The 114,257-nt window shown below is 74.1% G+C and carries 101 protein-coding genes, 3 tRNA genes and 2 pseudogenes (1 of these 106 running past the window's edge); 59 read left to right on the top strand and 47 right to left on the bottom strand.

The window, feature by feature from the left end; translation table 11 throughout:
* The 3 genes from qcrA to ctaE form a co-directional block, all read right to left on the bottom strand.
* Positions 1-681: the 5' portion of a cytochrome bc1 complex Rieske iron-sulfur subunit gene (gene qcrA / locus ABD899_RS10215; RefSeq protein ID WP_345205380.1), read on the bottom strand. Its footprint begins 465 nt before the window's first position; the window shows 681 of its 1,146 coding nt (coding positions 1-681); the start codon lies at positions 679-681; its stop codon lies beyond the left edge, outside the window.
* A gap of 55 nt (positions 682-736) precedes the next feature.
* On the bottom strand, positions 737-1,549 hold the full coding sequence (gene qcrC / locus ABD899_RS10210; RefSeq protein WP_345205378.1) for a cytochrome bc1 complex diheme cytochrome c subunit: 813 nt from the start codon (positions 1,547-1,549) through the stop codon (positions 737-739).
* A gap of 71 nt (positions 1,550-1,620) precedes the next feature.
* Complete coding sequence (gene ctaE / locus ABD899_RS10205) at positions 1,621-2,298, bottom strand: aa3-type cytochrome oxidase subunit III (protein WP_345205374.1); 678 nt, start codon at positions 2,296-2,298, stop codon at positions 1,621-1,623.
* Between the two features lie 85 nt (positions 2,299-2,383).
* Here ctaE and ABD899_RS10200 point away from each other — a divergent pair, with 85 nt between their 5' ends.
* Together ABD899_RS10200 and trpD are read left to right on the top strand one after the other, a co-directional pair.
* Positions 2,384-2,830: a response regulator transcription factor gene (locus ABD899_RS10200; protein WP_345205371.1), complete on the top strand. Its 447-nt coding sequence runs from the start codon at positions 2,384-2,386 to the stop codon at positions 2,828-2,830.
* Positions 2,831-2,835: 5 nt separating this feature from the next.
* Positions 2,836-3,909: an anthranilate phosphoribosyltransferase gene (trpD, locus tag ABD899_RS10195; RefSeq protein ID WP_345205368.1), complete on the top strand. Its 1,074-nt coding sequence runs from the start codon at positions 2,836-2,838 to the stop codon at positions 3,907-3,909.
* A 129-nt stretch (positions 3,910-4,038) separates the two neighbouring features.
* Here the strand turns inward: trpD and ABD899_RS10190 are convergent, their stop codons facing one another.
* From ABD899_RS10190 to ABD899_RS10180, 3 genes are all read right to left on the bottom strand, one after another.
* Positions 4,039-4,320, bottom strand: a complete 282-nt coding sequence (locus ABD899_RS10190; protein WP_345205365.1) for an Lrp/AsnC family transcriptional regulator — start codon at positions 4,318-4,320, stop codon at positions 4,039-4,041.
* Positions 4,321-4,466: 146 nt separating this feature from the next.
* Entirely contained in the window at positions 4,467-6,185 is a 1,719-nt protein-coding gene (locus ABD899_RS10185; protein WP_345205362.1) for a DEDD exonuclease domain-containing protein, read from the bottom strand.
* Positions 6,186-6,246: 61 nt separating this feature from the next.
* Positions 6,247-7,089: a class I SAM-dependent methyltransferase gene (locus tag ABD899_RS10180; protein WP_345205361.1), complete on the bottom strand. Its 843-nt coding sequence runs from the start codon at positions 7,087-7,089 to the stop codon at positions 6,247-6,249.
* Positions 7,090-7,260: 171 nt separating this feature from the next.
* Here ABD899_RS10180 and ABD899_RS10175 point away from each other — a divergent pair, with 171 nt between their 5' ends.
* The 3 genes from ABD899_RS10175 (at position 7,261) to ABD899_RS10165 (ending at position 9,847) form a co-directional block, all read left to right on the top strand.
* Complete coding sequence (locus tag ABD899_RS10175; protein ID WP_345205358.1) at positions 7,261-7,935, top strand: winged helix-turn-helix transcriptional regulator; 675 nt, start codon at positions 7,261-7,263, stop codon at positions 7,933-7,935.
* A 226-nt stretch (positions 7,936-8,161) separates the two neighbouring features.
* Positions 8,162-8,437, top strand: coding sequence for a hypothetical protein (locus ABD899_RS10170; RefSeq protein ID WP_345205355.1), 276 nt, complete (start codon positions 8,162-8,164; stop codon positions 8,435-8,437).
* A 33-nt stretch (positions 8,438-8,470) separates the two neighbouring features.
* A complete protein-coding gene (locus tag ABD899_RS10165; protein WP_345205353.1) occupies positions 8,471-9,847 on the top strand; it encodes a hypothetical protein in 1,377 nt (458 codons plus the stop codon).
* A gap of 41 nt (positions 9,848-9,888) precedes the next feature.
* Here the strand turns inward: ABD899_RS10165 and ABD899_RS10160 are convergent, their stop codons facing one another.
* The 3 genes from ABD899_RS10160 to ABD899_RS10150 all read right to left on the bottom strand — a co-directional run bounded on the left by ABD899_RS10160 (position 9,889) and on the right by ABD899_RS10150 (position 14,417).
* The gene (locus tag ABD899_RS10160) at positions 9,889-10,659 is read right to left on the bottom strand and encodes a TolB family protein (protein WP_345205350.1); all 771 of its coding nucleotides are present in this window, start codon (positions 10,657-10,659) and stop codon (positions 9,889-9,891) included.
* A 538-nt stretch (positions 10,660-11,197) separates the two neighbouring features.
* Positions 11,198-12,634: a hypothetical protein gene (locus ABD899_RS10155; protein ID WP_345205348.1), complete on the bottom strand. Its 1,437-nt coding sequence runs from the start codon at positions 12,632-12,634 to the stop codon at positions 11,198-11,200.
* The gene (locus tag ABD899_RS10150; RefSeq protein WP_345205346.1) at positions 12,627-14,417 is read right to left on the bottom strand and encodes an AMP-dependent synthetase/ligase; all 1,791 of its coding nucleotides are present in this window, start codon (positions 14,415-14,417) and stop codon (positions 12,627-12,629) included. The genes ABD899_RS10155 and ABD899_RS10150 overlap by 8 nt, the downstream gene beginning before the upstream one ends.
* 78 nt (positions 14,418-14,495) lie before the next feature.
* On the opposite strand from ABD899_RS10150, the gene ABD899_RS10145 reads away from it, so the two are divergent.
* The 6 genes from ABD899_RS10145 to ABD899_RS10120 all read left to right on the top strand — a co-directional run bounded on the left by ABD899_RS10145 (position 14,496) and on the right by ABD899_RS10120 (position 19,986).
* Positions 14,496-14,939: an SRPBCC family protein gene (locus ABD899_RS10145; protein ID WP_345205344.1), complete on the top strand. Its 444-nt coding sequence runs from the start codon at positions 14,496-14,498 to the stop codon at positions 14,937-14,939.
* Positions 14,940-14,945: 6 nt separating this feature from the next.
* Positions 14,946-16,169: an ArsA family ATPase gene (locus ABD899_RS10140; RefSeq protein ID WP_345205342.1), complete on the top strand. Its 1,224-nt coding sequence runs from the start codon at positions 14,946-14,948 to the stop codon at positions 16,167-16,169.
* Complete coding sequence (locus tag ABD899_RS10135) at positions 16,159-16,794, top strand: hypothetical protein (RefSeq protein ID WP_345205339.1); 636 nt, start codon at positions 16,159-16,161, stop codon at positions 16,792-16,794. The genes ABD899_RS10140 and ABD899_RS10135 overlap by 11 nt, the downstream gene beginning before the upstream one ends.
* Complete coding sequence (locus ABD899_RS10130) at positions 16,787-17,764, top strand: ROK family glucokinase (RefSeq protein WP_345205337.1); 978 nt, start codon at positions 16,787-16,789, stop codon at positions 17,762-17,764. The genes ABD899_RS10135 and ABD899_RS10130 overlap by 8 nt, the downstream gene beginning before the upstream one ends.
* Positions 17,765-17,780: 16 nt before the next feature.
* Positions 17,781-18,452, top strand: coding sequence for an endonuclease/exonuclease/phosphatase family protein (locus tag ABD899_RS10125; RefSeq protein ID WP_345205334.1), 672 nt, complete (start codon positions 17,781-17,783; stop codon positions 18,450-18,452).
* A 115-nt stretch (positions 18,453-18,567) separates the two neighbouring features.
* Entirely contained in the window at positions 18,568-19,986 is a 1,419-nt protein-coding gene (locus ABD899_RS10120; protein ID WP_345205332.1) for a L,D-transpeptidase family protein, read from the top strand.
* A 75-nt stretch (positions 19,987-20,061) separates the two neighbouring features.
* Here the strand turns inward: ABD899_RS10120 and ABD899_RS10115 are convergent, their stop codons facing one another.
* A complete protein-coding gene (locus ABD899_RS10115; protein ID WP_345205329.1) occupies positions 20,062-20,757 on the bottom strand; it encodes a hypothetical protein in 696 nt (231 codons plus the stop codon).
* A 115-nt stretch (positions 20,758-20,872) separates the two neighbouring features.
* Between ABD899_RS10115 and ABD899_RS10110 the strand changes: the two genes are divergently transcribed.
* The 5 genes from ABD899_RS10110 (at position 20,873) to ABD899_RS10090 (ending at position 26,117) form a co-directional block, all read left to right on the top strand.
* Positions 20,873-21,682: a lysophospholipid acyltransferase family protein gene (locus ABD899_RS10110; RefSeq protein WP_345205326.1), complete on the top strand. Its 810-nt coding sequence runs from the start codon at positions 20,873-20,875 to the stop codon at positions 21,680-21,682.
* A 10-nt stretch (positions 21,683-21,692) separates the two neighbouring features.
* Positions 21,693-22,922, top strand: coding sequence for a MacS family sensor histidine kinase (macS, locus tag ABD899_RS10105; protein ID WP_345205323.1), 1,230 nt, complete (start codon positions 21,693-21,695; stop codon positions 22,920-22,922).
* Positions 22,919-23,626 carry a response regulator gene (locus ABD899_RS10100; protein ID WP_345205320.1) on the top strand — a complete coding sequence of 236 codons (708 nt, stop codon included), beginning with the start codon at positions 22,919-22,921 and terminating at the stop codon, positions 23,624-23,626. The genes macS and ABD899_RS10100 overlap by 4 nt, the downstream gene beginning before the upstream one ends.
* A gap of 89 nt (positions 23,627-23,715) precedes the next feature.
* A complete protein-coding gene (locus tag ABD899_RS10095) occupies positions 23,716-25,068 on the top strand; it encodes a class II 3-deoxy-7-phosphoheptulonate synthase (protein WP_345205317.1) in 1,353 nt (450 codons plus the stop codon).
* A 5-nt stretch (positions 25,069-25,073) separates the two neighbouring features.
* Positions 25,074-26,117, top strand: a complete 1,044-nt coding sequence (locus ABD899_RS10090; protein WP_345205314.1) for a threonine aldolase family protein — start codon at positions 25,074-25,076, stop codon at positions 26,115-26,117.
* 41 nt (positions 26,118-26,158) lie between these two features.
* Here the strand turns inward: ABD899_RS10090 and ABD899_RS10085 are convergent, their stop codons facing one another.
* From ABD899_RS10085 to ABD899_RS10065, 5 genes are all read right to left on the bottom strand, one after another.
* Entirely contained in the window at positions 26,159-26,761 is a 603-nt protein-coding gene (locus ABD899_RS10085) for a hypothetical protein (RefSeq protein WP_345205309.1), read from the bottom strand.
* A 144-nt stretch (positions 26,762-26,905) separates the two neighbouring features.
* Positions 26,906-27,949 (bottom strand): polysaccharide deacetylase family protein, encoded by a 1,044-nt coding sequence (locus ABD899_RS10080; protein WP_345205307.1) that lies wholly within the window; start codon positions 27,947-27,949, stop codon positions 26,906-26,908.
* A gap of 116 nt (positions 27,950-28,065) precedes the next feature.
* Positions 28,066-28,986: a DMT family transporter gene (locus tag ABD899_RS10075; protein ID WP_345205305.1), complete on the bottom strand. Its 921-nt coding sequence runs from the start codon at positions 28,984-28,986 to the stop codon at positions 28,066-28,068.
* A gap of 5 nt (positions 28,987-28,991) precedes the next feature.
* Complete coding sequence (gene pknB, locus ABD899_RS10070; RefSeq protein WP_345205303.1) at positions 28,992-30,941, bottom strand: Stk1 family PASTA domain-containing Ser/Thr kinase; 1,950 nt, start codon at positions 30,939-30,941, stop codon at positions 28,992-28,994.
* A gap of 51 nt (positions 30,942-30,992) precedes the next feature.
* Positions 30,993-32,114, bottom strand: a complete 1,122-nt coding sequence (locus ABD899_RS10065; RefSeq protein ID WP_345205301.1) for a LysM peptidoglycan-binding domain-containing protein — start codon at positions 32,112-32,114, stop codon at positions 30,993-30,995.
* 136 nt (positions 32,115-32,250) lie between these two features.
* On the opposite strand from ABD899_RS10065, the gene ABD899_RS10060 reads away from it, so the two are divergent.
* A complete protein-coding gene (locus ABD899_RS10060) occupies positions 32,251-32,646 on the top strand; it encodes an Rv2175c family DNA-binding protein (protein ID WP_345205299.1) in 396 nt (131 codons plus the stop codon).
* Between the two features lie 52 nt (positions 32,647-32,698).
* On the opposite strand, the gene ABD899_RS10055 is transcribed toward ABD899_RS10060, so the two are convergent.
* On the bottom strand, positions 32,699-33,784 hold the full coding sequence (locus ABD899_RS10055; protein ID WP_345205297.1) for a polyprenyl synthetase family protein: 1,086 nt from the start codon (positions 33,782-33,784) through the stop codon (positions 32,699-32,701).
* Positions 33,785-33,873: 89 nt separating this feature from the next.
* On the opposite strand from ABD899_RS10055, the gene metF reads away from it, so the two are divergent.
* Complete coding sequence (gene metF, locus ABD899_RS10050) at positions 33,874-34,785, top strand: methylenetetrahydrofolate reductase [NAD(P)H] (protein ID WP_345205294.1); 912 nt, start codon at positions 33,874-33,876, stop codon at positions 34,783-34,785.
* Positions 34,782-34,946, top strand: a complete 165-nt coding sequence (locus ABD899_RS10045; protein ID WP_345205291.1) for a hypothetical protein — start codon at positions 34,782-34,784, stop codon at positions 34,944-34,946. Before metF ends, ABD899_RS10045 begins: the two co-directional genes overlap by 4 nt.
* 48 nt (positions 34,947-34,994) lie before the next feature.
* Here the strand turns inward: ABD899_RS10045 and ABD899_RS10040 are convergent, their stop codons facing one another.
* Positions 34,995-35,519, bottom strand: coding sequence for a YbaK/EbsC family protein (locus ABD899_RS10040; RefSeq protein WP_345205288.1), 525 nt, complete (start codon positions 35,517-35,519; stop codon positions 34,995-34,997).
* Positions 35,520-35,681: 162 nt separating this feature from the next.
* Between ABD899_RS10040 and ABD899_RS10035 the strand changes: the two genes are divergently transcribed.
* The 6 genes from ABD899_RS10035 (at position 35,682) to ABD899_RS10010 (ending at position 43,088) form a co-directional block, all read left to right on the top strand.
* Complete coding sequence (locus tag ABD899_RS10035; RefSeq protein WP_345205283.1) at positions 35,682-35,960, top strand: DUF6504 family protein; 279 nt, start codon at positions 35,682-35,684, stop codon at positions 35,958-35,960.
* A 59-nt stretch (positions 35,961-36,019) separates the two neighbouring features.
* Positions 36,020-36,451, top strand: coding sequence for an SAV_6107 family HEPN domain-containing protein (locus ABD899_RS10030; RefSeq protein ID WP_345205280.1), 432 nt, complete (start codon positions 36,020-36,022; stop codon positions 36,449-36,451).
* 7 nt (positions 36,452-36,458) lie between these two features.
* Positions 36,459-40,511, top strand: a complete 4,053-nt coding sequence (locus ABD899_RS10025) for a DNA polymerase III subunit alpha (protein ID WP_345205743.1) — start codon at positions 36,459-36,461, stop codon at positions 40,509-40,511.
* 66 nt (positions 40,512-40,577) lie between these two features.
* Complete coding sequence (locus tag ABD899_RS10020) at positions 40,578-41,363, top strand: class I SAM-dependent methyltransferase (RefSeq protein ID WP_345205277.1); 786 nt, start codon at positions 40,578-40,580, stop codon at positions 41,361-41,363.
* A gap of 18 nt (positions 41,364-41,381) precedes the next feature.
* Positions 41,382-42,638, top strand: a complete 1,257-nt coding sequence (gene dinB / locus ABD899_RS10015; RefSeq protein ID WP_345205275.1) for a DNA polymerase IV — start codon at positions 41,382-41,384, stop codon at positions 42,636-42,638.
* A gap of 57 nt (positions 42,639-42,695) precedes the next feature.
* Positions 42,696-43,088, top strand: a complete 393-nt coding sequence (locus ABD899_RS10010; RefSeq protein WP_345205272.1) for a DUF3040 domain-containing protein — start codon at positions 42,696-42,698, stop codon at positions 43,086-43,088.
* Between the two features lie 147 nt (positions 43,089-43,235).
* Here ABD899_RS10010 and ABD899_RS10005 read toward each other — a convergent pair whose 3' ends face one another.
* Together ABD899_RS10005 and ABD899_RS10000 are read right to left on the bottom strand one after the other, a co-directional pair.
* Positions 43,236-43,730 carry a DUF456 domain-containing protein gene (locus tag ABD899_RS10005; protein ID WP_345205270.1) on the bottom strand — a complete coding sequence of 165 codons (495 nt, stop codon included), beginning with the start codon at positions 43,728-43,730 and terminating at the stop codon, positions 43,236-43,238.
* A 1-nt stretch (position 43,731) separates the two neighbouring features.
* Complete coding sequence (locus ABD899_RS10000; protein WP_345205268.1) at positions 43,732-43,950, bottom strand: DUF7455 domain-containing protein; 219 nt, start codon at positions 43,948-43,950, stop codon at positions 43,732-43,734.
* A gap of 319 nt (positions 43,951-44,269) precedes the next feature.
* Here ABD899_RS10000 and ABD899_RS09995 point away from each other — a divergent pair, with 319 nt between their 5' ends.
* The gene (locus ABD899_RS09995; protein ID WP_345205265.1) at positions 44,270-46,396 is read left to right on the top strand and encodes a DNA gyrase/topoisomerase IV subunit B; all 2,127 of its coding nucleotides are present in this window, start codon (positions 44,270-44,272) and stop codon (positions 46,394-46,396) included.
* A 43-nt stretch (positions 46,397-46,439) separates the two neighbouring features.
* Here ABD899_RS09995 and ABD899_RS09990 read toward each other — a convergent pair whose 3' ends face one another.
* The 6 genes from ABD899_RS09990 to ABD899_RS09965 form a co-directional block, all read right to left on the bottom strand.
* A complete protein-coding gene (locus ABD899_RS09990; RefSeq protein WP_345205262.1) occupies positions 46,440-47,432 on the bottom strand; it encodes a LacI family DNA-binding transcriptional regulator in 993 nt (330 codons plus the stop codon).
* A 45-nt stretch (positions 47,433-47,477) separates the two neighbouring features.
* The gene (locus tag ABD899_RS09985; protein ID WP_345205260.1) at positions 47,478-48,428 is read right to left on the bottom strand and encodes a carbohydrate ABC transporter permease; all 951 of its coding nucleotides are present in this window, start codon (positions 48,426-48,428) and stop codon (positions 47,478-47,480) included.
* Between the two features lie 2 nt (positions 48,429-48,430).
* The gene (locus tag ABD899_RS09980; protein WP_345205257.1) at positions 48,431-49,444 is read right to left on the bottom strand and encodes a carbohydrate ABC transporter permease; all 1,014 of its coding nucleotides are present in this window, start codon (positions 49,442-49,444) and stop codon (positions 48,431-48,433) included.
* 88 nt (positions 49,445-49,532) lie between these two features.
* Entirely contained in the window at positions 49,533-50,909 is a 1,377-nt protein-coding gene (locus tag ABD899_RS09975; protein WP_345205254.1) for an ABC transporter substrate-binding protein, read from the bottom strand.
* A gap of 181 nt (positions 50,910-51,090) precedes the next feature.
* On the bottom strand, positions 51,091-53,529 hold the full coding sequence (locus ABD899_RS09970) for a DNA gyrase/topoisomerase IV subunit A (RefSeq protein ID WP_345205251.1): 2,439 nt from the start codon (positions 53,527-53,529) through the stop codon (positions 51,091-51,093).
* 88 nt (positions 53,530-53,617) lie between these two features.
* Positions 53,618-54,226 (bottom strand): nitroreductase family protein, encoded by a 609-nt coding sequence (locus ABD899_RS09965; protein WP_345205249.1) that lies wholly within the window; start codon positions 54,224-54,226, stop codon positions 53,618-53,620.
* 66 nt (positions 54,227-54,292) lie between these two features.
* Here ABD899_RS09965 and ABD899_RS09960 point away from each other — a divergent pair, with 66 nt between their 5' ends.
* The 4 genes from ABD899_RS09960 to ABD899_RS09945 are packed head-to-tail and all read left to right on the top strand — an operon-like array spanning position 54,293 to position 59,543.
* Complete coding sequence (locus tag ABD899_RS09960; protein ID WP_345205246.1) at positions 54,293-56,959, top strand: bifunctional acetate--CoA ligase family protein/GNAT family N-acetyltransferase; 2,667 nt, start codon at positions 54,293-54,295, stop codon at positions 56,957-56,959.
* 49 nt (positions 56,960-57,008) lie between these two features.
* Positions 57,009-57,608 carry a DUF5998 family protein gene (locus tag ABD899_RS09955; protein WP_345205243.1) on the top strand — a complete coding sequence of 200 codons (600 nt, stop codon included), beginning with the start codon at positions 57,009-57,011 and terminating at the stop codon, positions 57,606-57,608.
* A 7-nt stretch (positions 57,609-57,615) separates the two neighbouring features.
* Positions 57,616-58,854: an alkaline phosphatase family protein gene (locus tag ABD899_RS09950; RefSeq protein ID WP_345205241.1), complete on the top strand. Its 1,239-nt coding sequence runs from the start codon at positions 57,616-57,618 to the stop codon at positions 58,852-58,854.
* Between the two features lie 11 nt (positions 58,855-58,865).
* Positions 58,866-59,543 carry a thymidine kinase gene (locus ABD899_RS09945; RefSeq protein ID WP_345205239.1) on the top strand — a complete coding sequence of 226 codons (678 nt, stop codon included), beginning with the start codon at positions 58,866-58,868 and terminating at the stop codon, positions 59,541-59,543.
* 125 nt (positions 59,544-59,668) lie between these two features.
* Here ABD899_RS09945 and sepH read toward each other — a convergent pair whose 3' ends face one another.
* Entirely contained in the window at positions 59,669-60,868 is a 1,200-nt protein-coding gene (gene sepH, locus ABD899_RS09940) for a septation protein SepH (RefSeq protein WP_345205237.1), read from the bottom strand.
* 108 nt (positions 60,869-60,976) lie between these two features.
* Between sepH and ABD899_RS09935 the strand changes: the two genes are divergently transcribed.
* The 7 genes from ABD899_RS09935 to ABD899_RS09905 all read left to right on the top strand — a co-directional run bounded on the left by ABD899_RS09935 (position 60,977) and on the right by ABD899_RS09905 (position 65,857).
* Positions 60,977-62,086 (top strand): ferrochelatase, encoded by a 1,110-nt coding sequence (locus ABD899_RS09935; RefSeq protein WP_345205235.1) that lies wholly within the window; start codon positions 60,977-60,979, stop codon positions 62,084-62,086.
* Complete coding sequence (locus ABD899_RS09930; protein WP_345205232.1) at positions 62,071-62,949, top strand: inositol monophosphatase family protein; 879 nt, start codon at positions 62,071-62,073, stop codon at positions 62,947-62,949. The genes ABD899_RS09935 and ABD899_RS09930 overlap by 16 nt, the downstream gene beginning before the upstream one ends.
* A gap of 144 nt (positions 62,950-63,093) precedes the next feature.
* A complete protein-coding gene (locus ABD899_RS09925) occupies positions 63,094-63,393 on the top strand; it encodes a DUF4193 domain-containing protein (RefSeq protein WP_345205229.1) in 300 nt (99 codons plus the stop codon).
* A 62-nt stretch (positions 63,394-63,455) separates the two neighbouring features.
* Positions 63,456-63,926, top strand: a complete 471-nt coding sequence (dut, locus tag ABD899_RS09920) for a dUTP diphosphatase (protein WP_345205227.1) — start codon at positions 63,456-63,458, stop codon at positions 63,924-63,926.
* A 37-nt stretch (positions 63,927-63,963) separates the two neighbouring features.
* Positions 63,964-64,767, top strand: a complete 804-nt coding sequence (locus ABD899_RS09915; protein WP_345205224.1) for a DUF3710 domain-containing protein — start codon at positions 63,964-63,966, stop codon at positions 64,765-64,767.
* On the top strand, positions 64,767-65,126 hold the full coding sequence (locus ABD899_RS09910; protein ID WP_345205222.1) for an OB-fold nucleic acid binding domain-containing protein: 360 nt from the start codon (positions 64,767-64,769) through the stop codon (positions 65,124-65,126). Before ABD899_RS09915 ends, ABD899_RS09910 begins: the two co-directional genes overlap by 1 nt.
* Positions 65,123-65,857, top strand: a complete 735-nt coding sequence (locus ABD899_RS09905) for a DUF3159 domain-containing protein (RefSeq protein ID WP_345205219.1) — start codon at positions 65,123-65,125, stop codon at positions 65,855-65,857. The genes ABD899_RS09910 and ABD899_RS09905 overlap by 4 nt, the downstream gene beginning before the upstream one ends.
* A gap of 89 nt (positions 65,858-65,946) precedes the next feature.
* Here ABD899_RS09905 and ABD899_RS09900 read toward each other — a convergent pair whose 3' ends face one another.
* Together ABD899_RS09900 and ABD899_RS09895 are read right to left on the bottom strand one after the other, a co-directional pair.
* Positions 65,947-66,648 (bottom strand): potassium channel family protein, encoded by a 702-nt coding sequence (locus tag ABD899_RS09900; protein WP_345205216.1) that lies wholly within the window; start codon positions 66,646-66,648, stop codon positions 65,947-65,949.
* Between the two features lie 17 nt (positions 66,649-66,665).
* The gene (locus ABD899_RS09895) at positions 66,666-67,328 is read right to left on the bottom strand and encodes a potassium channel family protein (RefSeq protein WP_345205214.1); all 663 of its coding nucleotides are present in this window, start codon (positions 67,326-67,328) and stop codon (positions 66,666-66,668) included.
* A gap of 137 nt (positions 67,329-67,465) precedes the next feature.
* Between ABD899_RS09895 and ABD899_RS09890 the strand changes: the two genes are divergently transcribed.
* From ABD899_RS09890 to acnA, 3 genes are all read left to right on the top strand, one after another.
* Positions 67,466-69,427 carry an APC family permease gene (locus ABD899_RS09890; protein WP_345205741.1) on the top strand — a complete coding sequence of 654 codons (1,962 nt, stop codon included), beginning with the start codon at positions 67,466-67,468 and terminating at the stop codon, positions 69,425-69,427.
* Positions 69,427-70,731 (top strand): class I SAM-dependent RNA methyltransferase, encoded by a 1,305-nt coding sequence (locus ABD899_RS09885; RefSeq protein WP_345205211.1) that lies wholly within the window; start codon positions 69,427-69,429, stop codon positions 70,729-70,731. The genes ABD899_RS09890 and ABD899_RS09885 overlap by 1 nt, the downstream gene beginning before the upstream one ends.
* A gap of 270 nt (positions 70,732-71,001) precedes the next feature.
* Entirely contained in the window at positions 71,002-73,782 is a 2,781-nt protein-coding gene (gene acnA, locus ABD899_RS09880) for an aconitate hydratase AcnA (protein ID WP_345205739.1), read from the top strand.
* Positions 73,783-73,832: 50 nt separating this feature from the next.
* Here the strand turns inward: acnA and cobA are convergent, their stop codons facing one another.
* Genes cobA through ABD899_RS09855 form a run of 5 tightly spaced genes read right to left on the bottom strand, consistent with a single transcriptional unit; the run spans position 73,833 to position 79,893 of the window.
* The gene (cobA, locus tag ABD899_RS09875) at positions 73,833-75,128 is read right to left on the bottom strand and encodes a uroporphyrinogen-III C-methyltransferase (protein WP_345205209.1); all 1,296 of its coding nucleotides are present in this window, start codon (positions 75,126-75,128) and stop codon (positions 73,833-73,835) included.
* 13 nt (positions 75,129-75,141) lie between these two features.
* On the bottom strand, positions 75,142-76,422 hold the full coding sequence (locus ABD899_RS09870) for a sulfate adenylyltransferase subunit 1 (RefSeq protein ID WP_345205206.1): 1,281 nt from the start codon (positions 76,420-76,422) through the stop codon (positions 75,142-75,144).
* Complete coding sequence (gene cysD, locus ABD899_RS09865; protein ID WP_425474958.1) at positions 76,422-77,363, bottom strand: sulfate adenylyltransferase subunit CysD; 942 nt, start codon at positions 77,361-77,363, stop codon at positions 76,422-76,424. The genes ABD899_RS09870 and cysD overlap by 1 nt, the downstream gene beginning before the upstream one ends.
* 53 nt (positions 77,364-77,416) lie before the next feature.
* The gene (locus ABD899_RS09860) at positions 77,417-78,181 is read right to left on the bottom strand and encodes a phosphoadenylyl-sulfate reductase (RefSeq protein WP_345205203.1); all 765 of its coding nucleotides are present in this window, start codon (positions 78,179-78,181) and stop codon (positions 77,417-77,419) included.
* Positions 78,178-79,893, bottom strand: a complete 1,716-nt coding sequence (locus ABD899_RS09855; protein WP_345205201.1) for a nitrite/sulfite reductase — start codon at positions 79,891-79,893, stop codon at positions 78,178-78,180. Before ABD899_RS09855 ends, ABD899_RS09860 begins: the two co-directional genes overlap by 4 nt.
* 104 nt (positions 79,894-79,997) lie before the next feature.
* Here ABD899_RS09855 and ABD899_RS09850 point away from each other — a divergent pair, with 104 nt between their 5' ends.
* Positions 79,998-80,453 (top strand): hypothetical protein, encoded by a 456-nt coding sequence (locus tag ABD899_RS09850; protein ID WP_345205199.1) that lies wholly within the window; start codon positions 79,998-80,000, stop codon positions 80,451-80,453.
* 188 nt (positions 80,454-80,641) lie between these two features.
* Positions 80,642-82,510 (top strand): 1-deoxy-D-xylulose-5-phosphate synthase, encoded by a 1,869-nt coding sequence (gene dxs, locus ABD899_RS09845; RefSeq protein WP_345205197.1) that lies wholly within the window; start codon positions 80,642-80,644, stop codon positions 82,508-82,510.
* Position 82,511: 1 nt separating this feature from the next.
* On the opposite strand, the pseudogene ABD899_RS18925 reads toward dxs, so the two are convergent.
* From ABD899_RS18925 to ABD899_RS09810, 8 genes and pseudogenes are all read right to left on the bottom strand, one after another.
* Positions 82,512-82,910 (bottom strand): annotated as a pseudogene (locus ABD899_RS18925) (serine hydrolase); the annotation flags it as partial.
* Positions 82,911-82,947: 37 nt separating this feature from the next.
* Positions 82,948-83,598 (bottom strand): annotated as a pseudogene (locus ABD899_RS18920) (serine hydrolase domain-containing protein); the annotation flags it as partial.
* Positions 83,599-83,612: 14 nt separating this feature from the next.
* Positions 83,613-84,395: a hypothetical protein gene (locus tag ABD899_RS09835; RefSeq protein ID WP_345205192.1), complete on the bottom strand. Its 783-nt coding sequence runs from the start codon at positions 84,393-84,395 to the stop codon at positions 83,613-83,615.
* Between the two features lie 127 nt (positions 84,396-84,522).
* Positions 84,523-86,067 (bottom strand): helix-turn-helix domain-containing protein, encoded by a 1,545-nt coding sequence (locus ABD899_RS09830; protein ID WP_345205190.1) that lies wholly within the window; start codon positions 86,065-86,067, stop codon positions 84,523-84,525.
* A gap of 95 nt (positions 86,068-86,162) precedes the next feature.
* A complete protein-coding gene (locus tag ABD899_RS09825; protein ID WP_345205188.1) occupies positions 86,163-88,298 on the bottom strand; it encodes a 3-hydroxyacyl-CoA dehydrogenase NAD-binding domain-containing protein in 2,136 nt (711 codons plus the stop codon).
* A 3-nt stretch (positions 88,299-88,301) separates the two neighbouring features.
* Complete coding sequence (locus ABD899_RS09820) at positions 88,302-89,579, bottom strand: thiolase family protein (protein WP_345205736.1); 1,278 nt, start codon at positions 89,577-89,579, stop codon at positions 88,302-88,304.
* Positions 89,580-89,722: 143 nt separating this feature from the next.
* Positions 89,723-90,955, bottom strand: a complete 1,233-nt coding sequence (locus ABD899_RS09815; protein ID WP_345205186.1) for an HRDC domain-containing protein — start codon at positions 90,953-90,955, stop codon at positions 89,723-89,725.
* 1 nt (position 90,956) lies between these two features.
* On the bottom strand, positions 90,957-91,541 hold the full coding sequence (locus ABD899_RS09810; protein ID WP_345205184.1) for a DUF3000 domain-containing protein: 585 nt from the start codon (positions 91,539-91,541) through the stop codon (positions 90,957-90,959).
* A 78-nt stretch (positions 91,542-91,619) separates the two neighbouring features.
* Between ABD899_RS09810 and ABD899_RS09805 the strand changes: the two genes are divergently transcribed.
* Complete coding sequence (locus ABD899_RS09805; protein WP_345205182.1) at positions 91,620-92,444, top strand: EamA family transporter; 825 nt, start codon at positions 91,620-91,622, stop codon at positions 92,442-92,444.
* Between the two features lie 64 nt (positions 92,445-92,508).
* Positions 92,509-93,624: a uroporphyrinogen decarboxylase gene (gene hemE / locus ABD899_RS09800; protein WP_425474957.1), complete on the top strand. Its 1,116-nt coding sequence runs from the start codon at positions 92,509-92,511 to the stop codon at positions 93,622-93,624.
* A gap of 42 nt (positions 93,625-93,666) precedes the next feature.
* Here hemE and ABD899_RS09795 read toward each other — a convergent pair whose 3' ends face one another.
* Positions 93,667-94,668 (bottom strand): DUF4349 domain-containing protein, encoded by a 1,002-nt coding sequence (locus ABD899_RS09795; RefSeq protein ID WP_345205181.1) that lies wholly within the window; start codon positions 94,666-94,668, stop codon positions 93,667-93,669.
* A gap of 238 nt (positions 94,669-94,906) precedes the next feature.
* On the opposite strand from ABD899_RS09795, the gene hemG reads away from it, so the two are divergent.
* The gene (gene hemG, locus ABD899_RS09790; RefSeq protein WP_345205179.1) at positions 94,907-96,397 is read left to right on the top strand and encodes a protoporphyrinogen oxidase; all 1,491 of its coding nucleotides are present in this window, start codon (positions 94,907-94,909) and stop codon (positions 96,395-96,397) included.
* Entirely contained in the window at positions 96,394-97,119 is a 726-nt protein-coding gene (gene hemQ, locus ABD899_RS09785) for a hydrogen peroxide-dependent heme synthase (RefSeq protein ID WP_345205176.1), read from the top strand. Before hemG ends, hemQ begins: the two co-directional genes overlap by 4 nt.
* Positions 97,120-97,635: 516 nt before the next feature.
* Here hemQ and msrB read toward each other — a convergent pair.
* Positions 97,636-98,070, bottom strand: a complete 435-nt coding sequence (msrB, locus tag ABD899_RS09780; protein WP_345205174.1) for a peptide-methionine (R)-S-oxide reductase MsrB — start codon at positions 98,068-98,070, stop codon at positions 97,636-97,638.
* Positions 98,071-98,162: 92 nt separating this feature from the next.
* Between msrB and ABD899_RS09775 the strand changes: the two genes are divergently transcribed.
* Together ABD899_RS09775 and ABD899_RS09770 are read left to right on the top strand one after the other, a co-directional pair.
* Positions 98,163-100,325 carry an ATP-dependent DNA ligase gene (locus ABD899_RS09775; protein ID WP_345205171.1) on the top strand — a complete coding sequence of 721 codons (2,163 nt, stop codon included), beginning with the start codon at positions 98,163-98,165 and terminating at the stop codon, positions 100,323-100,325.
* Positions 100,326-100,423: 98 nt separating this feature from the next.
* On the top strand, positions 100,424-101,545 hold the full coding sequence (locus tag ABD899_RS09770; RefSeq protein ID WP_345205168.1) for an alpha/beta hydrolase family protein: 1,122 nt from the start codon (positions 100,424-100,426) through the stop codon (positions 101,543-101,545).
* A 4-nt stretch (positions 101,546-101,549) separates the two neighbouring features.
* Here the strand turns inward: ABD899_RS09770 and ABD899_RS09765 are convergent, their stop codons facing one another.
* Positions 101,550-102,293 carry a dihydrofolate reductase family protein gene (locus ABD899_RS09765; RefSeq protein WP_345205166.1) on the bottom strand — a complete coding sequence of 248 codons (744 nt, stop codon included), beginning with the start codon at positions 102,291-102,293 and terminating at the stop codon, positions 101,550-101,552.
* Positions 102,294-102,396: 103 nt separating this feature from the next.
* On the opposite strand from ABD899_RS09765, the gene ABD899_RS09760 reads away from it, so the two are divergent.
* Positions 102,397-103,536, top strand: coding sequence for a polyphosphate kinase 2 family protein (locus ABD899_RS09760; protein WP_345205164.1), 1,140 nt, complete (start codon positions 102,397-102,399; stop codon positions 103,534-103,536).
* On the opposite strand, the gene ABD899_RS09755 is transcribed toward ABD899_RS09760, so the two are convergent.
* Positions 103,526-105,178 (bottom strand): acyl-CoA dehydrogenase family protein, encoded by a 1,653-nt coding sequence (locus tag ABD899_RS09755; RefSeq protein WP_345205162.1) that lies wholly within the window; start codon positions 105,176-105,178, stop codon positions 103,526-103,528. The two genes, ABD899_RS09760 and ABD899_RS09755, sit on opposite strands and share 11 nt — an antisense overlap.
* Positions 105,179-105,210: 32 nt before the next feature.
* Here ABD899_RS09755 and ABD899_RS09750 point away from each other — a divergent pair, with 32 nt between their 5' ends.
* The 4 genes from ABD899_RS09750 to ABD899_RS09735 all read left to right on the top strand — a co-directional run bounded on the left by ABD899_RS09750 (position 105,211) and on the right by ABD899_RS09735 (position 106,749).
* Positions 105,211-106,359 carry a YihY/virulence factor BrkB family protein gene (locus tag ABD899_RS09750; RefSeq protein ID WP_345205161.1) on the top strand — a complete coding sequence of 383 codons (1,149 nt, stop codon included), beginning with the start codon at positions 105,211-105,213 and terminating at the stop codon, positions 106,357-106,359.
* A gap of 104 nt (positions 106,360-106,463) precedes the next feature.
* Positions 106,464-106,536: transfer RNA gene (locus ABD899_RS09745), tRNA-Gly, on the top strand.
* 23 nt (positions 106,537-106,559) lie between these two features.
* Positions 106,560-106,630 (top strand) — tRNA-Cys (locus ABD899_RS09740).
* Between the two features lie 45 nt (positions 106,631-106,675).
* Positions 106,676-106,749 (top strand) — tRNA-Val (locus ABD899_RS09735).
* Positions 106,750-106,807: 58 nt separating this feature from the next.
* On the opposite strand, the gene ABD899_RS09730 is transcribed toward ABD899_RS09735, so the two are convergent.
* Entirely contained in the window at positions 106,808-107,422 is a 615-nt protein-coding gene (locus ABD899_RS09730) for a hypothetical protein (RefSeq protein ID WP_345205159.1), read from the bottom strand.
* Between the two features lie 233 nt (positions 107,423-107,655).
* Here ABD899_RS09730 and ABD899_RS09725 point away from each other — a divergent pair, with 233 nt between their 5' ends.
* From ABD899_RS09725 to ABD899_RS09715, 3 genes are all read left to right on the top strand, one after another.
* Positions 107,656-108,402, top strand: coding sequence for a potassium channel family protein (locus ABD899_RS09725; RefSeq protein ID WP_345205158.1), 747 nt, complete (start codon positions 107,656-107,658; stop codon positions 108,400-108,402).
* Between the two features lie 88 nt (positions 108,403-108,490).
* Positions 108,491-109,003: a flavodoxin family protein gene (locus tag ABD899_RS09720; RefSeq protein WP_345205156.1), complete on the top strand. Its 513-nt coding sequence runs from the start codon at positions 108,491-108,493 to the stop codon at positions 109,001-109,003.
* Between the two features lie 76 nt (positions 109,004-109,079).
* Positions 109,080-109,724, top strand: a complete 645-nt coding sequence (locus ABD899_RS09715; protein ID WP_345205154.1) for a nucleoside/nucleotide kinase family protein — start codon at positions 109,080-109,082, stop codon at positions 109,722-109,724.
* A 46-nt stretch (positions 109,725-109,770) separates the two neighbouring features.
* Here ABD899_RS09715 and ABD899_RS09710 read toward each other — a convergent pair whose 3' ends face one another.
* The gene (locus ABD899_RS09710) at positions 109,771-111,693 is read right to left on the bottom strand and encodes a multicopper oxidase family protein (RefSeq protein ID WP_345205152.1); all 1,923 of its coding nucleotides are present in this window, start codon (positions 111,691-111,693) and stop codon (positions 109,771-109,773) included.
* Between the two features lie 138 nt (positions 111,694-111,831).
* Here ABD899_RS09710 and ABD899_RS09705 point away from each other — a divergent pair, with 138 nt between their 5' ends.
* Genes ABD899_RS09705 through ABD899_RS09695 form a run of 3 tightly spaced genes read left to right on the top strand, consistent with a single transcriptional unit; the run spans position 111,832 to position 114,179 of the window.
* Positions 111,832-112,878: a chorismate-binding protein gene (locus ABD899_RS09705; RefSeq protein ID WP_425474956.1), complete on the top strand. Its 1,047-nt coding sequence runs from the start codon at positions 111,832-111,834 to the stop codon at positions 112,876-112,878.
* 3 nt (positions 112,879-112,881) lie between these two features.
* On the top strand, positions 112,882-113,724 hold the full coding sequence (locus ABD899_RS09700; RefSeq protein WP_345205147.1) for an aminotransferase class IV: 843 nt from the start codon (positions 112,882-112,884) through the stop codon (positions 113,722-113,724).
* Complete coding sequence (locus tag ABD899_RS09695; RefSeq protein WP_345205144.1) at positions 113,721-114,179, top strand: PGPGW domain-containing protein; 459 nt, start codon at positions 113,721-113,723, stop codon at positions 114,177-114,179. Before ABD899_RS09700 ends, ABD899_RS09695 begins: the two co-directional genes overlap by 4 nt.
* Positions 114,180-114,257: the final 78 nt, after the last annotated feature.

The raw sequence follows: 114,257 nt of genomic DNA, 5'->3' as shown, positions 1-114,257 counted from the left end.
GAGGCGCAGCGGGCGGAACTCCGGCTCCTCGCCGGGCCCGCTCGGGCCGCCGTTCCAGAACGTCAGGGACAGGCTCTTCTGCGGCATCGGGCCCAGGCTGCCGGCGACCTGGAGCACGAGCGGGACCGCGAACAGCCCGAGGGCGCCCCCGAGGGTGTACTTGATGAGCGGGCGGCGGGTGATCTGCGAGGACTCGCCGCCCTCGGCGAGCACGGCGACGACGCGGTCGCGGGACTCGTCGGAGGCGCGCAGCGGGTGGCGCTCCTCGACGGACTCCTCGTCGGGCATGAGGGTCTTGGCCCAGTGCACCGCACCGAAGCCGATGCCGAGCAGCCCCATGGCCAGCGTCACGCCGAGCGCGACGTTCGACGCGTTCGTGACGCCGATCCCCGGGATGAACACCGTCTGGTCGAGGTCGATGGCGAAGTAGAAGACGATGAACAGCAGCGTGCCGAGGATGGACAGGCCGAAGAGCGTCGCGACCTGCTTCTCGGCGCGCCGGGCGGCGCCCTCGTCGAGGTCGGCCGCCCGCGCCACGTGCGCAGGCAGGCCCGGGTTGGCGAACCGCTCGGGGAGGCCGCCGTCCCCGACGATGTGGCCCTCGTCGAGCCGCACGGCGGTGCCGTGCTCCGGGGTGGGTGCCACCTCGCTACCGGGGTGGTGGGTGTCCTGCTCGTTCATCGGGGTACCGATCTTCTGCTCGATGTGCGGGTGGGGACGATGTTCCGGTGCGGGCTCAGCCCGCCTTGGCGCCGATCCAGACGGCGGCTGCGACGAGGAGCCCGAGCCCGAAGACCCAGGCGAACAGGCCCTCGGTCACGGGTCCGAGGGAACCGAGCGTCATGCCGCCCGGCTTCTCCTGCTCCTCGACGGTCTTGAGGAAGGCGATGATGTCGCGCTTGCTCTCCGCCGTGAGGTTGGAGTCGTTGAAGACGGGCATGTTCTGCGGGCCGGTGACCATGGCCTCGTAGATGTGCTTGCTCGTGACGTCGTCGAGGGCCGGGGCGTACTTGCCCCGGGTCAGCGCGCCGCCGGCGCCGGCGAAGTTGTGGCACATCGCGCAGTTGACCCGGAAGAGCTCGCCGCCGCGCGCCGGGTCGCCCTTGGTCGGGTCGACCGCCTCCTCGCTCGGGACCTCGGGGCCCGGGGCGAGGGAGGCGACGTAGGCGCCGATGGCGGCGATCTCCTCGTCGCTGAACTTGACCTCGTCCGTGCGGGGCGCCTGCACGCCGGGGGCGGCCATCGGCATCCGGCCGGTGCCCATCTGGAAGTCGACCGCCGCGGCCCCGACGCCGGCCAGGGCCGGCCCGGCCACCTTGTCCTCGTTGCCGGTCGGACGCCCCTCGGCGTTCAGGCCGTGGCACGAGGCGCAGTTGGCCCGGAAGAGCGCCTTGCCCTCCTCGACGGTCTGCGCCGGCAGCGCCCTGGTCGTCGCGTCGGCCTGGGTCGGCGCCAGGGCGGCGTACACGGCGCCGGTGAGGAACAGGCCGAGCATGATGAGGATGGCGATCGCCGCCGGGTGCCGGCGGCGGGCTGCCAGTGCGTTCACGGGTGCGTTCCTGTCGTCGTCTGCGGGTCGGTGTCTTTACAGGGGTCCGGGGGCGGGTCGGGCCGGCGGGGTCACCGCAGGACGTAGATCATGATGAACAGGGCGATCCACACGACGTCGACGAAGTGCCAGTAGTAGGACGTGACGACCGCCCCGGTGGCCTGCGCGTGGGTGTACCGGCGGGTGGTGAAGGTGCGCCCGATGATGAGGAGGAAGGCGATGAGGCCGCCGGAGACGTGGAGGCCGTGGAACCCGGTGGCCAGGTAGAAGACCGAGCCGTAGGGGTCGGAGGCGAGCGTGACGCCCTCCTGGACGAGGTGGGCGTACTCGTAGACCTGGCCGGCGATGAACACCGCGCCGAAGATGTAGGTGAGGACGTACCACTCCCGCATCCCCCAGGCGGCGACCTTGGTGAGCGAGGTGCCGGCCGGGCGGGCGACGACCCCCTTCTCCGCCTGCAGCACGCCGAGCTGGCACCACACGGAGGAGATGACGAGGATGATCGTGTTCGCGAGCGCGAAGGGGATGTTGAGCATCGCCGTGCGCTCCTCCCAGAGCGCCGGCTCGTGCCCGCGGATCGTGAAGTAGAACGCGAACAACGCCGCGAAGAACATGAGCTCGCTCGACAGCCACACCATGGTGCCCACCGCGACGAGGTTCGGCCGGGTCGCAGGGCCCTGCCCGGGGATGGAGGGGACGGGCCCCGTGGGCCGGGTCTGGGGAGCAGTCTGAGTCGCCACGGACGCCATTATGGCCGTAAGTGCCGACGACCGCTGCGGAGACCCCCCGAAAGGCTCGACAAGTTGTCGATCCGGCCACCGGTACGATGCGCGCATGACCTCTTCGCACGCCGCCGGGACCCCGGCGCTGGCATCGGCGACCGACGGTACGCACCGCGTGTCGGTCCTGCTCTACAGCGACGACATCACGACCCGCGACGCGGTGCGGGCGGCTGCCGGTCGCCGCCCCGCCCGTGACGTCGAGATCGTGTCCTGGCACGAGTGCGCCACCCCGGAGGCCGTCGTCGAGGCCCTGGACGCGGGGGGGTACGACGTCGTCGTCCTCGACGGCGAGGCGACCCCCGCCGGGGGTCTCGGGCTGTGCCGCCAGCTGAAGAACGAGATCTTCCGCTGCCCGCCTGTCCTCGTGCTCACCGGGCGCCCGCAGGACGGCTGGCTCGCCGGCTGGTCGCTCGCCGACGACGCCGTCTCGCACCCCCTCGACCCGATCGCCGTGTCCGAGGCCATCGCGGCCTTGGCGCGCCGGGTCTCGGTCGGCTGACCGGCGTGTCGCCGGCCGACCCGGCGGGGCACACCTGGCCGGACCTGTTCGCCACGCTCCTGCGCGGTGACGACCTCACGACCGCGCGGGCCCGGTGGGCCATGACCGAGATCATGACCGGGGCCGCCAGCCCGGTCCAGGTCGCCGGCTTCCTCGTCGCGCTGCGGGCCAAGGGGGAACGGGTCGACGAGCTGCGCGGCATCGCCGACGTCATGCTCGAGCACGCCAACCGCATCGACGTCCCCGGTCCGAGCATCGACATCGTCGGCACCGGCGGGGACCGGATGCACTCGGTCAACATCTCGACGATGGCCTCGGTCGTCGTCGCGTCGACCGGCCTGCGCGTCGTCAAGCACGGCAACCGGGCCGCCTCGTCGAGCTCGGGGTCCGCCGACGTCCTCGAGGAGCTCGGGGTCTCCCTGACGCTCTCGCCGGCCCGGGTCGCCGCGGTGGCCGCGGAGGTCGGCATCACCTTCTGCTTCGCCAACGCCTTCCACCCCTCGATGCGCCACGCGGCCGTGGCCCGGCGCGAGCTCGGGGTCGGCACGGCCTTCAACGCCCTCGGCCCCCTCACGAACCCGGCGCAACCGACGTATGCCGCGGTCGGGGTCGCCGATGCGCGGATCGCCCCGCTCATCGCGGGGGTGTTCGCCGGCCGGGGGCGCCCCGCGGCGGTCTTCCGGGGCGACGACGGCCTCGACGAGCTCACCCTCGCGACGACGTCGACGGTGTGGTGGGTGCGCGACGGGGCGGTGGCCACCCTCGCCCTCGACCCCGGGGACGTCGGGCTCGGGCACAGCCCGGTCGACGCCCTGCGCGGGGGCGACGCGGCGCACAACGCCCAGGTGGCGCGCGACCTGCTCGAGGGGGAGCGCGGGCCGGTGCGCGACGCCGTCGTGCTCAACGCGGGCATCGCGCTCGCCACGGCATCCGGTCTCGCGGCGCCCACGCCCTCGGACGCGGTGCTGGCCGCAGCGGTGCGCGAGGGCATGGACCGGGCGGAGGCCGCCATCGACTCCGGGGCGGCGCACTCGCTGCTCGAGCGGTGGGTGCAGGCCACGCGCTCGGGCGAGGGCTGACCGTCGCACCGTCCGGCGGTCTGGACCCTCGGACCCCCGAGAACCGGACCTCCGGCGTGTCCGCTCAGACGTCCGGCGGTCTGGGCCCTGGGACCCCCGAGGTGCCGGACGTCCGCGGGGACGGGCCCCTCAGCTGTCGAGACCGAGGCTGAAGGCGGCCTCGAGATCGTGCGAGGAGTAGGTGCGGAAGGCGATGTGGGTGTTCGTCCCCGTGACGCCGGTGACCTTGTTGAGCCGGTCGGCGATCGTGTCGGCGAGGTCCTCGTGCTGCGCCACGCGGACCATCGCGATGAGGTCGGCGTCGCCCGCGACGGAGTAGACCTCGGTGACGCCGTCGATGTCGGCGATCTCCTGGGCGACCTCGGGGATGCGGGCGACGTCGGCGGTGATGAGGACGATGGCGGTGATCACGGGGCCAGACTAGCCGTGGCGTGCGGTGGGGGCCGCCCACGGATGCCGTGCCGGACGGTCGCGCGGGATGCCGTGGCGGACGGTCGCGCGGGAGGGCGCGGCGGACGCGCGGGAGGGCGCGGCGGTCCTGGAGCGGGTGGGGATCGTCAGTGCACTCCGGCGAACCCCGCGACCTCGCGGCGCGAGGTCTCGAGCGGTTCGAGCTCGGCGCGCACGGCGGCGGCCCCGCCGACCGGGCAGGTCCACGTGCCGTCGAGCTCGACGATGCGCACGCCGGGGGCCTCGAGCCAGCGCAGGATCTTCTCGCTCTCCTCGGGGGTGGCCGACGTCGAGGGCGGGACCGGTGCGGCGACGATCTCCGAGCTCGCCCGCAGGGCCGCGATGTAGGGCATCGGGTCGGCTCCGCGGGGCGACGTCGTGCTGCCGGCGAGGCGGCCGTGGCGCACGCAGACGACCTCCCAGCCCCCGAACGGCGAGCGGCGGGCCGCGACGAGCTCGCCGATGCGGGCGAGGGGGTCGAGCCGCTGCGACCGGGAGGTGCCGCGCACGAGCGCGACGAGGCGGTCGCGCACGACCTGGGCGTCCTCGAAGCGCTGCGCCCGGGCGAGCTCGGCCATCCGCTCGCGAAGGGCGGTGAGCAGGTCACGGGTGTCACCAGCGAGGAGCTCGGTGGCTCGGTCGACGACGCGGGCGTAGTCGTCGAGCGACTGCGCCCCGGTGCACGGGGCCCCGCAGCGACCCATCTCGGCGAGCACGCACGCGGACCGCTGCCTCGTCGGGGACAGCCGCTCGAGGCACTGGCGCAGCGGGAGCACCTCGTGCACGGCCGCGACCGCCGCCTCGGCCGCCGCGCGCGAGCCGAACGGCCCGGCGTAGCGGGCGCCGTCGTCGGCCACGGTGCGCACGATGGACAGCCGAGGGAACGCCTCGACGGTGAGCTTGACCCACAGGGCGCGCTCGGGGTGGCGCGAGCGCCGGTTGTAGCGGGGCTTGTGCTCGGCGATGAGGCGCAGCTCGCGGATCTCGGCCTCGAGCGTCGTCGCGCACACGATGGGGCTCACCGACTCGGCGACCCGCACCATCTCGCCCATCCGGCGCCGGTGCTCGGAGGCGGTGAAGTAGGACCGGACCCGGGTGCGGATCGAGACCGACGTGCCGACGTAGAGGACCCGCCCCTGGCCGTCCCTGAACAGGTAGACCCCCGGTGCGTCGGGCAGGCCGTCGGCGAGGTGGCGCTTGCGGCGACGGGCGGGGGAGACCCGTGCCGTGTAGTCGAGGAGCTCCTCGAGTGAGTGCACCCCGAGCGAGCCGATCCGCTCGAGCAGCCCGTGGAGCACGTCGACGGTGGCGCGGGCGTCGTGCAGGGCCCGGTGGTCGGGGGTCGTCGTGGCCCGGAACAGCCGGGCGAGGGTGGCGAGGCGGTGGTTGGGCACCTCGTCGCGGCGGACGACCTGCCGGGCGAGGTGCACGGTGTCGAGCACGGGGAACCCCGGCCAGTCGTGGCCGGTGCGGCGGGCGGCCGCCTTGAGGAACGAGACGTCGAAGCCGGCGTTGTGGGCGACGAGCACCGTGCCCGCCGCGAACTCGAGGAAGGCCGGCAGCACCGCCTCGATGCGGGGCGCACCGGCCACCATGGCGTCGGTGATGCCGGTGAGGACCGAGATGAAGGCGGGGATCGGGCCACCGGGGTGGACGAGGGTCTGGAACTCGCCGACGACCTCGCCGCCGCGCACCTTGACCGCCCCGACCTCGGTGATGCCGCACTCGACGGGGCTGCCGCCGGTGGTCTCGAGGTCGACGACGACGAAGGTGACGGACGACAGCGGAGTGCCCAGGTCGTCGAACGTGCCCTGGACCATCGTCATGCAGCCGACCGTAGGTGCGCGCACCGACACCCCCGGGAAGGCGCGCGGGCGGACCCGGCGCTCAGCGACGGCGAGCGGTGAGCAGCAGGTACTCCCACGCCATGACGCCCCCGGACAGGTGCCGGTCGCCGAGGTCGGCGAGCGCGGCGTCCAGCTCGGCGGCCCGCTCGGGGGTGTCGGCGAGCGTCCGGTACACCGCGATGGTCGGGCCGTAGCGGGTCTTGAAGTAGTCGCGGAACGCCGCGCCGTCGTCGAACCGGTCGACGGGGAGGTGGGCGCGGGCCGTGTCCACCTCGTCGACGCGGTCACCGAGCAGGTCGAGGACGTGTGGTTCGGACCCCCACAGGGGCGCCGGGGAGGCGCCGGGCGGCGGCGGCGGGGCGTACGGGCGCATGACGGAGAACATCTGTCCGATGAAGCCCTCGGGGGTCCAGCTGACCAGCCCGATCCGGCCGCCCGCGCGGGTCACCCGGACGAGCTCGTGGGCGGCGGCGCGGTGGAACGGCGCGAACATCACCCCGACGCACGACGTGGTCACGTCGAAGCTGCCGTCGGGGTAGGGCAGCGCCTCGGCGTCGCCCTCGTGCCACGCGACGTCGAGCTCCTCGGCCCGCGCGGTGCGCTCGCCGACGGCGAGCAGCTCGGGGGTCAGGTCGGATGCCGTGACGCTCGCCCCAGCGCGGGCCGCCGGCAGGGCGACCGTGCCGGTGCCCGCTGCGACGTCGAGCACCTGGTGGCCGGGCCCGACCTCGCAGGCGTCGACGAGCACACCGCCGAGCGGTGCGACGATCTCCGCGGCGACGGCGGGGTAGTCGCCGAGCGCCCACATGGCCCGGTGCTTCTGCTTGACCTCGGGCGCGGCGCCGTAGTGGATGCCGGGGGCGGCGTGGGTCGTGTCGGTCATGGTCTGGCTCCTTCGGGTGGTGAGGTCTCCAGCGTCGCGGTGGGTGTGGTCGGCATCCAGTGCGCCTTGTGTAGCGGCGCCGGTTCACGATCTGTACTGGCCACCGGCGCCCGACGGGTGTGCACTGGTGGAGCGGGGTGGGCCGGGCGGCCGTCCGCAGGAGGTGGTTCGGTGTCGACCTACGGCCAGTTCTGCCCGATCGCCAAGGCGATGGAGGTGCTCGACGAGCGGTGGACCCTGCTCGTCGTGCGCGAGCTGCTGCTCGGCAGCCGGCACTTCAACGAGCTGCGGCGCGGCAACCCGAAGATGTCGCCGGCCCTGCTCTCCAAGCGGCTGCGCAGGCTCGAGCGCGCCGGCGTCGTCCGGCGCCACGTGGGCGGTGGTCGCAGCTCCTACGAGCTGACCGAGTCCGGGCTCGAGCTGCGGGCGGTCGTCGACGCCCTCGGCGCGTGGGGTGCGCGGTGGGTCGGTGACCTGGGGGAGGAGGACCTCGACCCGCACCTGCTGCTGTGGGACGTGCGCCGCACCATCGCGGTCGAGAGGTGGCCGCGGGGGCGAACCGTCGTCGCCCTGCGGTTCGCCGACGTGGCGCCGCCGGTGTCGCGCTGGTGGATCTGCGTCACGGGGGACGAGGTCGACGTGTGCGACGTGGACCCGGGCTTCGAGGTGGCTGCCACCGTGCACACCTCGCTGCGCGCGATGACCGAGGTCTGGCGCGGCGACCGGGGCTGGGTCGACGCCGTCCGCGCAGGGCAGCTGGGCGTCGAGGCCCCGAGCGAGGTGGCGCGGGCCGTGCCCTCGTGGATCGGCCAGTCGCTCCTGTCGGCCGTGCCGCGCCCGGCCTGACTCGGCCGTGCCGTGGCCGGCCTGACTCGGCCGTGCCGCGCCGGGCCCGGCTCCGCCGGGCCCGCCCGGGTCGCTGGGCTCGGGGAACCCGCTCCGGGGGCTGGGCGGGAGGCACTGCGGGGCGACTGGGACGCGCACTCCGGGGCGGGCCGGGACGCCCTCCGGGGCCGGCTGTCAGTGGTCGGTCCTAGCGTGGACGCAGACCACCTGGAAGGGGTGAGAGACGATGACCAGCCACGACACCACGATGGCCGTCGAGTGCCGCACGTGCCCGGTGCGCGAGCTGCACTGCGCGGACTGCATGGTGCCCGTCCTGCTCGACCTCGCCGCGCCCGCGCTGCGCGTCGACTACTCGCTCGATCCCGACGAGCGCGCGGTCGTCACCCGGCTCGTCCACTCGGGTCTCGTCAGCCCGGAGACGGCGGCGCGGGTGCGGGCGCGTGCGGAACCGGTGCCGGGGCAGGACGAGGCGCGGAGCGAGGGCGGTCGCGCGGTGGGGTGAGTCGTCCTGAGTGGTGCTTCCTACGATGGGGCGGTGCGCGTCGCCCCAGCCCGGAACCGCACCGCCGCCCGCCGTGTGCGGGCCGCGGTCGTCACGGTGCTGCTCGGCGGGTTCGTCGCCCTGGCCGGGGCGTGCTCCGAAGGGGCTGCACCGTCCGCCGCGGGTGATCCCGCCGCCGCGCCGACGGGGCCCTCCGCACGGGCGGGGGAGTCATCGGGTGCCGCTGCCGCCCCGACCGGCGGTGCCCCCCTTCCACCGGGGGTGTCCGCCGGCATCGCCCGGATGCTCGACCGGCGCGCGCTCGCCCACGTCACGGGGGATGAGGCGGGGTATGCCTCGACGGTCGCCGACGTCGCCGGTCCCGACGGTGCCGCCCAGCTGGCCGCGTTCGCCGCGGCCCGTGCCCTCGGCGTCTCGTTCCTCGAGGTGGGAGTGCCCGCCGTGGAGCCGGTCGTCGGCGTCGAGGGGCGGTGGCGGGTCGAGGCGGACCTGCGGTACCGCCTCGGTGGGCTCGACCGCGGCGACCGGGTGGCGCGGGTGCGGTACGTCGTCGAGGGCCCGGGGTCGGCGTCGGCGTCCGGTTCGGGCTGGCGGGTCGTGTCGCAGGGGCCCGTCGGGCCGGGGGCGAGCGTGCCGTGGGTCGCGATGCCCGAGCTGCAGGTCCGGCGCGGGGAGCACGCCGTCGTCGCCGGCACGGTGTCGGCGCACCGGCTGGCCGAGCACGTGGGGGTCGTCGACCGGGCGCTGCCGCCCCTGCGCCGGCAGTGGGCAGGTGCTCCGGACCGGGTGCTCGTCCTCGCCCCGGCGACGCCCGACGAGGCCGACGCCCTGCTCGGCCGCTCGTCCGGGGCGGGGGTGGCGCCGGTGGCCGCGACCACCGAGGGGCCGACCGGCCCCGCGGGTACCGCGACCGGCGACCGCGTCGTGCTCGACCCCTCGGCCCACGCCCGGCTCACGCCCTCGGGCCGCGACGTCGTGCTGACCCACGAGCTCGCGCACGTCGCCGTCCGGGCCAGCGTGCCGGGGCGCCCGGCCCGCTGGCTCGCCGAGGGTTACGCCGACCACGTGGGGTACACCCGAGCGGACGTCCCCGCCAAACGGCTGCTCGAGCCGCTCGTCGGGCGGGTGCGTGCCGATGGGGCGCCGTCGCGCCTCCCGACCGCGGACGACCTCGACCCGGCGCACGGCGACCTCGAGGTGGCCTACCTCGCGGCGTGGCAGGCCGCCGAGCTCGTCGCGGCCGAGCACGGCGAAAACGCGCTGCGCCGGCTCGTCGTCGCCGGCTCGTCGAGGGGGTCCGACGCCGACGCCGAGGCGCAGACCGATGCTGCGCTCGCGTCGGTGCTGGGGACGACGCGCGACGAGCTCACCGCAGCATGGCGCCAGCGACTCGCCGCGCTGACCCGCTGACCCCGTTCACCGCTGACCCCGGTTCACCCCGCCGAGCCGGGTCACCAGGCGAGGCCCCACCGGAACCAGTGCCGGTCGTCGAGCAGCACCCTCGGCGGGTCCGGGTGGTCGAGCCGGTCGACCATGATCCGGGTCCAGTCGTCCTCGTGCCCACGTACCCAGGCCAGCCACCGCCCGTCGGGGGAGAAGGCGGGGGACCCGTCGTTGAGGCCGTCGTCGTAGTCGCCCGCGGTGTCGTCGGTGACCCACGTGAGCACGCCGGTGGCGAGGGTGAGCACCGCGACGTCCATCTGGAGGACGGGGATGCCGTCCGGGGACGTCGTCGCGCACGGGCGCGTCGCGCTGAACGCGAGACGGGTCCCGTCCGGCGACCACGCAGGCCCTGCGGGCCACTGGTGGCCGGCGGCGAGCTCGACGAGGTCGCTCGTGCCGAGCGGGACACCGCCGCCGGCGGCCGCCGCCACGGACGTGGGGTCCGCCACGACGAGGCGCTGCCCGAGCCACGCCATCGTCACCGGGTCCTCGACCGACAGCGTGGCGACCAGCCCGGACGTCGGGTGCCAGGCCGGTTCCGCGAGGTACTCGCCCGGTGCCACCGCGGTGATGGGGTGCACGCCTCCGCCGGGTACCTCGACCGCCACGAGGTCGGCGCGGTCGAAGGTCCCGCCCGGACCGAGGCGGTGCAGGGAGCACACGACGGTCGAGGCGTCGAGCCACACCGGGGTGGCTCCCTCGACGGGCAGCTCGGCCACGGGCGCGCCCGCCGCGCTCACGACGGGCAGGCGCGTGGGCGTGACTGCGTCGCTGCTCATGAAGACGATCCGGTCGCGCCCAGGTGACCACGCGGGGTCCCGGTCACTCACGAACGGCACGCCCGATGACTGGTCCGTGAGCCTTCGGACGCTTCCACTCGCCACGTCGACGCCGAACACGTCCTCCTGCGACGTCGGCTCGGTGCCGTCGATGGTCCACGCGAAGAAGAGGATCTCCCCGGTGAGGCCGTGCCCCCCTCCGTGCCCGTGCCCTTGCCCTTGCCCGTGACCTCGACCGCGCCCCGGCCCGCGTCCCCGCCCCGGTCCGGGGCCACGATCCGGTCCGGGGCCACGGCCCGGTCCGGGGTCGCGATTCGGCCGCCGTCCCGTGCCCGGGATGGCGGCGCTCGGGGGCCACCACCCGGCGCGGCCCAGCCCGGGCCGCGACCGTCCGGTCGGCCCGTCGGTCGTGCGAACGCTGTCGTTCACGGCATCCTCGCCTTCCCCCAGCCCTTCGGGCGGACGCCGACGATGGCGTCCGCCCCCATGCTGTCCGCCGTGCCGACGGGTTGCAAGGCGAGCACCGTGGGCCCCCGGCTCAGGTCGTCGTCGGCAGGGACCGCCGCGGGGAGGGCACCGGGTCGGCGCCTCTGCAGCTCCCCTCGGCGCCGCGACCGGGAGGCACGTCGTCGCGGTCGGCGTCGTCACCTGTCCCCTGGGGCACGACGAGGGATGCCGCGACGAGGGCGGCGACGAGCCAGAACTGGTTGTAGAACGCCTGCTTGTTGACGAGGTTCGCGACGCCGAGCACGAGCGCGAGCCAGCGCAGCAGCTCGTCGACGCCCGGGCGGCGCCGCCACACCGCCCACGTGGCGACGGCCACGGCACCCACCATGGCCGCGCCGGTCACCGCGAACGGGAGGGTGACCCCGTGCTCGTTGAGCGCGTAGAGGTACCACGTGTTCGCGAACCGGATCGGGTGGAAGCCGAGCAGCCTCGTCACGGTGTCGTCGACGAAGGCGCCCGCGTCGGCCACCACCCAGGGCAGCATGAGCAGGCCCGCGAGCCCGCCGGTCGCGAGGGTGCGCGCGGCACCGAACGGACGCCACACGAGCAGGACCGGTGCGAGGAGGGCGAGGTGCTGCTTGCTCGCGCAGGCGAGCGCCAGCGGGAGCACCGCCCACCACGCGTGCCCGCGACGGACGAGGACCGCCCACCACACGATCGCCGCGGCGAGCACGGGCTCGGTCCACGCCTGGTCGACCTGGGTCAGGCTGCCCGGCGCGAGCACGAGCACGGCCGTGACCGCGGCGGCACGCTCGACCCGACCGCGCGCGAGGGCCCACAGGCCGGCGTACAGCACGAGCGACCAACCGAGCACGGCCCAGCGCACGTCTCCGGCGAGCCAGCGACCGGGGGCGGTGAGCACCGCCATCCAGGGCAGGTAGGGGAAGAGGTCCTGGACGCCGGGGGAGTCGGTCCACTGCTGGGTGTAGAGGTTCTCCCCGCGGCCCAGGGCGTCGGCGCCCTGCTGGAGCACGACCCACACGTCGATCTTCGGGGCCCGGTCACCGAGGATCGCGACGACGGCCAGTGCCGAGTGCGTGAGCACGGCGAGTACGTATGCCGCGGTGGCGGCTCCGCGTCCGGGCCGGGCGAGCAGCACGGCGCAGCCGAGCCCGCCGGTCGTGAGCACCACGAGAGCCGCGGTGAGCCACCCGCCGGTGACGTAGCTGAACAGCGGGACGGTGAGGGTGATGGCGACCGAGCCGACGAGCACGGCGGGGGCGAGCCACCGCGGCACGGGGATGACGAGCCGGCGCACGAGCCACCACGCGAGCAGCGCGGTGCACACCGTGAGGGTGAGCACGATCGGTACCCGGAACCGCACGACGCTCCACTGGAGCACGCCGAACCACGCCAGCCACGCGGCGCCGAGGACGACGGCGGCGGCCGGCGCGGCGAGGCGCGGCCCTCCGGCGGCGAGTGCCGTCGGCGCCGACGGCGCTCCCGGTGCTGCGCTCGGGTCAGCCACCGTAGAGGGCGTCGACCTCGTCCTCGAAGTCGCGCATGACGACGTTGCGCTTGAGCTTCAGGGACGGTGTGAGGTGGCCGGACTCCTCGGTGAAGTCACCCTCGAGGATGGCGAACTTGCGGATCGACTCCGCCTTGGAGACGGCCGCGTTGGCCTCGTCGACGGCGTGCTGGATCTCGGTGAGCACGCGCTCGTGGGTGCGCGCCGCGCTGAGCGACACGCCTTCGAGGCCGTGGTTGGCCGCCCAGCCGGGGTACATCTCCGCGTCGAGGGTGACGAGGGCACCGATGTACGGCTTGCCGTCTCCGACGACGATGCACTGGCTGACGAGCGGGTGGGCGCGCAGGCGGTCCTCGAGCACGGCGGGGGCGACGTTCTTCCCCCCGGCGGTGACGAGGATCTCCTTCTTGCGCCCCGTGATCCGCAGGAAGCCGTCGGCGTCGAGGTCGCCGATGTCGCCGGTGTGGAACCAGCCGTCGTGGACCGCCTCGGCCGTGGCGGTCGGGTTGCCGCGGTAGCCACGGAAGACGTTGACGCCGCGCAGCCAGATCTCGCCGTCCTCGCCGATGCGCACGTCGACCCCAGGCAGCGGGAGGCCGACGGTGCCGATCTTCATCGCCGAGGGGCGGTTGACGGTGGCGGGGGCGGTCGTCTCGGTGAGGCCGTAGCCCTCGAGGATCGTGACGCCGATGCCGCGGAAGAAGTGCCCGAGCCGGGTGCCGAGGGGTGCCCCGCCGGACACGGCGTACTGGATCCGGCCGCCCATCGCCTCGCGCAGCTTCGCGTAGACGAGCTTGTCGAAGATGGCGTGGCGGATGCGCAGGCCGAGCGGGACGCTGCCGTGGTCTCGGGCCTCGGACCACGCGATGGCGGCTGCGGCGGCACCCGCGAAGATCCGGCCCTTGCCGCCGGCCTCTGCCTTGGCCTCGGCCGAGTTGTAGACCTTCTCGAAGACCCGGGGCACGGCGAGGATGAAGGTCGGCCGGAAGGTCGAGAAGTCGGCGAGGATGGCCTTGAGGTCGGACGAGTGCCCCATCCGCACCCCGGCGGCGACCGCCAGCACCTCGATGAAGCGGGCGAAGACGTGGGCGAGGGGGAGGAAGAGCAGGGTCGAGGCGCCACCGGCCTTGACGACCTCGGAGATCTCCTCGGCGGTGTTCTCGGCGAGGGTGAGGAAGTTGCCGTGCGTCAGCTCGACGCCCTTGGGCCTTCCCGTCGTGCCCGAGGTGTAGATGACGGTGGCGAGCGTCTCGCGTGACATCGCCGAGCGGCGCGCCGCGAGCTCGGCGTCGTCGACGTGCCCGCCCTCGCGGCTCAGGGTGTCGACCGCCCCGTCGTCGATGACCCAGACGTGACGCAGCCCGGTGAGGCGCGGCCGGGATCGCTCGACCGTCTCGCGGTGCGCTTCGGTCTCGACGATGACGCCCACCGCCCCGGAGTCGGTGAGGATCCACTCGACCTGGTCGGCGGAGGACGTCTCGTAGATCGGCACCGGCACGGCGCCCGCGGCCCAGAGCGCGAAGTCGGCGACGGTCCACTCGTAGCGGGTGCGGCTCATGATGCCGACGGCGTCGCCACTGCCGATGCCGGCGGCGACGAGCCCCTTGGCCAGCGCGGTGACGTCGGCGGCGAAGGTGGCGGCGGTGACGTCGGTCCAGCCCGCACCGGAGCGGACGGAGAAGGTGACCCGGCCGGGCTCCGTCGTCGCCCACCGCAGCGGCAGGTCGGCAAGGCTCCCCTCGGACGTCTCTGGCAGGACGAGCGGCACGGACTTCTCGAGCACGATCGGCTTCCTTCGGGGGCAGGCGTGACGGGGGACACCTCAACTCTAGGACCCCGCCGTACCGGTACCCTCCCTGCCATGGCCGACCGCACACAGTCCACCGTCGAGATCGCCGCCGAACCCGGCGACGTCATCGACGTCATCGCCGACTTCGAGCGCTACCCCGAGTGGGCGCACGAGGTCACCTCGGCCACCCTGCTGAGCGAGGACGGCGACGGCTGGGCGGACCAGGTCGAGTTCCACCTGCACGCCGGCCCCATCAAGGACCACTACGTCCTCGAGTACGACTGGAAGATCGCCGAGGACGGCACGGGCAGCGTCTCCTGGCACCTCGTGCGGGCCGTGCTCCTCAAGGGGCTCAACGGCACCTACTCCCTCGACCGGGTGGCCGGGGGGACCCGTGTCACGTACGACCTCGAGGTCGAGCTGACGATGCCCATGATCGGGATGCTCAAGCGCAAGGCCGAGAAGCACATCATCAACACCGCGCTCACCGAGCTCAAGAAGCGCGTCGAGGGCTGACGCCGGATGCCCCGCGTCGTCCTCGTGACCGGCAAGGGCGGCGTCGGGAAGACGACGACGGCCGCGGCCGCCGCCGTTCACGCCACCCGGGCCGGCATCCGCACCCTCGTCATGTCCACGGATGCCGCGCACAGCCTGGGCGACGCCCTCGACGTCGACCTGCGCACGGCGCGCACCTGGCGCGACACCCACGAGGTGACCCCCGGGCTGCACGCGCTCGCCGTCGGCGCGCACACCGCCGTCGAGGCCGACTGGCAGGTCGTGCGCGACTACCTCCTCGGCGTCCTCGACGCGATGGGGGTCGACCCGGTCGTCGCCGACGAGCTCACGTCGCTGCCGGGCGCGGAGGAGGTCGCCGCGCTCGCCGCGCTCGCCCACCAGGCCGCCGCCGGCGACTGGGACCTCGTCGTCGTCGACTGCGCCCCCACCGCCGAGACGCTGCGCCTGCTCGCGCTGCCGGAGGTGCTCGGCTGGCACCTCGACCGGCTCCTGCCCGCCCAGCGCCGGCTGCTCACGGTGCTGCGGCCCGCGGCGTCCGCCGCGACGGGGGTGCCCCCGCCGGGGCCCGAGGTGCTCGGGGTGCTGCGGGCGTGGCGCGACCTCATGGTGGGCGTCCGGGCCCTGCTCACCTCGCCGCGGGCGAGCGTGCGGGTCGTGCTCACCCCGGAGCGGGTCGTCATCGCGGAGAGCCGGCGGGTGCTGACGTCGTTGTCCCTGCACGGGTACGCCGTCGACGCCGTCGTCGTCAACCGCCTCCTCCCGGCGACCGCCCCGGGCGACACCGACCCGTGGCGCACCGCCTGGGCGAGCGCGCAGGAGTCCGGGCTGCTGCGGGTGCGGGAGTCCTTCGACGGCATCCCCGTGCTGTGCGCCCCGTACCTCGCCGGCGAGCCGATCGGCGCCGACGCCCTCGACGCCCTCGCGGCCGCGACCCGGGCCGACGGCCGCCCCGCCCCCGACCTCCTCGCCGACGTCGACGTGCCCGGCATGCGGGTCGAGGCCGACGGCGAGGACTTCGTGCTCACCCTGCCCCTGCCGCTCGTCTCGGCCGGCGAGGTCGAGATGGCCCGCCGCGACGACGACCTCGTCATCGCGGTCGGCGGGCAGCGCCGCGTCGTCACGCTGCCCTCGGTGCTGCGCCGCTGCGTCGTCGACACAGCCGCGGTCGGCAACGGTGAGCTGCGGGTGCGGTTCGAGCGCGACGAGGAGCTGTGGGCCAGTGGGCGCTGAGCGCTGGGACGAGCAGGTGGGGTCGGTGGCCGACGAGGCCGCACGGCTGCTCGAGAGCCTGCGCCGCTCCGCCGAACCGGCCGCGGGTGAGGGTCCGGCCCCCGGCCCGGACCCCGTCCCCGGGCCGGGCACGAGCCCGAGGCCGACCACCGGGGCCGCGGCCGACCGCCCCGGGCCTGCCGACACTCCACCCGACGTTCCACCCGACACGGCAACGGACGCCCCACCCGACACGGCATCCGACGTCCCACGCGACACGGCATCCGGCGCGCCCTCCGACACGGCGTCCGGTGCCTCCCGGCCCCGCCCCGGCACGCCGGCCGCGGCGGCGCACGACCCGTTCTGCACGTGGTGCCCGCTGTGCCGCACCGCCGAGGTCGTGCGCACCCTGAGCCCCGAGACCCTCGCCCGCCTCGCCGACCTGGCCGGCCTGGCCGCGACGGTGCTCGCCGACCTCGCGAGCGCCCGCGCGGCGGGGGGTGGCGGGACGACCCCCCCGGGGGCCGCGGCCACGGGGGGCTCCGAGCCCGACCGACCCGACCCTGCCACCCCCCGGCGAGGGAGCCCGAGCCGGCCCATCCCCGTCCGCGACGCCGACGACCCGCAGGAGGCACCTCGTGGCTGACGCACCACTCGCCATCGGCATCGACATCGGGGGCACGAAGGTGGCCGGTGGCGTCGTCGACGCCGCCGGCCGCGTCCTGGCCCGGACCCGGCGCGACACGCCGCACCGCTCCACGAGCCCCCGGGTCGTCGAGGACACGATCGTCTCGGTCGTCGAGGAGCTGCTCGCGGGCACCGACCGCGCGATCCTCGCCGTCGGGATCGGCGCCGCCGGGTTCGTCGCCGCCGACCGGGCCACCGTCGTCTTCGCACCCCACCTGTCGTGGCGCAACGAGCCGCTGCGCGAGTCGCTCGGCAGCCGGGTCGCGCTGCCGATCTTCGTCGACAACGACGCCAACGCCGCCGTGTGGGCCGAGCACCGCTTCGGCGCCGGCCGCGGCGAGACCCACCTCGTCATGGTCAACCTCGGCACCGGCATCGGGGGCGGCGTCGTGCTCGACGGGCGGGTCATCCGCGGCCGCTACGGCATCGCGGGGGAGTTCGGCCACATGCAGGTCGTGCCCGACGGCATCCGCTGCGAGTGCGGCAACCGCGGGTGCTGGGAGCAGTACGCCTCGGGCAACGCCCTCGTGCGCGAAGCGCAGGCTCTCATGTCGGCCGGCAGCCCCGTCGTCTCCGACCTGTTCGACCGCGTCGGTGGACGCCCCGAGGACCTCACCGGGCCCCTCGTCACCGAGGCCGCCCGCGACGGCGACCCGCTCGCCCGCGAGCTGCTCTCCGAGATCGGGCGCTGGCTCGGGATCGGCATCGCCGACCTCGCCGCCGCGCTCGACCCGGGCACGTTCGTCATCGGCGGCGGGGTCAGCGCCGCCGGCGACCTGCTCCTCGGCCCGGCCCGGGAGGCGTTCCGCCGCCAGCTCACCGGGCGTGGCTACCGCCCGGAAGCGGCCATCGTCGCCGCCGAGCTCGGGAACGAGGCGGGCCTCGTCGGTGCGGCCGACCTCGCCCGCACCGACGCGCTCGCCGGCTGAGGCCACCGTGCCCGCGGTGCGGGTCGCGACCTACAACACCCGCGACTTCCTCGACGACCACCGCCTCGCCGCGCGCATCGTGCGCGCCATCGACCCGGACGTCCTCTGCCTCCAGGAGGTGCCGCGACGGTTCCTCGGGGGGTGGCGGGTGGCCCGGTTCGCCGCCTCGTGCGGCATGCGCTGGCCGGGGCGGCACCGTGGCAGCGGCGGGACGACCGTGTTCACCTCCCCGCGGGTGCGGGTGCTCGCCAGCCACCACGCGAGGCTGCCGGTGCGCTGGCCCGATCGCACCCGCGGCTACGCGGTGGCCCGGATCGCCGTGCCCGGCGGCGCCGAGCTCACCGTCGTCTCGGTGCACCTCAGCCTCAAGCCGCACGAGCGGGTGAGCCACACCGAGCGGATCCTCCAGGCGCTCGCCGACCGCGGCCCGCTCGTGCTCGCCGGTGACCTCAACGAGGGCGACTCCGGCGCGGCCTGGCGGCTCATCGACGTGCCGGACCGGATGCGGCTCGTCTCGCCGGACGTGCCGACCTACCCGGCACGCGCCCCCCGGCGCCGTCTCGACGTCGTCTTCGCCTCGCCCTCGCTGCGCGTGCTCCCGCACCGCGAGGTGCTCCTTCCGGATGCCGTGTGGGCGCGTGCGAGCGACCACCGCGCCACCTGGGTCGACCTCGACGTCGGCCCATGAGCCCGGCCAGATACCCGGCTCACCGTGGGAACGCGTCGCACGGCGGGGCCGCATGCCCCATCATGGAGGGGGGCACGAGGTGGTCGTGCCGAGGTCTGGAGAGGTACCGGTCAGCATGAACAGGCGCAGCAAGATGCTGCTCACCGCCGCCGTGGCGGTCCCGATGGTGCTCGGCGGCGCCGGAACCGCGTACGCGGCGCACTACCAGGACCGCGCCCTGCCGGGCAGCGCGGTCGCCGGCGTCCCGGTCGCTGGGCTGACCCGTGCCGAGGTCGAGGACATCGTGCGCGAGCGCGCCGCCGACGTGGCCATCACGATCGAGGCCGGCGAGGCCTCGCGCGCCGTCACCCTCACCGACCTCGGCTACACCGTCGACGTCGACGCGACCGTGGATGCCGTGCTCGCCGCCAACAAGTCGTGGTCGTCGTACGCGACGTCGCTCCTGTCCGACCGTGACGTCGACGCCGTGGTGCGCACCGACCCCGCGGTGGCGGAGGCGGTCGCCGCCGACCTCGTCGGCAAGGCCGGCAAGGCCGGCTCGGACGCGCGCGTCGAGCTGTCGAAGAAGAAGACGTCCTTCCGCGTCGTGCCGGCGGTGCAGGGCCACACCGTCGAGGCGGACAGCTTCCAGGACGTCGTCGCGGCTGCTGCCCGCGACCTGTCGTCGGCGACGGCCACGGTGCGGTTCACCGACGTCACCCCGGACGTCACCACCGCCGAGGCCGAGGAGGCCGCCGCCGCGGCGAACGCCATCGTCAAGCGCAAGGTCGTCGTCTCCGACGGCGAGGACGAGCATGCCGCGTCGGCGCGGGCGAAGGCGTCGTGGGTGACGATCCCCTCCGCCGACGGCTCGCTCGGCGCCCCGCAGCTCGACGCGAAGAAGATCCGCTCCTGGGTGGACTCGCTCGCCAAGGACGCCAAGGTCACCCCGCGCTCGGGAATGCGCAACGTCGCCCCCTCGGGCTCGGTGCTCACCGTCGTCAAGAAGGCCCGCGACGGCAGGTCGGTCACGAACGCGGCCGCCGTCGCGACCGCGGCAGCGGAGGCGGTCGCCGCAGGTCGTGCGTACGCCGGTGACTTCGAGTACGAGACCGTGGAGGCCACGTGGACCGACCGGGTCGTCGCGCCCGGCGCCGAGCGACTCGCCTACCCGGCCGCGCCCGGCGAGAAGTGGATCGACGTCGACCTCGGCAGCCACACGATGACCGCCTACGTCGGGGCGGACGTCGTGTACGGGCCGATCTCCATGGTCAACGGGGCGCCCGAGACGCCGACCGTCGCCGGCACCTTCCGCGTCTACCACAAGAACCCGATGATGACGATGCGCGGGAACAACGCCGACGGCTCGCCCTACGAGACCCCGAACGTGCCGTGGTCGACCTTCTTCCACCGCGGCTACGCCCTCCACGGCGCGCCGTGGCGCTCGTCCTTCGGGTACACCGGCTCGCACGGCTGCGTCAACCTGCCCGTCGGGGCCGCGAAGTGGGTCTACGACTTCGCGACGGTCGGCACGGCGGTCGTCAGCCACCGCTGACCGGGGCGTTCCCGAGCGCCACGCGGTCGGCGCGCGACGCGGTCGGCGCGCGTCGGGCGGGTCCGTCCGACGTCGTCAGATGCGTGCCCCGTCGTCCCCGCTCGTGGGGTCGCGGTGCTTGGGCTGGCGCAGGATGAGCAGCCCGAACCCGACGAGCGAGACGACGACCGCCGCGACGAACCAGCGCGTGCTGTGGAACGGGCGCGCGAAGACGACGTAGAGCAGCATGAGCGGGCCCGCGACGAGGCCGATGACCGCACCCCAGAAGTGCAGGTCCTCCTGCGGCGGCAGGATCACCTCGGGCGGCTCGAAGTGCTCCTCCTCCTCGAGCGCCGCCTCGGCCTCGGCAGCGGCCCGCTCGGTGACCGGGTCGGTGGGCTCCGGGGTCCGCCACGCCGTCGGGGGGACGACGACGTCGAGCGGGGAGGGGTTGACCCAGGGCGACGGAGGAGCCGCTGTCTGGGCGGCCGGGTCACCCGTGTCGGGCGGGCTCGCCTCCGGCGCAGCCGCCTCGGGATGACCCGCCTCGGGGGTCCCGGCCGGCGGGGCAGCCGGCCCGAGCCCGACGGCATCCGGCGCGGCCGAGGGGGGCTTCACGGCATCCGGCGCATCCGGCGCATCCGGCTCGCCCGGCGCGGCATCCGAGGTCCGGGGCGCGGCGTCCTCCACCGGGAGGTGGGGGTCGGGCAGCGGCCCGTCCCAGCGGGCCACGATGGATGCGAAGCGCGCGTCGACGTCGCGCTCGTCCATGTCGCCGGGCCGGTCGGGCACGAGGTCTCCTACGGTGCTGCGGGCTGGGATGACGATCTTCGCACGGCGTCCGCCCGACCGGCAGTGTGACCCAGTGCACTAGAGTTCGGGCGTCGCGTGATGAAGGGTGGTCCGGTTGTTCTACTGGGTGCTGAAGACGGTCGTCCTCGGGCCGATCCTCCGCCTGCTCTTCCGGCCCTGGGTCGAGGGGTCCGAGCACGTCCCGGAGACCGGGGGCGCCATCTTCGCGAGCAACCACCTGTCCTTCTCCGACTCGATCTTCCTGCCGCTCGTCGTGCCGCGCCGGATGACGTTCCTCGCCAAGTCCGACTACTTCACCGGGGAGGGCCTCAAGGGCCGGCTCACCGCGGCGTTCTTCAAGGGGGTCGGTCAGCTGCCCGTCGACCGCTCGGGGGGTCGCGCGAGCGAGGCCGCGCTGCGCTCGGGCCTGAAGGTGCTGCGCCGCGGCGAGCTGCTCGGGCTCTACCCCGAGGGCACCCGCAGCCCCGACGGCCGGCTCTACAAGGGCAAGACCGGCGTGGCCCGGATGGCGCTCGAGGCAGGGGTGCCCGTCATCCCCGTGGCGATGATCGACACCGACAAGGCCCAGCCGACCGGCAAGAAGATCCCCAAGCTCATCCGCGTCGGCGTGCGGATCGGCGCCCCCCTCGACTTCTCCCGCTACGAGGGGATGGAGGGCGACCGGTTCGTCCTGCGCTCGATCACCGACGAGATCATGTACGCGATGATGGAGCTGTCCGGCCAGGAGTACGTCGACATGTACGCCTCGGCCATGAAGGACCGCATCGCCCGCGAGAAGAAGATCCGGGCCAAGGAGGCCCACGAGGCGGCGCAGCCCGGTCGCGCCGTCTCCGAGCTCGAGGGTGCCCTCGACGCCGCGGAGGGCCTCGACGACGACGCCGGCCCCCAGCGGCGCGCGAGCTGACAGGATCCGCATGGGGGTGCTCGGACCGAGCTCGGTGCGCTCCGGCCGGCGCGAGCCGGTCGTCGTCGAGTCCTTCCACCGCGGGCTCGACGTCTTCCGACCGCTCGCCGCGCTGTACGCCGCGTGGCTCGCCTGGCAGCGCCACGAGACGATGGTGCGGCCGTGGGTCGCGGCCGTCGTCATCGCCGTCATGCTCGTGTGGTCACTCGCCCTGCTCGCCTACCGGCGGCGCAGCGTGCGACTCGTCGTCGTCGAGGTCTCGATCGCCGTCGTCGGCATCTTCGCCACGATGCTCGCCGAGACGCCGGAGGCCATCGCCGCAGGCCAGTTCACCATCCCGACGATCTGGGCGGCGGGCTCGGTGGCCGGGGGTGCGGTCGTCGCGGGTGCCCGCGGCGGCCTCATCGCGGCCGGCGTCATCGCGGTGGCCGACCTCATCGAGGTCGGGACCCCGACCCAGGCCACGGTCCACAACATCGTCCTGCTGTTCCTCCTCGGTGGGCTCGTCGGCCTGGCCGTCGACCTGGCCCGCACCGGCCTGGAGCGGGAGGAACAGGTGCTCCTTGAGCGCGAGCGCCTCCACGAGCGGGAGCGGATCGCCCGCGTCGTGCACGACGGCGTGCTCCAGTCGCTCGCCTACATCCACCGTCGCGGCGACGAGATCGGCGGCCCCGCCGCCGAGCTATCCGTCATCGCGGCGGAGCAGGAGCGTTCGCTGCGCCGGTTCGTGTCCGGCACCGGTGCACCCGACGTGGCCGACGTCGACCTGCGGGGCGGCGACGTCGAGCTCGACCTGCGCCGGCTGCTCACGGCGCACGAACGCCCCGACGTGTCAGTCTCGGTCCCGGCCGACCCCGTCGCGCTCGACCCGCTCGTCGCCCGCGAGGTCGACGCCGCCGTCGCGGCGGCGCTCGACAACGTCGACCGCCACGCGGGCCCGGGCGCCCGCGCCTGGGTGCTCCTCGAGGGTGGCTCGGGCGGGCTCGAGGTGACGATCCGCGACGACGGGGTGGGGGCGGAGCCGGCCGACCTCCTCGGGGCCGCCGACCGCGGCCGGCTGGGCGTCAGCTCGTCGATCCGCGGGCGCATCGAGGACCTCGGAGGCTCGGTGACGTGGACGACCCGGCCCGGCGGTGGGTGCGTCGTGCGGATGACCGTCCCGCGCGCCGCCTCCCCGGACACCGCCGGCCGCACCCCACCCCGGGCGACCGCCCCCCAGAGCACCCCGGAGCGTCGATGAGCGACACCGCACCGCCTGCCGTGCCCGGTCCCACCGTTCTCGTCGCCGACGACCACCCGCTGTGGCTCTCGGCGCTCGAGCGCGACCTCACGGAGCACGGCATCGCCGTCGTGGCGACCGCGGCCGACGGGCCCGCGACGGTCCGTCGGGCCCGTGCCACGCGCCCCGACGTGCTCGTGCTCGACCTCAACCTGCCGGGGATGCGCGGTGACGAGGTGTGCCGGGCCCTCGGCGACCTGCCGACGCGGGTGCTCATCCTGTCGGCGAGCGGCGAGCAGCACGACGTCCTCGCCGCGATCAAGGCGGGAGCCACCGGGTACCTCGTGAAGTCGGCCTCGGCGGGAGAGATCGTCGACGCCGTCCGGGCGACCGCCAGGGGCGAGGCCGTGTTCACCCCCGGCCTCGCGGGGCTCGTCCTCGGCGAGTTCCGGCGGATGGCCGACGCCCCGCAGCCACAGCCCACGAGTGCGACCGAGCGCCGGCGCCCGATCCCCGAGCTCACCGAGCGCGAGACCGAGGTGCTGCGCCTCGTCGCCACCGGGATGTCCTACAAGGAGATCGCCGCCGAGCTCTTCCTGTCGCACCGCACCGTGCAGAACCACGTCCAGAACACCCTCGGCAAGCTCCACCTCCACAACCGGGTCGAGCTCGTGCGCTTCGCCCTGGCGCGTGGCCTCGAGGACGACGAGGCCACGGCGCCCTGACCGCTGTGGGGCGTCCGGTGGCCCGGCCAGGCATACCGGCATGCGGGCACAGAGGGGCCCCACCGGGTCGGGACCTATCCTTGACCCTCGTGAGCACGACCACCGCCCCCGACCCCCGCCAGCGGCTCGCCGCCGGCGCCGGCCGGCCTGCCGCCCAGCAGCCGGCCTGGCCCGACCGGGCGGCCCTCGACGAGGCGGTGGCGACGCTCGCGAGCTACCCACCGCTCGTCTTCGCGGGTGAGTGCGACGTGCTGCGCGAGCGGATCGCGGCGGTGGCCCGTGGTGAGGCGTTCCTGCTCCAGGGCGGTGACTGCGCCGAGACCTTCGCCTCCGCCACCGCAGACAACATCCGCGACCGGGTCAAGACGATCCTGCAGATGGCCGCCGTGCTCACGTACGGCGCCTCCGTCCCGGTCGTCAAGGTGGGCCGGATGGCGGGGCAGTACGCGAAGCCGCGCTCGAGCACCGAGGAGACCCGCGAGGGAGTCACCCTGCCGGCCTACCGCGGCGACATGGTGAACGACTTCGACTTCACGCAGGCCGCGCGCACGCCCGACCCCCAGCGCCTCGTCCGGGCGTACCACGCGAGCAGCGCCACCCTCAACCTCGTGCGGGCCTTCACGACGGGCGGCTTCGCCGACCTGCGCCACGTCCACGACTGGAACAAGGGCTTCGTCGCGAACGCCGCCAACGCGCGCTACGAGCGGCTCGCCAAGGACATCGACAAGGCGATGAAGTTCATGAACGCCTGCGGCGCCGACTTCGAGGCGATGCGCACGACGGAGTTCTTCTCCGCGCACGAGGCGCTCGTCCTCGACTACGAGCGCCCGATGACCCGGGTCGACTCCCGCACCGGGGACCTCTACGACACCTCCGGCCACTTCGTCTGGGTCGGGGAGCGCACCCGCGACCTCGACGGCGCGCACATCGACTTCGTCGCGTCGGTGCGCAACCCGGTCGGCATCAAGGTCTCCGCGACCGCCGACACCGACGACCTGCTGCGCATCATCGACAAGGTGGACCCCCGGCGCGAGCCCGGACGACTGACCTTCATCACCCGGATGGGCTCGGGTCGCATCCGCGAGGCCCTGCCGACGATCGTCGAGAAGGTGACCGCCTCCGGCGCGTCGGTCACCTGGGTCTGCGACCCGATGCACGGCAACACCTTCGAGTCCGCGTCGGGCTACAAGACCCGCGACTTCGACGACGTCGTCGAGGAGGTCGAGGGCTTCTTCGAGGTGCACCGGGCCCTCGGCACCGTGCCCGGCGGCATCCACGTCGAGCTCACCGGCAACGACGTCACCGAGTGCATCGGCGGGTCCGAGCGCATCCTCGACGCCGACCTCAACCTGCGGTACGAGTCGGTGTGCGACCCGCGGCTGAACCACCAGCAGAGCCTCGAGCTGGCGTTCCTCGTCGCAGAGATGCTCAACCAGGACTGACGCCGGTGCGCGCCGACCTCCTCTCGGACACCCTGACCCGCCCGACCGCCGCGATGCGCGACGCCATGGCCCGGGCCGAGGTGGGCGACGACGTCTTCGGCGAGGACCCCACCGTCCGTGCGCTCGAGGAGCGTGTCGCCGACCTCCTCGGGCACGAGGCGGGCCTGTTCGCGCCGACCGGCTCGCTCGCGAACCAGCTCGGGCTGCGGCTGCACGTCGCCCCCGGACAGGAGCTCGTCGCCGACCAGATGGCGCACGTGCTGCGGGCCGAGCTCGGCGCGGCGGCCGCGTTCTCCGGCATCACGAGCCGCTCGTGGCCGAGCGAGCGGGGGCTGCTCGACCCGGCAGGGCCGATGTCGCTCGTGACGACCGGGGTGGGCCCCTACCAGGTCGAGACCGCGCTCGTCGTCGTGGAGAACACGCACAACTTCGGGGGCGGCACGGTCCAGCCGATCGGGGCGATCCGCGAGGTGCGCGCCGCCACGTCGCCGCTGGGCGTCGCCATGCACCTCGACGGGGCGCGCCTGTGGAACGCCCACGTCGCGTCGGGGGTGGCCCTGCGCGACTACGGGGCCGAGTTCGACACGGTGAGCGTCTGCCTGTCCAAGGGCCTGGGCGCCCCGGTCGGCTCGGTGCTCGTCGGCTCGGCCGAGGCCATGGCGCAGGCCCGGGTGTGGCGCAAGCGCTACGGCGCCGGGATGCGGCAGGTCGGCATCCTCGCCGCGGCCGGCCTCCACGCCCTCGACCACCACGTCGAGCGACTCGCCGACGACCATGCCCGCGCGGCCCGCTTCGCCGCGGCGTGCGCGCAGGCCGCACCGTCCGCGGTCGACGCGTCCACGGTCGAGACGAACATCGTCGTCCTCGACGTCGGCGCGGTCGGCTGGGACGCACCCGCGTTCGTCGCGGCGCTCCTCGAGCAGGGCGTGCGGACGTATGCCGTCGGGCCGGGCCGGGTGCGCGCCGTGTGGCACCTCGACGTCGACGACGCGGGCACCGGCGCGGCGGTCGACGCGGCGACGACGCTGTTGCGCTCACGCACCCCCTGACCCCGCGGCCCGAGACCGGGATCGGGCTGGTGGGCGGTCTGTCAGTGGGCCGGGTGCGCCGTCGGCGGCAGGTGCCGCACGCGCAGCGAGTCGTGCGTCAGTGCGCCCGCCACGACGAAGAGCAGGCCGACGACGAGGAGCGGGACGACGACGACGCCCGATGACGTCGTGAGCACGGCGCCGAGGCTCGGCCCGCCACCCTCGGCGAGCTCGCCCGAGAACCCGAGCACGACCCCGCCGAGCTGAGCAGCGCCGAGCAGCAGGAGCAGCACCCCCGCGAGGGCCGACCGGTGCAGGCCGAGGACAGCGAGCGAGACCGCGAGCGCGAACACCCCGATCGCGACGACGGGGCCCACGGCGTCCCGGTCGACGAGCTGGAACCCGGCGTCGAGGAGCGTGCCGACCGCGACGAGGCCGGTCAGTGCGACGAACCAGGGGGCTGTCGCGTCCGGGAGGCGGAACGCGAGCACGCTGAGCACGATCGTCGGGACGGCGACGGCGAGCGTGCTCCCGACCGCCACCCACGTGCTGAGGTCCTCGAACGCGTAGCCCGCGGCGAAGAGCCCACCGAGGAGACCGAACAGCGCCATGAGCGTGAACGCCGTGTACCTGAGGATCCGTGCCGTGGCTGCCATGGCACTCATTCCCTTCACCCTGACCGGGGCGGCGTGCCGCGGACGGGCCGTCCGCCGGCGCGGTCGTCCTCCGGTTCCATTGTCCCGCCGAGGGGCCGGCCCGGCGGAGTGCCGTGCCTCACTCGGCGCAGCCGCTGGGCCCAGGTCTGGGAGTCACCGAGGGGCGTCGGGGAGCACGTCGCCGAGCCGGGCGAACGTCGTCCCCTCGTCGAGCATCCTCGGGAGCGCCTTGGCGAAGCCCTCTGCCGTGCCGCCCGACGGCTGGTTGAGGTGGGCGATGACGATGTCGCCGGGGCGCGCCCGGCGGACCTCCGCTGCCACCTGGGCCGGGCCGAGGGTGGCGCCCCCGTCGCCGTTGACGCTGAACCCGACGACGGGCGTCCCGAGCTCGCGCGCCATCCGAGCCGCGACGTCGTCGCAGTACGCCGTGCCCGGGCGGAACCACCGCACCGGCGCCCCGGTGAGCTCCTCGAGCGTCTCGTTGTTCCCGGTGAGCTCGTCGTACGCCTGCCCGACGTCGCGGGTTCCGCGGATGCCGTAGGCGCGCCGGCCGTCGACGGAGAGCGGCAGGTGCCGCACCCCGTGGCTCGTGACCTCGAAGAGGGGGTCGGCCGCGAGCTCGCGGGCCGGGCCGGGCCGCTCGGTGACCCACCGGTGGTTGAGGAAGAGGGTCGCCGCGACCTCGTGCCGCCGCAGCAGCTCGATGAGGTCGGTGTCGTAGCCGGTGCCGCGAGGCCCGCCACAGGCGTCGAGCGTCAGCACCACCGAGCCCGCGGCCCGCGCCGCCGGCCCGGCGTGCTCGACGACGCCCGGGGCGCTGAGCCCCCAGTACGTCGGGCGTCGGCCGCTGTACGTCGCCACGACCTCCGCCCGGCTCGGGGTGACCGGTGCCGGGGCCGAGCCCGAGGGTTCCGGAGTGGCCGCCGGGCTCGAAGCGTCCGCCGGGCTGGGGGTGGTCGTCGGGCTCGGGGTGGTCGCCGGCCCGGTCGTGGTGGATGCCGTGGACCCGGCACCGGCGGTCGGCGCGCCGGATGCCGGGCGCGAGCCGGGGCGCGCGGTGCCGGGTGCGCACGCCGCGAGCGCGGCGACGGCGCCGGAGGCCGCGAAGGCGCGCAGGACGGCGCGCCGCGCCGCGGGGGAGCCGACTGCGGCACCCGCGCGCGCGGCATCCTGACGCGTGGCTCCCGGCTCGTCCATGGCTGCACCCTACGGTGCGGCCCCGCCACCGCCCGAACCCCACGACTCCTTGCACATCACGCACCCGGGGCCGCCACCCGCAGGGCCCTCGACGTGGGTGATGTGCAAGGAGACGCTCAGACGTCGTGGTGGAGTGCCTCGACGGGTGGGTCCTCGGCCGCCGTCGCGTCCGGGTCGCGCGGGGTGGAGCGCAGCTCGACGAGGTACATCGCGGCGACGACGAGGGCGCCGCCGACGAGCATCCGCCGGGTCAGGCTCTCGCCGCCGAGGAGCACCGCGAAGAACGCGGCGAACACCGGCTCGAGCGCCATGACGATGGCGGCGCGGGTCGCGGTGAGGTGCGCCTGCGCCCAGGTCTGCGCCCACAGGGCGAGGGCCCCGGCGACGAGGGCCATGTAGAGCAGCGAGGCCCACTGGCCGCCGTCGGCGGGCAGGGTGAGCCCGCCCGGCACGGCCGCGACGCCGGTGACGAGCGTGATGACCCCGGCCTGCACGGTGGCCAGGCCGACGGCCGCGCGGGGGGTCGACCACCGGCCGAGCGCCACGATGTGCCCGGCGTAGAGCACGGCCGACAGCAGGGTGAGCGCCTCACCGAGCCCGACCGCGAACCCCTGGAGGGACAGCAGGGCCAGCCCGGCGGTCGCGAGGGCCACCGCGACCCAGGTGACGCGGCCGATGTGCTCGTGCAGGAGCACCGCCCCGATGACTGGCGTGAGCACGACGTAGGTGCCCGTGATGAACCCCGAGACCGAGGCGTCGGTGTGCTGCAGGCCCATCGTCTGCAGCACCTGCGCCGACCCGTACAGGACGCCGAGGACGACCCCGATGCGCAGGTCGCGGCGGCCGAGGGCGAGCGTCTGGCGGCGGAACAGGACGAACATGACGGCCGCCGCGATGCCGAACCGCACGGTGAGGAAGTCGGCGGGCGGCACGGTCTCGACGAGGTCGCGGATGAGGAAGAACGTCGAGCCCCAGACGGCCGTCACGCAGACGAGGAGGATCGTGGCGAGCCGGGCGTGCCCGGCGGGGGCGGTCACGGCGGTCAGACGATCGTCAGGGTGATGGTGCTGCCCTTGGGGGCCTTGCCGCCGGCGGGGTCCTGGAGCCGGACGGTGCCGAAGAACCCGCCGAGCGCCCGGCGCACCTCGACCTCGAACCCGGCGCCCTCGAGGGTGCGACGGGCCGGGTCCAGCTGTTGGCCGACGACGTCGGGGACGTCGACCATGACCGGGCCCTTGGACACGACGAGCGTCACGGTGTCCCCGCGGTACAGCGTGCCGTCGCGCGGGCTCTGGCTGATGACGCGGCCCTTGGGCACGGTGTCGCTGTTCTCCTCGCGGCTCGCGTCGACGTCGAGGCCGAGCTCGTCGAGGGCCCGGGCGGCCTTCTCGGCGTTCTTGCCGGTGTGGTCGGGCACCGTGATCGGCTGGCGGCCCTTGCTCACCGTCATCGCGACCGCCGTGTCCTTCTTCAGGCTCGCGCCGGGTCCGGGCTTCGCCGAGACGACCTGCCCTTCAGGCACCTTCTCGTCGAAGGCCTTCGAGACCTTGCCGACGGCGAGGTTGCCCTCCTCGATGCGGGCGCTGGCCTCGGCCAGGCTCATCCCGACGACGGGGGGCACCTCGTAGCGCTCCGGCCCCTTGGACACGACGATCGCGACGTCGGTGCCCCGGCGGACCGTCGTGCCGGGGCCGGGGTCGGCCGAGACGACCTGCCCCTTCGGCACCGTCTCGTCGAACGCCTCCGACACCCGGGGGTCGAGGGATGCCGTGCGCACGGCCGACACCGCCTCGTCCTGTGGGCGCCCCTGCACCGACGGCACGGTCGCCGTGGCGCCCGGGCCGAGCACGAAGAACCACGCGGTGAGGGCCGCGACGAGGGCCGAGGCCACGACGGCAGGCCACCATCGGCGGCTGCCACGGCGGCGGCCGCCACCGGCGACGACGACCCCCTCGAGCGGCGCGGAGGTCACGGCCAGGGCGGTGGTGTCCGAGCGGGGCCGCGTCGCCACACCCCCGCCCGCGCCGTGGCCCAGGGCGGTCGCCGCGCCCGCGGACCCCTGCACGGGCAGGGCGGCGGTCGCCGTGGGGACGGATGCCGCGGCGAGGGCGGCGCTGCCGGCCGGCCGGGCGTCGAGGGCGGCGGGGGACAGGGACGCCCGGGCGCGGCGCACGAGCTCGAGGAACGCCGCGGCATCCGCCGGTCGCTCGTCGGGGTCGCGGGCCGTGGCCACCTCGACGAGCTCGTCGAGGGCGGGGTCGAGGCCCGGGACCCGGCTCGACGGGGTCGGCACGCCGCCGTGGACGTGCTGGTACGCGACGTGGATCGGGGTCTCGCCGGTGAAGGCCTTGGTGCCGGTGAGCATCTCGAAGAGCACGAGGCCCGCGGCGTACACGTCGCTGCGGGCGTCGGCGATGCCCCGTTCGACCTGCTCGGGGGACAGGTAGGCCACGGTGCCGAGGAGAAGCCCCGACGAGCTCGTGACGGTCTGGCTCGTCACGGCCCGGGCCAGGCCGAAGTCGGCCACCTTGACCGTGCCGTTGTCGTTGAGGATGACGTTCTCGGGCTTGACGTCGCGGTGGATCAGGCCCTTGGAGTGGGCCTCGGCGAGCGCGAGGAGCACCGGCTCGAGGACGTCGAGGGCGGCGCGGGGCGACAGCGGCCCCTCGTCGTGGAGCACCTCGCGCAGGGTGAGGCCCGGCACGTACTCCATCGCGAGGAAGACGCAGTCGTCGTCGGTGCCCTGGTCGTAGACGGCGACGACGTTCGGGTGCGACAGCGAGGCGGCCGAGCGGGCCTCGCGCCGGAACCGGGTGACGAAGCTCTCGTCGTGGACGAGGTGCGGGCGCATGACCTTGAGGGCGACCTCGCGCTCGAGCCGTTCGTCGACGGCGAGGTAGACCGTGGCCATCCCGCCGTCGGCGAGGTGACGGAGCACGCGGTAGCGTCCGTCGAGGGTGCGCCCGATGAGCGCGTCGCCGGTGGATGACACCGCACGAGTGTACGTACTCCCGGGCACGGTCCCCGTCACCGTCCGTCGCGCTCACATGGTCTTGCGCAGGGCCATGACGGTGCGGACGTACTGCTTGGTGTCGGTGTACATCCCGTGCTTCTGCAGCGCCCCGAGACCCTGGTAGTACGCCGCCACGGCCTTCTCCGGGCTGGTCGTGGCCCGTCCGAGGGCCCTGAGGATGACGACGCCGGCGGTGACGTTGTCCTGCGGGTCGAGCAGGTCGAGGCGGCGACCGGCGAGGTCGGACGCCCACCGCCCGGCATCCGGGATGACCTGCATCACGCCCACGGCGTTGGCGGGGGAGACCGCGCGCTGGTTCCAGCCGGACTCCTGGTAGGCGACGGCGAGCGCGAGCTTGGGGTCGACCCCGTGCCGCCGGGCCGTGCTGACGATCATCGACTTCGTCGTCGTGCGGCTCGGCACCGAGCGCTTGGCGAGGATCGCCCGGTTCCGCGCGGCGGCCTCGGCCACGGAGCGCGGGTACCGCACGCCGTTGAAGGTGTCCGGGACGGGCTGCTTCGCCGTGGTCGTGGACCCGCCCGCCCGCCCGGGGATGGTGAGCCGCTGACCGGGGCGGATGACGGATCGGGTCGAGATGCCGCTCGCCCGGGCGATCGCCCCCACCGAGGTCCGGTGCCGGATCGCGATGGCGCCGAGCGTGTCGCCGGCCCGCACCCGGTACCTCGTGCCCTTGGCCACGGTGCGGGCGGCGGTCGCGGTCGCCGCCGCCGCGCGGACGGTGACCTTCTGGCCGGGGTGGATGACCGACCGCGCCGTGAGCCGGTTCGCCTTGAGGACCGAGGCGAGCGGCACCCGGTACCGGGCGGCGATGCCGATGAGCGTGTCCCCGCTGCGCACGACGTGGACGGTCCTCGGTTGCTGCGGCGTGGGCCGCTTCGCGCTCTTCGCCGGGGTCGTGCGGGGCACGGCGAGGCGGGTCCCGGCGACGATGTGGCCTCGGTCGCGGATCTCGTTGCGCGCGGCGAGGACGCCGACGGTCGTGCGGTAGCGGGCCGCGATGCCGATGAGCGTGTCCCCCGGGCGCACGGTGTGTGTCGTCCACCCGTGCGGGGCCGGGTTCGCGGCCGCGACGCCGGCCGACGGCAGCACGACGACCTCCGGGGCCGTCGCGGGAGGGGCGGAGATGACCATGGCGCGTCCTTGCCTGTGAAAGGAGTGGTCGGTGTGTCCAGTGAGGTTTCTGGGACACACGGTACCGGGAGTGACGTCATCCCGCGCGCAGGCCGCGACCTGCGGTTTCCCGCGGTGCTGTGGCACCCTGAGCACCGTGAGCGACGCTTCCCAGGACTCCGCCCCGCCGACCGCGGACGACGTCGAGGCCCTCGTCGGCTCGTGGCTGACCGTGCCGGACGTCGCCGAGCGGCTCGGCCTCCCCCTCTCCGCGGTGCGCCGCCTCGTCGAGGACCGCGAGCTGCTCGCCCACCGGGTGGGGGAGCGGCGCGTCGCCGCCGTCCCCGAGGGGTTCCTCGACGCCGACGGGCCGTTGACCGCCCTCAGGGGCACCTTCACGGTGCTCGCCGACGGCGGCATGACCGACGTCGAGATCATCCGCTGGCTGCACACGCCCGACGACACCCTCCCCGTGCCGGGCACCCCGCTCGACGCGATCCGCGCCGGCTTCAAGACCGAGGTCCGCCGCCGGGCGATGGAGGAGGCCTTCTAGCCTCCTCCCCGCAGGCCGGGCCCGGCGCGGCCCCGGCCCCCCGGTGGCCCGCTCAGGAGGTCCGGGACGTCGCGACCTCGACGAGCTCGAGGAGGGCGGCGCGCGCCTGCGGCTCGAGCGAGGGCGCTCCCTCGACCGCCGCGCGTGCGGAGGCCGCGAGCCGCGAGATCTCGTCCTCGAGCCGGGTCACCGCGCCCGACGCCTCGATGATCGTGCGCAGCTCGTCGACCTGAGCGGTGTCGAGGTCGGGGCGGCCGAGCAGGGCCTCGACCCGGTCGCGGCTCCGGGCCCCGGTGCCGGCGAGGGCGTGGGCGAGCAGCACGGTGCGCTTGCCCTCGCGCAGGTCGTCACCGGCGGGCTTGCCGGTCTCGCCCGGGTCGCCGAAGACGCCGAGGAGGTCGTCGCGCATCTGGAACCCACGACCGAGGTCGAGCCCGTAGCGCGACAGGGCGGCGAGCCCGGCGGCGTCGAGCCCCCCGGTCGTCGCGCCGATGAGGAGCGGGTGCTCGACGGAGTACTTCGCGCTCTTGAAGCGGATGACCCGCCCGGCCCGCTCGATGCGCTCGTCGTCGCCGATTCCGTGCCACGGCCGCACCGACTCGACGACGTCGAGGAACTGCCCCGCCATGAGCTGGGTGCGCATCCGGTCGAAGACGGGACGGCCGCGCGCGAGGTCGGCCTCGGGCAGTCCGCACGTCGCGTAGACCTCGTCGGTCCACGTGAGGCACAGGTTGCCCGCGAGGACGGCGCCGGCGAGCCCGAAGCGCGCCCCGTCGCCCGCCCAGCCGCGCGCGGCGTGGGCGTGGGCGAACGCACGGTGCGCGGCCGGCATCCCACGGCGGGTGTCGGAGTCGTCCATGACGTCGTCGTGGATGAGCGCGGCGGCCTGGAAGAGCTCCATGGCGCTCGCGAGCCGCACGAGGGCGTCGGAGTCGGGCCGACCGGCGGCGCGGTGCCCCCAGTACACGAAGGCCGCGCGCAGGCGCTTGCCCCCACGCAACAGGGCGGCGACGGCCGTGAGCAGCTCGTCGACGTCGGGGCCGAGCTCGGCGAGCACCTCGGCCTGGGCCGCGAGCTCGGCGTCGAGGACCTGCTGGACCCGGTGCCGCAGGTCGACGCTCTCGAGCGGGCTGGGCACGGCGGACCTCCTGGACGACCCACGGGAGCGGTGGTCGGATGCTGGGTGAGCCGAGCCTACGGCGTGGCCCCTCGACTACCCTCACCGCCATGGCGCACTACGGAGGAGGGGGACGGCCGGCGCACCTCGTCGCGTCCATCCCGGCGCGCCTGGCCGAGTCGCGGCCCTCGATCAGCTTCGAGTTCTTCCCCCCCAGGGACGACGAGGCCGAGGCCCAGCTGTGGACCGCCGTCCGGCACCTCGAGCGGCTGCACCCGGCGTTCGTCTCGGTGACGTACGGCGCCGGGGGCACCACCCAGGACCGCACCGTGCGTGTCACGGGCCGGATCGCCGACGAGACGACGCTGACCCCGCTGGCGCACCTCACCTGCGTGGGGGCGTCGGTGCGCCAGCTGCGCCACGTCGTGGGGGCCTACGCCGCATCGGGGGTCCGCAACATCCTCGCCCTGCGCGGCGACCCACCGGGCGACGTGCGCGGTGCGTGGACCCCGCACCCCGAGGGCCTCGACCACGCCGACCACCTCGTCGAGCTCATCCGCGGGCTCGGCGACTTCACCGTCGGTGTCGCCGCCTTCCCGGACGTTCACCCCGCCAGCCCCGACCTCGACCACGACGTCGACGTGCTCGTCCGCAAGGCGGATGCCGGGGCGAGCTTCGCGATCACCCAGATGGTCTTCGACGCCGACAGCTACCTGCGGCTGCGCGACCGGGTCGCGGCTCGGCGCGACCTGCCGATCACCCCGGGCCTGATGCCGGTGACCAACCTCCGCCAGATCCACCGGATGTCCGAGCTCATGGGCACGCCGCTGCCGCCCGCGGTCGTCGCGCGCCTCGAGGCCGTCAAGGACGACCCTGCGGCGGTGCGCGCGGTCGGGGTCGAGATCGCGACCGAGATCGGCCGGCGGATGCTCGACGAGGGCGCGCCCGGCATCCACTTCATCACGATGAACCGGTCGACGGCCACGCTCGAGGTGCACGACCACCTCGCGCTGGGGCCATGACCCGCTTCGTCCTCGACGCCGCGACGTTGGTCCACCTCGTGGGCGAGGACCGGCCGGTCGCCGCCGAGCACCGGGACCCCGTGCTGTCGGCCGCGGCATCGGGCGTCGTGCCGCTCGCCTCGGTGGACGACCTCGCCCGGCCGGGGGGCGTATCCGGCTGAGCGCGCTCGGCGGTCGAGCGGTGCGGTGGACCGGGCGACCGGGGTCGGTCAGGCGACGTCCATCGGGTGCCCACCGGTGATCCGGATGAGCTCGTCGTAGGTCGTCGCGAACACGGAGTGGCTGTGCCCCGCCGCCGCCCACACCGTGTCGTAGCGCCCGAGGGTGACGTCGATGATGGTGTGGATCGGCCGGGGGTGGCCGACCGGGGCGACCCCGCCGATGGCGAACCCCGTGTGGCGGCGCACGAACTCGGGGTCGGCCTGCTCGACCGACGCGAGCCCGACGAGGTCGGCCACCTTGTCGACGTCGACCCGGTGCCCGCCGGAGGCGAGGACGAGGAGGGGCTGCCGCTCGCCCTCGTGGGTCGTCGCGACGAAGACGAGGCTGTTCGCGATCTCGGCGGGGGAGGTCCCGAGGGCCTCGGCGGCCGCCCTGGCCGTGCGCACGGCATCCGGGAGGTGGCGCACCTCCGGGGTGATGTGGTGCAGCGCCAGGGTGTCCAGGACCGCCCGCACGCCCGGGTGGCCGGACAGGTCGCGCAGGGGGACCGGGTCGCCCGGTTCGGGGGTCATGACGTCAGCGTAGTGACCCCCGGGGACGGCTTGACCCGATGTCGGGGGGTGGGGTTATGGTGGTCTGTGTCGAACAGGTGTTCGATCACCGGGAAGGTCCCGGTGACCGTCCGGGCAGCCGCGTCCCGGGTGGTGCCCGGCAGCGGTCCGGAGGGTCCCGTGGTGCGTCGTCACGACGAGCAGGTGGCGGTCCGGGGTGACGACGGGCCCCGTGACTTCGTCTGGCGCGGTCGCCGCTACACGGTGTGCGCGGTGCTCGCCTCGTGGCAGGAGCGCCGGGCGTGGTGGCGCGAGGTCGGTGACCACCCCACCGTGCCGGGGCTGCCGAGCCCCCAGCGCCGGGTCTGGCGGGTCGAGGCCCGCCCGCCGTCGGGCACCGCCGGCGTCTTCGACCTCGGCCGCGACGACGACCGCTGGCTGCTCCTGCGCGCCCACGACTGACCCGACCGACGAGCCCCGACCCGACGAACCCGACGACGAACCCCGACCGAGGAGACCCCATGAGCCACGCCGCGACCACCCTCGACCTCCTCGACCGTTCCCGGGAGTCGCTGACGAGCGGGTACGCCGCCTCCGCCGCCTCCGCGCGCTACCTCGCGGCCTCGCTCGCCGCGCTGCGGGCCGGTGCCGCCCTCGTCGCCGCCCGCTCGGCGAGCCACCCCGGCGCCGGTCTGGCCGCGGGTGGCGACGGCCCCCACGACGTCTGGGCGCTCACCGCGCGGCTCGTCCCCGAGCTCACCGAGTGGGCGCACCGCTTCGCTGCCGTGACCGGGCAGCGGGTGGGCGTCGAGACCGGGCTCGTGCGGGTCACCGCCCGCGAGGCCGACGACCTGCTGCGCGACGCCGAGACCTTCGTTGACCTCGCGGCCGACCGCCTCGGGGTGCCGCTCGCGCACCGGCCGCGGCGCCTCGTCCCGGTCCGCTCCGCCTGAGGGCGCGCTGGTGCCCGCGTTCGCCCACCTGCACGTCGCCTCGGGGTTCTCGATGCGCTACGGCGCGTCGATGCCCGAGGACCTCGTCGAGCGGGCCGCCGCCCACGGCCAGGGCGCCCTGGCCCTCACCGACCGCGACGGGCTCTACGGCGCGGTGCGGTTCGCCACCGCGTGCGGCCGCGCGGGGATCGCCCCGGTCCTCGGGGTCGACCTCGCCGTCGAGCCGCTCGCGGTCGGCGCGGCGGATGCCGGGGGCTCACCGGGTGCGGGGCGCTCGCCCCAGCGCCCGCGCACCCCGGTGCGCGGTGGCGCGATCGTCGACCCCCGGCGTCCGAGGGTCACCGTGCTCGCCCGTGGCCGGGGCGCGGGTGTCGCCCCCGGGGCCGGGTGGGCGGCGTTGTGCCGCCTCGTCACCGAGACCCACCTGCGCGGGGAGCGAGGGGTGCCCGTGACGACCGCCGACCTGCTCGCCCGCTGGTCCCACCCCGTCGGCTCCGACGTCGTGCGGTCTTCACACGGTTCTCGCACCCCCCACCCGGTGAGAACCGTGCGTACGTCGCACGAGGTCGCGACGGTCGGTGGCCCGGGCCGGCTCCTCGTGCTGCTCGGCCCGGACTCCGACGTCGGGCGGGCCGTGCTCGCCGGACGCCGCGACCGGGCCCGCGACCTGCTCGCCACGTGGCGAGCCCTCCTGCCGCGCGACGCCCTCGCCGTCGAGGTCGTCCTCCACGGCGGGCCCGAGGGCACACCCGGATGCCGGTCGCACGCGGCGCACCTGCTCGGCCTCGCCGACGCGGCCGGCATCCCCGCGGTGCTCACCGCCGCGGTCCGCCACGTCGACCCCGAGCAGGTGCGCACCGTCGACCTGCTCGACGCCTCCCGGCGCCTCGTCGTCCTCGACTCGCGCCACCTCGACCGGGTCACCGACGCCGGGCACCTCGCGAGCACCGCGGCGATGCACGCGAGCGCCCTCGAGGTCACCGGGGGCGACCGCTCGCGCGCCGACCGGCTCGTCGCGATGACGGCCCTCGTCGCCGACGAGTGCACCCAGCAGGCCCGCCACGACCTCGGCATCGGCGCGGTCCACCTCCCCGAGGCGCAGGTGCTCGGCATCGAGCCCGGCACCGACCCGATGGCCGTGCTCGCCCAGCGCTGCCGGGCGGCGGTCGGCCGGCGCTACCCCGGTGCGAGCGAGACCGAGCAGCAGGTCGTCCTCGACCGGCTCGACGCGGAGCTCGCGGTCGTCGAGACCCTGGGCTACCCCACCTACTTCCTCACCGTCGCCGAGGTCACCGACCTCATCCGGGCCCGCGGGGTGCGGGTCGCGGCCCGCGGGTCGGGGGCCGGCAGCCTCGTCAACCACCTCCTCGGCATCAGCGGGGTCGACCCGATCCGCCACCGGCTGCTCATGGAGCGGTTCTGCTCCCCGTTGCGCGCCGAGCTGCCCGACATCGACGTCGACGTCGAGTCGGCCCGCCGCACCGAGATCTACGAGGCCGTCCTTGCCCGCTTCGGCGGTGAGCGGGTCACCTGCGTGTCGATGATGGACACCTACAAGGTGCGCCACGCCGTGCGCGACGTCGGCGCCGCGCTCGGGCTGCCGCCCACCGAGGTCGACGAGATCGCCAAGGCCTTCCCGCACATCCGCGCCAGGGACGCCCGGCACGCCATCGCCGACCTGCCCGAGCTACGCAGCCGCGGCCTGGACAGCCCGCGGATGGCGGCCTTCTTCGACCTCGTCGAGGCGCTCGACGGGCTGCCCCGCCACATCGCCCTGCACCCCTGCGGCATCGTGCTGTCCAACGACGGCCTGCTCGACCGCACCCCCGTCGAGGCGAGCTGGCTGGGGTTCCCGATGAGCCAGTTCGACAAGGACGACGTCGAGACCCTGGGCTTCCTCAAGCTCGACGTCCTCGGCATCCGGATGCAGTCGGCGATGGCCCACGCGGTCGCCGAGGTCGAGCGGGTCTCCGGCGAGCGCATCGACCTCGACGACGAGGCGCAGGTGCCGCACGACGACCCGGCCACCTACGAGCTCATCCGCACGACCCGCACCCTCGGGATGTTCCAGATCGAGAGCCCGGGGCAGCGCGAGCTCGTCGGCAAGCTCGGGCCGAGCCGGTTCCACGACCTCGTCGTCGACATCTCGCTGTTCCGCCCCGGCCCGGTCAAGTCCGACATGATCACGCCGTTCCTCAACAGCCGGCACGGCTGGAGCGAACGGCGCTTCCTCCACCCGAGCCTCATCCCGGCGCTCGAGGAGACCGAGGGCGTCGTCGTCTTCCACGAGCAGGTGCTGCTCATCGTCGCGGAGACCACCGGGGTCACCCTCGCCCAGGCCGACGAGGTGCGCCGCAGCATGGGCACCCCGAAGGGACAGGAGGACGTCGAGACGTGGTGGCGACCGGCGGCAGCGGCCCGGGGCTACTCCGCCGACGACCGCGACCGGATCTGGGAGGTGCTGCGCTCCTTCGCGAGCTTCGGCTTCTGCAAGGCGCACGCCGCCGCGTTCGCGCTGCCCACGTTCCACTCGGCCTGGCTGAAGACCCACCACCCGGCCGCGTTCCTCGCCGGCATCCTCACCCACGACCCCGGGATGTACCCGAAGCGGCTCCTCCTCGACGACGCCCGGTCCTTCGGGATCCCCGTCCTCGGCCTCGACGTCAACGCGTCGGGCGACACCTACCGGGTCGAGCGCGTCGCCGACGTCCTGTCTGCCGTCGACCCTGTCGAGAGAGCAGGACACGCCGGATCGGGAGACTCGCCTTCGGCGTGTCCTGCTCACTCGACGGATGCCGCTCCGCATGCGGGGGCGGTGCCGGACGGCGGTGGCGCCGTCCTCCCCGGGTGGCAGCGCGACCCCCAGCCCTACGGCATCCGGCTCTCCCTCGCCGACGTCAAGGGCATCAGCGCCGCGGAGGTCGCCCGCATCGTCGCGGGCCAGCCCTACGCCGACCTCGGCGACTTCTGGACCCGCACCCGGGTGAGCCGCCCGGTCACCGAGCGGCTCGTCCTCGCCGGGGCGTTCGACGCCCTCCACGGGATGGGTGACGGCGGGCCCGGACGGCGCGGCCGGGTCACCCGGCGCGACCTGCTGCTCCACGTCGCCGAGCTCGAGCGGTGGGAGCGCGGGGGCGGGGCGCCCCCGCGTCGTGACCGGCGGCTCGCCGTCCCGAGCATCCCGCCGCCGCGCGAGGACGGCACGCCCGGGGCCGACGTCCGCGAGCGGGCCGGGGCGCAGTCGCAGGCGGCCCGCGAGGTCGTCCCCGCCGCCGAGCAGCCGACCCAGCTGACCCTCGACCTCGGCGACCGGCCGCGCCTCGTCCCCGGGGCCGGGCTGCCCGAGATGACCGGCCCGGAGCGGGTGCGCGCCGAGCTCGACGTGCTCGGGCTCGACGTGTCCGCCCACGTCGTCGAGTTCTACGCCCCGCTGCTCACCGCACTGGGGGTCACCCGCAGCCGCGACCTGCTCGGCACCCGCAGCCGCAGCGAGGTGTGGGTCGCCGGGGTCAAGGTCGCCACCCAGACCCCGCCGGTTCGCTCGGGGCGGCGGGTCGTGTTCCTCACCCTCGACGACTCCACCGGCCCGTCCGACTGCACGTTCTTCGAGGACGTCCAGGGCCCCTACGCCGGCGTGGTCTTCCACTCCTGGCTGCTCCTCGTCCGCGGGGTGCTGCGCCGCACCGGCGAGCGCGGGTTGTCGATCCGCGCGACGGGCGCCTGGGAGCTGTCCGCCCTCTGGGACGCCTGGCAGCTCGGCGGCCTCGAGCGGGTCCGGGCGGCGATCGCCGCGGGGGAGGCGGATGCCGTCGCCCGCGCCGAGGCGGTCGAGGAGGTCGCCCGGGAGCGCGACGCCCGCACCGGCCGGCGGGTGCTCGTCCACGCGTCGGGCTTCCGCCAGTCACCGTACGCCGACACCCGGCCCCCCGGTGCCGACCCCCGCTCCGGCCGGGGCGCCCCCGGCAGTGGTCAGGACGTCCCGCTCGACCCGGCGGCGAGCGGAGCCGGGCTGCCCTCGCGCAAGCTGTGGCACGCCAGCCCCGGCAGCTCCGGACACTAGGGTGGGCGGGACAGACCGTGCCCCCGACCGGGACCGGGCGCCGCGACCTGACGAAGGAGACCAGCCGTGGCCGACGAGCGTGGCCGATCCCGTCGCGCCGGAACCCACCCGGATCTGCGCACGGCCGCGGTCCAAGGGGTGCTCGACGACGTCGCGGCCGGCCGCAGCGCCGAGCTGGGACGTCCGCTGCGCGTCCTCGACGTCGGTGGGGGCACCGGGGGAACCGCCGTCCCGCTCGCCGCGGCCGGCCATGACGTCACCGTCGTCGACCCCAGCCCCGACGCCCTCGCCTCGCTGCGCCGCCGGGCCGCGGACACCGGCACGTCGGAGCGGGTCCACCCGGTGCAGGGTGACACCGACACCATCGGCGACCTCGCCGCTCCCGGTGGGCACCGCCCCTACGACCTCGTCTGCCTCCACGGCACGCTCGAGGTCGTCGACGACCCCGACACCGCGCTCGCGAACATCGCCGGCGTCCTCGCCCGTGGCGGCATCCTCTCCCTCGTCGTCGCCCAGCGCCTGCCCGCCGCCCTCGCGCGGGCCCTCGCGGGCGAGTTCGTCCGGGCCCGGGCCATCCTCGAGCGCCCTGACGGCCGGTGGGGCGACGACGACCCGGCCCCGCGGCGCTTCGACGAGCAGGGCGTGCTCGACCTGCTCCTCGCCCACGGGTTCACGCCGGTCGACAGCCACGGCGTGCGCATCTTCAGCGACCTCGTCCCGTCGGCCCTCGTCGACTCCGAGGCCGACCGCACGGCGCTCCTCGAGCTCGAGGACGTCGCGAGCCACCACCGCGACCACCCGCTCCTCGGGGCGCTCGGCAGCGTGCGCCACGTCCTGGCGACCCGGGGCTGACACCGCGTCGGGCCCGCGATGAGCCGCCGCCAGTTCGCCCTCCCGCACCGCGACTCGGGGCAGCCCCCCGACGACACCGGGTGCACCGTCCTGCACGTCGACATGGACGCCTTCTACGCCTCCGCCACCCTGCTCTCGCACCCCGAGCTCGTCGGCACCCCCGTCATCATCGGGGGTGGCACCCGCGGGGTCGTGCTCTCGGCCACGTACGAGGCGCGCCGCTTCGGGGTCACCTCGGCGATGCCGATGGCCCGAGCCCGGCGGCTGTGCCCGCAGGCCGTCGTCCTGCCGCCGGACCACCGGCTCTACGCGGCGATCTCCGAGGCCGTCATGGAGACCTTCCACTCGGTGACCCCGGTCGTCGAGCCGCTCTCGCTCGACGAGGCCTTCCTCGACGTGTCGGGGGCGGTGCGGCGGATGGGCAGCCCGACGACCATCGGACAGCACATCCGCGACACCGTCCACGACGAACAGGGCATCACCTGCTCGGTCGGTGTCGCCTCGACGAAGTTCGTCGCGAAGATCGCGTCCGGGCTCGCCAAGCCCGACGGGATGGTCGTCGTCCCCCGCGACGAGGTCGTGCCGTTCGTCCAGCAGCTGCCCGTGGCCGCCCTGTGGGGGGTGGGGGAGCGCACCGAGGAGGCCCTCGTGCGGCTCGGCCTGCGCACCGTCGCCGACATCGCGCACACCCCGCTCGCCACGCTCGTGCGCGGCCTCGGCGAGGCCGCCGGTCGCCACCTCCACGAGCTCGCGTGGGGTCGTGACCCCCGACCGGTCGAGCGCGGCCAGCGGGAGAAGAGCATCGGTAGCGACGAGACCTTCGAGCACGACATCGACGACGCCGAGGAGATCCACCGGCGCCTGCTCGCCCTGAGCGAGCGCACGGCGGCCCGTATGCGCGCGGCGGGGCTCACCGGACGGACCGTCACCCTGAGGGTGAGGTTCAGCGACTTCACGACGATCTCCCGCTCGCGGACGCTGCGCGAGCCGACCGACAGCGGCCGGGCGATCCACGAGGCCGCGGTCGGGCTCTTCGACGCCCTCGGCCTCCAGCGGGCCCGGATCCGGCTCGTCGGCGTGCGGCTCGAGAAGCTCGTCGAGGCCTCGCGGGCGCCGATCCAGGGGGTCATCGGCGAGCCGGAGCACGGGTGGCGCGACGCCGACCGGGCGGTCGACCGGGCCCGTTCACGGTTCGGGTCAGGGTCGGTACGACCGGCCAGTCTCATCCAACGTGACACATCGGCTTCCGTGCGGCGACCGCGCGACCTATCCTGAGGGCTCAGGGACAAACAGGGCGTCCGCCGGGCGCCCGGGCCGACCACGGGAGGATCCGTGCCCCTCTCAGACCATGAGCAGAAGATGCTCGAACAGATGGAGCAGGCCCTCGCTGCCGAGGACCCGAAGTTCGCCTCGCAGATGCAGGGCAGCTCCCTCGCGTCGCTGCAGCGCCGCCGGTGGCTCGTCGGAGCCGTCGGGGTCGTGGTCGGGCTCGGTCTCGTGCTCGTCGGCATCAACACGACGATGTGGGTCGGGGCCATCGGCTTCGCGATCATGGTCGCCGCCGCCGTCTTCGCGGCCACCCCACCGCGACGCGCCAGGCTCGGGGTCGTACGCGGTGACGGCACGACCGGCGCCCCGGTCGCCAAGGGCAGCCGGCGCAAGGGCCAGCGCTCGTTCATGGACCGCCTCGACGAGCGCTGGGACAAGCGTCAGAACAACCCCTGAGGCCGGCCGGGGGGTCAGCGGCTGGACGGGCCGGCGCGTGCCCGCGCGACCGGCGTCACCGACCCGCCCGCGGGCCGCTCCTCCATCACCTCACGGTGTGGCCCGATCGCACCGCAGCGGCCGGCCGTCGCACCGTGACGACGCCGGTCACGCCGCGACGACGCCGGCGACGAACAGAGCCGCGATGACGAGTCCGGCCCCGAGCTCGATCCCGATGCTGTGCAGCACCGCGACGAGCCCGTGCTTCGTGCGCGTCCAGGCCTGCGCACGGTCGCGGCCGCGGCCGAGCTCGACGACGTAGATGCCGAGGACGAAGCCGACGAGCGCGCCGACGACCGGGATGACGAAGAACCCGACGATCCCGATGAGCACCGCGATGGCCAGGGTCGAGCTGCTGACGCCCTGCTCGCGCATCCGGCGCCCGGGGACGAGGTACTGCAGGGCGAACCCGGCGACCGCGACGACGACGCTCGCGACGAGGATGCCCCACCCCAGGGCCGAGCCCTCGAGCACCGCCCACAGCAGGACGCCGCCGACGACGACGGGCAGGCCGGGCAGCACCGGGATGACGATCCCGAGCAGGCCGACGACGATGAGCAGCGCCGGAACGAGCACGGAGGCGCCGTCGGCGACGGCATCCACCTCAGATGGTCGGCTCGCCGGGGACGCTGGGCTCGAGCAGGCGGTCGCTCTCGTCGTGGATCTCGGCGAGGCCGGCGAGGGCCGGGATGTGCTCGCGGCCGTGGTGGGCGCAGAACAGCAGCTCTCCCCCGGCGTGGAGGCGGGCGCGGACGTACGCCTGGGCGCTGCAGCGGTCGCAACGGTCCGCTGCGGTCAGGGTCGGTGCCAGTGCGGCGTTCACGTCGGGCCTCCTCGGCTCGCTCGGTCCTGCGTCGGTCGCTCCACCCGGATCGGGCGGCGAGCGTTGCAACAGTCAAGCACGTCCGTTGCTTCCCGCTGTGCAGGGTGGGGCCCTGTGGCCCCGGTCATGTCCAGATCGTGACCTGTCGCCGGGCCCGGCGCCGGATCGTGACCCGTCGCCGGGCCCGGCGGGCCGGCGCCGTGGGCGGGCCGCCGTGGGCGGGCCGCCGTCGGATGCCGGTCGCGCCCGTTCGTGCCCGTTCGCGCGGACGCGGTGCGCCTGTCGGGGGCTGTCCGGCCCGGCGGCTACCCTGCGTGACGTGCCGACGACCGCTGCGAAGAAGGCCGCGACGAGCAAGTCCGCGTCCGAGTACACCGCCCACCACCTCCAGGTCCTCGAGGGCCTCGAGGCGGTCCGCAAGCGTCCCGGCATGTACATCGGGTCCACGGACTCGCGCGGGCTCATGCACTGCCTGTGGGAGATCATCGACAACGCCGTCGACGAGGCCCTCGGGGGCCACTGCGACCGCGTCGAGGTGACCCTGCACCACGACGGCTCGGTCGAGGTGCGCGACAACGGCCGGGGCGTCCCGGTCGACATCGAGCCGCGCACCGGCCTCACGGGCGTCGAGCTCGTCTACACCCGCCTGCACGCCGGCGGGAAGTTCGGCGGTGGCTCCTACACGGCATCCGGCGGCCTGCACGGCGTCGGCGCGTCGGTCGTCAACGCGCTGTCCTCGCGGCTCGACGTCGAGGTCGACCGCGGGGGCCGGACCTACGCGATGAGCTTCCGCCGCGGCGAACCCGGGGTGTTCTCCGACGTCGCGGGCGCCCGGGGGGCCAAGGACCCTGACCACCGCTTCACTCCCTACGTCGACGTCAGCGAGCTCGAGGTCATCGGGCGCACGCGTCGCGGCGTCACCGGCACCCGGGTGCGGTACTGGGCCGACCGGCAGATCTTCCTCAAGGACGCCGCCTTCGACCTCGAGGGCCTGGTCGCCCGGGCCCGGCAGACCTCCTTCCTCGTCCCGGGCCTGACGATCGTCATCCGCGACGAGCGTGGTGCGCAGCCGAGCGAGCAGGTCTTCGTCCACGACGGCGGCATCTCGGAGTTCTGCGAGTTCCTCGCGCCCGACCCCGCCGTCACCGACGTGTGGCGCCTGCAGGGCAGCGGCACCTTCACCGAGACCGTCCCCGTGCTCGACGCCGCGGGCCACATGACCCCGACCGAGGTCGAGCGCGAGTGCGGCGTCGACGTGGCGGTGCGCTGGGGCACCGGCTACGACACGAGGGTGACGACGTTCGTCAACATCATCGCCACCCCGAAGGGCGGCACCCACCTCGCCGGCTTCGAGCAGGCCCTGCTCAAGGTGCTGCGCCGCCAGCTCGAGGTCAACGCCCGGCGCCTCAAGGTCGGCACCGACAAGCTCGAGAAGGACGACGCCCTCGCGGGCCTGACCGCGGTCGTCACGGTGCGCCTCGCCGAGCCGCAGTTCGAGGGCCAGACCAAGGAGGTCCTCGGCACGAACGCGGTGCGCGCCATCGTGGCGCGGGTCGTCGAGAAGGAGCTCACGGCGCGGCTCACCTCGACCAAGCGCCCGGAGAAGCAGCAGGCGGCGCTGCTGCTCGAGAAGGTCACCGCCGAGATGAAGTCGCGGATCAGCGCGCGGCTGCACAAGGAGACCCAGCGCCGCAAGACGGCGCTGGAGTCCTCGACGCTGCCGGCCAAGCTCGCCGACTGCCGCAGCACCGACGTCGAGCGCACCGAGCTGTTCATCGTCGAGGGCGACAGCGCCCTCGGCACCGCGAAGCTCGCCCGCAGCAGCGACCACCAGGCCCTGCTGCCGATCCGCGGCAAGATCCTCAACGTCCAGAAGGCGTCGGTCACCGACATGCTCGGCAACGCCGAGTGTGCGGCGATCATCCAGGTCATCGGCGCCGGCTCCGGTCGCACCTTCGACCTCGACGCCGCCCGCTACGGCAAGGTCATCATCATGACCGACGCCGACGTCGACGGCGCCCACATCCGCACCCTGCTGCTCACGCTCTTCTTCCGCTACATGCGCCCGCTCGTCGAGGCCGGGCGGGTCTACGCCGCGGTGCCGCCGCTGCACCGCATCGAGGTCGTCAACCCGGGGTCGAAGGCGAACGAGGTCATCTACACGTACTCCGAGGCCGAGATGCGCCGCACGATGGCGGCGATCACCCGGCGCGGGCGGAAGACCAAGCCGATCCAGCGCTACAAGGGCCTCGGGGAGATGGATGCCGACCAGCTCGCCGAGACGACGATGGACCCCCAGCACCGCACCCTGCGCAAGGTGACCGCCGCCGACGTCGAGTCCGCGACCCGGGTGTTCGAGCTGCTCATGGGCGGGGAGGTCGCGCCGCGCAGGGACTTCATCGTCGAGTCGGCGCACGCCCTCGACCGCGAGCGCATCGACGTCTGACCGGCAGCAGGTCGGGTCTGCCCGGGCGGGTCAGCCCGGGGGGTCAGCCCGTCGGCGCGGGTCCGGTCGACTCGCGCACGACGAGCTCGGTCGGGAGCACGAGCTCGTCGGTCGACTCGTCGTCCTCGAGGAGGGCCCGCAGGAGCAGCTCGGCCGCCGCGTGGCCCAGCCCGGCGACGTCCTGGCGCACCGTCGTCAGCCCGAGCACGCCGCTCAGCACGAAGTCGTCGATCCCGGTGACCGACAGGTCCTCGGGGACCCGCAGGCCGAGCCGCCGGGCGCTCGCGAGCACCCCGATGGCCATCTCGTCCGACGCCGCGACGATGGCGGTGGGCCGGTCCTCACGCGAGAGCAGCTCGGTGCTGTCGAGCGCGGCGGCCTGGGCGGTCCAGTCCGAGCCGAGGATCCACGAGTCCTCGCAGGTCAGGCCCAGGTCGCGGACGGTGTCGAGGAAGGCGCGCAGGCGGTCCTGGGGGGTCTGGATGTGCGCGACGTTCTCGGGGACCGCGCCGATGTAGCCGATCCGGGTGTGGCCGAGCCCCGCGAGGTGCTCGACGGCGGTGCGCATCGCGACGGCGTCGTCGATGCGCACGCAGGCCCGGCCCGGCACGGGTGAGCCGATCGCGACGAGCGGCAGCCCGAGCCGGTCGACGAGCTCGACCTCCTCGGCGACCATCGGCACGTTGAGGGTGATGACCCCGTCGACCCGCTTCCACAGCATGTTCTGCGACAGCATGAGGCGCTGGTCGTAGCTGTCGTCCTCGAGGTCGAACAGGATGACGTGGTGCCCGTGGGCGCGAAGGCTCTTCTCGATCGCGCTGACGAGCATCGCGAAGAACCACCGGGTGAGGAAGGGGGCGACGACGGCGACGACGCGGGTGCGTCCCGACGCGAGCGAGGTCGCCGTCGGGGACGCGACGTAGTGCAGGTCCTCGGCGACGCGCAGGACCCGCTCCCGGGTCTCGGGGGAGACCCGGTCCAGTCCCCGAAGGGCGCGGGAGACCGTGGCGACCGACACCCCGGCCACCCGCGCCACGTCGGTGATGGTGCTGATGGTGCTCGCCCCCTTCCGGCCGGCGGCTCAGCCCTTGAGGCCACCCGCGAGGAGGCCACGGACGAAGTACCGCTGGAGGGCGAGGAACACCGCGACGGGCACGATCATCGAGATGAACGCACCGGCCGAGAGCAGGTACCACGCGCTGCCGCGGGTGCCCGAGAGCTCGGCGACCCGCACGGTGATCGGCGCGACGTCGGGCGTCCCGCCGAGGAACACGAGCGAGACGAGCAGGTCGTTCCAGACCCAGAGGAACTGGAAGATGCCGAACGCCGCGATCGCCGGGGTGAGCAGGGGCAGGAGGATCTTGAAGAAGATCGTCACGTGGCCCGCGCCGTCGACCCGCGCCGCCTCCATGAGCTCTCCCGGGAGCTCCCTCATGAAGTTGTGGATGAGGAAGGTCGCGAGGGGGAGCGCGAAGATCGTGTGCGACAGCCAGACGCTCCAGTACGAGGCACCGATCCCGAGGGTGTTGACGTAGATGTCGAGCAACGGGATGAGCGCGACCTGGAGCGGCACGATCTGGAGCGCGAAGACCGCGACGAAGAGCGCGTCACGGCCCGGGAACGGCATCCACGCGAAGGCGTAGGCCGCGAGCGAGGCGAGGAAGATCGGCAGGACCACCGCGGGGATGGTGATGACGATCGTGTTGATGAAGTACTGCCCCAGGCCCGCGGACGACCCGGGAGCCAGCGCCTGCTCGTAGTTGCTCAGCGTGTAGCTCTGCGGGCTGAAGAACGAGGTCCACCAGCCGCTGCGGTTGATGTCGATCGGCTTGCGGAACGAGGTGACGAGCAGGCCGATCGTCGGGATCGTCCAGAGCACCGCGATGACGACGGCGATCAGGCTCGCCCAGGGCGAGCTGATGGCGCGGGCGGCGTCACCGGCCGCGCTCTTGTGCCGCTTCTGCTTCTTCGGCGCGTCGGCCATCTCGGAGGTGACCTTCTCGGGCACTGCTGTGGGCTCGAGTGTGCTCATGCTCAGGCCTCCTTCCGCATCTGGACGATGTTGTACGCGACGATCGGGATGACGAGGATGAACAGCAGCACCGCGAGCGCGGCGCCGAGGCCCGGGGCGTTGTACCGGAAGCTCTGCGCGTAGAACTCGTTGGCGACGACCGAGGTGTCGAACTGCCCGCCGGTCATGGTGCGGACGATGTCGAAGACCTTGAGCGTGCCGATGCCGATCGTCGTGACGACGACGACGAGGGCGGCGCGGATGCTCGGCAGGGTGATGTAGCGGAACATCTTGAAGCTCTGCACGCCGTCGAGCTTGGCCGCCTCGATGATCTCGTCGGGGATCGCCTTGATGGCCGCCGAGAGCACGGTCATCGCGAACCCGGCCTGGATCCAGATCATGACGATGATGAGCATGAAGGTGTTGCGGGGGGCGTCGATGAGGAACTGCTGGGTCTCGAAGCCCAGCGCCTTGAGAATCGCGTTGAGGATGCCGATCTGGTCGGCCGACGTCGGCTTGTACTGGTAGACGAACCGCCAGATGATGCTCGCGCCGACCATCGAGATCGCCATGGGCAGGAAGATGAGCGCCTTGGCGAACGCCTCACCCCGGGCGCGGTCGATGAGGATGGCGTACAGGAGCCCGATGCCGGTCGCGAAGACGGGCACGAGGATGACCCACAGCGCCGTGTTGCGCAGCACGGTGAGCAGCTCGGGCTGGGTGAACATGTCGGAGTAGTTCTGCAGCGTGAATGCGCCCTCGCCGGAGCGGCCCCGCAGGGACTGGTTGATCGTGAGGATCGCCGGGTACATCAGGCCGACGGCGAGGAGGAAGATCGCCGGCAGCACGAACAGCCCACCCTGCACCTTCTCGCCCGAGCGGCCCTTGAACAGGGAGGCGAGGAAGAGGATGAGGCCGAAGATCGCGGCGAAGACGGCGATCGCGAAGAACATGAGGAAGAACTTCCCGGCAACGCTCTGCGCACGTAGCAGCGGCTCGGGGATGGCGGCGACGCTGCCGACCATGCTGGACACCATTGACTGAACCTCCGTGGGTCTCGCGGGGGGAGACGAGACGGGGGTGGGGCGGGCTTCCGCCCCACCCCCGTCTCGGGTGGACCTGAGGTCAGGAGGCCGGCCAGGACTGCTCGATGTAGTCGAGCACCTCCTGGTCGCCCTTACCGGTGATCCAGTCGGTCATGCCCTTCCAGAACGTGCCCGAACCCACGGCGCCCGGCATGAGGTCGGAGCCGTCGAAGCGGAAGACCGCGTTGGGGTCCTGCAGCTGCTCGGCCGAGAGCTTGTCGATCGGCGTCTTCAGCTTCTCGATGTCCAGGCCCTTGTTGGCCGAGAGCCAGCCGCCGATGTCCGGCGTGGTGTCCGCCTTGAGGTTGGCCCAGGTGTCCGAGGACAGGAAGGTCTGGAAGGCCTTGACCTCAGGACGGTCGGCAAAGGCGGCCACGAACTCGCCGCCACCGAGCACCGGGTGGGCGGTCGCGTCCTGGGCCGGGAAGTAGAAGGCCCAGACGTCGCCGTCCTCTGCGACCTTGGTGCCCTCGGGCCAGTTGGCCGCGTAGAACGACGCCTGACGGTGCATGTAGCAGGTGCCGTCGAGGATCGGCAGTCCGGCGTCCTGGAAGGCCGTCGAGGCGATCGTCTTGACGTCGCCGAGACCGCCGTTGACGTACTTGTCGTTCTTGAGGATCTTGCCGACCTCGGCAAGCGCCGTGGCGACGGCTGGGTCGTTGAACGGGATCTCGTGGTTCACCCACTTGTCGTAGGTCTCGGGGCCCGCCGTGCGCAGCATGACGTCCTCCATCCAGTCGGTGGCCGGCCAGCCGGTCGCGTCACCCGACTCGATGCCGGCACACCACGGCTTCGTGGTGCCGTCGGTGTTGTCGGCCGCGATCTTGTCGCTCAGGGTGAGCAGCTCGGCCCACGTCGTGGGCACCTGGTAACCCTTGTCGGCGAAGGCCGAGGGCGAGTACCAGACGAACGACTTGACGTTCGCGCCCAGCGGTGCGGCGTAGAAGGTGCCGTCGACGGTGCCGTAGGCCTTCCAGTCCTCACCGAACCACTTGTCGACGTTGGCGGCCGTCTCCTCCGGAGCCGGCTTGACGGCGCCGGTGGCGACCATCGTCTGGAGCAGACCCGGCTGCGGCAGGTAGGCGATGTCGGGGGCGTTGCCACCCTTGACGCGCACGGGCAGCTGAGCCTCGAACTCCTTGGAGCCCTCGTACTTCACCGTGACGCCCGTGCACTCCTCGAACGGCTTGTACGACTCGATGTGGGACTGGTCCTCGGGGGTGACGATCGAGGTGTAGACGGTGACCGTCTTGCCCTCGAGGTCGCCGAACGCCTCGTAGGGAGCGCAGTCGATGCTGGCGGCTGCGCTGTCGCCGGTGTCTCCACCGTCGTCCGAGCCTCCGCAGGCCGTCGCGGTGAGGGCCACCGCGAGGACTCCGGCCAACGTCGCGATGCGACGCTTTGAGTGATGGGCCATGTGCCCGCCTCCATTTCACTGGTCGCGCCGAGACGCTGGGCCTCGGCGATGAGGGAACCGGGTCCAACGTAAAAGCGTTTTCACATGCCGCGCAACGATCCCGGCCCGCGAGGCGGTAACGATTGCGTAACACGGTTGGGGCGGTGTCCGATTGGTCACATCCGGACGCCTCGCGGCGCGGTCAGCGCACCGGCGCACCGATGCCCGCGACGACCGCGGGGTGGGTCGTGCCGGAGCCGTCCCGCCGTCCCGTGGCCTCCGGGAGGTCGAGCGCGACGCCGTTGGCCCCCGACGCGCGGGCCGGGACGGCCCCGACCCACGCGAGGACGAGGGTGTCCTCCCCGCGCAGGAACCGGTGGGCGCGCACGCCGCCCGTGCCGCGCCCCTTCGCGGGGTACTCGCCGTACGGCGTGACCTTGAGCGACCCTGGCTGGGTGCCCGGCAGGGCGTCGGAGGACCCGGCGGAGGTGACGACGACGGCATCCGAGGCCGGGTCGACCGCGCCGAAGAACGCGACGTGCGCGCCCGGGGCGAGGCGGATGCCGGCCATCCCCCCGGCCGCGCGGCCCTGCGGCCGCACCGCGGAGGCCGGGAAGCGCAGCAGCTGGGCGTCGTTCGTGACGAAGACGAGGTCCTCGGTGCCGTCGTGCAGCGCTGCGGCGCCGACGACGTGGTCGCCGTCCTTGAGGGCGACGAGCTCCCAGTCGGGGCGGGCCGGGTGGTCCGGCGTGACCCGCTTGACGACGCCCTGCGCCGTGCCGAGGGCGATGCCCGGGCCGTCGGGGTCGAGCGGCACGATGGTGAGCGGCTCCTCCCCGGCGGGCAGGTCGACGTAGACGGCGAGCGGCGCCCCGCCCGACAGGCTCGGCGACCCACCGAGCGGGGGCAACGTCGGCAGCTCGAGGGCCGACATCCGCACCATCCGACCGCGCGAGGTGACGAGCCCGAACTCGCCGCGCGCCGTCGTGCGCACCGCGCCGACGATCGCGTCGTGCCTGGCCCGGGCCCCCTCGCCCGGCACCGGGTCGGCGGACGAGGTGCGGGCCAGCAGGCCGGTCGAGGACAGCAGCACCCAGCACGGGTCGTCGGCGACCTCGAGCGGGGTGGCCACCGACGCGGGTGTGCCGGCGGACTCGAGGAGCACCGTGCGCCTCGGGGTGCCGTGGGCCTTGGCGACGTCGGCGAGCTCGCCCGAGACGGTGCGGTGCAACAGCTTCTCGTCGGCGAGGATCGCCTCGAGCTCCTCGATCTGGCGGCGCAGCTCGTCGCGCTCGGCCTCGAGCTCGATCCGGGAGAACCTCGTGAGCCGCCGCAGCTGCAGCTCGAGGATGTACTCGGCCTGGGCCTCGGACAGGTCGAAGACGGAGATGAGGCGCGCCCGGGCGGCCGCTGCGTCGTCGGAGGTGCGGATGAGCTGGATGACCTCGTCGATGTCGAGGATCGCGACGAGCAGGCCCTCGACGAGGTGCAGGCGGTCGCGCCGCCGGGCGAGCCGGAACTCGGTGCGGCGGCGCACGACGTCGATGCGGAAGTCGACGTAGGTGCGAAGCAGCTCCTTGAGGCCGAGGGTGCGCGGCTGACCGTCGACGAGCGCGACGTTGTTGATGCCGAAGGAGTCCTCCATCGGGGTGAGCCGGTGGAGCTGCTCGAGGACGGCGTCGGGGTTGAAGCCGTTCTTGACCTCGAACACCAGGCGCAGGCCGTGCTTGCGGTCGGTGAGGTCCTTGACGTCGGAGATGCCCTGCAGCTTCTTGGACTGCACGAGGGTCTTGACCCGCTCGATGACCTTCTCCGGGCCGACGAGGTAGGGGAGCTCGGTGACGACGATGCCCATCCTGCGCGGGGTGAGCTTCTCGACGCGGGCCGTGGCCCGGGTGCGGAAGCTGCCTCGACCGGTGAGGTAGGCGTCGCGGATTCCGTCGAGCCCGATGATCCGCCCGCCGCCGGGCAGGTCGGGGCCGGGGACGAAGCGCATGAGGTCGTCGAGCGAGCAGTCGGGGTGGGCGATGAGGTGGCGGGCGGCGCCGACGACCTCGACGAGGTTGTGCGGCGCCATGTTCGTCGCCATGCCGACGGCGATGCCGCTCGCACCGTTGACGAGGAGGTTGGGGTAGGCGGCGGGCAGCACGCCGGGCTGGGTCAGCGAGTCGTCGTAGTTCGGGACGACGTCGACGGTGTCCTCGTCGAGCCCGGCGACCATGAGGAGCGCGGCCGGGGCCATCCGGGCCTCCGTGTAGCGCGAGGCGGCCGGACCGTCGTCGAGCGAGCCGAAGTTGCCGTGCCCGTCGACGAGGGGCAGGCGCATCGTGAACGGCTGGGCGAGGCGCACGAGCGCGTCGTAGATCGCCTGGTCGCCGTGCGGGTGGTACTTGCCCATGACCTCGCCGACGACCCGGCTCGACTTCACGTGCGGGCGCTCGGGCCGCAGGCCGAGCTCGCTCATCCCGAACAGGATGCGGCGCTGGACGGGCTTGAGGCCATCCCGGGCGTCGGGCAGGGCCCGCGCGTAGATGACGCTGTACGAGTACTCGAGGAAGGCGCTGCGCATCTCCTCCTCGACGTCGATGTCGACGATCCGCTCGGCGGTCTCCTCGGGCGGGGGGGTGCTGCGCTTGGCCATGGGGTGGGGCTCTGCTCCGCGGGTGGGTCGGGCCGCGGCGTGCCGCGGCAGGGTCGTCGACCATCCTCGCCCACGGTCGGCGGGGCCCTCACGGCGACGCGCCGAACCTCCCCTCGTGCAGCACCTCGCCGAGCCCGCGGCGACGGCGCGTGCGCGCCGAGCCGGACACCCGCCCGGCCTCGGTGCCGAGGGCGACGACCCCGACGATCCGGTGCCCGCCGGGGATGCCGTGCGCCGCCCGGACCGCGTCGTGGCGCTCGGCGGGCACCCCGAAGAAGAGGGCGCCGAGCCCGGCGTCCTGCGCCCCGAGGAGGAGGACCATCGCGGCCATCGCGGTGTCGGTGTCCCAGTAGGGGACCGGCCACCGCTCGACGGAACGGTCGGTCCACCCCTTGTCCGGCTCTGCGTAGCGGTCGAGGTAGGCCGCCGGGTCGGACAGGCACAGGACGAGCGCCGGGGCCGCGGACACCCCGGCGCGCCACGCGGTGGGGGCTCGCCCGTCGTCGGCCGCCGCCCAGAAGGCCGCCCGGTCGGCTGGGTCGAGGAGGGCGACGAAGTCCCATCCCTGGCTGAAGCCGGCACTCGGGGCGCGCACGGCGAGCCCGACGAGGTCGCGCACGACCTCGCGGTCGACCGCCACGTCCGGGTCGAAGCGGCGCACCATGCGGCGGCGCAGGACGGCCTCGCGAAGCTCCACGCCCCCAGTGTGCCGGTCGGCGGGGACCTCGCCCGGACCGGGTGCGGGGGGTGGCACGATGGGCCCATGGAGGACGAGCCGCTCCCGCCGGGGTACCCCGCGGAGTGGGAGGCCGACGTCGTCCTGCGCGACGGCACCGTCGCGCACCTGAGGCCGATCCGGCCCTCGGACGGCGACGGCATCCGGCGGTTCCACAACGCACAGTCCGACGAGTCCATCTACCTGCGCTTCTTCGCCCCGCTGCGCCGCCTCAGCGACTCCGACGTCCACCGCTTCACCCACGTCGACTACGTCGACCGGGTGGCGCTCGTCGCGACGATGCGCGAGGACATCATCGGCATCGGGCGCTACGACCGCATCGACGCGCGCAGCGCCGAGGTCGCGTTCAACATCAGCGACCACTACCAGGGCAAGGGCATCGGCTCGGTGCTCCTCGAGCACCTCGCGGCCATCGCCCGCGAGTTCGGCATCGCCCGCTTCACCGCGGAGGTGCTCCCGCAGAACCGCAAGATGCTCGCGGTCTTCTCCGACGCCGGCTACGACGTGACCCGCCACATCGAGGACGGGATCGTCGAGGTCGGGTTCGACATCGAGCCGACCGACTCGTCCAAGGCCGTCGCGATGAGCCGCGAGCACCGCGCCGAGGCGCTGAGCGTGCGCTCGATCCTGCACCCGCGCACCATCGCCGTCATCGGCGCGAGCCGGCGCCGCGACTCGATCGGCAGCCAGCTGCTCGACCGGCTCGTCCAGGCCGGGTTCACCGGCACCATCCACCCGGTCAACCCGAACGTGCGCACCCTGCGGCGCCGCACGGCCTACCCGTCGGTCGCGGCCGTGCCGGGGCAGGTCGACCTCGCCGTGGTCGCGGTGCCCGCCCACGCCGTGCTCGAGGTCGTCGACGAGTGCGCCGAGGCGGGCGTCAAGGCGCTGCTCGTCGTGTCGTCCGGCTTCGCGGAGGAGGGGCGCGACGGCGCGCGGCTGCAGGCCGAGCTGCTCCGCCGGGCCCGTGGCTCGGGGATGCGGGTCGTCGGCCCCAACTCGTTCGGCCTCATCAACAACGACCCCGAGGTGCGGCTCAACGCCTCGCTCGCGCCGACCCTGCCCCCGCACGGCCGGTTCGGCCTGTTCGCCCAGTCCGGCGCCCTCGGCATCGCCGTGCTCGCGTCGGCCGCCCGCCGCAACCTCGGCATCTCGACGTTCGCGTCCGCGGGCAACCGGGTCGACGTCTCCGGCAACGACTTCATGCAGTACTGGATCGACGACGAGTCCACCGCCGCCGTCGGCCTCTACCTCGAGTCGATGGGCAACCCGCGCAAGTTCTCGCGGATCGCCCGCAACCTCGCCCTCATCAAGCCGGTCATCGTCGTCAAGTCGGGTGTCTCGCGGTTCGGCGTTCCCCCGGGGCACCGGGTGCGGCGCACCAAGGCCCGGCCCGACGTCTTCGAGGCGATGCTCAAGCAGGCCGGCGTCATCCGGGTCGAGAACGTCCACCAGCTCTTCGACATCGCCCAGCTCGTGACCCACCAGCCGCTGCCGAGGGGCGACCGGGTCGCGATCGTCGGGAACTCGACCGCGCTCGGCACCCTCACCGCCGACGCCTGCACGAGCTGGGGCCTCACCGTGGCGCACGGCCCGGTGTGCCTGCCGACCGAGGCGACGGCCGCCCAGTTCCGCACGGCGCTCGCCAGCGCCTTCGACGACCCCAAGGTCGACTCGGTGCTCACCTGCTTCATCCCCCCGCTCGTGACGAACGACGCCGACGTGGCGGCCGCGGTGCGCGACACCGCGGCCGGGGCCGACAAGCCCTGCGCCGCGACCTTCCTCGGGATGCGGGGGGTCGACGACGGGCACGCGTCGGTGACCGGCACCGGCGGCTCGACGCGCGCCATCCCCGTCTACACGATGCCCGAGGACGCCGTCCGGGCGCTCGCCGCGGCCACCCGCTACGGCCAGTGGCGGGCCAAGGACCACGGCACCCCGGTCGCCCCCGCCGGCATCAACCGGCGGATCGCCGAGGACGTCGTCCACACGGTGCTCTCGGTCGACCCCAAGGGCCGGCGCCTCGCGCACGACGAGGCGAGCGCGCTCCTCCAGGCCTACGGCGTCGACGTCTGGGGCAAGGAGGAGGCGGGCTCGGCCGACGAGGCCGTCGCGGCCGCCGAGCGGGTCGGCTACCCGGTGGTGCTCAAGTCGACGGCGCCGATGATGCGCCACCAGGGCGGGGTGAGCGGGGTGCGGGTCGACCTGCGCACCGAGGCTGCGCTCCGCGCCGGCTGGGACTCGCTCACCGAACGGCTCGCGCCGCTCGACGCGGACCGCCTCGTCGTCCAGAAGATGGCGACGCCCGGCGTGCCGTGCGTCATCACCTCGGACGAGGACCCGCTCTTCGGACCGGTCATCGGCTTCAGCGTCGCGGGGCTGCCGACCGAGCTGCTCGGGGACATCGCCTACCGCATCCCGCCGCTCACCGACGTCACCGTGTCCGAGCTCATCTCCTCGGTCAAGGCCGCCCCGGTGCTGCACGGCCACCGGGGCGCGACGCCGGTGCACCGGGCGGCGCTCGCCGACCTCATCGCGCGGGTGTCCGTCCTCGCCGACGACCTGCCCGAGGTCGCCTCGCTCGTGCTCAACCCGGTCAACGCCCACCCCGGTGGCGTGGAGGTCCTCGGCGCCGAGATCGTGCTCGCGCCGGCCCCGCGCCGTGCCGACCCGGGCCGGCGCTCGCTGACGTGAGCCGCGACGGTCGGGCGGACGTGACGGGGGCGCCGCAGGGACGGGCACAATGGGGACCATGAGCAGAGCCCCCGACGCCCCCGTCCTCCCGGCGGACCTCTACGCCGCGATCGTGCGGGCCGGGTACTACCCCGCCCTCGTCGCCGACGTCGTCGCCGCAGCCCTGGTCCGGGAGCCCATCGAGAGCCACCTCGTGCACCTCGAGACGACGTTCGACCGCGACGTCGTGCGGCGGCACATCACGGTGCTCGTCCTCACGCCGAGCCGGTTGCTCATCGCGCACGCCGACGACCACGCCGACGAGCCGCCTGCGCCCCAGGACGTCGCGACGGCGACGACGGAGTCGATCCCGCTGTCGGCGGTGCGCGGCGTCATGCTCACCCACGTCGTCGAGAACCCCTCGACCTACGTGCCGGGCAGCCTCGGCCGCGAGATCACCCTGACCCTCGGGTGGGGCACCGTGGCCAGGCTCGATCTCGTCCCCGCGTCGTGCGCCGACCCCGACTGCGACGCCGACCACGGCTACGAGGGCACGATCACCGGCGACGACATCGCCCTGCGCATCTCGGCGGCCGCCGACGGTGAGGACGCCCTGACCCAGGCGATGTCCTTCGCCCGCGACCTGTCTGCGGCCATCGGCCAGGGCTGAGCCGCCGATGACGCCCCCCGGCGGCGCGCCGGCCGACCCGGCGTCCGATGCGACCCGCCCCCCGACGGGGGACCCGTCCCCCGACCCGCCGGTCGGCCCCGGTCCGTCGCTCGCCGACGTCCTGCCGAGCGTGGCCACGAGCCTCGGGGTGCCGCGGCAGGGGGGCGAGGCACCGGCATCCGGCGGTGAGGAACCGGCATCCGGCGGCTTCCTCATGCCCCCGGCGCGACGCGCCGTCGTCGTCCTCGTCGACGGGCTCGGCCACGACCTGCTCGTGCGCCGGGCCGGGCACGCACCGTGGCTGCGCGCTCACCTCGGCACCACCCGGCGGGTCGCGAGCGGCTTCCCGTCGACGACCGCGACGTCGATGGGCACCTTCGGCACCGGCCTGGCCGCCGGCGCCCACGGGCTGCTCGGCTACGAGGTGCTCGTGCCGGGCGCCGACCGGCTGCTCAACGAGCTGTCCTGGGAGGACGGGCCCGACCCCCGCACCTGGCAGCCGCACGAGACGGTCTTCGAGGCCGTCGCGCGCGCCGGGGTCGAGGTCGTGCGGGTCGGACCGGCCTTCTTCGACGGGTCCGGGCTGACGAACGCCGCCGTGCGTGGTGGCCGGTTCGTGGCCGCCGAGTCACTCGCCGCCCGGGTCGACGCGACCGTCGCGGCGGTGCGGTCGGCACCCCGGGCGCTCGTGCACCTCTACTGGGGTGACCTCGACAAGGTGGGGCACGTCCACGGCTGCGAGTCGTGGCAGTGGGGCGACGAGCTCGAGTCCATCGACCGCGAGCTGGGCCGGCTCGCCGCGCTGCTGCCGCCCGACTGCTCGCTCACCGTGACGGCCGACCACGGCATGGTCGACGCGCCGCACGAGCTGCGCCTCGACGTGGCGCACGAGCCCGTGCTCGCGGCCGGGGTCCGCCACGTCTCGGGGGAGGCCCGGGCACCGCAGCTCTACGTCGAGGCCGGGGCGGCCGACGACGTGCGGGCCGCGTGGGCCGAGGTGCTCGGCGACCGCGCCCTCGTGCACCGCCGTGACGAGGCCGTCGGCGCGGGGTGGTTCGGCACGGTGCTGCCCGAGAACCTGCCGCGCATCGGCGACGTCGTCGTCGCCATGCGCGGGCGCTTCGCCGTCGTCGACTCGCGGCGCGCCCGGCCCGAGCTGCTCGCCCTCGTCGGGCTGCACGGCTCGCTGAGCGACGACGAGGTGGCCGTGCCCGTCGTCCACGTGCCACCCGCCGTCGTCGCCTAGGGTGTCCGCTCGTGGCTGAACTGGTCTTCTTCTCGGGAACGATGGACTGCGGCAAGTCGACGCTGGCCCTGCAGATGGACCACAACAACTCCGCGCGCGGCCGACGGGGCCTGATCTTCACCAAGCTCGACCGGATGGGGGAGTCGGTGCTGTCGTCCCGGCTCGGGCTGTCGACCCCGGCCATCGAGGTCGGCGACGAGCTCGACTTCTGGGAGGTCGTCGTCGAGTGCCTGACCCAGGGCGGCCGGGTCGACTACGTCATCTGCGACGAGGCGCAGTTCTACACCCCGGCCCAGGTGGAGCAGCTGGCCCGGCTCGTCGACGAGCTCGGCATCGACGTCCACGCGTTCGGGATCACCGCGGACTTCCGCACCGAGCTGTTCCCGGGCTCGCGCCGCCTCATCGAGCTCGCCGACCGGGTGCAGCTGCTGCAGGTCGAGGCGCTGTGCTGGTGCGGGCGCAAGGCCACGCACAACGCACGCATCGTCGACGGGGCCATGGTCGTCGAGGGCGAGCAGGTCGTCGTCGGGGACACCGGGGGCGAGAGCGCCGGCGTCGTCGAGTACGAGGTGCTCTGCCGGCGCCACTACATGCGGCGGATGAACAGCCACGCCGCGCGCGCGGCATCCCCGTCGCCGGACACCCTGCCGTTCGACCTCGACGTCTGCGCGGTCCCACCCCGACCCTGAGGCGGTTCTCCCCGTGAGGGTCGCCGGGTTTGTCGGGTGACCCGAGAAGCCCCTTCCGGGCTGGAGAAGCCTGGTCCGGTGAGGTGGGGGTGTGCCGGGTGAACCGGGCTGCGGCCGCCGCCCGGTCAGCCGGAGCCGCCGCCGCGGGTGCCGAAGACGATGTCGTCCCAGCTCGGGACGCTGGGCCGCCCCTTGCGCGGAGCCGGGGGACGTCGGGATGCCGGTGCCGACCCGCCGCCGGCGTCGTCGCCCGGGTGCCCGTGGGGTGGGGCGTCGTCGGGGATGCCGTCCCGGCGCCCACCGCGGTCGTCGCGCCCGCCGTCGGTGTCGGTGCCGGCACCGCCCTCGTGACCTTCGGTCGGCGCCGCGGGCTCCCGGGCGACGCGGACCGCGGACTCCTCCGGCCACCCGCCGACGAGGGTGTCGTCGTCGGTCGGCTCGTCGAGGTGCGCCGAGACCGGGTTGCGCCCGCGGGCGGCCCGCGGCGGCGGCACGTCGGCCGGGTCGAGAGCGAGGTCCTCGATGGGCAGGGCGTCGGCGCGCGGCCGGTCCTCGCCCGGGGTGTGCGACGGCGACGGACGCCGCCGACGTCGGCCGCGGGTGCTCTGCTGGCGCATCGCCGCCATGAGGTCGATCGGCTCGTCGTGCCCGCGCGGGCGGGGCGACACCCCGACCCCGCCGTCGGCGTCGATGTCGTAGACGTCGAGGTCGGCCGAGGGGTGGGCCCGGTGCGGGGTGGGAATGGCGCCGGGGGGCGCCGGGGCCTCCTCGCTGAGCCAGCGTGCCTCGTCGTTCGTCGGCGTCACCGACCCGCCGAGCGGCTCGTACCGCCACGTCGCCGTGCGCTGGCGCCCGCCCGCAGGGAAGATCATCGTGAGCTGCCAGGTGCCTTCGTCGTCGCGCGAGGAGTCCCACTCCGCGACGTCGCGCTCGACCCCGCGGTCGCGAAGCCGCTCGGCGACCCGATCGGCGAGGGTGAGCGGCCCGTCACCCCGGCTGCCGACGGCGCACTGGCGCGCGATGCGGGCCACGTGCTCGCGCTCGGCGAGCACGGGGCCCTCGAACCGGCGCACCTTCTCGACGGTCCAGCCGGCCCGGTCGGCGACCTCCTCGGCGGACAGGCCGCGCCGGATGAGGGCCTGGACGTCGCGCGGCCTCAGGCCCCCCTCGATCTCGATCTGCAGCTGGCCCAGGCGCGGCCGGTCGCGCCTGGCCGCGGCACGCAGCGCCTCGTCGAGGGTGAGGCGGTAGCGGCCGCCGTCGGCGTCCGCGAGCAGGAGGTGCTGGCCGTCCTCGTGGACGCCGATGAGGCGAAGGTCCTGCATGTCGGGCTCCCGGAGTGGCTCGTCGTCGTCCCGACTGTGCCATCCCGGCGGGGGCGGACGGCGCAGCCCACGCCGAGGACCTCCGGATTGCCCGCCTACGCTGGGGCCATGCCAGACCCCGTCGCCGCGCTCGCCCCCTACGACGTCGTCCTCCTCGGGTCCTTCGGCGGCCCGGAGGCACCCGACGAGGTCATGCCCTTCCTCCGCCGGGTGACCGCCGGCCGTGACATCCCCGACGCCCGCCTCGAGGCCGTCGGCGAGCACTACTTCGACCGCGGGGGCCGCAGCCCGATCAACGACCTCAACCGCGACCTGCTCGTCCGGCTGCGCGCCGAGCTCGACCGGCGCGGCATCGCGACGCCGGTCGTCTGGGGCAACCGCAACTCGGCGCCCTTCTTCGCCGACGCCGTCCACGAGGCCCTCGACCTCGGGGCGACCCGCGTCGTCACCGTCCTCACGAGCGCCTACTCGTGCTACTCCTCGTGCCGCCAGTACCGCGAGGACCTCGCGGCCGCGGTCGAGGACGTCGGCCCGGCCGCCGACGGCCTCGTCGTCGACAAGGTCCGCCCGTACGGCGGGCACCCGGGCGTCGGTCGCGCCTGGCTGCGGGCCCTCGTGGCCGCGGTCGGCGCGCTGCCCGACCCGTCGGGGGCGCGCATCCTCTACGTCACCCACTCGATCCCGACGGCCATGGACGACACCTCGGGCCCGGGCGACGGCGAGGGCAACCTCTACGTCGACCAGCACGTGCGGCTGGGTCGCCGGCTCACCGACGAGGTGAGCTCCGAGCTCGGGCTCGCGCTCGAGGGCGAGCTCGTCTTCTGCTCCCGGTCGGGGCCCCCGAGCCAGCCGTGGCTCGAACCGGACGTCAACGACCGCATCGAGCAGCTCGCCGACGAGCGAGCCGCGTCGGCCGTCGTCGTCGCACCCATCGGTTTCGTCTCCGACCACATGGAGGTCGTGCACGACCTCGACACGGAGGCCGCCGCCACGGCGCGACGGGTCGGGATGCCGTTCGTGCGGGTCGCGACGCCCGGCACCGACGAGCTGTTCGTCGAGGGCCTCGTCGACCTCCTCCTCGAGCGGGCCGCCGAGGCACGCGGTGAGGTCGTCGTCCCGGACGCCTGGCTGCCCGGTGACGTCCGCCCGTCGGTCTGCGCCCCCGGCTGCTGCCCCAACCTGCGCACCGCGAAACCCGCACTGTGCGGCAGCGACTGATGGCGACGGCATCCGACGTGCCCGAGGGCGTCGGGGCGGCCGCCCTCGAGGACGTCGCCTGCCGGGTGGCGTGGGCCGCCGGCCGGCTCGTCGTCGACGAGCGCCCCGCGGACCTCGGCGTCACCGCGAAGTCGACGGCGACCGACCCCGTCACGGAGATGGACCAGCGCAGCCAGGAGCTCATCGTCCGGCTGCTCGGCGAGCAGCGCCCCGACGACGCCGTCCTGGGGGAGGAGGAGGGCGGCTCCCCGGGAACGAGCGGGCTCACCTGGGTCGTCGACCCGATCGACGGCACGGTCAACTACCTGTACGGCATCCCCGCGTACGCCGTGTCGGTCGCCGTCGTGACCGGAGACCCGACCCGCCCGGGCCACTGGGAGGCCGTCGCCGGCGCCGTCCTCAACCCCGCGACCGGCGAGCTGTTCCACGCCCACCGCGGCGGCGGTGCGCGGCTCACGACGGATGCCGGCACACGGGTCCTGCGGGCCACCGCCGCCACCGAGCTCTCCCTGGCCCTCGTCGGCACGGGCTTCGGCTACGCGGCCGCGCTGCGGGCCCGGCAGGCCGCCCTCCTCGTCGACCTCCTGCCGCGGGTGCGCGACATCCGCCGGCACGGCGGGGCGGCGCTCGACCTGTGCGGGCTCGCGGCGGGCCGGCTCGACGCCTACTACGAGGCGGCGCTCAACCCGTGGGACCGCGCGGCCGGCGAGCTCGTCGCCCGCGAGGCCGGGGCGGTGCTCGGCGGACCGGTCGACGAGGTCACGACCCGCGACCTCGTCTGGGGGGCGGCGCCGGGCCTCGCGCAGGCCTTCGGGCCGCTCGTGCGCGAGCTGTCGGCACGGCACGTCGGGCCGGTGGACTGACCCGCGAGGGCGCTGGGGTGGACCGGCATGGCGCCGGGGGCCGGGATGGTGCACAATCACCGCGCACGGCGACACCCGGGGCACAAACACGGCAACCCGTGCGTTGTCACGGCCGGGTCACACGACGAGAGGGTGGACATCAGCATGGCAACCGACTACGACGCACCGCGCAAGACCGACGACGAGCTGTCCGAGGACTCCATCGAGGAGCTCAAGAGCCGTCGCGTCGACAAGCGCGCCTCGAGCGTCGACGTCGACGAGACCGAGCAGGCCGAGGGCTTCGAGCTGCCCGGCGCCGACCTGTCCGGTGAGGAGCTCTCGGTGCGGGTCCTGCCGCGCCAGGCCGACGAGTTCACCTGCTCGCGCTGCTTCCTCGTGCACCACCGCAGCCAGCTCGCGAGCGAGAAGTCCGGCGTGCTCGTGTGCCGGGAGTGCGCCGCCTGAGCGGCTCCCGGCGGGCCGCTGACCCCCCGCGCCCCCTCCTGCCCCCGAACGCCCCGCCCGCCGTGACCGACCCCGCCCGCGTCCCCGTCGCCGTCCGTCGCCTCCACCCCGACGCGGGGCTGCCGGCCTACAGCACCGACGGCGACGCCGGCGCCGACCTCACGAGCGTCGCCGAGGTGACCCTCGCGCCGGGCCAGCGGGCCCTCGTGCCCACCGGCATCGCCCTCGCCCTGCCGCCGGGCACGGTCGGGCTCGTGCACCCGCGGTCCGGCCTCGCGGCCCGGCACGGTGTCACCGTCGTCAACGCCCCCGGGACGGTCGACTCGGGCTACCGCGGTGAGGTCCTCGTCAACCTCGTCAACCTCGACCCGCGCGAGCCGTTCACGGTCCGGGTCGGCGACCGCATCGCCCAGCTCGTCGTGCAGCACTACGTGCACGCCGACTTCGCCGTCGCGGATTCGCTTCCGGGCAGCAGCCGGGGGGAGACTGGTCACGGGTCCACCGGCGGCTTCGGCCCGGCCGAACCCGCCTGACCCGCCACACCAGACCAGATTCGAGGACGACCCCGACGTGAGCATCTTCAAGCGATCCAAGGACTCCGGCCGCGCCTCGCGCGCGGAGCGTGACGCCGAGTCGCAGCACGCCGACGGCCGGCTCGCCGACGGTGAGGTCGAGGGCACGGGCGCGCCGGCCGACGGGTCGCCGGCCGGCGACGACGCCGCGGGCGGCGTCGACCGCAGCGACGGGCCGTGGGACGTCACCGAGGTCGACGGCCGCGACGGCCGGGTCGACCTCGGCGCGCTGTGGGTCCGCGGGGTCCAGGGCATGGAGCTGCGGCTCGAGGTCGACCAGGCGAGCCAGCAGGTCAACGCCGCCACCGCGGTGCTCGGGGACTCGGCCCTGCAGATGCAGGCCTTCGCCGCCCCGCGCTCCGGCGGGCTGTGGGAGGAGATCCGTCGCGAGATCGCCGACGCGGTCGGCTCCCAGGGCGGCACCGCCGAGGAGCACGAGGGCACGCTCGGCACGGAGCTGCGGACCCGGATGCCGTCCGCCGGCCCCGACGGCCGCACCGTCTTCGCCCCGGCCACCTTCCTCGGGGTCGACGGGCCGCGGTGGTTCCTGCGCGGCGTCCTCTCGGGGCGGGCCGCGATCGACGAGGCCGCCGCCGCGCCGCTCCTGGCCGTCCTGCGCGCCGCCGTCGTCGTGCGCGGCACCGAGCCGATGGCCCCACGCGAGCTGCTCCCGCTCGCCCTGCCGCGCGAGGCGGAGCGGGCCGCACAGGCCGCGGAGGCCGACGCGGACGCCGCCGACGAGGCCGAGCGCCGCTCCCTCGACCCCTTCGAGCGCGGCCCCGAGATCACCGAGGTGCGGTGATGAGCCTGCGCTCGCGGCTGCACGACCTGGGCAAGACCCCGGTCGAGCACCAGGCCGACGCGCTGCGCACCCAGTCCGAGACCGAGGGCGGCGACGACCTCACCGCGCTCGCCCCGCGGCACCTGGCCGTCGTGTGCGGCACGGTGCGCACCGTGACGCTGCCGCCGCGCCGCAGCGTCCCCGCCCTCGTCGCCGAGGTGTGGGACGGCAACGGCTCGGTCAACCTCGTGTGGATCGGTCGGCGCAGCATCGCCGGCATCGAGCCCGGGGTGTTCCTGCGGGCCCGGGGCCGGGTCGCCGAGGTCCGTGGCATGCCGACGATCTTCAACCCCTCGTACGAGATCGTGCCGACGACGTGACCCCCGACGCCGTGGCGCCGCACCGCCGCTACGACGCGACGCCGGAGACCGTCGAGGCGCTCATCCGGCACCGGCTCGCGACCGCCCTCGGGGGCTGGCGCGGCTCGGTCGAGACCGCCCTGCCGACGGTCGTCTTCGTCGCGATCTGGACGTGGCGGCGCGACATCGCGCTGGCCGCCGGGGCGGCGCTCGGCATCGCCCTCGTCCTCGCGGCGGTCCGTGTCGTGCAGCGCTCGTCGTTGACGCACGTCCTCGGGGCGGTGCTGGCGACCGGCATCGCGGCGTTCTTCGCCGTCCGCTCGGGGCGGGCCGAAGCGGCGTTCCTGCCCGGCATCCTCACGAATGCGGCCTACCTCGCCGGGACGCTGCTCTCCATCGCCACCCGGTGGCCGGCGGTCGGCTTCCTCGTCGGCGCGGGCGACCCGCGCGCGCAGGAGGACCCGTTCGGCTGGCGCCGGGACCGGGGGATGGTGCGGGTCTGTTCGCGGCTCACCTGGGTGCTCGTCGGCGTCTACGCCGTGCGGCTGCTCATCATGGTGCCGCTCTACCTCGCGGCCGAGGTGGCGTGGCTCGGGGCCGCCAAGATCGCCCTCGGCTGGCCGCTGTGGGTCGCGTCGCTCGCCGTCATGGGGTGGATGCTCGTCGCCGGGCACACCCCCCTCGAGCCCGGCGCAGGCCCCGGTGCGGTCGAGGAGGAGGCCGACGGCGCCCCCGAGGACGAGCCTGCCTGACGCCCCGGCCGCGGAGTGCCCGCGGTCGAGTCCCCGCAGCGGAGGGCCCGCGGCGGAGGGCCCGCGGCGGAGGGCGCGCGGAGGACCGCCTACAGGTCGTCGTCCGGGTCCTCGGTGTCGCGCTTGTGCCGCTGGCCGGGGCTGAGCAGCGACTCGAGCTCGGGCTCGACGTCGGGGGTGGTGACGAACAGCAGCTCGTCGAGCGGCTCGAGCGCGTCGTCGCGCGTCGGGGCGATCGGGTGGCCCTCGCGGATGATGCCGGTGAGCACGGTGTTGCCCGGGAACGGCACGTCCCCGACCCGCGACCCGGCGTAGGGGCTGCCGACCGGCAGCGTCATCTCGACCATCATCGCCTTGCCCTGCTGGAACTCGAAGATCCGCACGAGGTCGCCGACGCTCACCGCCTCCTCGACGAGGGCGGTCATGAGGCGGGGGGTGGAGACGGCGACATCGACGCCCCACGCCTCGTCGAACATCCACTCGTTCTTCGGGTTGTTGACCCGGGCCACCGTGCGCGGCACGCCGAACTCGGTCTTGGCGAGGAGGGAGAGCACGAGGTTGACCTTGTCGTCACCCGTCGCGGCGACGACGACATCGCACTGGGCCAGCCCGGCCTCGCCGAGCGCCTCGATCTCGCACGCGTCGGCCTGCAGCCAGCTCGCGTCCGGCACCTTCTGGACGCGTTCGCCGTCGGCGTCGCGGTCGACGAGGAGCACGTGGTGCCCGTTGCGCAGCAGCTCGCGGGCGATGGACCGCCCGACACTGCCGGCTCCGGCGATGACGACGCGCATGGGAGGCCCTTTCGAGGTCAGTGTGCCGGGGGAGGCGCGTCGAGGACGCGCTCCGCCGTCGCGAGGTCCTCGCGCCGCAGCGCGATGTGGAGGAGGTCGCCCTCCTGGTAGACGGTGTCCGGCCCCGGTAGGAGACCGTCGCCGAGCCGCGTCAGGTACGCGAGGCGACCGCCCGTGGCGGCCTCGATCTCGGAGAGCCGCCGACCGACCCACCCCAGCGAGACCGGCATATCGGCGATGACGACCTTGCCCGACGGGTCGGTGAACTCCGGGACGTGCCCCTGGGGGAGGAGCCGGCGCAGCATCTGGTCGCTCGTCCACTTGACGGTGGCGACGGTGGGGATGCCGAGCCGCTGGTAGATCTCGGCGCGCCCGGGGTCGTAGATGCGGGCGACGACGTTCTCGACGCCGTACTTCTCGCGCGCGACGCGCGCCGCGAGGATGTTGGAGTTGTCACCGCTCGAGACCGCCGCGAACGCGTACGCCTGGTCGATGCCGGCGGCCCGCAGGGTGTCCCGGTCGAAGCCGACCCCCGTCACCGTCCGGCCCTCGAAGCTCGTCCCGAGGCGCCGGAAGGCGACCTCGTCCTGGTCGATGACGGCGACCTCGTGTCCGGCGCGCTCGATGGCGCGGGCGAGGGACGCGCCCACCCGACCGCAGCCCATGATGACGAAGTGCACGGAGCCGACGCTACACCGCGGCCGCAGGCCCGGTCGCCGTGTCCCGAAGGGGGCTTGGGGCCTCACCGGGCGGGAATACAGTGTCTGTCGTGCCTGCATCCGGTCGTGTCGTCAAGCGCGTGCTCGTCGGTCGTGCCATGCGCAGCGACCGGCTCGGCGAGACCCTCCTTCCCAAGCGCCTCGCGCTCCCCGTCTTCGCCAGCGACGCCCTCTCGTCGGTCGCCTACGCCCCCGACGAGATCTTCCTGACGCTCGGCCTGGCCGGCGGTGCGCTGGCCCTGACCCACTCGTGGGAGATCGCCCTCGTCGTCGTGCTCGTCATGGCGGTCGTCATCATGAGCTACCGGCAGAACGTGCGCGCCTACCCCTCCGGCGGGGGCGACTACGAGGTGGCGAGCGTCAACCTCGGCCCGAAGGCCGGGCTCGGCGTCGCGAGCGCCCTGCTCGTCGACTACGTGCTGACCGTGGCCGTCTCGGTCTCCGCCGGCGTGCAGAACGCGGCGGCGGCCTTCGGCTTCGTCCGCGGCCACGAGGCCATCGTGGCCGTGGGCATCATCGCCGCCCTCACGGCGATGAACCTTCGCGGCGTGCGCGAGTCGGGCACGGCGTTCGCGGTGCCGACCTACCTGTTCATGGTCACCGTGCTCGGGATGGCGCTCATCGGGGTGTACCGCAAGCTCACCGGGACGCTGCCGGCCGCGGAGAGCGCCGGGCTCGAGCTGCTGCCCGAACCCGGCTACGAGGCCGTCACCGGGATCGCCCTGGGCTTCCTGTTCCTGCGGGCGTTCTCCTCCGGGTGCGCGGCCCTCACCGGCGTCGAGGCGATCAGCAACGGCGTCCCCGCGTTCCGCAAGCCGAAGGGGCACAACGCCGCCACGACCCTCCTGCTCATGGGCACCATCTCGGTGACGATGCTGCTGTCGATGGTGGCCCTCGCCACGTGGACGGGCATCAAGTACGCCGACGACCCCGCCGTGCAGCTCGCCCGCGACGGCGTGCCCGTCGGGGAGGACTACGTCCAGGACACCGTCATGGGGCAGGTGGCGAAGTCGGTGTTCTCCGAGTTCCACGTCGGGGTCGTCCTCGTGTCGATCGTCACCGGCCTCATCCTCGTCCTCGCCGCGAACACGGCGTTCAACGGGTTCCCGGTGCTCGGCTCGATCCTCGCCCGCGACGGCTTCCTCCCGCGCCAGCTGCACACCCGCGGTGACCGCCTCGCCTTCTCCAACGGCATCGTCATCCTCGCCGGTGCGGCAGCCTTCCTCGTCATCGTCTACGACGCGAAGGTCACGAGCCTCATCCAGCTCTACATCGTCGGGGTCTTCGTCTCGTTCACGCTGAGCCAGATCGGCATGGTCCGGCACTGGACGCGCCACCTGCGCCTCGAGCGGGACCCCGTGGCCCGCACCCGGATGCTGCGCAGCCGGGTCATCAACGGCATCGGGGCCGCGATGTCCGGCACCGTCCTGCTCGTCGTCCTCGCGACGAAGTTCATCCACGGCGCCGGCTTCGCCATCGCCGCGATGGCCGTGCTCTTCGTCGTCATGATGCGCATCCGGCGCCACTACGACCACGTGCGCGACGAGCTCGCGGTGAGCGAGGGCGACACGAAGCACCAGCTGCTCCCGTCGCGGGTCCACGCGATCGTCCTCGTCGCGAAGATCCACAAGCCGACCCTGCGTGCGCTCGCGTACGCGCGGGCGACCCGACCCTCGATCCTCGAGGCGCTCACGGTCGACGTCGACCCGGACGAGACGAAGGCGCTGCAGGCCGAGTGGGACCGGCGCGACATCCCGGTGCCGCTCAAGGCGCTCGACAGCCCGTTCCGCGAGATCACCCGTCCCGTCGTCGACTACGTGAAGTCGATCCGCTCGGGCAACCCCCGCGACCTCGTCGTCGTCTACATCCCGCAGTACGTCGTCGGTCACTGGTGGGAGCAGGTGCTCCACAACCAGAGCGCGCTGCGGTTGCGCACCCGGCTGCTCTTCACCCCCGGGGTCATGGTGTCCTCGGTGCCGTGGCAGCTCGCGTCCTCCGAGGGCATGGAGGAGCGGATGGACGGCCCGGTCGCCGGCGACGTCCGACGCGGCGAGGGCTGATGCCCGAGCACCCCACCGGCCTCGCGGTCGGCGACGAGGTCGAGGTCGACGTCACCGCCGTCGCGCACGGCGGTCACTGCGTCGCCCGGCACGACGGCCAGGTCCTCTTCGTGCGCCACGCCCTGCCCGGTGAGACGGTCCTCGCCCGGGTGACCGAGTGCGGCGCCGGGGAGCGCTTCGTGCGCGCGGATGCCGTCGCCGTCGTCACGGCGTCGCCGGACCGGGTGGTGCCACCGTGTCCGTGGTCGGGCCCGGGCCGGTGTGGTGGCTGCGACTTCCAGCACGTCGCCCTCGCCCGCCAGCGAGCCCTCAAGGCGGACGTCGTCCACGAGCAGCTGGCCCGGCTGGCCCGGCTCGAGGTCGACGTCGTCGTCGAGCCGGTCCCCGGGGATGCCGAGGGCCTGGACTGGCGCACCCGCGTCGAGTTCGCGGTCGACGACCAGGGACGGGCGGGGCTGCGTCGGCACCGGTCCCACGACGTCGTCCCCGTCGGCCACTGCCGGATCGCCGCCCCGGGGATCGACGCCCTGGGGGTCACGGAGCATGTCTGGACGGACGCGGACGCCGTGGATGCCGTGGCCCCCTCGGTCGGGGACCCGCTCGCGGTCGCGGTGCCGGCGGGGGAGGTGCCGGTCGTGCGCGAGCGGGTCGAGGTGGCCTGGCAGGGCGGCGACGGGCGCGAGCTCGGCCTCGACCGCGAGTTCGCCGTCTCGGCCCGCGGGTTCTGGCAGGTGCACCCCGGGGCGGCCCGCACCCTCGTCGCGGCGGTGTCCACCGCCGTCGACGCGCGGCCGGGGGAGCGCGCCCTCGACCTGTACGCCGGGGTCGGGCTGTTCACCGCGGCCCTCGCCGAGGCGGTCGGTCCGACCGGCCAGGTCGTCGCCGTCGAGTCCGACCCCACCGCGGTCGGGCACGCGCGCGCCAACCTGGGCGACCGCCCGAACGTCGCGGTGCTCGCGGCGCGGGTCGACGACGCCTTCGGGGTCGCGCGCCCACCGCGCCGGGGCTCGGCGCGCCCGCGGGGCACCCGCCCGCGCAAGGCCTCCCGCTCCCCGCTCCTGCCCGGGTCCGCCGACGTCGTCGTGCTCGACCCGCCGCGCACCGGGGCCGGTCGCGGGGTGTGTGGCGAGGTCGCGGGCCTTCGCCCGCGGGTCCTCGTCTACGTCGCCTGCGACCCGGCCGCCCTGGCCCGCGACACGGCCTACCTCGCCGACGCCGGCTACCGGCTCGACGGCCTGCGGGCGTTCGACGCCTTCCCGATGACGCACCACGTCGAGTGCGTGGCCCGATTCGTCCCGGCCTGACGCGACCACTGCGCGCCACGACGGGTGCGCCGTCAGACAGGCAGTCGGCGTCGAGGACCGCCGTACTCAGTGCCCTTCGTGCTCGGCGCCACCGAGCCACGGGGCCACTGCATGTCCGGCGGCTCGCTTGCGGTGTCCGGACGGCGGGCCTCGCGGGTCGGCACGGCGCGGCATAGGCTCGACGACGACCGACCCGGTGTGGTTAGATATCTTGACATCAAGATAAATCACGGGAATCGCGCGACGACGCACGACCTGAAGGGAGCCCCGGTGGCCAGCACGAACAGCTTCGACGCCCACGGCACGCTCGAGGTGGGTGAGCAGTCCTACGAGATCTACCGCCTCGCCGCCGTCGAGGGGAGCGAGTCGCTGCCCTACAGCCTCAAGGTCCTCCTCGAGAACCTCCTGCGCACCGAGGACGGCGCCAACATCACCGCCGACCACATCCGCGCCCTGGGCGGCTGGGACGAGAACGCGGAGCCCGACACCGAGATCCAGTTCACGCCGGCGCGGGTCATCATGCAGGACTTCACGGGCGTGCCCTGCGTCGTCGACCTCGCGACGATGCGCGAGGCCGTCGCGGAGCTCGGCGGCGACCCGAGCCGGATCAACCCGCTCGCCCCGGCCGAGCTCGTCATCGACCACTCGGTGCAGATCGACGTCTTCGGCCGGTCCGACGCCTTCGAGCGCAACGTCGAGTTCGAGTACGGCCGCAACAAGGAGCGCTACCAGTTCCTGCGCTGGGGACAGACCGCCTTCGACGACTTCAAGGTCGTGCCGCCGGGCACCGGCATCGTCCACCAGGTCAACATCGAGCGACTCGCCAGGGTGACGATGGTCCGCGACGGCGTCGCGTACCCCGACACCTGCGTCGGCACCGACAGCCACACGACGATGGTCAACGGCCTCGGCGTCCTCGGGTGGGGCGTCGGCGGCATCGAGGCCGAGGCCGCCATGCTCGGCCAACCGGTGTCGATGCTCATCCCTCGGGTCGTCGGCTTCAAGCTGACCGGCGCCACCCGGCCGGGGGTCACCGCCACCGACGTCGTCCTCACGATCACCGACCTGCTGCGCCAGCACGGTGTCGTCGGCAAGTTCGTCGAGTTCTACGGGGCCGGTGTCACCGCCCTGCCGCTCGCGAACCGGGCGACGATCGGCAACATGAGCCCGGAGTTCGGCTCGACGTGCGCGATCTTCCCCATCGACGACGTCACCCTCGACTACCTGCGCCTCACCGGCCGCACCGACGACCAGGTCGCGCTCGTCGAGGCGTACGCCAAGGAGCAGGGGATGTGGCTCGACCCGGCGGCCGAGCCGCGCTTCTCCGAGCGCCTCGAGCTCGATCTGTCCAGCGTCGTGCCGTCGATCGCCGGGCCGAAGCGCCCCCAGGACCGCATCGCCCTCACCGACGCGAAGCGGGCCTTCCGCGAGGTGCTCCCCACCTACGTCACGCACCGCGAGGGCGATGCCGGGCTGGCCTCGTCGTTCCCGGCGAGCGACCCCACCCCGCAGGGCACCCCCGACGGGCAGAACGGGGGCGAGCCCCCGGCCGCGACCGGCGACGGGGACAGCCGTCCGCGCCGCCCGGTGACGGTCACGACCGCCGGTGGGGAGTCGTTCGAGATCGACCACGGCATCGTGTCCATCGCGTCGATCACGTCGTGCACGAACACCTCCAACCCCTCGGTCATGATGGCGGCGGCGATGCTCGCCCGCAACGCCGTCGACAAGGGCCTCACCTCCAAGCCCTGGGTCAAGACGTCGATGGCCCCCGGCAGCAAGGTCGTCACGGGCTACTACGAGGCGGCCGGCCTGTGGCCCTACCTCGAGAAGCTCGGCTTCCACCTCGTCGGCTACGGCTGCGCGACGTGCATCGGCAACTCCGGCCCCCTGCCGGAGGAGATCTCGGCGGCGGTCCAGGCCAACGACCTCGCGGTCACCGCCGTGCTCTCGGGCAACCGCAACTTCGAGGGCCGGATCAACCCGGACGTCAAGATGAACTACCTCGCGAGCCCGCCGCTCGTCATCGCGTACGCCCTCGCCGGCACGATGGACTTCGACTTCGAGACCGACCCCCTCGGCCACGACCAGGAGGGCAACGACGTCTTCCTCGCCGACATCTGGCCCGACGCGGCCGACGTCGAGGCGACGATCCAGCGGGCCCTGACGCGCGACCTGTTCGAGAAGGACTACGCCGACGTCTTCGCGGGCGACGAGCGCTGGCAGTCGCTGCCGACGCCCGAGGGCGACACCTTCGCCTGGGACCCCGAGTCGACCTACGTGCGCAAGCCGACCTACTTCGACGGGATGGGCATGGAGCCCGCGCCGGTCACCGACATCTCCGGTGCCCGGGTGCTCGCCAAGCTCGGTGACTCGGTGACGACCGACCACATCAGCCCGGCCGGGTCGATCAAGGCCGACAGCCCCGCGGGGCGCTACCTCGCCGAGCACGGCGTGGACCGGCGGGACTTCAACTCCTACGGCTCCCGCCGCGGAAACCACGAGGTGATGATCCGCGGCACCTTCGCGAACATCCGCCTGCGCAACCTCCTCCTCGAGGGGGTCGAGGGCGGGTTCACCCGCAACTTCCTCGCTGGAGGCGAGCAGACGACGATCTTCGACGCCTCGGCGGCCTACCAGGCGGCCGGCATCCCGCTCGTCGTCCTCGCGGGCAAGGAGTACGGCTCGGGCTCGTCGCGCGACTGGGCGGCCAAGGGCACCGCGCTCCTCGGCGTGCGGGCGGTCATCGCCGAGTCCTACGAGCGCATCCACCGGTCCAACCTCATCGGGATGGGGGTGCTGCCCCTGCAGTACCCGGCGGGCGAGACCGCCGAGTCGCTCGGGCTGACCGGCACCGAGACCTTCGCCGTCTCCGGCGTCACGCAGCTCAACGAGGGCCGCACGCCGCGCACCGTCACGGTCACGGCGACCCGTGACGACGGGTCGGAGGTGAGCTTCGAGGCGGTGCTGCGGATCGACACCCCCGGTGAGGCGGACTACTACCGCAACGGCGGCATCCTCCAGTACGTCCTGCGGTCGCTCGTCGCCTGACCCTCACTCCGTGAGTGCGGACGTGGTTGCCCGAGCGGCCACGTCCGCACTCACCGCGGGAAGTCGGGGCTGAGCCGGACGACGTCGCCGACGACGACGACCGCGGGGTTCTCCACCCCGACGGCGGCGGCCGTTGCGGCGATGTCGGCGAGCGAGCCGAAGGTGACCCGCTGGTCGGGCGCGAAGCCACGCTCGACGACGGCGACGGGACACGTGGCGGGGCGCCCGGCATCCACGAGTGCGCGCGCCGACCGCGCGAGCCGGCCCACCCCCATGAGCACGACGACGGTGTGGTCGGTGCCGGGCGGGACGTCGGGCAGCTCGTCGTGCCCGGTGACGACGGTGAAGCCCCGGGCGACGCCGCGGTGGGTGACGGGGATGCCGGCCGCGGCCGGCACCGAGACCGCGCTCGTCACGCCGGGCACGACCTCGACCCGGATGCCGTGCGCCTCGCAGGCGAGCCGTTCCTCGCCACCGCGGCCGAGGACGTAGGGGTCGCCGCCCTTGAGGCGGACGACCGCCCGGCCGGCGAGCGCCTCCTCGACGAGCAGGTCGTTGATCCGGTCCTGGGGCAGGGCGTGCCGGCCCGGGGCCTTCCCGACATCGACGACCCGCACCGCCGCCGGCAGCCGGTCGACGACCGCGCGGGGGGCGAGGCGGTCCAGCACGACGACGTCGGCCGACGCGAGGAGCTCGCGGCCGCGGGTCGTGAGCAGCCCGTCGGCGCCCGGCCCGCCGCCGACGAGCGCCACCCACCCCGGCCCGGTGCGAGGGGTGCGGCGCCGCAGGTCGAGGTGACCGCCGGCGACCAGGTCGGTGACGGCACGCGTGATGCCCTCCGCCAGGGGGGCGTCGTCGACGGCCCCGGCCGTCCGCTCGGCGCGGAACGTGTCATCCGCGTGCACGGCCACCGTGACCGTGCCGTCCGGGGTCGTGACGCGGGCCGTGGCGGGAAGCCACGCGGTGGCTCGCTCACGCCTCGGGGAGCTGGGTGCTGGCGTGGTTGCCGGGGCAGCCAGCTGAGCACCCAGCTCAGTGGCGTCGAGGCACCACAGGCGGGCCGCGACGGCATCCGTGCGCACTGCGGCGTCGAGGATGTGCTCTCCCGACCCGGCGAGCGCGAGCCAGGCGCCGTCGAGGTCCTCCGGGCCGGCGTAGTCCCGCTCGCTCCAGGCCACCTCGCCGGTGGCGATGAGGGCGGCGGCCTCCTCGCAGACCCACGGGGAGAGCACGTGCACGAGCCCGCCGGCCCCCACCACGGCGCGGATGCCGGGCAGCACCGTCGGGCCACCGCCGACCACCACCACGCGGCGGCCGTCGAGGTCGAGCCCAACGGGCAGGGTCACTGCGGGTGCTCCGTCACTGCGGGTGCTCGCCGGGGGCCACTGCATCGGCCATGGCGGCGGCGAGCGTCCGGCCGTCGTCGGGGTCGATGAGCAGGAAGGCGCCGCCACGCCGTGACACCGAGTAGTCCTCGACGGGCAGCGGGGACGCGAACCGCACGGTGACCCGGCCGATGTCGTTGAGCTGCAACGAGTCCGCACCGGCCAGCCGCAGGGCGTCGAGGTCGAGCCGGCCGTCGACGGAGCGGACCATCGCGAGCACTGTGCGGGAGCCGTGCTTGACGAGGAGCCGGGCGCCGGGGCGCAGTGGCTCGTCGCCGAGCCAGCACGCGAGCGCCGTGACCTCCTGGCGCAGCGCCACCGGGTCGCTCGCCGCGACGACGACGTCACCGCGGCTGACGTCGACGTCGTCGGCGAGCCGGATCGTCACCGACTGCGGGGCGACCGCGACGTCGCGGGTGCGATCGCCGAGGTCGATGCCCGCCACGGTCGAGCGGGTGCCGGACGGGAGCACGACGACCTCGTCGCCGACCCGCACCGAGCCCGAGGCGAGCTGGCCGGCGTACCCGCGGTACTCGACGTGCTCGGGGGAGCGCGCGGCGCCCTGGGGGCGGATGACGAGCTGGACCGGCATCCGGAACGACTCGTGCACCGGGTCGGTGTCGGGCGGGAGGGTCTCGAGCAGCTCGAGGAGCGAGGGGCCGTCGTACCAGGGCGTGTGGTCGGAGCGGTCGACGACGTTGTCGCCGACGAGCGCCGAGACGGGGACGGCGTGGGCGTCGGGGATGCCGAGCTCGGTGGCGACGGCGCGCACCTCGGCCGCGAGCGACCGGAAGACGCCCTCGCTGTGCGCGACGAGGTCGATCTTGTTGACGGCGATGACGACGTGCGGCACCCGCATGAGGGCGGCGACGGCGAGGTGGCGGCGGGTCTGCTCGAGGACCCCCTTGCGGGCGTCGACGAGGAGCACGAGCGCGTCGGCGGTCGAGGAGCCCGTGACCGTGTTGCGGGTGTACTGGACGTGGCCGGGGCAGTCGGCGAGCACGAAGGAGCGTCGCGCCGTCGCGAAGTACCGGTACGCCACGTCGATGGTGATCCCCTGCTCCCGCTCGGCCCGCAGCCCGTCGGTGAGGAGCGCGAGGTCGGCGGTGTCCAGGCCGCGGTCGCGGCTGACCCGCTCGACGGCGTCGAGCTGGTCGGTGAGCACCGACTTCGAGTCGTGGAGCAGTCGGCCGACGAGGGTCGACTTGCCGTCGTCGACGGACCCGGCGGTCGCGAGGCGCAGCAGGGTGCTCATCAGAAGTAGCCCTCCTTCTTGCGGTCCTCCATGGCGGCTTCCGAGATGCGGTCGTCGGCCCGGGTGGCGCCGCGCTCGGTGAGCGTCGAGGCGGCCACCTCCGCGACGACGTCGGCGACGGATGCCGCGTCGCTCTCGACGGCGCCCGTGCAGGACATGTCGCCGACGGTGCGGTAGCGCACCCTGCGGGTGCGAGGGACCTCGCCGGCCCGTGGGTGGGAGTGGGGCCCGACCGCGAGGAGCATCCCGTCGCGCTCGAACACCTCGCGCTCGTGGGCGTAGTAGAGGCCGGGGAGCTCGATGCCCTCCTGCTCGACGTAGCGCCACACGTCGAGCTCGGTCCAGTTCGACAGGGGGAAGACGCGCACGTGCTCGCCGGGACGGTGCCGCGGGTTGAAGAGGTTCCACAGCTCGGGCCGCTGGTTCTTCGGGTCCCACTGGCCGAAGTCGTCGCGCAGGCTCACGACGCGCTCCTTGGCGCGGGCCTTCTCCTCGTCGCGGCGTCCGCCGCCGAAGACGCCGTCGAAGCGGTTGCGAGTGATGGCGTCGAGCAGCGGCCGGGTCTGGAGCGGGTTGCGGGTGCCGTCGGCCCGCTCGCGCAGCCGGCCGTCGTCGATCCAGTCCTGGACGCCCGCGACCTCGAGGCGCAGGCCGAGCCGCTCGACGGTGCTGTCGCGGTAGGCGAGCACCTCGGGGAAGTTGTGGCCGGTGTCGACGTGGAGCACCGGGAAGGGCACCGGCGCCGGCCAGAACGCCTTGGCGGCGACGTGGAGCATGACGACGGAGTCCTTGCCCCCGCTGAACAGCAGCACGGGCCGCTCGAGCTCGGCGGTGATCTCGCGGATGACGAGCATCGCCTCGCTCTCGAGGACGTCGAGCTGGGTGAGCACGGGGAGGTCGCTCGGCGCGGCGGCAGCGGGTGCCTCGGCCAGGTCGGTCACGTCGGTCACGTCGGTGGTCACGGGGAGCCCCTCGGTCAGGGTGTCGGTGGTCGTCACGGGTGCAGCCCGCACTCGGTCTTGGCGAAGCCGGCCCAGCGCCCGGCCCGGGGGTCGTCACCGGGTGCGACGCGCCGGGTGCACGGCGCGCAGCCGATCGACGGGTAGCCGTCGGAGAGCAGGAGGTTCACCGGCACCCGGTGGTCGGTGGCGTAGCCGATGAGGTCGTCGAAGGACCACCCGGCGAGGGGGTTGAGCTTGACGAGGCCGAACTGCTCGTCGAAGGTCACGAGCGGCGTGCCGGCGCGGGTCGGTCCCTCGTCGCGACGCACACCGGTGACCCAGGCCTCGTAGCCGGCGAGGGCACCCCGCAGCGGCTCGACCTTGCGCATCCGGCAGCAGGCTGCGGGGTCACGGTCGTGCAGTCGTGGGCCGTGCCGTGCGTCCTGCTCGGCGACGGTCAGCTCGGGCCGCACGTCCACGACGGTGACGTCGAGCTCGTGGGCGACCTGCGCGCGGGTGCCGTGGGTCTCGGCGAAGTGGTAGCCCGTGTCGAGGAAGAGCACGTCGACGCCCGGGGCGTGGCGCGCGACGACAGCCGGCAGCACGGCATCCGCCATGCTGCACGCGACGGCGAGGGTGCCGGGAAAGGTGCGGGCGGCCCAGGCGGCCACCTCGTCGGCGTCGGCCTCGCTGCCCCCCGGGCGGTCCGCGCCGGACAGCAGTCGCGACCCCTCGGCGGCGAGAGCTCGCAGCTCGTCGGTGCCGCGCCGAGCGGCGGCCGCGGTGGAGCGGTGGGTGGTGGGCTCGGTCGTCGTCATCGCAGCTCGTCCTCGTCGACGCGGTGCACCCAGCCGGAGAACGTCTCGCCGGCCCCGCGCTGGTCGAGCCACCGGCGCACGAGCCGCTCGACGAGGTCGGGGAGGTCCTCGGCCGTCACCTTGAGGCCGCGCACGGTGCGACCCAGCCCGGCCTCGTCGCGGTCGGCGGAGGCCAGGCCCCCGCCGAGGTGCACCTGGAACCCGGGCTGCTGCTCGCCGTCTACGGTGACGATCTGGCCCTTGAGGCCGATGTCGGCGACCTGGATGCGGGCGCACGAGTTGGGGCAGCCGTTGACGTTGAGGGTGACCGGGGTGTCGATCCGCGCGGTGACGTCGGCGAGGCGGCGCTCGAGCTCGGCGACGGCGGTGGCGGCGGTGGCCTTGGTCTCGACGATGGCGAGCTTGCAGAACTCGATGCCCGTGCACGCCATCGTGTGCCGGCGGAACGGGCTGGGCCGCACCGACAGCCCGAGCCCTTCGAGCCCGGCGACGAGGTCGTCGAGGGCCGGCGGCGCGACGTCGAGCACGACGAGCTTCTGGTGCGGGGTGAGCCGGACCCGGTCGGTGCCGGCGGTGGCCATGACGTCGGCGAGTCCGGCGAGCACGTCGCCGCTGACCCGGCCGACGACCGGGGCGGCGCCGACGTAGTGGTTGCCGTCCTTCTGCAGGTGGACGCCGACGTGGTCGCCGGCGCCGGTCGCGGGGGCCGGGGGAGGGCCGTCGGGCAGGGGGCGGTGGAGGTACTCGGTCTCGAGCACCTCGCGGAAGCGCACCGGCCCCCACTCCGCGAGGAGGAACTTCAGGCGGGCCTTGGTACGCAGCCGCCGGTACCCGTAGTCGCGGAAGACCGAGATGACACCGAGCCAGACCTCGGCCGCCTCCTCGGGCCGGACGAAGACGCCGAGGCGTTCGGCGAGGCGCGGTGCGGTGGACAGGCCGCCACCGACCCAGAGGTCGTAGCCGACGCCGAGCTCGGGGTGGACGACGCCGACGAGCGAGACGTCGTTGATCTCGTGGACGACGTCGAGGCTCGGGTGGCCGGTGACCGCGGACTTGAACTTGCGGGGGAGGTTGGCGAGCGAGGGGTCGCCGACGAAGCGGCGGGTGATCTCGGCGATGACGGGCGTCGGGTCGATCACCTCGTCGGCGGCGATGCCGGCGAGCGGGCTGCCGAGCACGACGCGCGGGGTGTCGCCGCACGCCTCGGTCGTCTGCAGGCCGACGGCCTCGAGCCGGCGCCAGATCTCGGGGACGTCCTCGACCCGGATCCAGTGGTACTGGATGTTCTGCCGGTCGCTGATGTCCGCGGTGCCCCGGGCGAAGTCGCGGCTGACGTCGGCGAGGACGCGCAGCTGGGCCAGGGTGAGCGCGCCGCCGTCGAGGCGGACCCGGAGCATGAAGTACTCGTCGGAGAGCTCGGCGTCGTCGAGCTGGGCGGTGCGCCCGCCGTCGATGCCGGGCCGGCGCTGGGTGTACAGGCCCCACCAGCGGAACCGCCCGCCGAGGTCCTCCGGGGGGATCGAGGCGAAGCCCTCGCGCGAGTAGACCTGCTCGATGCGCTCCCGGACGCCCAGGCCGCCCTCCTGCTGCTTCCACGCCTCGTTGGCGTTGAGCGGGTCACGGCCGTCGACGGCCCACTGGCCGTTCGAGCGCCCGGCCCGCGGGGGGCGCAGGGCCCGTCCGGTCGTCGCCTCGGTCGTCTGCGTGGTCATCGTCCCTACCCGTTGCGGATTAGCGGTCGTGATGCAATATATAACGTTGCATTACTTGAGGACGTCCGGTCCACGATGTGGTCGAGCCGCGTATCATCGAACACGTGTTCGATCCCACGGCTCCGGCCGGCCCGCCGCTGCGGGCCGGGAGCCCGGCGTCGCCGGCCCGCCAGCGCTCGGCGTCCGGGGCGGTGGGGGTCGGCGGCCCCCCAGGGTGGCCCGTCGGGGTGCCGCCCCCAGGAGACCGGGGCTGGGAGCACCGGGCCTGCGCGTGGCTGCTCGACCACTGCCCGCCGGACTACCGGCTCTACCCGGCGTGGCGACGGCATCCTGTCGCGCTGGCGTGGGTCACGGTCCGCCACCTCGACGCGCAGCTCGACGCGATGCGCTCGGCCTACCGCGAGGTGCGGGTCGACCTCGTCGACGACATCGGGCCGGAGGGGGTCGCCCAGGTGCTCGGCGACCTCGAGGTCGAGGGGGTGCGGCTGCTCTCGGCGCGCCGGGCCGCGGGCCTGCTCCTCGACGCCCTGCGCGGCCTCGACTTCGTGCCGCGCCTGTGACGCCCGCAGGCCGGTAGTGCGCTTCCACGGACAGGCAGTACCCCGGTCACCGCGCCGGGACTGAGCACGGCGGCCCCCCTCGGAGGCCACCCACTGCCTGTCGGTGGGCACGGTCGCTGGCCGGGCCCGGCCCCCCGAGCGCCTAGACTCGGGGGGTTCGCACCCCGCACGACATGGAGGTAGGCCCGGTGAGCCTGCTCGAGCACATCGAGGGACCCGACGACCTGCGGAGGCTGCGCGCCGACCAGCTGCCGGCCCTCTCCGAGGAGATCCGGCGCTTCCTCGTCGAGGAGGTCTCCCGCACGGGGGGACACCTCGGGCCGAACCTCGGTGTCGTCGAGCTGACGATCGCCCTCCACCGGGTCTTCGACTCGCCGCGCGACACCATCGTGTTCGACACCGGCCACCAGTCCTACGTGCACAAGCTGCTCACCGGCCGTCACGACTTCTCGGGCCTGCGCACCCAGGGCGGTCTGTCGGGGTACCCGAGCCGGGCCGAGTCGGAGCACGACGTCGTCGAGAACTCCCACGCCTCGGCCTCGCTGTCGTGGGCGCACGGCATCGCTGCCGGCCGGGTCGTGCGGGGTGAGCGCCACCGCCACACCGTGGCCGTCATCGGCGACGGCGCCCTGACCGGCGGGATGGCCTGGGAGGCCCTCAACAACATCGCGGCGGAGCCCGACCTGCCGCTCGTCATCGTCGTCAACGACAACGAGCGCTCCTACGCGCCGACCCGCGGCGGGCTCGCCGACCACCTCGCGACGTTGCGCACGACGCGCGGCTACGAACGCTTCCTCGACTGGGGCCGGCACACCCTGGCGCGCACCCCCGTCGTCGGCGGACCGATGTACGAGACGCTCCACGGGGTGAAGAAGGGACTCAAGGACATCGTCGCGCCGCAGGGGCTCTTCGAGGACCTCGGCCTGAAGTACATCGGCCCGGTCGACGGGCACGACGAGCACGCCGTCGAGGCCGCCCTGCGCAAGGCGAGGGCGTTCGGGGGCCCGGTGCTCGTCCACGTCCTGACCCAGAAGGGCCGCGGCTACCACCCCGCGATCACCGACGAGGCCGACCAGTTCCACGCCGTCGGCGTCATCAACCCCGAGACCGGCCTGCCCCTCGAGATCGCCGGACGCAGCTGGACCGACGAGTTCAGCGACGAGATGGTGCGCATCGGGCGCGACCGCGACGACGTCGTCGCCATCACCGCGGCGATGATGATCCCGGTCGGGCTCAGGGACTTCGCCGACCACTACCCCGAGCGCACGTTCGACGTCGGCATCGCCGAGCAGCACGCCCTCACGATGGCGGCGGGCCTGGCCTTCGCCGGCCTGCACCCCGTCGTCGCGGTGTACGCGACGTTCCTCAACCGCGCGTTCGACCAGCTGCTCATGGACTGCGCGCTGCACCGGGCCGGGGTCACCGTCGTCCTCGACCGCTCGGGCATCACCGGCCCCGACGGCGCCTCGCACCACGGCATGTGGGACATGACGATCAGCGGGGTCGTCCCCGGCCTGCACCTCGCCGCCCCGCGCGACGGCCAGCAGGTGGCCCGCGCCGTGCGGGCCGCCGTCGACGTCACCGACGCCCCGACCGTCGTCCGCTTCCCGAAGGGCACGGTCGGCGACCCGGTCGAGACCGTGCGCACGACCGGAACCGTCGACGTCCTCGCCGAGCCCGACGAGGGCGAGGTCGACGTCCTCCTCGTCGGCATCGGCTCGATGGCCACGACGGCCGTCACCGCGGCCGAGAAGCTCGCCGCCGAGGGCGTGCGGGTGCGCGTCGCCGACCCGGTCTGGGCGCTGCCGGTGAGCTCCGACCTCGTCGAGCTGGCCCGGGGCGCCGGGCGGGTGTGCGTCGTCGAGGACAACGTCGTCGTCGGCGGCGTCGGCTCCCACGTCGAGCTCGCGCTGCGCGAGGGCGGGCTCGCAGCCCCGGTCGACCAGTTCGGCATCCCCCCCGAGTTCCTCGACCACGGGTCGCGCGGGCAGGTCCTCGACCGGGTCGGGCTCACGCCGGATGCCGTCGCGAGCCGCCTGCGCGACCGCCTCGCCTGACTCACACCGGCGGCAGTCCGAGCACTTCCCGCACGGCGGCCTCGAGCCGGTCACCGCGGGAGTGGTCCCCGATGTGCCCGGTGAGGAAGGCCATGGCGTACCCCCCGGCCTCGCTCCACCAGCCGAAGCTGCCGCCGAGCCCGCCCATACCGTAGCCGTCGGGGTCGACGACGACGCCGAGGCCCCACTCGCGCTCGTCGCCGAGGACGAGCTCGGGCTCGACGCCGCGCCCACGGCGGAGCTGTCCGAGCAGGTCGGGGCCGAGCAGGCGCCCACCGGCGAGCGCCACGTAGAACCCGGCGACCGCGCGCGCGGTCCCGTGCCCGTTGACGGCCGGCACCTCGGCGCGGCGCCACCACGTCGGGGTCCGTCGCACCGGGCGGGTTCCCGATCGCCCGCTGGTACAGCGGCGACCGGGCGTCCTCGGACCGACGGAACGCGGCGTCGAACCCGGTGAGGTCGGCGACCCGGCCGAGCTCGGCGCGGCCGAGCCCGACGTGGAAGTCGAGGCCGTGCGGGCCGCAGACCTCCTCGTGCAGGAAGCGCCCCACCGACCGGCCGTCGACGGCCCGCACCACCTGAGCGAGCAGGTGCCCGTAGAACAGCGCGGACTCGCCCTGTGCCGTCCCGGGGACCCAGGACGGCTCCGCGCGGGCGAGGAGCGCACCCATGAGGTCCCCGTCGCGAAAGGCCTCCACCGGCGCCGGCTCTGCGAGGGCGACGAGACCGGCCCGGTGCGACAGCACGTCGCGCACCGACGCCCGTGCCCGCAGCTCCGGCCAGTACCGCTGCATCGGGACGTCGAGGTCGACCAGGCCCCGGTCGGCGAGCGTGAGCACGCACACGGCGGCGAAGGGCTTGGTCACCGAGTACGGCATGACGAGCGTGTCGCGCGCCCACGCGCGGGTGTGCGCGGCGTCGGCGGCGCCCCCCCACACGTCGACGACCCACGCCCCGTCGTGCCACACGGCGAGCGAGGCGCCGGTGCCCGGTTGGTCGGCGACGACGTCGGCGAACACCTCGCGAACCCGCGAGAACGCGGCATCCACCGAGCCGTGGACCTGCCCACCCGCTCCGCTGCCGCCCATGACCACGATCCTGCTCAGACGGGGTCGGGCCCGGCCGCCCCGAGGTCGCCGCGCCCGATGTCGGGGTGCACCATCCACACGTTGGGCTCCCAGTACGTCCCGACGTCGTCCTGCCGGTCGATGTGGACGGTGACGAGCCCCTCGGGGAAGACGTAGTCGCCGGTCTCCGGGAACACCAGGCCGGTCCACGACTCCCACTCGGCGACGCTGCCGGTGATCCGCAGCGAGCGCGGCAGGGGCGCCGCCACCCGCGCCCCGAGCCGCTCGTGGACGCGCATCCACGGGTCGAGCAGCTGCCCGTCGTCGCGGCGCCAGCCGATGTAGCGGTGGATGCCGACCATCGGGTAGCGCTCCTTGAGCGAGGGCCGCACCGGGGCGACGAGGTGGGTCAGCCCGTGGCGCGCGGCGAGGGTGCGCATCGCACCGAGGAGCTCGACGGCCAGGCCACGGCGCCGGCCGTCACGCGGTGTCTCCGCGGCGAGCGCGCACAGCGTGTTGACGGGGGCGCCGGCCCGGGAGCGGCGGAACACCTGCTCGATGACGGCGTCGATGCCGTCGGGCAGGCTCTCGTCGGCTCCGTCCCACCAGATCGGCCCGGCGTGGCCCTCCGCGACGACCTCGTCGAGCTCGTCGTCGTGGAGGACGAACTGGAAGTCGGCGAGCTCCTCGTCGAGGTAGCCCCACCACTGGTTGAGCACGTCGCCGTGGAGGTTGTACTCGGGCCACACGGTCGCCGACGGGAGCCCGCGCTCCCAGAGGTCGGGCCGCTCGGCAGCGGTGTGCATGCTCAGGGCCATGGGCCCATCATGGCCCTCGGCGCGGTCGTCGCGCCCGCAGTCGACCGGTGAGGGCGGCATCCGCCTGCTCACGGCGTCGGATCATGCCCCCCGACCCGGTCGTCGCGCCCGCCGTCGGCTGCGGGCCTCAGATGTCGCGGAAGGTCTCGATCGTCGCGCCGAGGGCGTTGAGGCGCTCGGCGAGGTCCTCGTAGCCGCGGTTGATGACGTAGACGTTGCGCAGCACCGAGGTTCCGGGTGCGGCGAGCATCGCGAGGAGGATGACGACCCCCGGGCGCAGGGCCGGCGGGCACATGACCTCGGCGGCGCGCCACTTCGGCGTCGGGCCGGTGATCATGACGCGGTGCGGGTCGAGCAGCTGCACCTGGCCGCCGATCTTGGTCAGCTCGGTGAGGTAGATGGCGCGGTTCTCGTAGACCCAGTCGTGGATCATCGTCGTGCCCTCGGCGCAGGCCGCGATGAGGGCGAAGAACGGCAGGTTGTCGATGTTCAGGCCTGGGAACGGCATCGGGGCGATCTTGTCGACCGGGGCCTTGAGCGGCCCGGGGTGGATCGTCAGGTCGACGAGCCGGGTGTGGCCGTTCTGGGCGCGGTACTCCGGGGTCATGTCGAAGTGCAGGCCCATCTCCTCGAGGGTGGCCAGCTCGATCTCGAGGAACTCGATCGGCACCCGCTCGATGGTGATCGTCGACTCGGTCACGACGGCGGCGGCGATGAGGCTCATCGCCTCGATGGGGTCCTCGGACGGGGAGTACTCGATGTCGACGTCGATGTGCTCGACCCCGGTGACGGTGAGCGTCGTCGAGCCGATGCCCTCGATCGTGACCCCGAGCGCCTGGAGGAAGAAGCACAGGTCCTGGACCATGTAGTTCGGGGAGGCGTTGCGGATGACCGTCGTGCCGGGGTGGCGCGCGGCGGCCATGAGGACGTTCTCGGTCACCGTGTCGCCGCGCTCGGTGAGCACGATGGCGCGCTCGGGCGCCCGCGCCGGGTCGACCCGCGCCTCGTAGAAGCCGTGGGTCGCGGCGACGTCGAGGCCGAACGCCTTGAGTGCGGACAGGTGGGGCTCGATGGTGCGGGTGCCGAGGTCGCAGCCGCCGGCATACGGCAGCTGGAAGTCCGGCAGGTCGTGGAGCAGCGGGCCGAAGAACATGATGACGGTGCGGGTGCGCCGGGCCGCGTCGACGTCGATGCTCGCGAGGTCGAGGCGGGCCGGCGGCACGATCTCGAGGTCGTTGCTGTCGGGGAGCCAGCGCACGCGGACACCGATCGAGGTGAGCACCTCGATGATCCGGTTGACCTCCTCGATGCGGGCCAGGCTGCGCAGCGTCGTGCGCCCCTTGTTGAGCAGGCTCGCGCACAGCAGGGCGACGGCGGCGTTCTTGCTCGTCTTGACCGGGATCGAGCCCGACAGCTTCCTCCCGCCGACGATGCGCAGGTGCTGCGGGCCGCTGTGGCCGAGCGAGACGAACTCGCTGTCGAGCTTCTCGCCGACCCGCGCGAGCATCTCGAGGGAGAGGTTCTGCTTGCCCTGCTCGATACGGGCGACGGCGCTCTGGCTCGTGCCGAGGAGGTCGGCGAGCTCGCTCTGGGTGAGCCCCTGGTGGCGGCGGGCGTCCCGGATGAGGGTGCCGATCCGGGTCAGGTACGTGTCGGAGGTCGTCGTCGTCACCGCGCCATCGTATATCACCTGTGAGATAAGCAGGGATGCCGTGGCCCGCCCGCCGGTGTCGTGCCCGGGGGGCGGGCCGCTCGGCTCGAGCGGGCTCAGGCCGGGACGCTCGCGACGCCCGCAGGCAGCAGGCGGCGGCCGAGGACGCGCTCGGAGACCCCCTCACGGTCCAGGAGCGGGCACAGCCCGCCGTTCCAGGACTGGAACCCGGCGCCGGTGATCATCGCGAGGTCGATGTCCATCGGGGCCTGCACGACGCCCTCGGAGAGCATGAGCCCGACCTCCTCGGCCAGCACGCCGAGGATGCGCTCGCGGGCCTGCTCCACGGTCAGCTCGACCGGGTGCTCGGGCTGCTCGGCCATCGCGAGCACCTCCGGGTCCGGTACGGGGCGCCCGTCCTCCATGCGGTAGTAGCCGCGCTTGCCGGCCTCGACGAGGCGACGCAGGCTCGGCGAGACGTGGAAGCGGTCGCCGAACGCGCGGTGGAGGGTCTGGCTGTTGTGCAGCGCGATCGCCGGCCCGACGAGCCCGAGGAGCACGAACGGCGGCATGGGGGCCAGGCCCGCGACGGCCCGGTCCGCGGTGGCCACGGGGGTGCCCTCGTCGACGATCCGCGAGAACTCACCCATGAAGCGGCCGAGCAGGCGGTTGACGACGAACGAGGCCGAGTCCTTGACCCGGATCGTCGTCTTGCCGAGCGCGCGGCCCGTCGCGAAGGCCGTCGCGAGGGCGGCGTCGTCGGTCGCCTCGCCCGGGACGACCTCGAGCAGCGGCATGACGGCCACCGGGTTGAAGAAGTGGAAGCCGACGACCCGCTCGGGGTGCGCCAGCTCGCTCGCCATCAGCGTGATCGACAGCGACGAGGTGTTCGTCGCGAGCACGCACTCGGGCGAGACGACCGCCTCGACCTCGGCGAAGACCTGCTGCTTGACCGCCATCTCCTCGAAGACGGCCTCGATGACGAAGTCCGCGTCCGCGAAGCCGTCCTTGCTCGTCGACCCGCTGACGAGCCCGGTGAGGAACGCCGCCTTGTCCGGGGACAGGCGCCGCTTCTCGAGGAGCCCCCGGATCTCGGCGTGCACCCAGCCGACGCCCTTGGCCACGCGGTCCTCGTCGAGGTCGGTCATGACGACGGGCACGCCGAGGCGGCGGGCGAAGAGCAGCGCGAGCTGACTGGCCATGAGCCCGGCACCGACGATCCCGACCTTCGTCACCGGCCGGGCGAGCGCCTTGTCCGGCGCCCCGGCGGGCCGCTTGGCGCGCTTCTGGACGAGGTCGAAGGCGTAGAGCCCGGCCCGCAGCTCGTCGCTCATGACGAGGTCGCCCAGCGCCTCGTCCTCGGCGGCGAACGCCTCCTCGCGGGTGGCCGTGCGGGCGGCACGCACGAGCTGGACGGCGCGCAGCGCCCCGGGTGCGCGACCCGCGGTCTTGGCGAGGACGACCTTGCGCGCGGCGTCGCACGCGGCCTCCCAGGCGGCGGCATCCCGGTCGACCTCCCGGCGCTGCACGGTCACGGCGCCGGTCAGCACACCGGCGGCCCAGCGCAGCGAGTCCTCGATGAAGTCGGCGGGCTCGAGGAGCACGTCGGCGATGCCGAGGGCGGCGACCTCCTTGGCCTTGAGCATCCGGTTCTGCGACAGCGGGTTCTCGATGATGACCGTGAGCGCATCGGCCGGGCCGACGAGGTTCGGCAGGAGGTAGCAGCCGCCCCAGCCCGGGAGGAGGCCGAGGAAGGTCTCGGGGAGCGCGAAGGCGGGAACGCCCGCGGAGACCGTGCGATGGTCGCACGCGAGGGCGATCTCGACGCCGCCGCCCATCGCCATGCCGTTGACGAAGGCGAAGGTCGGCACCGGCAGGTCCATGATCGACGCGAACGCCCCGTGTCCGGCCCGCGCCGTGGCGAGCGCCTGCTCCCGCTCGGTGACGTGCGGCAGGCCCGAGAGGTCGGCCCCCACGGCGAAGCTGAACGGCTTGCCGGTGATGCCGACGGCCTGGATCTCGCCGGCCTCGGCCCGCACGCGCAGCCCGTCGACGGTGGCCTGCAGCCCGGCGATCGTCTGCGGGCCGAAGGTGTTGGGGCGGGTGTGGTCGAGCCCGTTGTCGAGGGTGACGAGGGCGAGGATGCCGGCGCCGCCGGGGAGCGTGACGTCCTGCACCGGGGTGCGGGTCACGACCTCGGCCGGCATGCCGGCGGCGACGGGTGTCTGGGGGGTCTGGGTGGTGGTCGTCATGGTTCAGGCCTCCGAGCCGTCGGTGCCGGTGTGGTCGCTGCCGTGATCCGCGTGGTGGCGGTCGTCCGGCGGGTCCATGGGGGACACAGCCCCCCATGCGGGGTTCTCCCAGATGACGCAGCCGCCCATGCCGATGCCGATGCACATCGCGGTGAGGCCGTAGCGCACCTCGGGGTGCTCCTCGAAGTGGTGGGCCAGCTGGGTCATGAGCCGCACGCCGGAAGAGGCCAACGGGTGGCCGACCGCGATCGCGCCGCCCCACGGGTTGACCCGCTCGTCGTCGTCGGCGATGCCGAAGTGGTCGAGGAAGGCGATGACCTGCACGGCGAACGCCTCGTTGAGCTCGAAGAGCCCGATGTCGTCGATCGTCAGGCCGGCCTTGCGCAAGGCCTTCTCGGCCGCGGGGACCGGGCCGATGCCCATGACCTCCGGCTCGACGCCGACGAAGGCGTGGGAGACCAGCCGCATCCGCACGGGGAGGCCGAGCTCGGCGGCGGCCGCCTCGGAGGCGAGGAGGCACGCGGTGGCGCCGTCGTTGAGCCCGGCGGCGTTGCCCGCGGTGACGTTGCCGTGCGGGCGGAAGGGCGTCTTCAGACCGGCGAGCTCCTCGAGCGTCGTGCCGGGGCGGGGCGGCTCGTCGGCGGTCGCGAGGCCCCAGCCCTTCTCGACGTGCCGGGTCGCGACGGGTACGAGGTCGGGCTGGACCTTCCCGGCCGCGTAGGCCGCGGCCAGCTTGCGCTGGCTGTTCACGGCGTACGCGTCGCAGCGTTCCTTCGTGAGGTGCGGGTAGCGGTCGTGGAGGTTCTCGGCCGTCTTGCCCATGACGAGGGCCGACTCGTCGACGACCCGTTCGCCGATGATCCGGGGGTTCGGGTCGATGCCCTCACCCATCGGGTGGCGGCCCATGTGCTCGACCCCGCCCGCGATGGCGACGTCGATCGCGCCGACGCCGATCGAGGAGGCGACGTTGGTCACCGCGGTCATCGCCCCGGCGCACATCCGGTCGATCGAGTAGCCGGGCGTCGACGTCGGCAGGCCCGACAGCAGCCCGGCGAGCCGCCCGAGGGTCAGCCCCTGGTCGCCGATCTGCGTCGTCGCCGCGAGCGCGACCTCCTCGACGCGCTCCTTCGGCAGCTCGGGGTGGCGGCGCAGCAGCTCGCGGACGCACTTGATGACGAGGTCGTCGGCGCGGGTCTGGGCGTACATGCCCTTCTCGCCGGCCTTGCCGAAGGGGGTGCGGACGCCGTCGACGAAGACGACCTCCTGGAGGGTACGGGGCACGGCGGTGGCCTCCTGGTCACGACGGGCGGACCGGCCCGGGACCCCGGGCACGGCTCCGCCAGCGTACTAAGCGAGCGCTTAGCGAGGCTGGCGTCGCGGGGGTGAGAGACGTCACGCCGGGCGGGGGCAGCGCGACGGGGTGGTCAGGGGTCGGGGAACTGCGTGAAGGCGGTGACGAGCATCGGTGCCACGACTTCCGCCTGCCAGGGGCGCACCCCCTGGTCGAGCAGGGCCCGGCTGAAGGCGGCTTCGTCGGGCTCGGACGGGGGCTGCCACACGACCCGGCGCAGCGGGTCGGGGGAGCAGACGTTCTCGACGGGGATGACGCGGTCCTGGGCGAAGGCGGTGAGCGCGGCCCGGGTCGCGCCGAGCCGGTCGGCCGCGAGGGGGTTCTTCTCGGCCCAGACCCGCGGCGGCGGCGGCCCGTCGGAGGGAAGGGTGCGCGGGGGGAGGTCCTGCTCGGGGATCGCGAGGGCCTGACGCACGGCCGCGACCCACTGCCGGCCGTACCGGCCGATGGCCCGGTGCCCGCCCGGCAGCTCGGCCGTCGTGCGCGGCGCCGCCCGGGCGATCTCGACGAGCGCGGCATCCGGGAGCACCCGTCCGACGGAGGTGTCGCGCTCGCGGGCGATGTCGTCGCGGGCGTACCAGAGCTCGCGCACGATGCCGACCGCGCGGCGCGAGCGCAGGGTGTTCAGGCCGGACGTGCGCCGCCACGGGTCGACCCGCTCGGTGGGGGCCCACTCGAGCAGGGCGGCGAACTCCTGGCGGGCCCACTCGGCCTTGCCCTGCGCGGCGAGGTCCACGCCCATGAGGTTGCGCAGCTCGCTGAGCACCTCGACGTCGAGCGCGGCATAGCGCAGCCACGGCTCGGGCAGCGGGCGGGTGGACCAGTCGACCGCCGAGTGCTCCTTGGCCAGGCTCAGCCCGAGGTAGTGCTCGACGACCGCGGCCAGCCCGACCCGGTGCAGCCCGAGGATCCGGCCGGCGAGCTCGGTGTCGAAGAGCTGGCGGGGCCGCAGCCCCACCTCCGCGAGGCACGCAAGGTCCTGCGTCGCCGCGTGGAGGATCCACTCCGCAGCGCCGATGGCGTCGTCGAGCGGGGTGAGGTCCGGGCAGGCCATCGGGTCGATGAGCCAGGTGCCCGCACCCTCGCGGCGCACCTGGACGAGGTAGGCCCGCTGGCCGTACCGGTAGCCGGACGCACGCTCGGCGTCGATCGCGACCGGCCCCTCGCCGGCCGCGACGGCCGCGGACGCCCGGGCCAGCCCTCGCTCGGTCTCGACGACGCGGGGGACCCCTTCGGACGGCTCGTGGAGGGGCACGAGGGTCGCGGCGTCGTCCGGGGCGTCGGCGGCTGCCGTCTCGGAGCTCATCTCAGCGGCGCGGTCCGGGGAGGGCGACGACACCCTCGGGCAGCGGGGGGAGGCCGGCGATCGTGCACAGCAGGTCGGCCCAGGCGAGGAGGTGTTCGCCGACCTCGGACCCGAGCGGCGTCCACGACGCGCGCACCTCCATCTCGACGCTCGCCGGGCGGTCCGCGAGCCCACCGAAGCTCTGCGAGACGACCCGGGTCACCGTGCCGGCCTCGGCGGCGTAGTCGACGCCACGCGCCTCGAGGGCGTCGACGAGCCAGCTCCAGCCGACCTCGCCGAGCAGCGGGTCGGTGGCCAGTTCGGGCTCGAGCTCGGCGCGCGCGAACGTCACGGCGCGCCACTGGCCGCCCCACGGCTCGGGCGCGCTCGGGTCGTGGAGCAGGACGAACCGGCCGGAGGCCAGGTCGTCGTCGGGGTCGCGGGGGTCGATGACGTCGGCGGTGAGGGCGACGGCGTACGGGGCGATCCGCTGGGGGGCCGGGACCTCGGTGAGCCGGATCTCCGAGCGCAGGCGGGCACGGTGGAGCTGCTCGAGGGCGCTGGCGAACTCGGGCGACTCGCGACCGGTCACGGTGCGGCTGGACACCCAAGCAATGTATGCCGTCCGGGGCGCCACGGGTGGAGGGCACGCCGGGGCGGCGCCCGGCGTGGCTAGGCTTCGGCGGTGCTGAGCATCCTCGCCCTCGGGTCCTCCCTGGCCTGGGGCACCTCCGACTTCTTCGCGGGACTCGCCTCCCGACGGCATCCGGCGGTCGCCGTCGTGGGCTGGACCCAGGCCCTCGCGCTCCTCGTCATCTCGGTCGTCGTCGCGCTCCGGTGGGACACCGTGACGTGGGAGGGCTGGCCGGTGTGGGCCCTGGCCGCGGGGCTGTCGGGCATGACCGGCCTCATCTGCTTCTACTCCGCCCTGTCGGCGGGGACGATGGGCGTCGTCGCGCCGATCGCCGCGCTCGGCGTCGTCGTCCCCGTCGTGCTCGGTGTCGCGAGCGGTGAGGAGCCCTCGCCGTGGGCGTGGGTCGGCATGCTCGTCGCGGTCGTCGGGGTCACCCTCGCCTCCGGGCCCGAGCTGAGCGGGGACGTCTCGGCCCGCCCGGTCGTGCTCGCCGGGTTCGCGGCCGTGGGCTTCGGTCTCGCCCTGTTCTGCCTCGACCGGGGCGCGCGCGTCTCGACCCTGTTCACCCTGTGGGGCATGCGGGTCACCTCGGTCGCCATCCTCGTCGTGCTCGCCCTCGCACTGCGCACCGCGGGCGGGATCAGGCTCCGCGAGACGCCGGCGCTCCTCGCGATCGGCTGCGGCGACCTCGTCGCGAACGCGATGTTCGCCGTCGCGTCCTCGCGCGGCCAGGTGAGCGTCGCCTCGGTGCTCGGCTCCCTCTACCCCGTCGTGACGACGATCTGGGCCAGGCTCCTCCTCGACGAACGGCTCCGGAGGGTGCAGCAGGTCGGGGTGGTCCTCGCCGTCGGCGGCGCGGCGGTCACGGCCCTGTAGGCCGGGCTTCGGCGGTGCGTCAGGCAGGTCGGGGGCCCTGGGGCCCAACCTGCCGGACGCAGGGATGGGAGGATGTCGCGTCGTGACGACCCCCGACACCACCCAGCCCGCGCCGGCCCGAACGACGGTCCCCGGAGACGCCGTGCGCCGCGCCACCGCGGCATCCCCCGTCGTGCGCGCCGCGCGCCGGCAGGACGTGCCGCACACGCCCGTGTGGTTCATGCGCCAAGCCGGCCGCTCCCTTCCCGAGTACCGCCGGGTGCGCGAGGGCGTCGGGATGCTCGAGTCGTGCCGGCGGCCGGACCTCGTCACCGAGATCACCCTCCAGCCGGTGCGCCGCCACGGTGTCGACGCCGCCATCTTCTTCTCCGACATCGTCGTGCCGCTGGCGGCGATCGGGGTGGACCTCGACATCGTCGCGGGGGTCGGGCCGGTCGTCGCGCGGCCGATCCGCTCGCGAGCCGATCTGGCCCAGCTGCGCGACCTCACTCCCGACGACGTCCCCGACATCACCGAGTCCGTGGGCCTGCTCACCGCCGAGCTCGGTGCGACGCCGCTCATCGGCTTCGCGGGGGCGCCGTTCACCCTCGCCTCCTACCTCGTCGAGGGCGGGCCGTCGCGCAACCACGAGCACACCAAGGCGCTCATGCACGGCGACCCGGCGCTCTGGCACGACCTGTGCGCCCAGCTCGCGCAGATCTCGGGCGCCTTCCTGAGGGTGCAGGCCGAGGCGGGGGCGTCCGTCGTGCAGCTCTTCGACTCGTGGGCGGGCGTGCTGAGCCGCGCCGACTACACGGCATCCGTCCGGTCGCACTCCACGGCCGCACTCGCCGCCGTCTCGGACCTCGACGTGCCCCGCATCCACTTCGGGGTCGGCACCGGCGAGCTGCTCGCGCTCATGGGTGAGGTGGGGGCGGAGGTCGTCGGCGTCGACTACCGCGTCTCGCTCACCGACGCCCTCGAGCGACTCGGGGGCCGCTACGCCGTCCAGGGCAACCTCGACCCCGCGCTGCTCTTCGCGCCGTGGGAGCCGCTCGAGCGCCGGGTCCGCGCGATCGTCGACGAGGGCCGCGCCGCGCCCGGTCACATCTTCAACCTCGGTCACGGGGTGCTGCCCGACACCGATCCCGACGTTCTGACCCGGGTCGTCGAGCTCGTGCACGAGGCCTCCGCGCGGTGACCGCCACGCCGTCGCGCTCGGGCGCGGCGGGACCGGCCCCGGTCAGGCCGGGGGTGGCTGCAGGGCCGTCGGGCCGGCCGGCGGGGTGCGTGGGGCCCGACGCCGCACCCAGATCCCGAGCGGCACGAGCACGAGGGCGAGGGCGACCGCGAACGGGAGCACGGCGCCGAGGCCGGTGAGGAGCACGCCCACCGACGTCGTGAAGGCCGTCCACCCGGCGCTCAGGCCCGCGAGGAACCCGGTGTCGTCGCCCGGCTCCTCGAGGACGTCGGCGTCGGTGCTGAGGCGCACCTCGACGGGGGAGAGGGCCACGGCGTCGTCGAGGGCCGCGAGCTGGGTCTGCAGGGCCTCGAGGTCCGCCTGCCGGCGGGACAGCTCGGCCTCGAGGGTGACGACGTCACCGAGCTTCGTCGCCCGGGTCATGAGGGCGCGCACCCGGTCCACGCTCGCCTGCATGGTCTTGACGCGGGACTCGGTGTCGACGTACTGCGCCGTGACGTCCTCGGTCGAGGTGTTGCGCGAGTGGACCTCGCCGAGCTCCGAGAGCCGGTCGAGGGTCGTGTCGAGCGCCGCGGTGGGGACCGAGATCGTGATCGTGCTGAAGCCGCCGGTGCCGGGGAGGTCGGGCTCGCTCGAGATGGCCTCCGCCAGCACGATGCCGTCGGCGGTGGCCGCGATCGCGCGCACCCGGGTGGCCGCGGCGTCGACGTCGGTCACCGTGAGCGAGATGTCGGCGCGGCGGGCGAGCTTGCGGTCGGCGACGGCCGAGGCGACGGCGGAGGCATCGGTGCCCTCGGCGGCGGCGCCGGCGGGTAGCTTCTCGGCCTCCTCGGCCACCGCGCCGCCGGAGGTGTCACCGGCCTCGGCCCGGGACTGCGAGGCCGCGGCCTCCGGGGCGGAGTCCGAGGCGGCATCCGGGGCGGAGTCCGAGGCGGAGTCGGACCCACCCCCGATGCCGCAGCCGCCGAGGGCGGTGACCCCGACGGCGAGGGCGAGGCCGGCGGCGGTGGCGAGCCGGTGGACGGGGCGGACCGGTGTGCGCATCGTGACTCCTTCGTCGTGGGGGTGCTGGCGGTGTGGCGCCCGGCGCCTCGCGCGGGTTCCCGGCTGCGGGTCTCGATCAGGTCACGACCGTCGGCTCGGACGTCGGGACGCCGTCGCCATCCACCCGGCGTCGCGACTGCTCCTCCCGACGATGGACCCACCGGGGTCGGGGCCGGGGCTGCGGTCGGGGCCGGGGCCGGCCGGCGGACACGTCCGGGCCGCGTGAGAGGCTGGGCGCATGTCCGCCCAGGCCGTGAGCACCAGGCCGGCCGTCGTCGTCGTGGGGGGCGGCATCGCCGGTCTCACCGCGGCCCTCGAGGTGCTCGACGCCCTCCCCGCGGCGCACGTCACCGTGCTCGAGGGGTCCGACGACGTCGGCGGCAAGCTGCGCCTCGCGCCCGTCGCCGGACACCTCGTCGACGTCGGCGCCGAGTCGGTGCTCGCGGTGCGCCCCGAGGCCACCGACCTCGTGGCGCGCGTCGGTGCCGCGCGCGACCTCGTCAGCCCGGCGACGACCGCGGCCTCGGTGTGGAGCCGGGGTGCCCTGCGCCCGCTGCCCCGCGCGACCCTCATGGGGGTCCCGACCGACCCCGACGCGGCCCGCAGCGTGCTCACCGACGCCGAGGTCGAGCGGCTGCGGTCCGAGCGCCCGTGGCCGGCAGGGGCGCTCGCCGACGACGTCTCGGTCGGGGACTACGTGGGCACCCGGCTCGGCCGCGCGGTCGTCGACCGGCTCGTCGAGCCCCTCCTCGGCGGTGTGTACGCCGGCCACGCGGCCCGGCTGTCGCTGCGCGCCACGATGCCGGTGCTGTGGGAGCGGGCGACGTGCGGCTCGAGCCTCCTGACCCCCCTCGGCGCCGGCCCGGCACGCGCGACCGGTGTCACGGCATCCGACAGCCACGCACCGGCGGATGCCGTGGCGCGGCCGCCGTTCGCCGGCCTGCGCGGCGGCGTCGGCCGGCTGCCCGGGCTCGTCGCGGACGAGCTGCGGGCGCGCGGGGCCACGGTGCGCACCGGTGCCATGGTGCGGCGCCTCGACCGGGCCGACGGGCGGTGGCGGCTCGTCGTCGGCTCGGCCGCCTCGCCCGAGGTGCTCACCGCCGACGCCGTCGTCGTGTGCGTGCCGCCCGCCCCGGCCTCCCGCCTGCTCGCCGACCACGCCCCGCGGGCCGCGGCCCTGCTCGGCGGCGTCGAGACCGCGTCGACGGCCGTCGTGACCCTCGCCGTCGAGCGCGCCGGCCTCGAGGAGGTGACCGGCTCGGGATTCCTCGTGCCGCCGGTCGAGGGCCGCACCATCAAGGCGAGCACGTTCAGCTTCCGCAAGTGGGCCTGGACCGGTGCGGCGTCCGAGCAGGTCGTGCACCTTCGGGCCTCGCTCGGGCGGGCCCGCGAGGAGGCCGTCCTCCAGCGCGATGACGCCGACCTCGTCGCCGTCTCGGTCGCCGAGGTCGGCGCGGCCCTCGGCCGACCGCTGCCCCGCGTCGTCGACGCGCACGTCCAGCGCTGGGGCGGGGGCCTGCCCCAGTACGCCGTCGGCCACGTCGACGTCGTCGCGTCGGTGCGCGCCGACGTCGCCCGCGTCCCGGGGCTCGAGGTGGCCGGCGCCGCGTACGACGGGGTCGGCATCCCGGCCGTCGTCGCCTCGGCCACCCGGGCGGCCCGGGCCACCGTCGAGCACCTGGGCACCCTGACCACCATCGCGTCCCCCCGAGGAGAGCACCCCGCATGAGCGAGCCCACCCGTCCTACCCCCGCGAAGCCCGGTGCCGCCCGGATCCGCGAGATCAACGACACGATCCGCTACGCCATGTGGTCGGTGTTCGCGCTCGCGGAGCCGATCGGCGACGAGGACCGCGATGCCCTCGCTCACGAGGTCGAGGAGCTGTTCACCGACCTCGCCGAGCGGGACGTCGTCGTGCGCGGCACGTACGACGTCGCCGGGTTGCGGGCCGACGCCGACGTCATGGTGTGGTGGCACGCCGAGACGATCGAGGCGCTCCAGGAGGCCTACCACGGGTTCCTGCGCACCGCCTACGGCGAGCACCTCGACCCCGTGTGGTCGGTCGCCGCCCTGCACCGACCCGCGGAGTTCAACAAGAGCCACATCCCCGCGTTCATGGCCGACGAGGAGGCGCGCGACTACGTGTGCGTCTACCCGTTCGTCCGCTCCTACGACTGGTACCTCCTCGACGACACCGAGCGGCGCGACATGCTCGTCGAGCACGGACAGATGGCGCGCGAGTACCCCGACGTGCGGGCCAACACGATCGCGTCGTTCGCGCTCGGCGACTACGAGTGGATCCTCGCGTTCGAGGCCGACGAGCTGCACCGCATCGTCGACCTCATGCGCGAGCTGCGGGCCTCGCGCGCGCGGATGCACGTGCGCGAGGAGGTGCCCTTCTACACCGGGCCCCGCGTGCCGGTGCGGACCCTCGTGCACCGCCAGCGCTGACCCACCCGCGCCCCGACTTCTCCGCCCCATGAGGGAAGGCCGCGGTCCGCACGGGTTGATACGTCCCGCGGACCTCGCGTTTCCCGTGCCCAGCCGAGCGCGCATCCTGGATGCCGTGCTGGCGTCGCTCAGGCCGTGGCGGCCAGGGCTCGGCGCACCGCGGCGACGACCGCACCCGGGCGCTCGAGGTCGGCCCGACCGGACGAGCCGCCCGAGCACGAGCGGGCTGACCCCGAGGCTCCGCGCCTGGGCCGAGGTCAGCATCCCGTGCTGCGCGGACGCTCGGGCCAGGAGCGCGGGGTCGACCGTGGTGTCCATGCCCCCACGGTGACCCGGATCGGGGAACCGGGATGCCGTGGTGAGCGGGCTGTGGAGGGCGGGCCGACGGCATCCGGCCTGTGGACGACGGGGGGCGCGCCGCCGGGCCAGGGAAACCCGAGGTCAGCAAGGGGTATCAACCCCGGCGGACCTCGGGTTTCGCTCATGGGGCGGAAAAGTCAGCCGCCCCGGGGAGGGTCAGGTGTTCTCGGTGGGGCGCAGGGTGAGGCTGATCGAGTTGATGCAGTACCGCTGGTCGGTGGGGGTGTCGTAGCCCTCGCCCTCGAAGACGTGCCCGAGGTGGCTGCCGCATGTCGCGCACCGCACCTCGACCCGGGGGCGCCCGGGCAGCGAGCGGTCCTCGAGGTACTCCACGGAGTCCCCGGCCAACGGCGAGAAGAAGGACGGCCACCCGCAGTGGCTGTCGAACTTCGTCTCGGACGCGAACAGCTCGGCGCCGCAGGCCCGGCAGGCGTAGACCCCGACGGCCTTGGCGTCGGTGTACTCGCCGGTGTACGGCCGCTCGGTGCCGGCCTCGCGCAGCACGGCGTACTCCGCGGGTGAGAGGGCCGCGCGCCACTCCTCCTCGGTGCGGTCGACGGCATAGGGACGCGGGCTCGGCTTCATCGTCATGTCCAGCCCAACAGCGGCGGGCAGCGGATGGTTCCCGCCGCCACGGGCCCGTCACCCCACCGCGCGTCGGCGGCCGTCGTTAGGCTCGCGACATGGTCGACGTGCAGGTGCTGGAGGTCGAGGGGCCCGAAGGCCCCCGTGAGGTGCGCCTGACCAGCCCCGACCGGGTCATGTGGCCCGATGCGGGCATCACCAAGGGCGACCTCGCGGCCTACGTCGTCGCGGTCGGCGACCCGCTCGTGCACCACATCGGCGACCGCCCCGTCACGCTCCAGCGGTTCCCCGACGGCATCGACGGCGAGGAGTTCTACCAGAAGAACCCGCCCAAGGGGCTGCCCGGCTGGGTGCGCACGACGTCGTGCCGCTACCCGAGCGGGCGGCGGCACGCGCAGCTCGTCGTCGACGAGGTCGCGACCGCCGTGTGGGCGGTGCAGATGAACACCGTCACCTTCCATCCCTGGCCGGTGCGCACGGCCGACAACGACCACCCCGACGAGCTGCGCATCGACCTCGACCCGCAGCCCGGGCGCACCTTCTCGGATGCCGTCGAGGCCGCCCACGCGCTGCGCGAGCTGCTCGCCGAGGTCGGCCTGACCGGCTGGGCCAAGACGAGCGGCAACCGGGGGGTGCACGTCTACGCGCGCATCGCCCCGACCCACGAGTTCCTCGACGTGCGGCACGGCGTCATCGGCATCGCCCGCGAGCTCGAGCGACGCCTGCCCGACCTCGTGACGTCGTCGTGGTGGAAGGAGGAGCGCGGCGAGCGGGTCTTCGTCGACTTCAACCAGGCCTGCCGCGACCGCACCATCGCCTCCGCGTACAGCCCGCGCCCGCTGCCCGGCGCCCCCGTCTCGATGCCGGTCACGTGGGCCGAGCTGTCGACCGTCACCCCCGGCGACTTCACCGTGCTCACCGTGCCCGACGTGCTCGAGGACCGTGGCGACGCCTGGGCCGACATCGAAGGCGTGGTCGGCGACGTCACCGGCGCCCTCGCCCTCTGGCAGCGCGATGTCGAGCAGCGCGGCCTCGGTGAGCTCAACTTCCCGCCCGACTACCCCAAGATGCCCGGCGAGCCGCCGCGGGTGCAGCCGAGCAAGCGCCGCACCGACAAGGCCGACGCCGAGTACATGGCCCCCAAGGCCGAGCGCGACGCCGCCGAGCGGGAGCGGTGGCGGATGCCGGTCGTGCCGCCGGTCGCGCCGATGCTCGCGAAGTCGGTCAGGGGCATCGCGGCGCTCGAGGGCCAGGAGGTCAGCTTCGAGCCCAAGTGGGACGGCTTCCGCTCGATCGTCTTCCGCTCGGGCGATCTCGTCGAGATCGGCAGCCGCAACGAGAAGCCGATGACCCGCTACTTCCCCGAGGTCGTCGAGGCGGCCCTGGCGAACCTGCCGGACCGGTGTGTCGTCGACGGCGAGATCATCGTCGTGCGGCCGGGTGAGGACCGCCTCGACTTCGACCTGCTGAGCCAGCGCATCCACCCCGCGGCGAGCCGGGTCACGAAGCTGTCGGTCGAGACGCCGGCCCGGTTCGTGGCCTTCGACCTGCTCGCGCTCGGTGACGACGACCTCACCGGCCGGCCGTTCCGTGAGCGCCGGGCCCTGCTCGAGCAGGCCCTGGCCGACGCCCGGGCCCCGATCCACCTGACCCGGGCGACGACCGACCGTGCGGTCGCCGCCGAGTGGTTCACCGAGTTCGAGGGGGCCGGGCTCGACGGGCTCGTCGCCAAGCAGCTCGACGGCCCCTACGAGCCCGACAAGCGCACCATGGCCAAGATCAAGCACGAGCGCACGGCCGACTGCGTCGTCGCCGGCTACCGCACACACAAGAGCGGCGCCGACCTCATCGGCAGCCTGCTGCTCGGCATCCACGACGCCGACGGCCAGCTCGTCTCGGTCGGGGTCATCGGTGCGTTCCCGATGGCCCGGCGCAAGGAGCTGTTCGACGAGCTCCAGCCGCTCGTCACGACCTTCGACGAGCACCCCTGGCGCTGGGCCGCACAGCAGGAGGGCACCCGCACGCCGCAGGCCGCCGCGGGCAGCCGATGGGCCTCCGGCAAGGACCTCTCGTTCACGCCGCTGCGCCCCGAGCGGGTCGTCGAGGTGCGCTACGACCACCTCGAGGGCGTGCGCTTCCGTCACACCGCCCAGTTCGTGCGGTGGCGACCCGACAAGGACCCCGCCGACTGCACCTTCGACCAGCTCGACGAACCGGTGTCCTACGACCTGTCCGAGGTCCTGGCCGGGGGGAGTGCGTGACGGGTCCGGCGGATGGTGCCACCGCTGCGGCCCCGGCGAACCGGCCGATCACCTCGCGCCGCGCCCGCAGGGCCGCAACCGCCGGCGCTGCGGTGGGGGTGACGAGCGCGGTCGCGAGCGGCGCTGGCTCCCTCGTCGCGGCGGCCTACTTCGCTCGGCGGGTGCTGACCCCGGACCGGCAGCGCCCCGACGACGTCGTCGTGCGCGCGGCTGCTGCCCACACCGTCACGCTCACGGCCACCCCGGAGACGATCGTGCCCGGTCGGTACGGACTGTGGATCGACAACGGCTTCGGTCACGTCCGCGTCGGCGACATCATGCGCGTCGACGCCACCCGCGGCACCGTCGAACGCGAGCTGCTCGCGGTCGACCGCGGATACCTCGCTCCCGGCCCGGCCCGCTGGAACGCCTACTTCCACGGCTCCCCGCCCGACGTGAGCATCGGTGCCCGCACCGAGCACGTCACCTACGCCGGTGAGCTCGGTGCGATGCCGGCCTGGGTCGTGCGCCCGCAGGCCGGGACCGACGACGTCGGGCGGTGGGCCGTGCTCGTCCACGGCCGCGGCGCCCGCCGCGAGGAGACGATCCGGGCGATGCCGCCGCTGCTCGCGCACGGCTGGACCTGCCTCGTCCCGAGCTACCGCAACGACGAGGGCGTGCCGGCAGGCCCCGACAGCCGCTACAACCTCGGGCTCTCGGAGTGGCGTGACATCGAGGCGGCGCTGCGCCACGCCGTGGCGCACGGCGCCCGGGAGGTGCTGCTCGTGGGCTGGTCGATGGGCGGGGCGATCGCGCTCCAGCTGCTCGACCGCTCGTCCCTGGCCGGTCTGGTCTCCCGGGTCGTGCTCGACGGCCCGGTCATCGACTGGGGCGACGTGCTCGCCCACCACGCCCGCGGCCACCGGTTGCCCCGTCACGTCGGATCGCTCGCCCGGGTGATGATGCGCCAGCGGTGGGGGCACCGCCTCGTCGGGGTGCGCGAGGGCGTCGACCTCGCGAAGACCGACTGGGTGAGCCGTGCCGACGAGCTGCACCACCGCATCCTGCTCATCCACTCCGTCGACGACGAGTTCGTGCCGGTCGGGCCGTCCCGCGAGCTGGCCCGGGTGCGCCCGGACCTCGTGACGTTCGAGGAGTGGACCGTCGCGCGGCACTGCACGGAGTGGAACACCGATCCCGAGCGGTGGGAGCGGCTCGTCGCCGACTTCGCCGCGGGGTGACCCCTCAGCGACACACCCGCCACAGACCGAGCAGGGTGCCCGCCTCCTCGACGAGCAGTCGGGGAGCGAGGTGGATGCCGTCCGCCTCGCCGAGCGCCGGACCGTTCGTCATCCGGGTGCCGTCGCCACCGACGACGGCCGGCACGAGGGAGAGCGCCAGCTCGTCGACGACGCCGGCCGCCAGCGCCGCCGAGAGGAGCGTCGGGCCACCCTCGCACAGGACGTGCCGCAGCCCGCGCGCGGCGAGCCCGTCGAGGGCGAGCGGGAGGTCGACCTCCTCCTGCCCGGCGACGAGGACGGCATCCGCGCCGAGGTCCGACCGGGCGCGGTCGAGCCGCCGGGCCCCGGCCGCGGCGCAGGTGACGAGCAGCCCCGGGCCGCGGCCCTCGCGCGGTGCCCGAAGCCCCTCGGGCACCCGGCCCGAGCCGCTGACGACGACGAGCGCCGCCGGCGACGAGCGCCGCCGGGTCGGCACGAGCCGCTCGTATCCCTCGGCCCGCACCGTGCCCGACCCGACGAGCACCGCCTCGCCGAGGTCGCGCTGGAGGGCGAAGACCCGGTTGTCGGCGGGCGTGTTGACCGAGCCGCTGCGCCCGTCCGCTCCGACGGCCGAGCCGTCGAGGGTGCTCACGAAGTTCGAGCGCACCCAGCGACGACCGGGCGGGAACGCGTAGAGGGCGGCCAGGTCGGCATCGGTGACGCGGGAGCCGGGGCGCGCCGGGCGGCGCGGGTCGAGCAGGACGCGCATGCCCCGAGTGTGGCAGCCGGGAGAGCACGGGAGCGCGGGCCGGTGACGAGATGGAGCGCGCGGCGGGCCCGCCGACGGCGCGGCGGTCTGCAAGGATGCGGCGATGGGCAAGGGTGCGAAGAAGGACAAGGACACGAAGGCCGCGAAGAGCGCCAAGGGCAAGGCTGCGAAGGGCGCCCAGGGCAAGGGCGCCAAGGGCAAGGCCGCCCAGGGCAAGGGCAAGGGCAAGGGCGCCAAGGCCGCGAAGGGCCACGGCACCGGCATCCCCGCGGCCGAGGTCGCCGTCGCCGGCGCTCCGGCCCCCGACGAGGTCACCCCCGACCCGCAGCTGAGCGGCAAGGCGGCGCGCAAGGCCGAGAAGAAGCGCCGCAAGGCCGAGCAGGCGCGCGCCGACGAGGCCGTCGACCCGGTCGTCTGGTCGCAGCTGCTGCGGGTGGGGCCCGGCTTCTCGCTCGCGGACGTCGACCCCGCGGGCACACCCGGCTTCTCCGGCGACAAGGACGAGGCCGAGGTCGTCATGGCCGAGCTCCACGACCGCCTCGGCGACCTGCAGGAGCGCCTGTACGCGGAGTCCCGGGGCGGCGGCGCCCGCTCGGTCCTCCTCGTCATCCAGGGCATGGACACCTCCGGCAAGGGCGGCATCATGCGCCACGTCGTCGGCGCGGTCGACCCCCAGGGTGTCGAGATCACCTCGTTCAAGGCGCCCACCGCGGAGGAGAGGCGTCACCCCTTCCTCTGGCGCATCCGTCGTGCGCTGCCGGTGCCGGGCGACCTCGGCGTCTTCGACCGCAGCCACTACGAGGACGTCCTCATCGTGCGCGTCCACGACCTCGTGCCACGCCCGACGTGGTCCCGCCGCTACGCCCAGATCAACGCCTTCGAGCGGCGCGTCGTCGCCGGCGGCACGACGATGGTCAAGGTCATGCTGCACATCTCGAGCGCGGAGCAGAAGGCCCGGCTCGCCGAGCGGCTCGAGCGCGAGGACAAGCACTGGAAGTTCAACCCCGGGGACGTCGACGAGCGCGCCCACTGGGCCGACTACATGCAGGCCTACCAGGCCGCGCTCGAGAAGTGCTCGACGGATGCCGCCCCGTGGTTCGTCGTGCCGGCGGACAACAAGTGGTACGCCCGGCTCGCCGTGACCAACCTGCTGCTCGAGCACCTCGAGGCGATGGACCCCCGCTGGCCGGCCGCCGACTTCGACGTCGAGGCGGAGAAGGAGCGCCTGGCGCTCAGTCCCTGAGCGAACGCTCGAGCAGCTGCGCCACGGCATCCGCCCCGACGGACGCCCCGAGCGTGCCGAACGAGGCGCCGTGCTCGCCACCGAGGCGGCTCACGACGAAGGCGTCGGCGACGGGCCCGGGGGAGTGGCGCACGAGCAGCGCCGCCTGGAGGGTCAGCGCGAGCCGCTCGACGAGGCGCCGCGCCGCCCACGGCGCGTCGGGAGCGAGCGCACGTGCCGACGCCGACTCGCACTCGTCGATCGCGGCATCGAGCACCGGGTCGTGCCCGCGGGCCAGGGCGAGTTCCTTGCCGAGCGCGGCGAGGGACGCCGGCTCGCGGGTCAGTGCCCGCACGACGTCGAGCGCGTTGACGTTGCCCGAGCCCTCCCAGATCGAGTTGAGCGGGGCCTCACGGTAGAGCCGCGCCAGGCCGTTCTCCTCGACGTAGCCGTTGCCGCCGAGGCACTCCAGCGCCTCGGCGACCATCGGGGCGGTGCGCTTGCACACCCAGAACTTGCCGAGGGCGACCCCGAGCCGCACGAGGTCGTCCTCCCCGGCGTCGACGGCGTGGGCGAGCCGCATCGCGAGCACCGTGGCCGCCTCGCTCTCGAGGGCGAGGTCGGCGAGGACGTTGCGCATGAGCGGCTGGTCGACGAGCAGCGCGCCGAAGGCGCTGCGCCGCCGGGCGTGGTGGACCGCCCGCACGAGGGCCGCCCGCATCGTCGCCGTCGAGCCGAGCACGCAGTCGAGCCGCGTCGAGGCGACCATGCCGATGATCGTGCGGATGCCCCGGCCCTCCTCGCCGACCCGCGCCGCCCACGCGTGCTCGAGCTCGATCTCGGACGAGGCGTTCGAGCGGTTGCCGAGCTTGTCCTTGAGCCGCTGGAGGTGGATGCCGTTGCGGGTGCCGTCGTCGAGGACGCGCGGGACGAGGAAGCAGCCGACCCCGGCGTCGGTCTGCGCCAGGACGAGGAAGGCGTCGCTCATCGGCGCCGAGCAGAACCACTTGTGCCCGGTGAGCCGGTAGGTGTCGCCCTCGAGGGGGCCGCCCGGCGCCGCCACTGCGGTCGTCGTGTTGGCGCGCACGTCGGAGCCGCCCTGCTTCTCGGTCATACCCATCCCCACGGTGAGGCCGGGCTTGTCGCCCATGGGGCGCAGCACCGGGTCGTAGGCGCGCGAGGCGAGCCCGGGGAGCCACCGCGCCGCGAGGTCCGGCTCGGCCGAGAGCGCCGGCGCGGCGGCGTACGTCATCGAGACGGGGCACAGGTGCCCCGCCTCGACCTGCGACCAGACGAGGAACCCGGCGGCCCGCCGTGCGTGCGCGCCGCTCGCGGCGGGCCGGGTCCACGGGTGGGCGGTCAGGCCGTTGCCGACGGCCACCTCCATGAGGCTGTGGTAGGCCGGGTGGTACTCCACCTCGTCCACCCGCACGCCGGTCGGGGCGTGGGTGCGCAGCACCGGGGTGACCCGGTCGGCCTGGTCGGCCCAGGCGCGCACCTGCGGGGTGCCGGCGAGCGCCCCGAGGTCGTCGAGGGCTGCGGCCCCCTCGGGGTCGGTCGGCGAGACCCACCGCGCGACGGCCTCGGACAGGACAGGGTCGCAGCGCAGCGCGTTGAGGCCGCTCGGCGCCGCGACGACGTTGGTGACGACGTGGGTCCGCACCCCAGCAGCGTACGGCCGTTACGGTGGGGCCCATGACCGACGCGAAGCGGCGCCTGCGGCGGTTGCTCGCGCAGGTCCCCGGCCTCCTGCCGCTCGCCCGGCTCGTCGTCGCGACGATCCGGATCTGCCTGCGCTACCGGGTCACCGGGCTGGCCTCGGAGGCCGGCTTCTTCGCGCTCCTCTCCCTGCCACCCCTCGTCCTCGGGCTGTTCGGCGGACTGGGGTACCTCGGCAGCGCCCTCGGACCGGAGGCGGTCGAGCAGGTGCGCGACGGCATCAACGAGTACGCGGCCCGCTTCCTCACCGAGGACGTCATCAGCTCCACCCTCGGCCCGACCGTCGACGACGTGTTCACCGACGGACGCTTCGACCTCATCTCGCTCGGCTTCCTGCTCTCGCTGTGGTCGGGCTCGCGCGCGCTCAACGTCTTCGTCGACACGATCTCGATCATGTACGGCCAGTCCGGGGTGCGCGGCATCGTCCAGACCCGGGCCCTGTCGTTCTCGCTGTACCTCCTCGCCCTCGTGCTCGGCATCGTGACCATCCCCCTCGTGCTGCTCGGCCCCACCCTGCTCGGCCAGATCCTGCCGGAGCCGTGGGACGCCCTCACGGTGCTGTACTGGCCGCTCGTCACCCTCCTCGTCGTCGGCGGGCTCACGAGCCTGTACCACGTGTCGACGCCGAGGCGCTCGCCCTGGCTGCGCGACGTGCCCGGGGCCGCGGTGACGCTCGTCATCTGGCTGCTCGCGTCGTTCGTCGTGCGCGGCACAATCGCTGCGTCGCTCGGTGGCACGTCGATCTACGGGCCGCTCTCGGCCCCGATCGTGCTGCTCATCTGGCTCTACGCCCTCGCCATCGCGGTGCTCATCGGGGCCGCGGCCAACGCCGGGATCCGCGAGCTGTGGCCGGTCGAGGAGGACCGCAGCCTGCACGAGCGGCTCGGCGCGTGGGCGGTGGACCAGTGGCGGCGCCGCGCCGACCGCGGCGCGCACCCGAACGGGTGGGACGACCCCTTCGCCGGCTACGGACCCGGCGCGGCCGAGGACGAGCTGGGGCTCTCGGGGCTGCGCGAGGCCGCCCGCGGCCCGCTCACCCCCATCTCGAGGGGGGTCGCCGACCGGCCACGGCACCCGGCCGGTGTGTCGTCCGAGGCCGGCCGATCCGCCGACGGGGAGCGGTGACGCCGACCCGGTACGGTGCCCGCCGGCCGGTTTGGAGTTCGCCGCGGGCATCGGATAATGTCTGCGAGCACGCCGAGCGTGGTTTCCGGACCCCGCAGACGCGCGCGGATGTAGCTCAGTTGGTAGAGCGCAACCTTGCCAAGGTTGAGGTCGCCGGTTCGAACCCGGTCATCCGCTCGAGGGTTAGCCGCCCCGAACATGGTGGAGTGGCCGAGAGGCGAGGCAGCGGCCTGCAAAGCCGCGTACACGGGTTCAAATCCCGTCTCCACCTCGAGTAGTACCCGAAGAAGCCAGTACCGCACGAAGCAGCACCCACGGACGCGTAGCGCAGATGGTTAGCGCACCACCTTGACACGGTGGGGGTCGGAGGTTCGAGTCCTCTCGCGTCCACGCCGAGGACGAAGCCCGCCAGGACACTGGCGGGCTTCGTCGCGTGCGGCGCGCGTGCTCACGTGCGCTGCATCCCGCTGGCGAACCACGGGTGGTGCAGGTCGAGGTAGCGCATGTCGTGCACCTGGGCCATCTCGCGGTCGAGCTCCTCGGCCATCTCGGCCGGCATCGACATCGCCTCGCCCCGCCGGGCCTCCGCCTCGCTGCGGAAGGAGATGGTCTCGGTGAACCAGCCGTCGTCGTCGATCGCGATGGTGCCGCCGATGATCTCCGGGCGCGCCTCGTGCAGCGCGTCCATGGGCTGCGACATGAACTCGCGGAAGTGCCGCGGGTCGTCGAGCCGGCCCTGGATGACCTGGACGAACCCGGCGTCGTCGGACCCGCCGTCGAGCATGACGATGGCGTCGTCGCAGTCGTGGAAGGTCACGTCACCGGTGAAGCAGCCCTTGGCCTCCTCCCACCACGCGCCCTGCTCGGGGCGCAGCGAGTTGCGGGCGGCGGCCTCGCGCGACTCGAACCGCACGACGCCGACGAACTGGCCGTCGTCGGTCATGCCGTAGGTCCCGCCGAGCCACCCCTCCGCACCGCTGGAGAGCTCTTCCCTCCAGCGGTCCATGTGGCCGCGCAGCGTCGCCTCGTCCGAACACATTCCCTGGATGACCTGGATGAACATGCCAACTCCGATCGTTCCCGGGGCCGCTTCACCGTGAAGTGGTCCATCGACCGACGGTACGCCGCAGATGGCGCCGTGTCAGCAGCCGCAGCGACTGTGCACCCCGCGGCGGCCGGCGCGCGCGTCCCCGACCGGGTGCTGGCTCTTCGGTAGGTTGGGCCCGCGTCGCAGTCACCCGGACCGATGCGGGAAGAGGATGTGCGCATGCCGTTGCGAGAGAGGCATCTCGAGCCATGACCGAGGCTCCGGCCTCCGCGGAGGAGCAGGCGCCCCCCGGGGGGCGCCCGCCCCACCGGGGTCTGAAGGACGTGTGGCGCGACTGGCGCGCCGCCCCCGAGGACCGCTTCGGCGTGCTCCTCACCTTCGTCCTGCTGACGATCGTGGTGTCCTCGCTCGTCGACGTCGGGGCGTCGTACGGTGAGTCCCTCGCTGCCCACACGATGAGCGGCGCCGCGCTGGTCGCCGCCGCGCGTGCGACGGGCATGCGCCCGGGTCCCCGCCGATTCGTGGAGGCGGCCGTGGGGGTGTCGCTGGGCTTCCTCGTGCTCGTGGCGGTCTTCGAGGCGGCCTCTGGCACCGCGGTTCCCGACGCCTCGCGCGCCGACCCGGTGTGGCTCGTCGTCGTCCTCATGGTCCCCGTGCTCGTCATCCGACGCCTCATGCGGCACACCGTCGTCGGCCTGCGTACCGTCCTGGGCACGATCGCCGCCTACCTGCAGATCGCCGTGGCCTACGCCGCGGTCTACCAGGCCGTCGACGCGTGGTCGTCCGCGTGGCTGTTCGGGGAGCCCTTGACCTCCAGCGTCTACACCTACCTCAGCCTGACGACCATCTCGACCCTCGGCATCGGCGACGTCGCTCCCGCGACCGATCTCGCACGCCTGCTGGTGTCCTCGGAGGCCGTGTTCGGCCAGCTGTTCCTCGTCACCGTCGTCGCCATCGTCGTGGCCCGGTTCGCCACCACGTCCCGCCGTGAGTGACCGACGAGACAGCCCCTGCGCGTGGCCCCGGACGTACGGTGGAGGTGGGCGCTGACCCACCAGGCCCGCGCCGTGGAAGGGATCGACGATGGCACGCGCACTGGTCGTCTACGAGTCGATGTTCGGCAACTCCGGGCAGGTCGCTCACGCCGTGGCGGACGGGGTCGCCGAGGTGATGAGCGTGCAGGTCGCGGAGGTGTCGTCCGCCCCGACCGACCTCGAGGGCGTCGACCTCGTCGTGGCCGGCGGCCCGACGCACGCCTTCTCGATGAGCCGGGCCAGCACCCGTCGCGACGCTCGCGGACAGGGAGCGACGCAGGGGTCCGTCGAGACCGGCCTGCGAGAGTGGCTCCTGGCCCTGCCGGACGAGCACGGCCGCTGGTTCGCGGCGTTCGACACGAGGGTGACCAAGGTGCGCCGCCTTCCCGGGTCGGCGTCCCACAGTGCGGCGCGGGCCGGCCGGCGGCACGGCTTCACGCAGGCCATGGCCCCCGAGAGCTTCTATGTGCTCGACGTCGACGGACCTCTCGCCGACGGTGAGCTCGACCGGGCCCGGTCGTGGGGCCGCCAGGTGGCGACCTCGCTGCCGGCCAAGGTCTGACCGGTGGATGCCGGGCAGCCGATTCGGGCGGACCTTCGGTAGCGTCGGCACTCCCGTCTCCACAGGAGGAGTGCCGATGACCGGTCACGAGCCGCCGCTCGAGGACCTCGTCGACCGGGTGCTCGGTCTGCGTTCCGCCGCCGGTGGCCGCCCCGCGCTCGTCGGCCTCGCCGGGGAGCCGGCGGCCGGGAAGTCCACGCTTGCGGCATCCCTCGTCTCCGCGCTCACCGAGCGGGGCTGCGCCACGGTGCTCGTGCCGATGGACGGCTTCCACCTCGCCAACGTCGCGCTCGCGGCGCTCGGCCGGGCCGAGCGCAAGGGGGCGATCGACACCTTCGACGGCGCCGGGTATGCCGCACTCCTCTCCCGCGTGCGCGCCGGCGCTCCCTCGACGGTGTGGGCCCCGACGTACGACCGCTCGATCGAGGAGTCCGTCGCCGGTGCGATCGCGGTGCCGCCGGGCACCGAGGTCGTCGTCACGGAGGGCAACTACCTCCTCGTCGACGAGGCCCCGTGGGATGCCGTGCGTGGCCTGCTCGACGAGGTGTGGGCGGTGCGCGTCGACCCGGCGGTGCGGACCGAGCGCCTCGTGGCCCGGCACGTCGCGTTCGGCAAGCCCCCGGCGCGCGCCGCGGCGTGGGTGGCCTCCGTCGACGAGCCGAACGCCGCGCTCATCCGCGCCACCCTCCACCGGGCCGACCTCGAGGTCGTGCTCGGGTAGGCGCCTCGGCCCGTCCCTCGGCGGGGACGAGGCGCCCACCCGGGGCTCACCCGACCCTGAAGGGCCGCATCATCTCGTGGTCCTCGTGCTCGAGGATGTGGCAGTGCCACACGAACAGGCCCGGCTTGTCGAAGTGGGCCCGGATCCGGGTCACCTCGTGCGGGTACGCGATGACGGTGTCCTTCGGACCGCTCTCGTTCGGCTCCGCGGGTCGCGACGGCTGGCCGTCGGCCTGCCGGTCGAGGACCTCGAACTGCACGAGGTGCACGTGGATGGGGTGCGCGTCCATCGTGTGGTTGTGGATCTCCCACACCTCGGTGTCGCCGACGCCCGGGTGCTCGGTGACGTCGTCGTCCCAGCCCAGTGGGACCGCGACGGCGCCGTCCATGACCCCGAGGAACGCGGCCCGGGGCCCGACGTCGGCCAGCACCTCCGAGTCCGCCTCGAGCAGGGCCAACGTCCGGGTGCGCGCGGTGGGGCCGGGTGGCGGGGGAGGCGCCGGCAGCGACAGCTCGTCGGGCGGGGTGCTCGTCTCGGGGCCGACGCGGTCGACGACGGTGAACCGCATGACCTGACCCGTCGTCGCCGGGTCGGCCCACTCGAACTCCTCGCCCGGCTCGCCGCCGCCGAACGGCTCGTCCGGGCCCTCGTTGACGAGGAAGACCTCGGTGCCCGCGGGGAAGGCGCCGAAGTCGACGACGACGTCGGCGCGCTCGGCCGGCGCGAGGAGCAGGCGCTCCATGGCGACCGGCTCGCGCAGGAACCCGCCGTCCCCGCCGACCTGCCAGAAGGGTGCAACGGGCGTGGCGGGCCGGGCCGTCGGGTCCGTCGCGAGGGCGAGCACGAGGAAGCGGGACCCGCACCCGTTGAGCAGCCGGAGCCGGTAGCGCCGCCGCTCGACCCGGTGGTCGGGCCAGGTGCGACCGTTGACCATCATCGCGTTGCCGAAGAACTCGGGGTTCCAGATCGGGGCGATGTCGGAGTGCGGCACGTAGGGCCCGGCGAACTCGTCGAAGTAGGCGCGGGTGTCGGGGTAGAAGAGGTTGCCGTTGCGCCGGAAGGCCCGGTCCTGGATCGCGAGGGGGATCTCGAACGGCATCCCGCCGTCCGGGCCCGGGCCGGGGAGCACCCCGGGCTCGAGATCGTAGGCGCCCCCGCGCAGGAGGAAGAAGCCGGCCGGACCGGCGTACACGTTGAGGCGGGTGATGCCGAGCGCGTGGTCGTGGAACCACAGCGTCCCCGCCGGCTGGTCGTTCCCGTAACGGGCCTTCTGGGTCCCCGGGGCCCACGTGCCCCCGTGCCGGGCGGCGTAGGTCTGCGCCATCTCGTCGTAGTGCGTGCCGACGCGGGCGTAGCCTCGCGGGATGCTGCGGCTGTCCGGGAGGAACCACGCCTCCGGGTAGCCGTCGCTCTCCTCGTCGGTGTGGCCCCCGTGGAGATGGACGACGATCGGCACCGGACCGGTGTACGGACCCGGGGTCTGCATGAACATCGGGTGGCCGTCGCGGCCCTCCTCCCCACCGCCGGGGTTGGCCCAGTGCAGGGTGGGGTCCACCGGCAACAGGTGGGGCAGGTAACGGCCCGAGGTGCCGTGGACCAGGCCGTTGACCCAGGTGACCTCGACGGGGCGGTCGACCCGCGCCTCGATCGTGAGGGACGGAGCGTTGTGCGTGCCGCGCACGCCCTCGGCGCCGTAGCCCCAGACGGTCGTGCCGGGCAGGCCGCGGGGCAGCACCTGCTGGCGGAACTGGCGCACGCTGACGACGTACCGGTCGAGGTCGGCGCCCGGTGTCCCCGGCATCGTCGGGGGGACGAGGAGCGAGGAGACGTACTTGGGCACCGTCGTGGGGTCCAGGACCGGGGCGCCGCGCAGTGAGAGCGCGTGGACCGAGCCCGACCCCGTGACGAACAGACCTGCGGCGCCGGCGGCGCCCCCCGCGAGCAGTGTGCGCCGCGACACCGTCGTCATGGCACGTCCTCCCTGTTCAGGGCCCCCCTGCAAGGCCCGTCCGGGCTCACTGTGGTGGCCGGTGGCCGGGTGTGTCAACCATCCGATCGGCTCATCGCCCCGCCGCGGCGGGGCAGCCGCGACCCGGCCACGCATACGATGCGGGGCGTGTCGGTGGCGAGGTTCGGGTCGCTCGTGGCCCGCGGCGTCGGCGCGGTCAGCCACGACGCGGGCGACCTCACGAGCGGCTTCTGGGTCGTCGTCGTCACCTTCGAGGGGCGGCTCACGGCGGTCCGCATGGAGGACGTCCGGCGCGAGGGTCCCCCGTTCGCGTGCGCGGCGGATGCCGGCAGCTGGCCGCCGCTCACGGGTGGGTGGCGCTCCAGCCTGGACCGCACGGCCTACCTCGCCGCGGTGGAGGAGGTGCGGCAGCGGATCGCCGCGGGGACGGTCTACCAGGTCAACCTCTGCCGGGTCCTCGAGCACGACCTGACTTCGGATGCCGCGATCAGCGCCCTCGCCGCCCGGCTGGCGGCGGGGAACCCGGCGCCGTACGCGGCGGTCGTCGACCTGCCGGAGGCCGGCCTCGAGCTGGCCTGCGCCTCGCCCGAGGCCTACCTGCTGCGGCGCGGGGACCGGGTCACCTCGCGCCCGATCAAGGGCACCGCGACGACCGTCGCCGAGCTGCTCGCGAAGGACTACGCCGAGAACGTCATGATCGTCGACCTCGTGCGGCACGACCTCGGCCACGTCAGCCTGCCGGGGTCCGTCGAGGTCGACCACCTCTGCCGGGTCGAGGAGCACCCGGGGCTCGTGCACCTCGTGTCCGACGTCTCCGGGCGGCTGCGTCCCGGCACGTCGTGGCGCGAGCTGCTCGACGCCAGCTTCCCGCCCGGCTCGGTGAGCGGCGCGCCCAAGCACACGGCGCTGCAGGCGATCACCGACCTCGAGCCGGTGCCCCGCGGCCCCTACTGCGGTGCGGTGGGCTGGATCGACGCCGACCGTGACGAGGCCAGGCTCGCGGTCGGCATCCGGACCTTCTGGGCGGACCGTGACGTCGCGGGACGGCGGGTGCTGAGGTTCGGGACGGGCGCCGGCATCACGTGGGACAGCGACGCCCGGGGGGAGTGGGCCGAGACGGAGCTCAAGGCGGCGCGCCTCGTCGCCCTCGCGGCGGGGCAGCCGCTCGCTCGTGGAAGGGTGTGACGCATGACGGACATCAGGGTCTGGGTCGACGGACGGATCGTCGACCCCGACACCCCGGCGGTGAGCGCCGTCGACCACGGCGTCACCGTCGGTGACGGGGCCTTCGAGACGGCGAAGATCGAGGCCGGCGTGCCCTTCGCCGTGACGCGCCACCTGCGCCGCCTCGACCGCACGATGGCCGGGCTCGGCCTGCCCGCGGCCGACCACGACCGGATCCGCGAGGGCATCGACGCCGTCCTCGTCGGTGAGCCGATCGACTTCGGGCGGCTGCGCTTCACGGTCACCGGGGGCCGGGGGCCCCTCGGGTCCGACCGGCACGACTGCGACCTCACCCACATCGTCACCGCGGTCCCGCACGCCCCACCGGGCGACCACGGCTCGGTCGTCACGGTGCCCTGGGTGCGCAACGAGCGAGCTGCGACGGCCGGGCTCAAGACGACGTCGTACGCCGACAACGTCATCGCCCTCGCGTACGCCAAGGCGCGGGGGGCGCTCGAGGCGGTCTTCGCCAACACCCGGGGTGAGCTGTGCGAGGCCACGGGGAGCAACGTGTTCGTCGTCGTCGACGGGGCGCTGAGCACCCCACCGCTGTCGAGCGGCTGCCTCGCCGGCATCACCCGCGAGCTCGTCGTGGAGTGGTGCCGCGCCGACGGCGTCGAGGTCGTCGAGCGTCCCTTGCCGCTCGACGTGCTCACGCGGGCCGACGAGGTGTTCCTCACCTCGTCGATCAAGGACGTCTTCCCGGTCTCGGGTGTCGACGGCCGCACCCTGCCCGCTCCCGGGCCGGTGACCGAGCGCGCGCGCGCGGTCTGGCAGCGCCACGCCGCGCAGGGGTCCGACCCGTGACGCGACCGGGCCCGGAGGAGCCGCACCCGAACCGGCTGCTGCGCGACTCCAGCGACGACCAGGACGACTGGGCGTGGCGGCGCAGGATCCGGGCCAACCCGACGTGGCTCGCCATCTACCGGGCGGTGGTGTTCACCGTCGGGCTCGTCCTCGTGCTCGGCGGGTTCGCGCTCGTCCCGCTACCCGGGCCGGGCTGGTTCATCGTCATCCTCGGCATCGCCATCTGGGCCTCGGAGTTCGAGCCGGCCGCACGCCTGCTCGACTTCGTCAAGGCCAGGCTGCGCGCGTGGGAGCAGTGGCTCAAGCCGCAGCCGTGGTGGGTCAAGGGCCTCGTCGCCCTCGGGACGGCGCTCGTCGTCGCGACGGCGCTGTGGTTCGTCATGCGGTTCTCGGGGGTGCCCGGCTTCGTCCCCGACGCCATCACGACCTGGCTCGAGGCCAACGCGGGCCTGTGAGCTCGCGCACCGACCCGATCATGTTGCCTCACGTCAAGATGCCCGCGTGGTGTGAGTCGTTGACTCACGTGGGTTTGC

It is taken from the genome of Fodinibacter luteus, from assembly GCF_039541575.1.
GTDB classification, from domain to species: Bacteria; Actinomycetota; Actinomycetes; order Actinomycetales; family Dermatophilaceae; genus Fodinibacter; species Fodinibacter luteus.
Note: the sequence above shows the minus strand (reverse complement) of the source record. Positions and strands in the feature narration are given on the sequence as shown.

Coding starts and splice junctions, on each gene's coding strand:
- ABD899_RS10085 (WP_345205309.1), bottom strand. CDS start 26,761: ATGAGTGCCATGGCAGCCACGGCACGGATCCTCAGGTACACGGCGTTC.
- ABD899_RS09925 (WP_345205229.1), top strand. CDS start 63,094: ATGGCAACCGACTACGACGCACCGCGCAAGACCGACGACGAGCTGTCC.
- ABD899_RS09765 (WP_345205166.1), bottom strand. CDS start 102,293: ATGCGCGTCCTGCTCGACCCGCGCCGCCCGGCGCGCCCCGGCTCCCGC.
- ABD899_RS09870 (WP_345205206.1), bottom strand. CDS start 76,422: ATGAGCACCCTGCTGCGCCTCGCGACCGCCGGGTCCGTCGACGACGGC.
- ABD899_RS10180 (WP_345205361.1), bottom strand. CDS start 7,089: ATGACCGACACGACCCACGCCGCCCCCGGCATCCACTACGGCGCCGCG.
- ABD899_RS09975 (WP_345205254.1), bottom strand. CDS start 50,909: ATGGCCCATCACTCAAAGCGTCGCATCGCGACGTTGGCCGGAGTCCTC.
- ABD899_RS09775 (WP_345205171.1), top strand. CDS start 98,163: ATGGTCGACGTGCAGGTGCTGGAGGTCGAGGGGCCCGAAGGCCCCCGT.
- ABD899_RS10030 (WP_345205280.1), top strand. CDS start 36,020: ATGAGCCACGCCGCGACCACCCTCGACCTCCTCGACCGTTCCCGGGAG.
- hemQ (WP_345205176.1), top strand. CDS start 96,394: ATGAGCGAGCCCACCCGTCCTACCCCCGCGAAGCCCGGTGCCGCCCGG.
- ABD899_RS09720 (WP_345205156.1), top strand. CDS start 108,491: ATGGCACGCGCACTGGTCGTCTACGAGTCGATGTTCGGCAACTCCGGG.
- hemG (WP_345205179.1), top strand. CDS start 94,907: ATGTCCGCCCAGGCCGTGAGCACCAGGCCGGCCGTCGTCGTCGTGGGG.
- ABD899_RS09725 (WP_345205158.1), top strand. CDS start 107,656: ATGACCGAGGCTCCGGCCTCCGCGGAGGAGCAGGCGCCCCCCGGGGGG.
- ABD899_RS10185 (WP_345205362.1), bottom strand. CDS start 6,185: ATGACGATGGTCCAGGGCACGTTCGACGACCTGGGCACTCCGCTGTCG.
- ABD899_RS09730 (WP_345205159.1), bottom strand. CDS start 107,422: ATGTTCATCCAGGTCATCCAGGGAATGTGTTCGGACGAGGCGACGCTG.
- ABD899_RS09890 (WP_345205741.1), top strand. CDS start 67,466: ATGCGCAGCGACCGGCTCGGCGAGACCCTCCTTCCCAAGCGCCTCGCG.
- hemE (WP_425474957.1), top strand. CDS start 92,509: ATGGGAGGATGTCGCGTCGTGACGACCCCCGACACCACCCAGCCCGCG.
- ctaE (WP_345205374.1), bottom strand. CDS start 2,298: ATGGCGTCCGTGGCGACTCAGACTGCTCCCCAGACCCGGCCCACGGGG.
- ABD899_RS10200 (WP_345205371.1), top strand. CDS start 2,384: ATGACCTCTTCGCACGCCGCCGGGACCCCGGCGCTGGCATCGGCGACC.
- ABD899_RS09750 (WP_345205161.1), top strand. CDS start 105,211: ATGACCGACGCGAAGCGGCGCCTGCGGCGGTTGCTCGCGCAGGTCCCC.
- ABD899_RS10170 (WP_345205355.1), top strand. CDS start 8,162: ATGACCAGCCACGACACCACGATGGCCGTCGAGTGCCGCACGTGCCCG.
- msrB (WP_345205174.1), bottom strand. CDS start 98,070: ATGACGATGAAGCCGAGCCCGCGTCCCTATGCCGTCGACCGCACCGAG.
- ABD899_RS09715 (WP_345205154.1), top strand. CDS start 109,080: ATGACCGGTCACGAGCCGCCGCTCGAGGACCTCGTCGACCGGGTGCTC.
- ABD899_RS09760 (WP_345205164.1), top strand. CDS start 102,397: ATGGGCAAGGGTGCGAAGAAGGACAAGGACACGAAGGCCGCGAAGAGC.
- macS (WP_345205323.1), top strand. CDS start 21,693: ATGGGGGTGCTCGGACCGAGCTCGGTGCGCTCCGGCCGGCGCGAGCCG.
- ABD899_RS10065 (WP_345205301.1), bottom strand. CDS start 32,114: ATGGTCATCTCCGCCCCTCCCGCGACGGCCCCGGAGGTCGTCGTGCTG.
- ABD899_RS09900 (WP_345205216.1), bottom strand. CDS start 66,648: ATGCGCGTCGTCATCGCCGGAGCCGGCAGTGTCGGGCGGTCCATCGCC.
- sepH (WP_345205237.1), bottom strand. CDS start 60,868: ATGCAGGACCTTCGCCTCATCGGCGTCCACGAGGACGGCCAGCACCTC.
- ABD899_RS09825 (WP_345205188.1), bottom strand. CDS start 88,298: ATGACGACCACCACCCAGACCCCCCAGACACCCGTCGCCGCCGGCATG.
- ABD899_RS09960 (WP_345205246.1), top strand. CDS start 54,293: ATGGAGGACGAGCCGCTCCCGCCGGGGTACCCCGCGGAGTGGGAGGCC.
- ABD899_RS09815 (WP_345205186.1), bottom strand. CDS start 90,955: ATGAGCTCCGAGACGGCAGCCGCCGACGCCCCGGACGACGCCGCGACC.
- ABD899_RS09710 (WP_345205152.1), bottom strand. CDS start 111,693: ATGACGACGGTGTCGCGGCGCACACTGCTCGCGGGGGGCGCCGCCGGC.
- ABD899_RS09860 (WP_345205203.1), bottom strand. CDS start 78,181: ATGACGACGACCGAGCCCACCACCCACCGCTCCACCGCGGCCGCCGCT.
- ABD899_RS09950 (WP_345205241.1), top strand. CDS start 57,616: ATGACGCCCCCCGGCGGCGCGCCGGCCGACCCGGCGTCCGATGCGACC.
- ABD899_RS10160 (WP_345205350.1), bottom strand. CDS start 10,659: ATGAGCAGCGACGCAGTCACGCCCACGCGCCTGCCCGTCGTGAGCGCG.
- ABD899_RS09970 (WP_345205251.1), bottom strand. CDS start 53,529: ATGGCCAAGCGCAGCACCCCCCCGCCCGAGGAGACCGCCGAGCGGATC.
- ABD899_RS09795 (WP_345205181.1), bottom strand. CDS start 94,668: ATGCGCACACCGGTCCGCCCCGTCCACCGGCTCGCCACCGCCGCCGGC.
- ABD899_RS10120 (WP_345205332.1), top strand. CDS start 18,568: ATGAACAGGCGCAGCAAGATGCTGCTCACCGCCGCCGTGGCGGTCCCG.
- ABD899_RS09980 (WP_345205257.1), bottom strand. CDS start 49,444: ATGGTGTCCAGCATGGTCGGCAGCGTCGCCGCCATCCCCGAGCCGCTG.
- ABD899_RS10100 (WP_345205320.1), top strand. CDS start 22,919: ATGAGCGACACCGCACCGCCTGCCGTGCCCGGTCCCACCGTTCTCGTC.
- ABD899_RS10140 (WP_345205342.1), top strand. CDS start 14,946: ATGCCCCGCGTCGTCCTCGTGACCGGCAAGGGCGGCGTCGGGAAGACG.
- ABD899_RS09885 (WP_345205211.1), top strand. CDS start 69,427: ATGCCCGAGCACCCCACCGGCCTCGCGGTCGGCGACGAGGTCGAGGTC.
- ABD899_RS10080 (WP_345205307.1), bottom strand. CDS start 27,949: ATGGACGAGCCGGGAGCCACGCGTCAGGATGCCGCGCGCGCGGGTGCC.
- ABD899_RS09700 (WP_345205147.1), top strand. CDS start 112,882: ATGACGGACATCAGGGTCTGGGTCGACGGACGGATCGTCGACCCCGAC.
- ABD899_RS10145 (WP_345205344.1), top strand. CDS start 14,496: ATGGCCGACCGCACACAGTCCACCGTCGAGATCGCCGCCGAACCCGGC.
- ABD899_RS09705 (WP_425474956.1), top strand. CDS start 111,832: ATGCGGGGCGTGTCGGTGGCGAGGTTCGGGTCGCTCGTGGCCCGCGGC.
- ABD899_RS09985 (WP_345205260.1), bottom strand. CDS start 48,428: ATGAGCACACTCGAGCCCACAGCAGTGCCCGAGAAGGTCACCTCCGAG.
- ABD899_RS09855 (WP_345205201.1), bottom strand. CDS start 79,893: ATGACCACGCAGACGACCGAGGCGACGACCGGACGGGCCCTGCGCCCC.
- ABD899_RS10045 (WP_345205291.1), top strand. CDS start 34,782: ATGACCCGCTTCGTCCTCGACGCCGCGACGTTGGTCCACCTCGTGGGC.
- ABD899_RS09910 (WP_345205222.1), top strand. CDS start 64,767: ATGAGCCTGCGCTCGCGGCTGCACGACCTGGGCAAGACCCCGGTCGAG.
- dinB (WP_345205275.1), top strand. CDS start 41,382: ATGAGCCGCCGCCAGTTCGCCCTCCCGCACCGCGACTCGGGGCAGCCC.
- metF (WP_345205294.1), top strand. CDS start 33,874: ATGGCGCACTACGGAGGAGGGGGACGGCCGGCGCACCTCGTCGCGTCC.
- ABD899_RS09835 (WP_345205192.1), bottom strand. CDS start 84,395: ATGGCCCTGAGCATGCACACCGCTGCCGAGCGGCCCGACCTCTGGGAG.
- ABD899_RS10040 (WP_345205288.1), bottom strand. CDS start 35,519: ATGACCCCCGAACCGGGCGACCCGGTCCCCCTGCGCGACCTGTCCGGC.
- ABD899_RS09935 (WP_345205235.1), top strand. CDS start 60,977: ATGCCAGACCCCGTCGCCGCGCTCGCCCCCTACGACGTCGTCCTCCTC.
- ABD899_RS09955 (WP_345205243.1), top strand. CDS start 57,009: ATGGGGACCATGAGCAGAGCCCCCGACGCCCCCGTCCTCCCGGCGGAC.